This window comes from Pseudoxanthomonas mexicana (genome assembly GCF_001556105.1).
Taxonomy (GTDB): Bacteria; Pseudomonadota; Gammaproteobacteria; order Xanthomonadales; family Xanthomonadaceae; genus Pseudoxanthomonas_A; species Pseudoxanthomonas_A mexicana_A.
Window position 1 is genome coordinate 1 of sequence record NZ_LSIF01000065.1, and the last position, 113875, is coordinate 113875.

Annotated in this window: 109 protein-coding genes (1 of these 109 cut by a window edge); 62 read left to right on the plus strand and 47 right to left on the minus strand. The window is 67.4% G+C overall.

What is annotated here, in order from left to right; translation table 11 throughout:
- Window positions 1–96 precede the first annotated feature (96 nt).
- From AX730_RS11615 to AX730_RS11625, 3 genes are all read right to left on the minus strand, one after another.
- A complete protein-coding gene (locus tag AX730_RS11615; protein WP_062356520.1) occupies window positions 97–450 on the minus strand; it encodes a DUF2185 domain-containing protein in 354 nt (117 codons plus the stop codon).
- Window positions 451–708: 258 nt separating this feature from the next.
- Window positions 709–1215 (minus strand): hypothetical protein, encoded by a 507-nt coding sequence (locus tag AX730_RS11620; RefSeq protein ID WP_062356524.1) that lies wholly within the window; start codon window positions 1213–1215, stop codon window positions 709–711.
- Window positions 1216–1823: 608 nt separating this feature from the next.
- The gene (locus AX730_RS11625; protein WP_062356527.1) at window positions 1824–2759 is read right to left on the minus strand and encodes an SDR family oxidoreductase; all 936 of its coding nucleotides are present in this window, start codon (window positions 2757–2759) and stop codon (window positions 1824–1826) included.
- A 528-nt stretch (window positions 2760–3287) separates the two neighbouring features.
- On the opposite strand from AX730_RS11625, the gene AX730_RS11630 reads away from it, so the two are divergent.
- The 8 genes from AX730_RS11630 to AX730_RS11665 all read left to right on the plus strand — a co-directional run bounded on the left by AX730_RS11630 (window position 3288) and on the right by AX730_RS11665 (window position 10647).
- On the plus strand, window positions 3288–4943 hold the full coding sequence (locus AX730_RS11630; RefSeq protein ID WP_062356528.1) for an acetolactate synthase large subunit: 1656 nt from the start codon (window positions 3288–3290) through the stop codon (window positions 4941–4943).
- Window positions 4944–4959: 16 nt separating this feature from the next.
- Window positions 4960–6342, plus strand: coding sequence for an aldehyde dehydrogenase family protein (locus AX730_RS11635; RefSeq protein WP_062356531.1), 1383 nt, complete (start codon window positions 4960–4962; stop codon window positions 6340–6342).
- Window positions 6343–6382: 40 nt separating this feature from the next.
- Window positions 6383–7417 carry an NAD(P)H-dependent flavin oxidoreductase gene (locus tag AX730_RS11640; protein ID WP_062356533.1) on the plus strand — a complete coding sequence of 345 codons (1035 nt, stop codon included), beginning with the start codon at window positions 6383–6385 and terminating at the stop codon, window positions 7415–7417.
- A 163-nt stretch (window positions 7418–7580) separates the two neighbouring features.
- Complete coding sequence (locus AX730_RS11645) at window positions 7581–8702, plus strand: two-component system sensor histidine kinase NtrB (protein ID WP_062356929.1); 1122 nt, start codon at window positions 7581–7583, stop codon at window positions 8700–8702.
- A complete protein-coding gene (locus AX730_RS11650) occupies window positions 8699–9058 on the plus strand; it encodes a response regulator (protein ID WP_062356536.1) in 360 nt (119 codons plus the stop codon). Before AX730_RS11645 ends, AX730_RS11650 begins: the two co-directional genes overlap by 4 nt.
- 182 nt (window positions 9059–9240) lie before the next feature.
- Complete coding sequence (locus AX730_RS11655) at window positions 9241–9465, plus strand: hypothetical protein (protein ID WP_062356932.1); 225 nt, start codon at window positions 9241–9243, stop codon at window positions 9463–9465.
- Window positions 9462–9977, plus strand: coding sequence for a nuclear transport factor 2 family protein (locus AX730_RS11660; protein ID WP_062356539.1), 516 nt, complete (start codon window positions 9462–9464; stop codon window positions 9975–9977). Before AX730_RS11655 ends, AX730_RS11660 begins: the two co-directional genes overlap by 4 nt.
- A 103-nt stretch (window positions 9978–10080) precedes the next feature.
- Window positions 10081–10647, plus strand: a complete 567-nt coding sequence (locus AX730_RS11665) for a hypothetical protein (protein ID WP_062356540.1) — start codon at window positions 10081–10083, stop codon at window positions 10645–10647.
- Here AX730_RS11665 and AX730_RS11670 read toward each other — a convergent pair whose 3' ends face one another.
- Together AX730_RS11670 and AX730_RS11675 are read right to left on the minus strand one after the other, a co-directional pair.
- On the minus strand, window positions 10648–11079 hold the full coding sequence (locus tag AX730_RS11670; RefSeq protein ID WP_062356543.1) for a nuclear transport factor 2 family protein: 432 nt from the start codon (window positions 11077–11079) through the stop codon (window positions 10648–10650). It lies immediately after the preceding gene.
- Between the two features lie 132 nt (window positions 11080–11211).
- Window positions 11212–12450 (minus strand): HD-GYP domain-containing protein, encoded by a 1239-nt coding sequence (locus AX730_RS11675; protein ID WP_062356545.1) that lies wholly within the window; start codon window positions 12448–12450, stop codon window positions 11212–11214.
- A gap of 104 nt (window positions 12451–12554) precedes the next feature.
- On the opposite strand from AX730_RS11675, the gene AX730_RS11680 reads away from it, so the two are divergent.
- The 3 genes from AX730_RS11680 (at window position 12555) to AX730_RS11690 (ending at window position 15038) form a co-directional block, all read left to right on the plus strand.
- Window positions 12555–12959, plus strand: coding sequence for a GFA family protein (locus tag AX730_RS11680; protein WP_062356548.1), 405 nt, complete (start codon window positions 12555–12557; stop codon window positions 12957–12959).
- A gap of 100 nt (window positions 12960–13059) precedes the next feature.
- Window positions 13060–13752, plus strand: coding sequence for a TetR/AcrR family transcriptional regulator (locus AX730_RS11685; RefSeq protein ID WP_198147167.1), 693 nt, complete (start codon window positions 13060–13062; stop codon window positions 13750–13752).
- 71 nt (window positions 13753–13823) lie between these two features.
- Window positions 13824–15038 carry an NAD(P)/FAD-dependent oxidoreductase gene (locus tag AX730_RS11690; protein WP_062356555.1) on the plus strand — a complete coding sequence of 405 codons (1215 nt, stop codon included), beginning with the start codon at window positions 13824–13826 and terminating at the stop codon, window positions 15036–15038.
- A gap of 25 nt (window positions 15039–15063) precedes the next feature.
- Here AX730_RS11690 and AX730_RS11695 read toward each other — a convergent pair whose 3' ends face one another.
- The 7 genes from AX730_RS11695 to AX730_RS11725 form a co-directional block, all read right to left on the minus strand.
- Complete coding sequence (locus AX730_RS11695; RefSeq protein ID WP_062356558.1) at window positions 15064–15492, minus strand: hypothetical protein; 429 nt, start codon at window positions 15490–15492, stop codon at window positions 15064–15066.
- A 15-nt stretch (window positions 15493–15507) separates the two neighbouring features.
- Complete coding sequence (locus tag AX730_RS11700) at window positions 15508–15714, minus strand: PspC domain-containing protein (RefSeq protein WP_062356561.1); 207 nt, start codon at window positions 15712–15714, stop codon at window positions 15508–15510.
- A 42-nt stretch (window positions 15715–15756) separates the two neighbouring features.
- Window positions 15757–16134, minus strand: coding sequence for a YfeK family protein (locus AX730_RS11705; RefSeq protein ID WP_062356563.1), 378 nt, complete (start codon window positions 16132–16134; stop codon window positions 15757–15759).
- Window positions 16131–17201, minus strand: coding sequence for a class III poly(R)-hydroxyalkanoic acid synthase subunit PhaC (locus AX730_RS11710; protein WP_062356566.1), 1071 nt, complete (start codon window positions 17199–17201; stop codon window positions 16131–16133). Before AX730_RS11710 ends, AX730_RS11705 begins: the two co-directional genes overlap by 4 nt.
- Window positions 17198–18526, minus strand: coding sequence for a class III poly(R)-hydroxyalkanoic acid synthase subunit PhaE (phaE, locus tag AX730_RS11715; RefSeq protein WP_062356569.1), 1329 nt, complete (start codon window positions 18524–18526; stop codon window positions 17198–17200). Before phaE ends, AX730_RS11710 begins: the two co-directional genes overlap by 4 nt.
- A gap of 70 nt (window positions 18527–18596) precedes the next feature.
- Complete coding sequence (gene pssA / locus AX730_RS11720) at window positions 18597–19211, minus strand: CDP-diacylglycerol--serine O-phosphatidyltransferase (protein WP_062356572.1); 615 nt, start codon at window positions 19209–19211, stop codon at window positions 18597–18599.
- Between the two features lie 159 nt (window positions 19212–19370).
- Window positions 19371–21206: a 3-hydroxybutyrate oligomer hydrolase family protein gene (locus AX730_RS11725; RefSeq protein ID WP_083537877.1), complete on the minus strand. Its 1836-nt coding sequence runs from the start codon at window positions 21204–21206 to the stop codon at window positions 19371–19373.
- A gap of 133 nt (window positions 21207–21339) precedes the next feature.
- On the opposite strand from AX730_RS11725, the gene AX730_RS11730 reads away from it, so the two are divergent.
- The gene (locus tag AX730_RS11730) at window positions 21340–22107 is read left to right on the plus strand and encodes a 3-hydroxybutyrate dehydrogenase (RefSeq protein WP_062356574.1); all 768 of its coding nucleotides are present in this window, start codon (window positions 21340–21342) and stop codon (window positions 22105–22107) included.
- Window positions 22108–22117: 10 nt separating this feature from the next.
- Window positions 22118–22783: a response regulator transcription factor gene (locus AX730_RS11735; protein WP_062356577.1), complete on the plus strand. Its 666-nt coding sequence runs from the start codon at window positions 22118–22120 to the stop codon at window positions 22781–22783.
- A gap of 359 nt (window positions 22784–23142) precedes the next feature.
- On the opposite strand, the gene AX730_RS11740 is transcribed toward AX730_RS11735, so the two are convergent.
- The 3 genes from AX730_RS11740 to AX730_RS11750 form a co-directional block, all read right to left on the minus strand.
- Window positions 23143–23631, minus strand: coding sequence for an NUDIX hydrolase (locus AX730_RS11740; RefSeq protein WP_062356579.1), 489 nt, complete (start codon window positions 23629–23631; stop codon window positions 23143–23145).
- Window positions 23632–23743: 112 nt separating this feature from the next.
- The gene (locus tag AX730_RS11745; protein WP_062356582.1) at window positions 23744–27088 is read right to left on the minus strand and encodes a hybrid sensor histidine kinase/response regulator; all 3345 of its coding nucleotides are present in this window, start codon (window positions 27086–27088) and stop codon (window positions 23744–23746) included.
- A gap of 101 nt (window positions 27089–27189) precedes the next feature.
- On the minus strand, window positions 27190–29409 hold the full coding sequence (locus AX730_RS11750) for a TonB-dependent receptor (RefSeq protein WP_062356585.1): 2220 nt from the start codon (window positions 29407–29409) through the stop codon (window positions 27190–27192).
- A 170-nt stretch (window positions 29410–29579) separates the two neighbouring features.
- On the opposite strand from AX730_RS11750, the gene AX730_RS11755 reads away from it, so the two are divergent.
- The 4 genes from AX730_RS11755 to AX730_RS11770 all read left to right on the plus strand — a co-directional run bounded on the left by AX730_RS11755 (window position 29580) and on the right by AX730_RS11770 (window position 35560).
- On the plus strand, window positions 29580–30983 hold the full coding sequence (locus AX730_RS11755) for a GntP family permease (RefSeq protein ID WP_062356587.1): 1404 nt from the start codon (window positions 29580–29582) through the stop codon (window positions 30981–30983).
- 98 nt (window positions 30984–31081) lie between these two features.
- Window positions 31082–32953: a DUF1800 domain-containing protein gene (locus AX730_RS11760; RefSeq protein ID WP_062356590.1), complete on the plus strand. Its 1872-nt coding sequence runs from the start codon at window positions 31082–31084 to the stop codon at window positions 32951–32953.
- A 7-nt stretch (window positions 32954–32960) separates the two neighbouring features.
- The gene (locus AX730_RS11765) at window positions 32961–34448 is read left to right on the plus strand and encodes a DUF1501 domain-containing protein (RefSeq protein WP_062356593.1); all 1488 of its coding nucleotides are present in this window, start codon (window positions 32961–32963) and stop codon (window positions 34446–34448) included.
- Window positions 34449–34519: 71 nt separating this feature from the next.
- Window positions 34520–35560: a hypothetical protein gene (locus AX730_RS11770; RefSeq protein WP_062356596.1), complete on the plus strand. Its 1041-nt coding sequence runs from the start codon at window positions 34520–34522 to the stop codon at window positions 35558–35560.
- A 206-nt stretch (window positions 35561–35766) separates the two neighbouring features.
- Here AX730_RS11770 and AX730_RS11775 read toward each other — a convergent pair whose 3' ends face one another.
- The 3 genes from AX730_RS11775 to AX730_RS11785 all read right to left on the minus strand — a co-directional run bounded on the left by AX730_RS11775 (window position 35767) and on the right by AX730_RS11785 (window position 38670).
- A complete protein-coding gene (locus AX730_RS11775; protein ID WP_157074215.1) occupies window positions 35767–36303 on the minus strand; it encodes a hypothetical protein in 537 nt (178 codons plus the stop codon).
- The gene (locus AX730_RS11780) at window positions 36300–37349 is read right to left on the minus strand and encodes a hypothetical protein (RefSeq protein WP_062356601.1); all 1050 of its coding nucleotides are present in this window, start codon (window positions 37347–37349) and stop codon (window positions 36300–36302) included. The genes AX730_RS11775 and AX730_RS11780 overlap by 4 nt, the downstream gene beginning before the upstream one ends.
- Window positions 37350–37527: 178 nt before the next feature.
- The gene (locus AX730_RS11785; protein ID WP_062356604.1) at window positions 37528–38670 is read right to left on the minus strand and encodes an NAD-dependent epimerase/dehydratase family protein; all 1143 of its coding nucleotides are present in this window, start codon (window positions 38668–38670) and stop codon (window positions 37528–37530) included.
- A gap of 243 nt (window positions 38671–38913) precedes the next feature.
- Between AX730_RS11785 and AX730_RS18890 the strand changes: the two genes are divergently transcribed.
- Window positions 38914–39117: a hypothetical protein gene (locus tag AX730_RS18890; RefSeq protein WP_157074216.1), complete on the plus strand. Its 204-nt coding sequence runs from the start codon at window positions 38914–38916 to the stop codon at window positions 39115–39117.
- A 139-nt stretch (window positions 39118–39256) separates the two neighbouring features.
- A complete protein-coding gene (locus AX730_RS11790) occupies window positions 39257–40150 on the plus strand; it encodes a hypothetical protein (RefSeq protein ID WP_157074217.1) in 894 nt (297 codons plus the stop codon).
- A gap of 115 nt (window positions 40151–40265) precedes the next feature.
- Here AX730_RS11790 and AX730_RS11795 read toward each other — a convergent pair whose 3' ends face one another.
- The 6 genes from AX730_RS11795 to grxC form a co-directional block, all read right to left on the minus strand.
- Complete coding sequence (locus tag AX730_RS11795) at window positions 40266–40874, minus strand: hypothetical protein (protein WP_062356609.1); 609 nt, start codon at window positions 40872–40874, stop codon at window positions 40266–40268.
- 230 nt (window positions 40875–41104) lie between these two features.
- Complete coding sequence (locus tag AX730_RS11800; protein ID WP_062356937.1) at window positions 41105–42358, minus strand: MFS transporter; 1254 nt, start codon at window positions 42356–42358, stop codon at window positions 41105–41107.
- Between the two features lie 313 nt (window positions 42359–42671).
- Window positions 42672–43997 carry a Na+/H+ antiporter NhaC family protein gene (locus tag AX730_RS11805; RefSeq protein ID WP_062356611.1) on the minus strand — a complete coding sequence of 442 codons (1326 nt, stop codon included), beginning with the start codon at window positions 43995–43997 and terminating at the stop codon, window positions 42672–42674.
- Window positions 43998–44127: 130 nt separating this feature from the next.
- Window positions 44128–45135 (minus strand): isocitrate dehydrogenase, encoded by a 1008-nt coding sequence (locus AX730_RS11810; RefSeq protein WP_062356614.1) that lies wholly within the window; start codon window positions 45133–45135, stop codon window positions 44128–44130.
- A 148-nt stretch (window positions 45136–45283) separates the two neighbouring features.
- Window positions 45284–45619 (minus strand): carboxymuconolactone decarboxylase family protein, encoded by a 336-nt coding sequence (locus AX730_RS11815; protein WP_407071488.1) that lies wholly within the window; start codon window positions 45617–45619, stop codon window positions 45284–45286.
- 56 nt (window positions 45620–45675) lie between these two features.
- Window positions 45676–45966 carry a glutaredoxin 3 gene (gene grxC / locus AX730_RS11820; RefSeq protein WP_232310241.1) on the minus strand — a complete coding sequence of 97 codons (291 nt, stop codon included), beginning with the start codon at window positions 45964–45966 and terminating at the stop codon, window positions 45676–45678.
- 186 nt (window positions 45967–46152) lie between these two features.
- Between grxC and AX730_RS11825 the strand changes: the two genes are divergently transcribed.
- The 18 genes from AX730_RS11825 (at window position 46153) to AX730_RS11910 (ending at window position 61672) form a co-directional block, all read left to right on the plus strand.
- Window positions 46153–47793, plus strand: coding sequence for a M48 family metalloprotease (locus tag AX730_RS11825; RefSeq protein ID WP_062356623.1), 1641 nt, complete (start codon window positions 46153–46155; stop codon window positions 47791–47793).
- A gap of 101 nt (window positions 47794–47894) precedes the next feature.
- Complete coding sequence (gene phoB, locus AX730_RS11830) at window positions 47895–48584, plus strand: phosphate regulon transcriptional regulator PhoB (RefSeq protein ID WP_062356626.1); 690 nt, start codon at window positions 47895–47897, stop codon at window positions 48582–48584.
- Window positions 48585–48645: 61 nt separating this feature from the next.
- Window positions 48646–49986: a phosphate regulon sensor histidine kinase PhoR gene (phoR, locus tag AX730_RS11835; protein ID WP_062356629.1), complete on the plus strand. Its 1341-nt coding sequence runs from the start codon at window positions 48646–48648 to the stop codon at window positions 49984–49986.
- Complete coding sequence (gene ppk1 / locus AX730_RS11840) at window positions 49983–52070, plus strand: polyphosphate kinase 1 (protein ID WP_062356633.1); 2088 nt, start codon at window positions 49983–49985, stop codon at window positions 52068–52070. The genes phoR and ppk1 overlap by 4 nt, the downstream gene beginning before the upstream one ends.
- Window positions 52071–52162: 92 nt before the next feature.
- Window positions 52163–53683, plus strand: a complete 1521-nt coding sequence (ppx, locus tag AX730_RS11845; RefSeq protein ID WP_198147177.1) for an exopolyphosphatase — start codon at window positions 52163–52165, stop codon at window positions 53681–53683.
- A gap of 169 nt (window positions 53684–53852) precedes the next feature.
- On the plus strand, window positions 53853–55109 hold the full coding sequence (locus tag AX730_RS11850; RefSeq protein ID WP_062356640.1) for a sensor domain-containing phosphodiesterase: 1257 nt from the start codon (window positions 53853–53855) through the stop codon (window positions 55107–55109).
- A gap of 51 nt (window positions 55110–55160) precedes the next feature.
- On the plus strand, window positions 55161–56129 hold the full coding sequence (locus AX730_RS11855; RefSeq protein WP_062356643.1) for an aldo/keto reductase: 969 nt from the start codon (window positions 55161–55163) through the stop codon (window positions 56127–56129).
- Between the two features lie 83 nt (window positions 56130–56212).
- A complete protein-coding gene (locus AX730_RS11860) occupies window positions 56213–56566 on the plus strand; it encodes a hypothetical protein (protein WP_062356645.1) in 354 nt (117 codons plus the stop codon).
- A gap of 52 nt (window positions 56567–56618) precedes the next feature.
- On the plus strand, window positions 56619–57026 hold the full coding sequence (locus tag AX730_RS11865; protein WP_062356648.1) for a DUF4259 domain-containing protein: 408 nt from the start codon (window positions 56619–56621) through the stop codon (window positions 57024–57026).
- Window positions 57027–57082: 56 nt separating this feature from the next.
- Window positions 57083–57490, plus strand: coding sequence for a YbjQ family protein (locus AX730_RS11870; protein ID WP_062356651.1), 408 nt, complete (start codon window positions 57083–57085; stop codon window positions 57488–57490).
- An 85-nt stretch (window positions 57491–57575) separates the two neighbouring features.
- On the plus strand, window positions 57576–57962 hold the full coding sequence (locus AX730_RS11875; RefSeq protein WP_157074219.1) for a hypothetical protein: 387 nt from the start codon (window positions 57576–57578) through the stop codon (window positions 57960–57962).
- Between the two features lie 124 nt (window positions 57963–58086).
- Window positions 58087–58509 carry a hypothetical protein gene (locus tag AX730_RS11880; RefSeq protein WP_062356656.1) on the plus strand — a complete coding sequence of 141 codons (423 nt, stop codon included), beginning with the start codon at window positions 58087–58089 and terminating at the stop codon, window positions 58507–58509.
- The gene (locus AX730_RS11885) at window positions 58506–58793 is read left to right on the plus strand and encodes a hypothetical protein (protein ID WP_062356659.1); all 288 of its coding nucleotides are present in this window, start codon (window positions 58506–58508) and stop codon (window positions 58791–58793) included. Before AX730_RS11880 ends, AX730_RS11885 begins: the two co-directional genes overlap by 4 nt.
- A gap of 93 nt (window positions 58794–58886) precedes the next feature.
- Window positions 58887–59096, plus strand: coding sequence for a DUF4287 domain-containing protein (locus AX730_RS11890; protein ID WP_062356662.1), 210 nt, complete (start codon window positions 58887–58889; stop codon window positions 59094–59096).
- Between the two features lie 140 nt (window positions 59097–59236).
- Complete coding sequence (locus AX730_RS11895; protein ID WP_062356665.1) at window positions 59237–60382, plus strand: glycosyltransferase family 4 protein; 1146 nt, start codon at window positions 59237–59239, stop codon at window positions 60380–60382.
- Entirely contained in the window at window positions 60360–60911 is a 552-nt protein-coding gene (locus tag AX730_RS11900; protein WP_062356668.1) for a phosphatase PAP2 family protein, read from the plus strand. Before AX730_RS11895 ends, AX730_RS11900 begins: the two co-directional genes overlap by 23 nt.
- A gap of 124 nt (window positions 60912–61035) precedes the next feature.
- Complete coding sequence (locus AX730_RS11905; RefSeq protein WP_062356670.1) at window positions 61036–61467, plus strand: hypothetical protein; 432 nt, start codon at window positions 61036–61038, stop codon at window positions 61465–61467.
- A complete protein-coding gene (locus tag AX730_RS11910; RefSeq protein ID WP_062356673.1) occupies window positions 61460–61672 on the plus strand; it encodes a helix-turn-helix transcriptional regulator in 213 nt (70 codons plus the stop codon). Before AX730_RS11905 ends, AX730_RS11910 begins: the two co-directional genes overlap by 8 nt.
- Before the next feature lie 13 nt (window positions 61673–61685).
- On the opposite strand, the gene AX730_RS11915 is transcribed toward AX730_RS11910, so the two are convergent.
- From AX730_RS11915 to creB, 6 genes are all read right to left on the minus strand, one after another.
- A complete protein-coding gene (locus AX730_RS11915; RefSeq protein ID WP_062356676.1) occupies window positions 61686–62570 on the minus strand; it encodes a carbon-nitrogen hydrolase family protein in 885 nt (294 codons plus the stop codon).
- Window positions 62567–63172: a GNAT family N-acetyltransferase gene (locus AX730_RS11920; RefSeq protein WP_062356679.1), complete on the minus strand. Its 606-nt coding sequence runs from the start codon at window positions 63170–63172 to the stop codon at window positions 62567–62569. Before AX730_RS11920 ends, AX730_RS11915 begins: the two co-directional genes overlap by 4 nt.
- Window positions 63173–63585: 413 nt before the next feature.
- The gene (locus AX730_RS11925; RefSeq protein WP_157074220.1) at window positions 63586–63996 is read right to left on the minus strand and encodes a hypothetical protein; all 411 of its coding nucleotides are present in this window, start codon (window positions 63994–63996) and stop codon (window positions 63586–63588) included.
- 10 nt (window positions 63997–64006) lie between these two features.
- Window positions 64007–65398: a cell envelope integrity protein CreD gene (gene creD / locus AX730_RS11930; RefSeq protein WP_062356684.1), complete on the minus strand. Its 1392-nt coding sequence runs from the start codon at window positions 65396–65398 to the stop codon at window positions 64007–64009.
- A 91-nt stretch (window positions 65399–65489) separates the two neighbouring features.
- Window positions 65490–66929, minus strand: a complete 1440-nt coding sequence (creC, locus tag AX730_RS11935) for a two-component system sensor histidine kinase CreC (protein WP_062356687.1) — start codon at window positions 66927–66929, stop codon at window positions 65490–65492.
- A gap of 1 nt (window position 66930) precedes the next feature.
- A complete protein-coding gene (gene creB / locus AX730_RS11940) occupies window positions 66931–67617 on the minus strand; it encodes a two-component system response regulator CreB (protein WP_062356690.1) in 687 nt (228 codons plus the stop codon).
- A gap of 25 nt (window positions 67618–67642) precedes the next feature.
- Here creB and AX730_RS11945 point away from each other — a divergent pair, with 25 nt between their 5' ends.
- The 6 genes from AX730_RS11945 (at window position 67643) to AX730_RS11970 (ending at window position 74842) form a co-directional block, all read left to right on the plus strand.
- Window positions 67643–68500 carry a 23S rRNA (adenine(2030)-N(6))-methyltransferase RlmJ gene (locus AX730_RS11945; protein ID WP_062356940.1) on the plus strand — a complete coding sequence of 286 codons (858 nt, stop codon included), beginning with the start codon at window positions 67643–67645 and terminating at the stop codon, window positions 68498–68500.
- Window positions 68501–68581: 81 nt separating this feature from the next.
- On the plus strand, window positions 68582–69532 hold the full coding sequence (locus AX730_RS11950) for a DUF808 domain-containing protein (protein WP_062356693.1): 951 nt from the start codon (window positions 68582–68584) through the stop codon (window positions 69530–69532).
- A gap of 56 nt (window positions 69533–69588) precedes the next feature.
- A complete protein-coding gene (locus AX730_RS11955) occupies window positions 69589–70137 on the plus strand; it encodes a GNAT family N-acetyltransferase (RefSeq protein WP_062356695.1) in 549 nt (182 codons plus the stop codon).
- A 90-nt stretch (window positions 70138–70227) separates the two neighbouring features.
- Window positions 70228–70500, plus strand: coding sequence for a DUF4242 domain-containing protein (locus AX730_RS11960; protein ID WP_062356699.1), 273 nt, complete (start codon window positions 70228–70230; stop codon window positions 70498–70500).
- A gap of 105 nt (window positions 70501–70605) precedes the next feature.
- The gene (gene mfd, locus AX730_RS11965; protein WP_062356701.1) at window positions 70606–74196 is read left to right on the plus strand and encodes a transcription-repair coupling factor; all 3591 of its coding nucleotides are present in this window, start codon (window positions 70606–70608) and stop codon (window positions 74194–74196) included.
- A gap of 40 nt (window positions 74197–74236) precedes the next feature.
- Entirely contained in the window at window positions 74237–74842 is a 606-nt protein-coding gene (locus AX730_RS11970; RefSeq protein ID WP_062356704.1) for an HD-GYP domain-containing protein, read from the plus strand.
- Window position 74843: 1 nt separating this feature from the next.
- On the opposite strand, the gene AX730_RS11975 is transcribed toward AX730_RS11970, so the two are convergent.
- Window positions 74844–76394, minus strand: a complete 1551-nt coding sequence (locus AX730_RS11975; protein ID WP_062356707.1) for a phospholipase D family protein — start codon at window positions 76392–76394, stop codon at window positions 74844–74846.
- A 116-nt stretch (window positions 76395–76510) separates the two neighbouring features.
- Here AX730_RS11975 and AX730_RS11980 point away from each other — a divergent pair, with 116 nt between their 5' ends.
- From AX730_RS11980 to AX730_RS11995, 4 genes are all read left to right on the plus strand, one after another.
- Complete coding sequence (locus tag AX730_RS11980) at window positions 76511–77056, plus strand: SixA phosphatase family protein (protein WP_062356710.1); 546 nt, start codon at window positions 76511–76513, stop codon at window positions 77054–77056.
- Between the two features lie 114 nt (window positions 77057–77170).
- Entirely contained in the window at window positions 77171–78034 is an 864-nt protein-coding gene (locus AX730_RS11985) for a pirin family protein (RefSeq protein WP_062356712.1), read from the plus strand.
- Between the two features lie 150 nt (window positions 78035–78184).
- Window positions 78185–78901, plus strand: coding sequence for an aquaporin Z (aqpZ, locus tag AX730_RS11990; RefSeq protein WP_062356715.1), 717 nt, complete (start codon window positions 78185–78187; stop codon window positions 78899–78901).
- Window positions 78902–79147: 246 nt separating this feature from the next.
- Complete coding sequence (locus tag AX730_RS11995; RefSeq protein ID WP_062356718.1) at window positions 79148–79609, plus strand: hypothetical protein; 462 nt, start codon at window positions 79148–79150, stop codon at window positions 79607–79609.
- A 33-nt stretch (window positions 79610–79642) separates the two neighbouring features.
- Here AX730_RS11995 and AX730_RS12000 read toward each other — a convergent pair whose 3' ends face one another.
- The 10 genes from AX730_RS12000 to AX730_RS12045 form a co-directional block, all read right to left on the minus strand.
- Complete coding sequence (locus AX730_RS12000) at window positions 79643–80503, minus strand: pirin family protein (protein ID WP_062356720.1); 861 nt, start codon at window positions 80501–80503, stop codon at window positions 79643–79645.
- 109 nt (window positions 80504–80612) lie between these two features.
- Complete coding sequence (locus tag AX730_RS12005; RefSeq protein ID WP_062356723.1) at window positions 80613–81974, minus strand: NAD-dependent succinate-semialdehyde dehydrogenase; 1362 nt, start codon at window positions 81972–81974, stop codon at window positions 80613–80615.
- 252 nt (window positions 81975–82226) lie between these two features.
- Entirely contained in the window at window positions 82227–83069 is an 843-nt protein-coding gene (locus tag AX730_RS12010) for an ABC transporter permease subunit (RefSeq protein ID WP_062356725.1), read from the minus strand.
- Entirely contained in the window at window positions 83066–83980 is a 915-nt protein-coding gene (locus AX730_RS12015) for an ABC transporter permease subunit (RefSeq protein WP_198147171.1), read from the minus strand. The genes AX730_RS12010 and AX730_RS12015 overlap by 4 nt, the downstream gene beginning before the upstream one ends.
- The gene (locus AX730_RS12020; RefSeq protein WP_062356728.1) at window positions 83977–85113 is read right to left on the minus strand and encodes an ABC transporter ATP-binding protein; all 1137 of its coding nucleotides are present in this window, start codon (window positions 85111–85113) and stop codon (window positions 83977–83979) included. The genes AX730_RS12015 and AX730_RS12020 overlap by 4 nt, the downstream gene beginning before the upstream one ends.
- Window positions 85114–85212: 99 nt before the next feature.
- A complete protein-coding gene (locus tag AX730_RS12025) occupies window positions 85213–86340 on the minus strand; it encodes a polyamine ABC transporter substrate-binding protein (protein WP_062356730.1) in 1128 nt (375 codons plus the stop codon).
- Window positions 86341–86545: 205 nt separating this feature from the next.
- The gene (locus AX730_RS12030) at window positions 86546–87661 is read right to left on the minus strand and encodes a polyamine ABC transporter substrate-binding protein (protein WP_062356945.1); all 1116 of its coding nucleotides are present in this window, start codon (window positions 87659–87661) and stop codon (window positions 86546–86548) included.
- Between the two features lie 90 nt (window positions 87662–87751).
- Window positions 87752–89116, minus strand: a complete 1365-nt coding sequence (locus tag AX730_RS12035) for an aspartate aminotransferase family protein (RefSeq protein WP_062356733.1) — start codon at window positions 89114–89116, stop codon at window positions 87752–87754.
- Window positions 89117–89265: 149 nt separating this feature from the next.
- Window positions 89266–90660, minus strand: a complete 1395-nt coding sequence (locus AX730_RS12040; protein ID WP_062356736.1) for a glutamine synthetase family protein — start codon at window positions 90658–90660, stop codon at window positions 89266–89268.
- A gap of 102 nt (window positions 90661–90762) precedes the next feature.
- Window positions 90763–91524, minus strand: a complete 762-nt coding sequence (locus tag AX730_RS12045) for a gamma-glutamyl-gamma-aminobutyrate hydrolase family protein (RefSeq protein WP_062356738.1) — start codon at window positions 91522–91524, stop codon at window positions 90763–90765.
- A gap of 209 nt (window positions 91525–91733) precedes the next feature.
- Here AX730_RS12045 and AX730_RS12050 point away from each other — a divergent pair, with 209 nt between their 5' ends.
- The 5 genes from AX730_RS12050 (at window position 91734) to AX730_RS12070 (ending at window position 96907) form a co-directional block, all read left to right on the plus strand.
- Window positions 91734–93113, plus strand: a complete 1380-nt coding sequence (locus AX730_RS12050; protein WP_062356741.1) for a glutamine synthetase family protein — start codon at window positions 91734–91736, stop codon at window positions 93111–93113.
- Window positions 93114–93211: 98 nt separating this feature from the next.
- The gene (locus AX730_RS12055) at window positions 93212–93646 is read left to right on the plus strand and encodes a hypothetical protein (RefSeq protein WP_157074221.1); all 435 of its coding nucleotides are present in this window, start codon (window positions 93212–93214) and stop codon (window positions 93644–93646) included.
- Window positions 93643–94935 carry an NAD(P)/FAD-dependent oxidoreductase gene (locus AX730_RS12060; RefSeq protein ID WP_062356746.1) on the plus strand — a complete coding sequence of 431 codons (1293 nt, stop codon included), beginning with the start codon at window positions 93643–93645 and terminating at the stop codon, window positions 94933–94935. The genes AX730_RS12055 and AX730_RS12060 overlap by 4 nt, the downstream gene beginning before the upstream one ends.
- A 98-nt stretch (window positions 94936–95033) precedes the next feature.
- Window positions 95034–96338, plus strand: coding sequence for a diguanylate cyclase (locus AX730_RS12065; RefSeq protein WP_062356749.1), 1305 nt, complete (start codon window positions 95034–95036; stop codon window positions 96336–96338).
- 107 nt (window positions 96339–96445) lie between these two features.
- Window positions 96446–96907 (plus strand): bacteriohemerythrin, encoded by a 462-nt coding sequence (locus AX730_RS12070; protein WP_062356750.1) that lies wholly within the window; start codon window positions 96446–96448, stop codon window positions 96905–96907.
- Here the strand turns inward: AX730_RS12070 and AX730_RS12075 are convergent.
- The 3 genes from AX730_RS12075 to AX730_RS12085 all read right to left on the minus strand — a co-directional run bounded on the left by AX730_RS12075 (window position 96904) and on the right by AX730_RS12085 (window position 100529).
- On the minus strand, window positions 96904–98190 hold the full coding sequence (locus AX730_RS12075; protein ID WP_062356753.1) for an MFS transporter: 1287 nt from the start codon (window positions 98188–98190) through the stop codon (window positions 96904–96906). The genes AX730_RS12070 and AX730_RS12075 overlap by 4 nt on opposite strands.
- Window positions 98191–98325: 135 nt before the next feature.
- Complete coding sequence (locus tag AX730_RS12080; RefSeq protein ID WP_062356755.1) at window positions 98326–99828, minus strand: aldehyde dehydrogenase; 1503 nt, start codon at window positions 99826–99828, stop codon at window positions 98326–98328.
- 152 nt (window positions 99829–99980) lie between these two features.
- Window positions 99981–100529, minus strand: coding sequence for a cupin domain-containing protein (locus AX730_RS12085; RefSeq protein WP_062356758.1), 549 nt, complete (start codon window positions 100527–100529; stop codon window positions 99981–99983).
- 205 nt (window positions 100530–100734) lie between these two features.
- Here AX730_RS12085 and aptA point away from each other — a divergent pair, with 205 nt between their 5' ends.
- The 6 genes from aptA (at window position 100735) to AX730_RS12115 (ending at window position 107624) form a co-directional block, all read left to right on the plus strand.
- Window positions 100735–102108 (plus strand): omega-aminotransferase AptA, encoded by a 1374-nt coding sequence (gene aptA / locus AX730_RS12090; RefSeq protein ID WP_062356761.1) that lies wholly within the window; start codon window positions 100735–100737, stop codon window positions 102106–102108.
- Window positions 102109–102174: 66 nt separating this feature from the next.
- Window positions 102175–103290, plus strand: a complete 1116-nt coding sequence (ald, locus tag AX730_RS12095; protein WP_062356764.1) for an alanine dehydrogenase — start codon at window positions 102175–102177, stop codon at window positions 103288–103290.
- Between the two features lie 219 nt (window positions 103291–103509).
- Window positions 103510–105000, plus strand: coding sequence for a CoA-acylating methylmalonate-semialdehyde dehydrogenase (locus AX730_RS12100; RefSeq protein WP_062356766.1), 1491 nt, complete (start codon window positions 103510–103512; stop codon window positions 104998–105000).
- Window positions 105001–105032: 32 nt separating this feature from the next.
- On the plus strand, window positions 105033–106256 hold the full coding sequence (locus tag AX730_RS12105; RefSeq protein WP_062356769.1) for a serine hydrolase domain-containing protein: 1224 nt from the start codon (window positions 105033–105035) through the stop codon (window positions 106254–106256).
- Between the two features lie 113 nt (window positions 106257–106369).
- Window positions 106370–106735, plus strand: coding sequence for a response regulator (locus tag AX730_RS12110; RefSeq protein WP_232310242.1), 366 nt, complete (start codon window positions 106370–106372; stop codon window positions 106733–106735).
- Between the two features lie 43 nt (window positions 106736–106778).
- Entirely contained in the window at window positions 106779–107624 is an 846-nt protein-coding gene (locus tag AX730_RS12115) for a cyclic di-GMP-binding domain-containing protein, MshE-related (RefSeq protein ID WP_062356772.1), read from the plus strand.
- Window positions 107625–107630: 6 nt separating this feature from the next.
- Here AX730_RS12115 and rlmKL read toward each other — a convergent pair whose 3' ends face one another.
- From rlmKL to AX730_RS12130, 3 genes are all read right to left on the minus strand, one after another.
- Window positions 107631–109766 carry a bifunctional 23S rRNA (guanine(2069)-N(7))-methyltransferase RlmK/23S rRNA (guanine(2445)-N(2))-methyltransferase RlmL gene (gene rlmKL, locus AX730_RS12120; protein ID WP_062356775.1) on the minus strand — a complete coding sequence of 712 codons (2136 nt, stop codon included), beginning with the start codon at window positions 109764–109766 and terminating at the stop codon, window positions 107631–107633.
- A gap of 127 nt (window positions 109767–109893) precedes the next feature.
- Window positions 109894–110421, minus strand: a complete 528-nt coding sequence (locus AX730_RS12125) for an alpha/beta hydrolase (RefSeq protein ID WP_062356950.1) — start codon at window positions 110419–110421, stop codon at window positions 109894–109896.
- Complete coding sequence (locus AX730_RS12130; protein WP_062356779.1) at window positions 110418–110909, minus strand: MOSC domain-containing protein; 492 nt, start codon at window positions 110907–110909, stop codon at window positions 110418–110420. The genes AX730_RS12125 and AX730_RS12130 overlap by 4 nt, the downstream gene beginning before the upstream one ends.
- 78 nt (window positions 110910–110987) lie before the next feature.
- Between AX730_RS12130 and AX730_RS12135 the strand changes: the two genes are divergently transcribed.
- The 4 genes from AX730_RS12135 to AX730_RS12150 form a co-directional block, all read left to right on the plus strand.
- Window positions 110988–111560: an N-acetylmuramoyl-L-alanine amidase gene (locus AX730_RS12135; RefSeq protein WP_062356781.1), complete on the plus strand. Its 573-nt coding sequence runs from the start codon at window positions 110988–110990 to the stop codon at window positions 111558–111560.
- A 69-nt stretch (window positions 111561–111629) separates the two neighbouring features.
- On the plus strand, window positions 111630–112544 hold the full coding sequence (gene tesB / locus AX730_RS12140; RefSeq protein ID WP_062356783.1) for an acyl-CoA thioesterase II: 915 nt from the start codon (window positions 111630–111632) through the stop codon (window positions 112542–112544).
- A gap of 9 nt (window positions 112545–112553) precedes the next feature.
- Window positions 112554–113051 carry a putative signal transducing protein gene (locus AX730_RS12145; protein WP_062356786.1) on the plus strand — a complete coding sequence of 166 codons (498 nt, stop codon included), beginning with the start codon at window positions 112554–112556 and terminating at the stop codon, window positions 113049–113051.
- A gap of 84 nt (window positions 113052–113135) precedes the next feature.
- Window positions 113136–113875 carry the 5' portion of an RNA polymerase sigma factor gene (locus AX730_RS12150; RefSeq protein ID WP_062356790.1) on the plus strand. Its footprint extends 475 nt past the window's final position, so the window shows 740 of its 1215 coding nt (coding positions 1–740); the start codon lies at window positions 113136–113138; the stop codon falls past the right edge of the window.

Consider the following 113875-nt stretch of genomic DNA (forward strand, 5'->3'; position numbering starts at 1 on the left):
GGAGCCTCGATGGCGGCCTGACCATTCATCGGAAGACAGTTGCTGAATTAAGCCGACTTGTCCGCGCCCGCGGACAAGTTCGGCTTGAATGAATTGTTAGGGTTCATGAGGTGGTGCCCAGTCCATAACCTCCAAGAACCGTTCTGACTCCGGAGTCTTCTCGAAGGCGCTACCCTCCGGGGCATCTAAAAACGGAATGATGCTTGGATCGTAGTTGGCAATGGTATTGACGTCATAAGCCCCGTGGTTGTCTGGGTTATCCATATACGCGTCGTCCTCAAAGCCAGACATAAAGCGCCAGCCACTATCTATGTCGTTGTCTGGTGCCTCGCGATACATAAAACGGACGAGATAGCCCTCAACAGTGATCCTGTCCGTGGCAATGCAGCCGCCATGGCCCTCAGCCAATGGCTTGATCTGATCCTTCAACAGCCGGAACTGTTTGGTCATGAGCCCTAACTACCTAATAGCCGGTTCCTGGGTCCGGTTATACGACCTATCCACAGCTCACCGTATGGCGGGCTATCCCCTTGATACCGATCGATCTTAGGGCCGCTGCGTCCGGCTAACAACCCGATATGTAACCAGCCCGGCGGCGCTTGGGCGGCGCAACCAGCGAACGGCTGCTTCGGGTCGGAAGAGACATCCGCCTCGCCACAAAAATGGGGCCTCACGGCCCCATTCGCCCACACTTACATGGCAGGTCGACTACTCCCCGTCTGCCGCCCTGCCCGCCGCCGGCAGTACATCCTCGTCGTCGGGGTCGTTCTTCGACCGTTTGCTCTTGAACCGCGCCGACAGTTGCTTGCGCGGTCCATCCAGGCCTGCGCTCTTGCCGGCGACCTTCAGATAGTTATAGCCCTCCACGGAGTTGGACATGATGTCGCTGCCCAGCGCCATCTCGGTGTCCACCATCCGCTGGTACAACCGCTGCACGCGGACCATGCGCACCCGCAGCACATCCAGTGCGGCAACATCGCGTTGCAGCGCCGCCAGATCGAAGTTCCCCGGCAGGATCTGCGGATTGCCGCTCAGCACATCCACCGCCAGCCGGCAGAACGCTTCCGACTTGTCGCCCATCTTGTGCAACCGGCGTCGCTTCACCGGGTCCAGCGCCACCAGCCCCACCAACCGCGTGTCGAGCGTCGTCAACGCCCCGTCGATATCCGCCAACGCATCCTCATCGAAGATCAGATCCACAATGTTCTGGCTCATGCCGTGTTCTCCATTCCTTGTCAGGTGAATGTCCGCCCTTCGACGGACACCACCCACTGTAGGAGCTGCCACACGGGAAAACCTCTAACATTTCATGCGCTACATACGCTTACCGCAGTCCCTTGCATGCACGTTGATACACCGTGATATCGCGTGCCATGCGCACGGTAGTGAAGCGCCATACCAACCGGTATCAACGTCGACACCAATCGGCATCTTCCGCCCCATCAACGCATGTTGTCGGCCATTGCGCGCATACGCGTCCGACCTATCGACGCGCATCGTCCGTCATATGCATCAGTATGGACAGCGATACCGTTGGAGATGCCCGCCGATACCAACCGGCATCAACCGCCATGTCCACTGGCATCACGCGACACAGGCCTGCGCATGGCGCGCCGTTACCGCCTGCATGGCACGCCATGCGCCGTGGTATCACCCGCCACGTGCACGGCGATCGAGCGCCATCGCGCGGTCATGATGCTGGCGCTCTGCCGGATATGCGCAGCGGCCAGCCGATGGTCCACGCGCCACTCATCCGCGTCGGCAACGGCGCTGCCCGTTAATACCATGCCTGCCCGGGCCTTCTGCACCACGCATGTGGCGTGTTACGCGCTCTTCGCCTGGCGACTGCCGAACGTCGTACCTGTCAGCCGCTCCGATTCCTGCCACAGGCGCTCGGCGACGCCGACATCCTCGGCCTGTGCAGGCACCTTGGCCGCGACCGGATGGCCGCGCGTCTCGCTCATCCTGTCGGGACCGTAGTAACCGCCCGCCTGTGCCGTCGGCGCGGTCGCGGCGTACAGCGGCGGCAACGCGCCCTGTTCGGCGGGCTGGAACAGGAACCACAGATAGCGCCTGGCCAGTGCCTGCGGGCTGCGCGGGCCGGCACCGTTGGGCAGCAGGTCCGTGCGCGATATGCCCGGATGCGCGGCCATGCTCTGGATGCCCCACCCGTCCCTCGTACTCCTGCGCTGCAACTCGAACGCGAACAGCAGGCACGCCAGCTTCGACTGGCTGTAGGCGGCCATCGCCACGTAACGCTGGCGCGACTGCAGGTCGTCGAAGTCGATCGCGCCGTTGCGTGCGGCGATGCTGGAGAGCGACACGACACGGGCATCGCGCCCTGCGCGCAGCAGGGGCAGCAGTCGTGCGGTGAGCGCGAAGTGGCCCAGATGGTTCGTGCCCAACTGCAATTCGAAGCCGTCGGCGGTTTCCTTGCGCTGGGGCGGTGTCATCACCGCCGCGTTGTTGACCAGCAGGTCCAGGCTGCCATGCGACCGCAGCACGGTCTCGGCGAAGGTCTCGACCGAATCCAGGCTGGCGAGGTCGACGGCGCCGAAGCGCACCCGGGCCTTGGGCAACGACTGGCTTATCTGTCCGACGGCCGCCGCGCCCTTGGCCGCATTCCGGCCCGCCACGATGACCGTGGCGCCCGCCCGCGCCATCGCCATGGCGACGTGGAAGCCGATGCCGCCGGTGCCGGTGACCAGGACGGTTCGCCCGAGTTGGGATGGGATGTCGGATGTGGTCCAGCCTGCCATGACGGTTGCCTCGTGGGGGGAGAAAGACGGGCGCGCGGACGGCATGCGGCGCCGGCAATGCGGCGTAGCGTGGTGCAGGGAATGACGACGATCCGCGCGCTCACCGCGAGGCAGTGTTGCCGCGCGACGTTAAGAAGCCTTTAAGGCGCGTGGCCAACACCAGGGATCGGAGTGCAGTTCCTCGAAAAGCGCATGCCGATCTCCATTTTCTCCGCACCGCGATGGAACCCCGGACCACCGGGGTTCCATCGTGCGTGGACCTCGATGCCGGTGCGGGTTCGCGCCAGGTGATGTCCGACAGATGCGCTTCTTGACCGCTTCCCGGACACCCCTCGCATGTCTGGATACTCATCAGCACATGCGCTGGATCGTGTGCGGGATCGCGAACGCAACGTTCCACCATCGCGTCATTCATCACGGTTCCCCGGCGTGCGTCGGGCGCGCGCAATTAACCTGTCGCTTGCTAGACTCGCTCAAGCACCCCGTTTCCCGGTTGCCGTCCCATCCACTGCGATAAGGAACCGAATCATGCGCAAGGGCTCCGACTTGTTGGTCGAGGCACTCGAGAACGAGGGTGTGGATCGCATCTTCGGTGTTCCCGGCGAGGAGAACCTCGACTTCCTCGAATCGCTGCGCACCTCGCACATCGAACTGGTGCTGACGCGGCACGAGCAGGCCGCCGCCTTCATGGCCGCCACGCATGGACGACTGACCGGCAGGCCCGGGGTCTGTCTGGCGACGCTCGGTCCTGGTGCGTTGAACTTCTCGACGGGTGCCGCCTATGCCCACCTCGGCGCGATGCCGATGATCCTCATCACCGGCCAGAAGGCCGTGATGAGCGCCAGGCAGGCGCGTTTCCAGATCGTCGACATCGTCGCGTCGATGAAGCCGCTGACCAAGATGACCCGCCAGATCGTCAGCGCGGCGGCGATTCCCTCGATCGTGCGGGATGCGTTCCGCGTGGCGATGGATGAGCGGCCGGGCCCGGTCCATCTCGAGTTGCCGGAGGATATCGCCGCCGAAGAAGTGGAAAGCGCGCCCGTCATTCCGGTTCACCCGATCGAGCGGCCCATCGCGCACCCTGCCGCGCTCGACCGGGCCGCCGAGACGATCCTCGCCGCCAAACGGCCGTTGGTGATGATCGGCGCGGCCGGCAGCCGCCCCTGGCTGGCCGACGCCCTGTCTGCGTTCGTGACGCGCACCGGGCTGCTCTTCTTCAACACCCAGATGGGCAAGGGTGCGGTCACTGGCGGCTCCAATCTCTACATGGGCACCGCCGCGCTCTCGGAAGGCGACTACGTGCACGAGGCGGTCGCGCATGCCGACCTGATCGTCGCCATCGGCCACGACACCGTCGAGAAGCCGCCCTTCCTGATGCAGCATGCCGGTGGGCCGAAGGTCATCCACGTCGGCTATCAGTCCGCCACGGTCGAGCAGGTCTACCATCCGGATATCGACGTCATCGGCGATATCGGCGCCTCCGTCGACGCGCTTGCCGGCCGGCTCGAAGGCCGACTGGTCGCCGATGCGGGCATGGTCGAACTGCGCAAGAAGATCCTGGCACGCCTCAACGACCGTGCCGGGGACGACCGCTTTCCGGTCACGCCCCAGCGCATCGTCCACGATGTCCGCCAGGTGATGCCGGACGACGGCATCGTCTGCCTCGACAACGGCATGTACAAGATCTGGTTCGCGCGCCACTACCGCACCCACGTCGCCAACACGCTGCTGCTGGACAACGCGCTCGCCACGATGGGCGCCGGCCTGCCGTCGGCGATGATGGCGGCGATGCTGTATCCGCAGCGCCGCGTCATGGCGGTCTGCGGCGACGGCGGCTTCATGATGAACTCGCAGGAGATGGAAACCGCCGTGCGGCTGGGGCTCAATCTCGTCGTGGTCATCCTCAACGACAGCGCCTACGGCATGATCCGCTGGAAGCAGGCCGTCGATGGCTTCCAGGATTTCGGCATGACCTTCGGCAATCCCGACTTCGTGCGGTACGCCGAGGCCTACGGCGCCAGGGGATCCCGGGTGAGCTCGGCCGGGGACCTGGTGCCGACCCTCGAAGCGGCCTTCGCGGGCGGCGGCGTCCATCTGGTCGACGTGCCGATCGACTATTCCGAGAACACCCGGGTGCTGGTCGATGAGCTGCGCAATCGGACGCCCGTCCTGGACTGCAAGTGAAACAGGGAGAGCCCTCATGCTGACCGTCGTACAGGCCTTTGACCGCGCACCGATCACCGAGATTGCGACCGACGATGCGGCGGCGCTGGAACGCAAGCTGCTCGCCGCGGAACGCGTGTTCAAGCAGCGTGACGGATGGCTCATGCCCCATCAGCGCATTGCGATCCTGCGCAAGCTCGCGGCACTCATGGAGGCCAGGCGCGACCACTTCGCACTGCAGATCGCGCGCGAGGGCGGCAAGCCGTTGCCCGACGCCATCGTCGAGACCAACCGCGCGATCGACGGCGTCCACAATGCCGCCGACGAACTGCGCAACTTCGCGGGTCGCGAAATCCCGATGGGCCTGTCGGTGGCCGCGGAGAATCGCTGGGCGTTCACGACCAAGGAGCCCATCGGCATCGTGGCGGCGATCTCGGCGTTCAATCATCCGCTGAACCTGATCGTCCACCAGGTAGCGCCGGCGGTCGCCGTCGGCTGTCCGGTCATCGTCAAACCGGCGGCCACGACGCCCCTGTCCTGCCTGGACTTCGTCGCGCTGCTGCACGAAGCGGGCCTGCCGGAGCCCTGGTGCCAGACCTTCCTGCCGGAAGGCAATGAGCTTGCGGAAAAACTGGCGACCGACCGACGCATCGCCTTCCTCAGCTTCATCGGCTCGGCCCGGGTCGGCTGGTCGCTGCACGCCAAGCTCGCGCACGGAGCACGCGCTGCGCTGGAGCACGGTGGCGCCGCGCCGGCGATCGTCGACCGCAGCGCTGATCCCGGCAGGATCATCGAGCCGATCGTCAAGGGCGGCTATTACCATGCGGGCCAGGTCTGCGTGTCGACGCAGCGCGTGTTCGTCCACCAGGACATCGCCGACGATTTCACGCAACGGCTGGTCGTGCGGGTCGAGCAGCTGCGCACGGGCGATCCAACGCTGAAGGACACCGAGGTCGGTCCGCTGATCCTGCCCCGCGAGGCGGACCGTGTCGCCGAATGGATCGACGAAGCCGTCAAGGGCGGTGCCACGCTCGCGACGGGGGGAACGCGCCTCTCCGGGACGACACTGCAGCCGGCCGTGCTGCTCGATCCCTCCGCCGATGCAAGGATATCGACGCAGGAAGTCTTCGGCCCGGTCGTCGCGGTCTATCGCTACGACGATCTGGATGACGCGATCGCGCGGGCCAATGCCCTGCCCACCGCCTTCCAGGCGAGCATCTTCGCCCAGGATATCGACGTCGCCATGCGCGCGGCCCATCGTCTCGATGCATCCGCCGTGATGATCAACGACCCCACCGCGTTCCGCACCGACTGGATGCCTTTCGCGGGCCGCAGGGAGTCCGGCTACGGTACCGGCGGCATTCCCTACACCATGCGGGACATGACGCAGGAAAAGATGATCGTTCTCCGCAGGAGCTGATGGCGCAGGTGATGGTGCCCTGAAGGCGTAAGCTTGCGTGATGGACAACCTCGCCGCACGGTTCGGCATCGAACTCCCGCTGATCCAGGCGCCGATGGCCGGCGTGCAGGACGAGGCGCTCGCCATCGCAGTGACGCATGCGGGCGGCCTCGGCTCGCTGCCGTGTGCCCTGCTCGGCGCGGCGCAACTGGACGCCGCGCTGCGGACGTTCGCCCCGCTGGCGCAGCCGGTCAACCTCAACTTCTTCTGCCACGCGATGGCGGAACCGCGGGCAACGGACGAACAACGCTGGCGCGAGGCGCTGGCGCCGTACTTCGCCGAGTACGGTATCGCGCCGCCGCCACCGTCGACCGCCGGCGCACGTCGTCCCCTCGATGCCGCCACCGTCGATCTGCTGGAAGCGCATCGGCCACGCGTGGTGAGTTTCCACTTCGGACTGCCCGAACCCGCGCTGCTGGCAAGGATCAAGGCGTGGGGCACGATCGTGCTGTCGTCCGCGACGACCCTCGAGGAAGGCCGATGGCTGCAGGACCGCGGCGTGGATGCGGTGATCGCGCAGGGTATCGAGGCAGGCGGCCACCGCGGCCACTTCCTCTCCGATGACCTGTCGCTCCAGTCCGGCACGCGCGAGCTGGTGGCCGTGCTGTCGAAGGCGCTGACGGTACCGGTGATCGCCGCCGGCGGCGTGGGCGACCGCGTCGATGTGCAGGCGCTGTTCGCGGCCGGTGCCAGCGCAGTGCAGGCCGGCACGGCCTATCTGCTGTGCGCGGAAGCCACCACATCGGCCGTGCACCGGAGCGCGTTGCGACAGCAGGGACGCGCGGGCGACATCACCAATCTCTTCAGCGGACGCCCCGCGCGCGGGCTGGTGAATCGCCTGATGCAGGATCTCGGGCCACGCTCCGACCTGCCACCCGACTTCCCGTGGGCATCGCAGGCGCTGGCACCCCTGCGTGCGGCGGCGGAAGCGCGCGGACGCGATGACTTCTCCCCGCTGTGGTCGGGCTCACGTCCCGGCACGCTGGCGGGACGGAATGCTTCGCAGGTCACCCGCCAGTTGATGGGCGTGGGGTAAGCCCACGACGCGCGTTTTCATCCTCCGTCGACACGCCCGTATGACCGGCGCGGTATGGTGCGCGTGACGGTCGATGCCACAGGAGGGGGCAGTGCCTCACGCGACAACGCCCCCGACGCCCCACTCCGGGCACGACGCATCCCGCGCGGATGCACGACCCCAGCTGCTGGACGACGAGGCCCGGCAGCTGCGCCTGTTGATCGATGGCGTGGTCGATTACGCCATCTACATGATCGATACCGAGGGTTACCTGCGCAGCTGGAATGCCGGCGGCGAACGCATCAAGGGCTACACCGCCAGCGAAGTGATCGGCACCCATTTCTCGCGCTTCTATACCCCCGAGGATGCCGCCAGTGGTGCGCCCGCACGCGGGCTGCGCATCGCGCGCGACGAGGGGCGCTTCACGGCCGAAGGCTGGCGCGTGCGCAAGGACGGCTCGCGCTTCCATGCCAGCGTGGTGATCGATCCGATATGGGAAGACGGCGAACTGATCGGCTATGCCAAGGTCACGCGCGATACCACGGAGCGTTTCCGGCATGAGGCGCGACTGGACCATGCGCGCGATGCGCTGCTGCAATCGCAGAAGCTCGAAGCGATCGGCAAGCTGACGCTGGGGCTGGCGCACGACTTCAACAACCTGCTCAACATCATCATCAACAGCCTGGAACTGGTCGACCACTACACGCCGGAGCCCAAGGCCAAGCGCCACCTGCAGGGCGCGATGCGCGCCGCGGAGCGCGGCGCACTGCTGACCCGCCAGTTGCTGACCTTCGGCAAGGGGCATGCACTCGTCGCCGAGCGTCACGCCGTGGAACGCATCATCGACGAAGCCATGGACACGCTGCAGCGTGCCTGTCGCGAGGGCGTGACGCTGCATGCCCGACTGGAGGATGACCTTCCGGAGATCGATGTCGACCGGGAGCAGCTGGAAGCCGCGTTGTTGAACCTGGTATCGAACAGTCGCGATGCGATGCCCGCTGGGGGTCACATCGCGATCACGGCCACGTTGCGACACTGCGCACCGCCGTATGCGGCCGACCAGCCCGCCAGCCGGTTCGTCTGCATCGAGGTCAGCGACGATGGCGAAGGCATTTCAGCTGACGATCTGGCGCGCGTGTTCGAGCCCTTCTTCACCACCAAGGACATCGGCAAGGGCAGTGGATTGGGCCTGAGCCAGGTCTTCGGGTTTGCACGCCAGTCCGGCGGTTTTGCCGACCTGAAGAGCACGCCCGGCGCCGGCACTACGGTATCCGTCTGCCTTCCCGTTCCACGAGAGTCCGAATGACCGACGCCAGGCGCCTGCTGCTGATCGACGACGAAACGGACCTGCTCGACATCCTCACCGATGCGTTCGAGATCGCCGGCTTCAAGGTGGTCACGGCCAGCGACGGCCAGCAGGCGATGCGGCTCCTGCACGATGGATCGCGATTCGATGTGGTGATCTCCGACATGGCGATGCCCGGCGGCGTATCCGGCATCGACGTCGCGCGCGAAGCCAGCACCGTCCACCCCGACGCCTGTGTGATCCTCGCCTCGGGACATCCGCGCGCGGAACTGCCACCACTGCCGGACGGCGTGCGCTATCTGTCCAAGCCCTATCGCGTCAGCCAGCTGCTGCAGGCGATCAACGCCGTCGACTGAGGCAGTGACTGCGCGTGCGCGCAGCGAGGACGCCGCCCGCACATCCGGCGATTCCATCCATGGCAGGCCCGCCTTGGTCGGCGGTGCGTCCGTTTCGTCGCACGGCGATGGCGGACGGGTCATGGCTGCGCCAGTCTGCCCGCACGCCGTCCCTCGACGGCCTTCGGTCCAAGGAGACTGCCGTGAAGACCCTCTTCGTCCTGCTCGCCTGGTGCGTGTTGCTGGTGCTGTGCTGGCCGCTCGCGCTGCTGGCGCTGGTGCTGTGGCCGCTGGTCTGGCTGCTGTCGCTGCCGTTCCGGCTGGTGGGCATCACCTGCTCCGCCCTGTTCGCCTTCCTGCATGCCGTGCTGATGTTGCCGGCGCGCCTGCTGGGCGGGCGTCCGCGCGCGCCGCTGGTGTCGGCATGAGCACGCCGCGCGTACGCACCGCGAAAACGGCGCTGTCGTGCCTGCTGGGTGCGGTGCTGCTGGGTGTCGCGGTCGACGCCGCCGCTGCGCCGGAGCGGACGCCGGAACAGCTCACACAGACCATCGACGCGCTGGACACGGCCGTGTTCGATGCCTTCAACACCTGTGCCGATCCCGCGCAGCTGGCCAGGCATGCGGCCTACTTCGACGAAGGCGTGGAGTTCTACCACGACAACGGCGGCGTCACCTGGACCCGCGACGAGATGATCGAACGTACGCGCGCCAACGTCTGCGGCAACTACCGCCGCGAACGCGTACCGGGCACGCTGGCGGTCTTCCCGATCAAGGGCTTCGGCGCCATCGCGCAAGGCACGCATCGGTTCTGCGCTCTGTCCGCGACGGAGTGCGCGGGCGAGGCCGATTTCGTGATGGTGTGGCGCGAACACGAAGGGCAGTGGCACGTGACGCGGGTGCTGAGTTACGCACACCGGCCCGCGCCCAAAGCCCCCTGATTCCGGCACGACTTCGCACCCACTTCACACACGCCCCGTTGCCGCCGCACGCCGGCGACCGATCCTGTGCCCGGCGCTTCCGCCGCATACCGGAGACAGGGCGATGACCAGCGATACCTTCCCCGCCGCCGTCGCGTGGATCCGCGTGCTGCGTCCGTTGGCGTGGGGCGGCGCGGCACTGTTGCTGCTGGCGCCGTGGGTGGCGATGCGCTTCACCGATGAGGTCGCCTGGACCGGCAGCGACTTCGTGGTCTTCGGCGCGATGCTGCTGGTCGCCTGCGTGGCGTTCGAAACAGCGACACGGGTGGCACGCGTGCCGAGCTACCTGGTGGCCAGCATGGTGGCGATCGGCGCCGGCTTCCTGCTGCTGTGGGCGAACCTCGCCGTGGGCATCGTCGACGACCCGGGGCATCCGGCGAACCTGTTGTTCATGGGCGTGCTGGCGATCGGGACGGTGGGCGCAGCGCTCGCGCGCCTGCAACCGCGCGGCATGCTCTACGTGCTGGTAACGATGGCGGTGACGCAGATGCTGGCCGGCGGCGTCGCGATGCAGATGGACACGCAGGAATCGCCCGCGTTCGTGCTCGCGTTCACCGGCCTGTACGTCGTGGCCTGGCTGTCGTCCGCCGTGCTGTTCCGCAAGGCGGCCACCTCGCGCGTCAGCGGCTGATCAACGCGGCTTCATGTGCCACAGCGCATTGACGATGACCCAGCGGTCGCCATAGCGACCCATATGGAAGTGGTCGACGAACCAGGGCGTTTCCAGGCGCACGGCGGCGGTTTCGGCGGTGACGTCGAGGATGCGGCAGCTGCGGTCCCACTGCGCCTTGGGCGTCTTCAGCACGCCCTGCCGCGTCAGCGACACCAGTTCCTCCTTCGACATCCGGCGCAGGCCCAGGCGTTCGTCGGGCGTGTCGCCGATGACGGCACGTTTCGCCAGGTCGGGATGCAGCGCGTGCGCCACGCGCGCGGGGTCGCCTTCCAGTTGCCCATCGACGTAGTCGAGACAGGTGGCCTCGATGGCGGCCAGTGTGGCGGCATCGGCGGCCGGTGCCGGCGCGGTGGCAGCGGATGCCGCCATGATCAGGGAGATGAGCGGCATGCTGGATTCCTAGGACGGTGACCCGAACATCGGGGCGGCCCCGCTGATACGGGAACGGCACGGTCGGTGGGTCATCATCCCGATGCCGGACGCGGACAGCCTGTGCCACAAGTGGGTCTGGAGGACGCCCCGTCAAGGCAGCCAGAGCTTCTCCAACTCGCGGAAGCCCCACTTCTCCGGCGACTCCACGCCGACGATGCGCTCATGGTCACCGGCCGTGGCCAGGTCGAGGTCGGTCATCAGGACATGCTTGCGCAGCTTGGCCGAGTAGAACACGCGCACGCGCGGTGCCAGCAGGGTGCCGGGATTCTGTTCCACCACCACCGCCAGCCGCTCGCTGGACAAGCGCACGAGCGCACCCACCGGGTAGATGCCGATGCTGCGCACGAACGACTTCATCAGCGTCTCGTCGAAATGGCCCTGCCAGCTGGCCATGCGACGCAGCGATTCGGCGGGATCCCAGCCGGCCTTGTAGGGCCGGTTGGACGTGATGGCGTCATAGACATCGCAGATGGCGCTCATGCGGGTCAGCAGCGGCAGCTCGGCGCCCGACAGGCGCTGGGGGTAGCCGGCACCGTTGACCTTCTCGTGGTGATGGCGGGCGATATGCAGGATCGCTTCCTGTGTAATGCCGCCGTCGCGCAGCAGGCGTTCGCCATGCACCGGATGCTGGCGGACGATGGCGAATTCCTCTTCGGTCAGCTTGCCCGGCTTGTTCAGCACCTCGACCGGCAGCATCGCCTTGCCCATGTCGTGCAGCAGGCCGCCGAACGCGGCCTCGCGCACCTGGTCGTCGGGCAATTGCAGCTGCTTGGCCAGCATCGCCATCAAGGCGCTGACCGCCACGGAATGCAGGTAGGTGTAGCTGTCGGCGTCCTTCAGGCGCGCCACGCTGACCAGCGCGGTGGGATGGCGGTCGATGGAGCCGGTGATCTCGTCGAGCAGCGGCATGACATGGCCGGCATCCACGCCGCGGCCCAGGCGGACCTCGCGGAACATCGCCTCCACCGCGTCACGGCCTTCGTCGCAGATCCGGCGGGCGCGGGACAGCTCGGATGCCAGGCTGACCGCAGGGTCGGCCACGATGATGCGGCGACGCTCCGTCTCCGCCTCGGCTACCGGCGTCGACACCGGGTCGGGTTCCGCCTCGCCTGTCTCGCCTGCCGAGCGGGTTGCGACCTCGTCGGTGTCCAGCTCGCTGCGGGACAGGTCCACGACCACCTGCTCCACGCCGCTGTCCTGCAGTTCGGCGACGCGGTCGGCGTCCAGCAGGAACGACGTGCGCCAGAACGGATGCTGCATCCACGGGCCGAGCAGCTTGTGCACGTACATGCCGGGCCGGAGTTCGGCGACATCGACGGTCTGCAGCATGCATGGCTCCGGCAGGTGGAGGGTCCGATATGCTCACGCCGTTGCACCGGGTGCGGCGGGGCGACCCCGTCAGCCCCCGGATCGATATCGGCACGGGAGGCCACATGCTGAAGACCTATACGGGATGCTGTCACTGCGGTGCGATCCGCTTCGAGGCCGACATCGACCTCACCCTGTCCACCTACCGGTGCAACTGCTCGATCTGCCGGCGCAACCGGTTCTGGCCGGCCATCGTCAGCCCGGACCGGTTCCGCCTGCTGGCCGGGGAAGGCGAGCTGACCAAGTACCGCTTCAACACGCTGCGCAATTCGCACCACTTCTGCCGGACGTGTGGCGTGCGCCCGTTCGGCGTCGGCAACAACGTGCCCGGTGGCGAGCGCATCTACGGCATCAACCTGGGCTGCCTCGAGGACGCCACGCCGGAGGAACTGGATGCGGCGCCGGTCGTTTTCGTGGATGGCGCGCACGACCGCTGGCAGGAGACGCCCAGCTTCACGCGTTACCTTTAATGGTGCGCCGCTGCCGGCCGTCACACCGTTGCCACGGCACGACGACCTTTTTGCTAGGCTGGGGCCAACACCACCACCCAGCCGCGTGCAGGGACGTTCCGTGAGTATTCCCTCCGATTATCTGGAAAACGTTTTCAACGATGCCGCCCAGAGCGCATTGCCGCTTCGCCAACGTCCGCAGGTGGAGCTCTGCCGTCGCGGCGAGATCCGTGCGGAGAAATTCCTCGATGCCGCCACCGAGGTGTTCGCCGAGAAGGGTTACCAGCACGCGCGCCTGAGCGAGATCGTGGCGCGCGCCGGCGGCTCACTGGCCACGCTGTATCGCATCTTCGGCGACAAGGAAGGCCTGGCTTGCGCCATCCTCGAACGCCGGCTGGACCTGCACATCCACGTGCTCAGCGACCTGAACCTGTCCGAGCTGACGCCGGAACAGGCATTGCGTCGCGTGGCGATCCGCATGGCCCAGCTGATGGCGGGCACGGATTCGCAGGTGGTGTACCGCATCGTGATCGGCGAGGGTCAATCCTTCCCCGCCCTGCGCGACTGGTTCTTCGACCATGTGGTGGCCTCCATCCGCCGCACCCTCGAGGACTACTTCGAGCAGCAGGTCGCGGCCGGTCGCCTGCAGTTGGCATCGCCCAGGGCGGCCGCCGGGCAGTTCTACATGAGCCTGTTCGGCGACCAGGTCGTCCGGCTCGCCGCCGGTGGCCCCCACCTGCCCGACGTGGACACACTGGAAGCGCAGACGCTCGCCGCCGTGGACCTGTTCCTGCAGGGTGCCCTGCCGCGCTGATCGCGCGTCCTTCACCCGTCGCTGCCGGGCGGCCTGCCAGCATGGCCGCTTCGTGATGCGCCGGGACACGCATGGACCTGAAAAGCGGCTATCCCTTCTGGGCCGTCAGCAACGGGCTGATGCAGGCGTTCCCGCGCCTTGCCGCCGACCAGCACTGCGACGTGGCCGTGATCGGCGGCGGCATCACCGGCGCGCTGATCGCCGATGAGCTGGCGGGCCACGGCTTCGACGTGGTCGTGCTCGAGCAACGCGACATCGGCTGGGGCAGCACGGCGGCCAGCACCGCGCTGCTGCAATACGAAATCGACACGCACCTGGTCGATCTGGCGAAACGCCACGGCGAAACCGACGCCGCCCTCGCCTACCGCGCCTGCGCCGAGGCCATCGACCGCCTGAACGAGGTCGCATCGGCATGGCGCGACGTGGGTTTCGCACGCAACCGCAGCCTGTACTACGCCAGCCGTCGCCGCGATGTGCGCGCACTCGAGGAAGAACATGCCGCACGCCGTCACCATGGGCTGGACGTGCAACTGCTGTCGGCGGCGCGCGTGCGCGAAGACTACGGCTTCGATGTACCGGCCGCGCTGCTCAGCACGCAGGCCGCACGCGTGGATCCGTACCGCCTGACCCATCGCCTGCTCCAGCGGCTGCACAAACTGGGAGTCCGCATCTTCGACCGCACGCGCGTGGAGGACATACAGACCACCTCGCGCAGCGTGACGCTGCGCACCGATACCGGCATCAACGTGCGCGCCGCGCATCTGGTGATCGCGGCCGGTTACGCCAGCCAGCACTGGCTGAAGCAGCGCGTGGCCCGCAACCGCAGCAGCTATGCCGTCATCAGCGACCCGCTGCCGGAAGCGCAGCTCGGCTTCCTCGGCGACACCCTGCTATGGGAAACGGCCCGCCCGTACCTGTATGCGCGCAGCACCCCGGACCATCGCGTGCTGCTGGGTGGCGAGGACGATGCCATCGACATCCCGGCCAAGCGCGATGCCCGCGTGCAAAAAAAGGCACGCACGCTGCTGAAGCGGCTGGGCACGCTGTTCCCTGGGCTTGCCATCACGCCGGCGTTCTCATGGGCGGGCACGTTTGCGGAAACCGAGGACGGCCTGCCGTTCTTCGGGCCGCACCCGCAATGGGGATCACGGGTGCAGTTCGCGATGGCCTACGGCGGCAATGGCATCACCTACAGCATGCTCGGCGCCGGACTGCTGCGCGCACGGATCGAGCGGCGCCGGCATCCGCTGTGGCCGTTGTTCTCGTTCCAGCGCCTGGATCGCTGACGCGCGGTGGCCACGCGACAGGCGGTCAGCCGCCAGGCCACCATCCCTTGCCGGTCAGCGCATAGCGATCCGCGGCGCGCTCGAACGGATTGCGCACGCTGACGCCGCCGCACACCAGGTAGACCGGCAGGAACAGCGGGCCCAGCACCATGTACTGGTAGACGTGCGCGCGCTCATGATCGCCCAGCCGGATGCGCGGATGCTGCGTGCGTCCGGCTCGGCATTCGTAGGTGGGGAATTCCGCCTCCAGCGTATCGCCGGTGTTGAGAATGCTGTTGCCGAAGGTGATGGCACCGCCCGGTCCCCAGGGCCAACGATGGAATACGACGGCGAAATCGCGTCGATTCCATTCGGGTCGTGCACCGAACGGCATGCCCGCGACGCCGGCGACAAGGCCGATCAGCGTATTGGGCACGGCCCAGACGATGCCGAGCGCGCGTGCAACCCAGAGCATGGCCGACGCCACGGCTCAGTCCTGTTCGTTGGGCATCAGCAGCCAGAGGATCAGGTAGACCAGGATGCCGGGGAACGCGGCCGACGCGATCGATACGATCACGAAGATCACCCGCAGCAGCGTGACGCTCCAGCCATAGCGATGCGCGATGCCGCCCATCACGCCAGCGATCATGCGGTCGTTCAGCGAGCGGGCGAACGGTTTGGACGTCGTGTTGTTCATCGCCAGCTACTCCCCGCGGTGGTCTGGGCCGAGTCTAGCGCGTCAGCGGACGGGCGCGCCTGAACCGCGCAGCGCGTCGAGCTTCGTCTTGAACCAGGTGGCAGCCGGCAGCGCGGGTTGTCCCGGACACCGCACCTGGTAGGCACGTCCGCTCATGCTGCTCTTGCTTGCCGCGCGTTCGATGAACTGTTCCGCGGTATCCACGAGATTCTTCTTCAACAGGTAGTCGTATTTGCGCTGCAGGTGCTTGCGCGCGTCGGCGCGCCCATGCCACGTGCCGTTGCGCTGGAACTCGCATGACGACGCCGACAACGCATCCATCAGGCCCTGGATCTCGCGCTTGCTCTGCGCGGACGGAGCCGCCTGCGTCGCCGTGGCCAGCGCCAGCAAACAGACTGCCGCGGCGATCCGCACCCTCATCGTGCGCGCTGGCCCAGCCAGTGATGGATCGCCGTCGGCACCTCGCGCTGGGCGCGGCTGGAGACGTAGATGCCGATATGCCCGCCCTTGAAGCTCAGCTCGGTGTAGTCGGCGGTACCCACCACGTCCTTCAGCGCGCGCGAGGCATCCGGCGGCACCAGGTGGTCCTGCTCGGCGTAGATGTTCAGCACCGGCATGTCGACGAAGCCTAGGTCTACCGCTTCGCCACCGATCTCGATACCGCCCTTGATGAAGCCGTTGCGCTGGTAGAACTGGGTGATGAACTGCTTGAACGCCTCGCCCGCCAGGTCCGGCGAATCGAAGATCCATTTCTCCATGCGCAGGAAATCCTCGATCGCCCGCTTGTCGTCGAGGATGTCCACCAGGCCCACGTATTTCTGCAGGTTCAGCCGGAACGGCTTCAGCATCAGGTAGCAGGCATTCATCATGTCGGCGGGCACGTTGCCCAGCGCGTCGACGAACAGGTCAACGTCCAGCTCGCGCGTCCAGTGCGACAGCATGTTGTCCGGCGTGTGGAAATCCACCGGCGTGACCATGGTGATCAGGTTCTTGACCTTCTCCCGATGCAGCGATGAGTAGCACAGCGAGAACGCACCGCCCTGGCAGATACCGAGCACGTTGATGGCGTCGCGGCCGCTGCTGTCGCGCAGATGATCCACCGCGCCGTCGATGAAGCGGTTGATGTAGTCGTCGAGTTCGAGGAAGCGGTCCGAGCGGTCCGGATAGCCCCAGTCGATGACGTAGACGTCCTCGCCCTGGGCCAGCAGCCCCTTCACCAGCGAGCGGTCGTGCTGCAGGTCCACCATGTACGGCCGGTTGACCAGCGCGTAGACGATCAGCAGCGGAATCTTCGCGGTCGGCGCCTTCTCGCCGATGAAGCGGTACAGCACGACCTTGCCGTCGCGCCAGACTTCCTGCTTCTGGGTGGCGCCGTAGTGGACGTCCTCCACTTCCGGCAACGTATGCAGGCCGGCGGACAGCTTCTGCGTCAGCGTGGTGGCCTCGTGTGCCAGCGCTTCGGCACTGAAGTTGAGCGGTCCGTTCATTTGCCTTTACCCCGCTTCGTCTTCTTGTCGGCTTTCGGGGCGGTCGCTCCGCGCGTGGCATTGCGTGCCACCCAGTCCTTCATCGAGACGACCGACGTCGGCTTCGTGGCGGGTGCGACGGCCTTCTTCAGCGATTTCGTGGCAGGCGCCTTCGCAACCTTGGCGACGGTCTTCCTGGCCTTGGCCGGCTTTCGCGGGACCGCCGGAACAGCCGCAGGCAGGCGCGCCTGCTTGGTCGCCACGGGTGCCGCAGCGGCTACCGCGCGTCGTGCACGCTTCTTCGGTGCCGTCTTCTTGGCCACTGCACGCTTCTTGGGCACGGCCTTCGGCGTCGGTGCCGGCTTGCGGCGGGAAGGCACTTCGACGACGACTGTCTCCACCGGCTCGACAGCACGCGCTGCCGGTGTACGACGCATGGGCGCCGCCTGCGCGCGCGTCAGCTTGCGCAGCGCGCGTTCCAGTTCGACGATCTTGCGGTGGGCGGAATCGACTTCCGTCCGCGTCGGCATGCCGAACTGCGAGCAGACCTGTTCGACCTCGCGCTGCACGCCCAGCCGCAAGCGAGCCTGCGCATTCGCCAGCCCGCCGAACGCGTGGCGGAAGTCGGTGGACATGGCGACCTGCGCGTACGCCTCTTCGGCCGCATCGATCCAGAGGTCGAACAGTGCTCGCGTGTTCTGCAACTGGCGACCGGGTTCGGCATGGTCGCTCAGCTTGCGCTCGAAGCGTGCGAACGCATCCTGCGCCACCTGCAGCATCAGCTGGTCGTATTCACCGACCTGGCGCTGATAGTCCTGGTACGCCTGCGCCAGTTGCTGCCAGCGCTCCTGGTGCTCGCGCGACAGCCCGAACGTCGGCAGATGCGCCCACTTGCCACCGTCGCGCTGCAGGTTCTCCAGCCACGGACGCATCTGCTGGATCCAGCCGTCGAGCCCGTGCGCGCCACCCTGCATGCTGCGGAAGATGTCGGCGAACGGGTTGTGGGCCGACGTGGGCTCGGCCATGCCGAGCGCAGAGCGCCAGGCGCGGCCGATGTCGGTGGCGTCGTGGTCGCGCCCGGTGAACTGCGCGGCGACCTGCTGCATCTGCCCGAACCACTGGCTGGCCTGCCGCTGGAAGCGGCCGACGGCCTCGTCGACCTGGGGCTGCCCGCCGGGCACCAGCTTCGACCACCAGTCGACCGTCTGCTGCCACCCGGGCGCCGTGCCGGGCATGGACATCGTCGGCGTTGCGCCGGCCTGCCGCAGGGCATCGCCCCACAGGCTCCAGTACTGCTGGGCGACCGATTCGAAATCGCCCGGCCACGGTGGAACGGAATTTGCCATGTGCCCTCCCTTTCCCGACCGATTCTAGCCGCGGCCGGCGGCGCGTGCATGACGCGCCTTCACCTCACGGTCAAGGCTTGGGAATGCGCAGCGTCTTGCTGATCATCAGCGTGCCGGACACCGCGAACAGCAGCACCAGCGGATGCAGCAGCCACGGCCCCAGCCTCAGTGAGCCCAGCCACAGCGCCGGCCCCACATGGCCCAGGTACACCGCGATCGCCAGCAGCACCACCAGCAGCAGGCTGGTGGGAATCGGCGTGCCTTCGAAATACTTCACCTTGTCGCTGCCGTCGGCCAGCGACTCGGCGGTGACGTTGTAGCGAGCCAGCCGGCTGACGCCGCACGCGACGAAGTACGACAGTACCAGCCAGTCCCAGCCGCCCTGCATGCCGCAGGCGTAGGCCAGCGCGGCCGGGGCCACGCCGAAGGAGATGACGTCGGCCAGCGAATCCAGCTCGCGCCCCAGCACCGAGGCCTGGTTGCGCCAACGCGCCACCCGGCCGTCCAGCGCGTCGAAGATGAAGGCCAGCGGGATCAGCGCCATGCCGATCATCAGGTCGCGCAGGATGCCCTCCTGCAGGAAGCGCATCGCCGCGAAGATCGCGCCGGTACCGCAGAACGCATTGCCCAGCGTGAACCAGTCGGCCAGTTGGAAGTCGCGGATCATCGAGAAGTGTCGGGACATGGCGGCAGTCGTGACCGGGGACGGCCTACAGGGTAAGCCGAACCGGGTGAAGCCGTCGTGGGCGCACCGCTTGCTCTTGGTGTGGGAGCGACGTCAGTCGCGATCGACGATGCCCCGGGACTGCATCGCGACTCACGTCGCTCCCACACCTGGATCCATTTACCGCGGAATCGCCAGCTGGCTGGCCTCCACACTGCCCGTGCCCCGCGGCTGCGCGCTGATCAGCGCATTCGCCGGCAGTTCGCGGCTGCCGTCCAACGTGGCATTGACCTGATCCAACGCCGCGTAGACATACGGCAGCAGCGGCACATAGCGGGCGCCGTAGGCCGGCAGTGCAAGGAAGCCATCGAAGTGCTGAGCGTGGCGGACCTGCCAGTAGCGCACATCGGGGTTGGCCGCGCGTGCCGCGGCGACGTAAGGCGCGCTGGAGAACGCCGGCGGGACGAGACCGTCGTCCAGGCCATGGATCACCACGACCGGTCGGCGTGTCTTCGGAAAGCGCGCCGCGGTCTGCGCGATGCCGGCCTGCACACGGCGCGCGTCGTCGGTACTTCTGGTCTGCAGCGCGCGCAGGCACTGCAGGCCCGGCAGGGTGAAGTCCGGCGGCGCCAGCGTCGTATCGACGATGCCGACACCCGCGCCCGGCGGAATACCGCTACCCTCGGACCACCATGCGGCACGCTCGGCCGCCGTTGCCGCACGCGCAGAAAAATCGGCGTTCTGCGCCGAGAACGCGAAACCGCACGGGTGCTCACCCACACCATAACGGCCGTAGGCTGACGCATACGTCACCGCCACTGCGCGCCACAGGTCGAAGCCCACGCTCAACGCGCCGGCGACCAGCGCCTCGTCGGTCCAGCCGTTCGCTTTCAGTTGCGCATGCGCCGAAGCGGCCTGCGCCTTCGCATCCGCACCGGTGACGAGACCCGCCGCCTTCAGCGTGGCGCAGCGCGCCGTCCACAGCGGTTCGACCTGCGCACGCAGCGGTGGCTGCGGCAGGGCATCCACCGGCAGGTCCAGCAGCGCGCACGGCATCAGCAGCGCAGCCTCGGTGGTGTAGTCGTACAGCGAACGCGCGCCGGGTGCGTCGGCGGCGTAGATGTTCGGTTCGCCGGCGACCACGGCATCCAGCCATCCGCCCTCTTCCTCGCTGGCGCGCAGCACCGCACCACCGCCATTGGAAATGCCGACCGCGATGACGCGCGTATTGTCGAAACGGAACGGCGCCGCCTGCGGGAACGCCTGGTCCAGCGCAGCCAGTGCGAATTCCGCGGCCTGCTTCACGTGACGGCCCCAATCCGCTTCCGGGTTGTCCTTGGAATGCGCGTGTTTGACCGCGACACCGCTGGCGCCGACCGGCGCGTCGGGCGTAAAGGCGAGCGTGTCGACGCCGAGTTCGCCGATCGTGCCGTCCTCGCGTGCACCGCGCTGATCGGTCAGGTCGAAGTAGTCCGTGCCGGCGCCCTTGTCGGTGTAGGCGACCGCGCAGCCCTTCGGCAGCGCCCACGGCGCGGCGACGGCGATGGCGCCGTAGACGCCGCGCGAGCCGGACGAGGCGGTGACGACAACGCAGCGCTTGTTCGCATCGAAGTTGTCCGGCACCTGCACCAGCACGCGGTGCGGCTGCTTGGCGCCGGGCACCGTCGCCACTGCCGAGTATTCGCGACCCGGTGCGCTGGTCACGCTGCCGTAGGCCTGACCGTAGCTGCCGGTCAGCGACAGGTCGGCGATGCCGCGCCAGTTCGCCCAGATCGCGCGACGGCGCAGTTCTTCCGGGGTCGGGTTGGCAGGATCAGCGAACGCGGGCGCTGCCATCGCGCGAAGGCCGTCCAGGCCCAGGCCGGCGGTGAGCAGGTCGTCGGTACCACGATGCTCGGTGACGCGCTGGGGCTGGATCATGTGGGCCACCGCTTCGGGCTTGGGCGGCGCGCTGCTGCAGGCGGCGAGCGCCGCGCCGAGCAACAGGCCGCAGGAAATGCGCGTCTTCGCGTTCATGCGTGGAAAGCGTCCAGGGTTCCGGTCAGTGCCATGAAACTACCCTCCGCGGGAAGCGCCGTCATCGTACTTTGGTACCACGAACCGCGCGCGCCTGCCTGCTACCCTAGCGACGACACGCAGGAGTTCCCCCATGCAGCCTACCCACACCGTTCTCGTCACCGGCGCCGCCAGCGGCATCGGCGCCGGCATCGCCGCGCAACTGGCCGAAGCCGGCCGCCACGTGATCGTCAGCGATCTCAACCTCGATGCCGCCGCAGCGGTCGCCACGCAGATCCGCAGCGAGGGCGGTTCCGCGGAGGCCGTCGCGCTCGATGTCACCTCGCAGGCCAGCATCGACGCCGCGCTGGCGACGATCTCGCGGCCCATCGACGTGCTGGTCAACAATGCCGGCCTGCAGCATGTCTCGCCGCTGGAGGACTTCCCCATCGAGAAGTGGGATTTCCTGGTGCAGGTGATGCTGGTGGGCGTGGCGCGGCTGACCCGCGCCGTGCTGCCCGGCATGCGCGAACGCGGCTTCGGCCGCATCGTCAACATCGGCAGCATCCACGCGCTGGTCGCCAGCCCGTACAAGAGCGCCTACGTGGCGGCCAAGCACGGTCTGGTCGGCTTCTCCAAGGTGCTGGCGCTGGAAACCGCCGACACCGACATCACCATCAACACAGTGTGCCCCAGCTACGTGAAGACGCCGCTGGTGGACAAGCAGATCGCCGACCAGGCCCGCACGCGCGGCATCTCCGAGGCCGACGTGGTCAGCCAGGTCATGCTGAAGCCGATGCCGAAGGGCGTGTTCATCGGCCTGGACGAACTGGCCGGCATCACGGCCTTCCTCACCTCGCCCGCCGCCCGCAACATCACCGGCCAGACGATCGTGGTGGACGGCGGCTGGACCGTGCAGTAAGCCACACCGCATGCCCCATCTGCTGATCGCCGACGACCATCCGCTGTTCCGTGCCGCCCTGCGTGGCGCGGCGGCCGATGCCGTGGCGCAGCTGTCGGTGCGCGAAGCGGAATCGCTGGATGGCGTCATCACCACGCTGGAAGCGCACGACGACATCGACCTGGTGCTGCTGGACCTGCACATGCCCGGCAACCACGGGCTCGCCGGGCTGGCCGCGATCCGCGCGCAGTTCCCCGCGGTCGCCGTGGTGGTGGTATCCGCGAATGACGACCCGCGCGTGGTACGCCGCGCACTCGATCACGGGGCCGCCGGTTATCTGCCGAAGAGCTCGGGCCTGGACGAACTGCGCGATGCCATCCGCAGCGTGCTCGCCTGCGAGCAGTGGCTGCCGGCGTCGCTGCGCAGTGCGGTGGCGCGTGCGCAGTCGTCGGAGCACGACACCGAACTGGCCGGCCGCCTCGCCAGCCTGTCCCCGCAGCAGTTCCGCGTGCTGACGCTGGTGGCGCAAGGCCTGTTGAACAAGCAGATCGCCGATCGCCTCGACGTGCAGGAACGCACCGTCAAAGCGCATCTCTCCGCGATCTTCGACCGCCTGGGCGTGCGTAACCGCACCCAGGCCGGCGTGGTGCTGCGCGAACTGGAACTGGCGGACCCTGCAAGGCAGATCGAAGGCTGAGGTTCCACGGCTGACGTGTTGCCCATCCGGGCGCGTTGCGACGCGTTCGACATCATTGCCGGCCGGGGGTTGAGGGGCGCGGCCAATATTTCGCCACCCCTCTTGACAGCGTTGCGCCGCAACGCGCGCCGGCGCTTATCCACACGTTGGTCGACAGATCATCCACACCCGGTGTGGACAACCCGCTGACGGTCACGTCACGTGCTGGTCAAAATTTCGCCACACATCTTGACAGCCTTGCCACGCGTGGCGCGCAGGCGGTTATCCACATGCTTTCCCCAACAATGCTCCACAGGCGATGTGGGCAAGTGCAGGTCGTGGAACGTATCGCGACTGACGTCGCTCCCGCACCGGCAGCTTCAGATCCGCGAGCAGCTCCACGACACCATGCGGCCTTCGCGGTAAGGCATGACGCCGTGGAAGCCGCGCGGGTCCTCGTCGAACACCAGCGGCAGGAAGTGGCGGTCGCCGTCCCACAGCGGCAGGTCCAGGATCTTCTCCACCGGCACCCACTCCAGCGTGCCCTCGGGATTGGAGGCGAACGGCGTACCGCGGTAAGCGGTGATGACGAAGACGAAACCCAGCCAGTCCTCGCCCTGCTTGCCGAAGCCGGGCCAGCTGATCGTGCCGCGCAGCGTCATCGCGTCGCAGTCGATGCCGGCTTCCTCATGGATCTCACGGCGCATGCCGGCCACCACGTCCTCGTCGCGCTCGATCTTGCCGCCCAGGCCGTTGTACTTGCCCAGGTGCTGGTCGTCCGGGCGCGCGTTGCGATGGATCAGCAACACGTGCGAGCGATCGGGCGACAGCACGTAGCCGAGGGTGGCGACGATGGGGGTGTACGGCATGCGCGAACTCCGGTTTCCAGACGCGCATTCTAGCGTTGGCGGTTGTGGGAGCGACGTGAGTCGCGATGGCGGACCAGGCGTGCGGACAGTCTCCGCACGCAACCATCGCGACTTACGTCGCTCCCACACCGGCGCTAGCACGCGCCGCCAGCAACCGGTCCAGCACCGATTTCAACGCCAGCGGCCGTACCGGCTTGGCGAGCAACGGCAGGTCGGCATCGCGCACGGCGCGACGCACCGCATCGGTCTGGTCGGCGGTGAGGATCAGGCAGGGACGATGGCCCTGCGATCCGCGCAGGCGCTCCGCCAGCGCCACGCCGGTATCGCCGTCATCGAGGTGGTAGTCGAACAACCAGAGGTCGGCCGTGCGTTCCAGCAACGCGTGCTCCGCAGCGTCGCCTTCACCGGCAGTGGCCACACTGCATCCCCACCCCTCCAGCACCTGCCGCAACGCGGACAGCGCGACAGGATCGTTGTCGACCGCCAGTACATGCCGGCCGGCGAGGCCCGGTTTACCGGCCAGGGACGGCACCGGTGCCGGCACGGCGACCCGCACCAGATCCACCGCGAACACCGCGCCATATCCCACCCGGCTGCGCAACGACAGCGGTGCGTCCAGCAAGGTGGCGATGCGGTCGGCGATCGACAGGCCAAGTCCGAGCCCCTGCCCCGGCACGTCGTCGCCGCGCCGGAATTCGTCGAAGATCCGGCGCCGGTCGACTTCTGCGATCCCCGGGCCGGTATCCCACACCTCCACGCGCAGCCGTGCACCGGTCCTTCGCACACCCAGCAGCACGCCACCACGCGACGTGTACCGCACGGCGTTGGCGAGGAAATTCTGCAGGATGCGGCGCAGCAGCTGCGGATCGGTGTGCACCCATGCACGCGTCGGCACGATGTCGAACGCCAGGCCGCGCTCGTGCGCCAGCACGCGGAATTCCGACGCCAGCGGCTCCAGCACCTCCATCAGCGGCAGGTCGCGCGGCTCGGGCACCAGCCCGCCGGCCTCCAGTCGCGACATGTCCAGCAGGCCGGTCAGCAGGTCGGTGGTGGAATCCAGTGCGCCGCGCACCTGTAGCGCCGTCTCGCGCTGGTGCGTCTCCGGCAGCTGTTGCGACAACGCGTCGGTGAACAGCTGCGCCGCGTGCAGCGGCTGCAGCAGGTCGTGGCCGATCGCGGTCAGGAAGCGGCTCTTCGCATCGTTCGCGTGCTCGGCCTCGCGCTTGGCGGTTTCCAGCAGCGCGGTACGTTCGACGACGCGCTGCTCCAGCGTCTCGTTGGCCTGTTTCAATGCGCGCTCCGCCTGCCGCGACGCGGTCACGTCGGTGTACGTGGCGACGAACCCGCCGCCCGGCATCGGATTGCCGCGGATCTCGACGATGCTGCCGTCAGGGAACACACGCTCGGTCAGGTGCGGCGTGCCGGCGCGCATGAACGCGAGTCGCCTGTCCAGCGCACGATCATCGCGTCCGCGTTGTGGCATGCGCTGCAACGCCCAGCGGGTCAGGTCCGCGATCGGCCGCCCGACCTGCAGCAACTCGGCCGGGAACGCGAACATCTGTTCATAGCGCCGGTTCCATGCCACCAGCCTCTGGTCACGATCGATCACGCTGATGCCCTGGCTCATGTTCTGCAGCGCCGCGCCCAGCACCTGCTGGTTGAAACGCAGGTCCTGCGAGGCTTCGCCGACGATGGCGGCCACCGTTTCCAGATCGCCGTGTTCGCGGCGCGCTGCATCGAGCAGCAGGCGTGCCGACGCGGACCCCAGCACCGCCGCCAGTTCGCGCTCCAGCCCCGCCTCGATGGGTGCGGGCACCGGCCCCTGCCGCGGCGCATCGGCCAGCAGTTCCTCCACGCGCTCGCGGGGCAGGAAACGGCGACCCGCATCGCGCAGCGTCCGGGCATCGAAGCCGCGACTGTCGGCACGACGCGGCGCGCTGCCCCGCCAGCCCATCACCAGCAGCGTGACCGCCGTGCCAAGGAACAGGCTGACACCCACCGCGCGCCCCAGCCGGCTCCAGCCGGTCAGGCCGAAGAAGCCGTCGGGCGACAGCAGGGCGATCCCGAACGGACCGCTCTGCAACCATGCCGGCGTCACGCCGCGTGCATCCATCGTCACCGGCAACAGCAGCAGCCAGACCCACACCGCGAAGCCGGCGACGATACCGGCGATGACGGCGCGCGGCGGCGTCTGCGGCCGCCAGATGGCGAAACCCAGCGCAGGTGCCAGCGTGGCCAGTGCCGAGAACGACACCGCGCCGACGTCGGCCAGCGCGTCGTTGCCCGCCACCAGCCGGCTGTACGCCCACGCCAGCAGCATCACCGCAACGATGCCAATGCGACGTTGCATCAGCACCGCGCCACGCAGGTCGCCGCCGGTACCGCGCAGCCAGCCACCCCGCAGCAGGCCCGGCGCCAGCCAGTGGTTGCCGATCATCAGGCTCAGCGTCAGCGTACTGACCACCACCATGCCGGTCGCAGCGCTCAGGCCACCGAGGAAGGCCAGCAGCGCCAACCCCTGGTGGCCCTGCGACAGCGGCAATGCCAGCACGTAGAGATCGGACGGCACGGCGTCGCCGAACAACGCGCCGCCCGCGCGCGCCAGCGGCAGCAACGGCGCCGCCATCAACACCATGTACAACGGGAACAACCAGCGCGCGGTGCGCACGTGGCGCTCGTCGCGGCACTCCACCACGCCCACGTGTACCTGGTGCGGCAGCGTGAACATCGCCAGCACGCCCAGTGCCACCAGCGGCAGGAACCCGTACGTCGTGGACGCCGGCGCCGTGATCACCGGCGCGGCCGGCAGGTCCGGCAGCCCGAACCAGACGAACAATCCCAGTGCCAGCATCGCCGCCAGCTTGAACAGCGACTCGAACGCCATCGCCAGGATCAGTCCGCGGTTGTGTTCCACCGCACTCGCGCGCCGTGTGCCGAACAGCATCGCGAACACCGCCATCGCCAGCGCCACGTACAACGCGCTGTCCTGCCACGCCGGCAGTGCGTCGTTGCCGGGTGAACGCGTCAGCAGCGCGAAGCTCATCGCCACGGCCTTCAGCTGCAGCGCGATGTAGGGAATCAGGCCCAGCGCGGCGACCAGCGTCACCGCCGCGGCCAGCCAGCCGTCCTTGCCCAGGCGGGTGGCGATCAGGTCGGCCAGCGAGGTCGCGTTCGACTCGCGCGCCATCCGCACCAGCCGCACCAGCAGGAACGCGCCGAAGGCATACAGCAGGATGGTGCCGACGAAGGTCGGCGGCAGCGGCCAGCCGTAGCGCGCGGCCTGCGTCACCGTGCCGAAGAACGTCCACGAGGTGCAGTACACCGCCAGCGACAACGCGTAGATATACGGCCATTGCACCGCCAGCACATGCGGGCGCCGCTCGGCATAGAGCGCGGAACCGAACAGCACGCCCAGCCACAGCAGGCCGGCCAGCACCACCGCGCCGACGCTTAGCATCCCGTCATGTCTCCGGACTGATCGGCAGGTCGTGGCATGCACCGAGCATAACGCAGCAACGGCGGGCTTTCGCCGGTTCCCCATCACGACCGTGTGCGCGCTCAGAAGTCGTAGCGTGCGGTCAGGCTGTACTGGCGCGGCGGGCCGTAGAAGCCGGTCAGCACGCCGTAGGCGGCGATGTTGTAGCCGGTGGTGCGGTATTCCTGGTCGGCCAGGTTGGTGCCCTGCAGCGACAGGCTCCACGCATCGTTGACTTTCCAGATGACGCCGGCGTTGACCAGGCCATAGCCCTCCTGCTTGATCAGTGGGCTCAGGTCGGTGGTCGGCCACACTTCGGACTGGTAGGAGTAGCCGACGCGCGCGGAGAGGTTGCCGCCGTTGGCCAGGTCGGTGCGGTATTCCACGTTCAGTGCACCCGAGAACTCCGGCGCGTTGGTGAAATACTGCGTGCTGGCGATGTTGACGCCACTGCTGATGAACTCGTCGTACTTCGCGTCCAGCCAGGCCAGGTTGCCGCTGATCAGCCAGTTGGCCGTCGGCAGGAACTGGTACTCCACTTCCACGCCGTTGACGGTGCCCTTGCCGGCGTTGGTGAAGTCGCCGAAGAAGCTCTGCGTGTTGTTCGGCAGCGTGTAGGAGGTGAATACCGACAGCTGGATGTCCTTGTAGATGTTGTGGAACGCGGACAGGTTGAGGAACAGGCGCTGGTCGAGGAACGACATCTTGCTGCCGACCTCGAAGCTGTCGACCTGCTCGTCGTTGAACGGTTCGCCCGAACGCGGCACCGCCGTGGTGTTGGCGCGGATGTTGTAGCCGCCGGACTTGAAGCCACGCGAGGCCAGGCCGTACACCATGATGTCGGGCGTGACCTGGTAGTCGAGCGAGACCTTCGGCGAGACGTTCTTGAAGTTGACGGTCTTGTCGAAGTTGGCCGCCGCACCCCAGGATGTTTCGTACTGGTTGCTGGTGTAGAAGCGGTTCAGCGCGACCGCGTGCTTGTCCTCGTCGGTATAGCGCGCACCCACGTCCAGCGTCAGGCGGTCGGTCAGGTCGAAGGTCCAGTCCGCGTACAGCGCGATGCTCTTGGTGTTGACCACGCCCTGGGTATCGCCGAACAGCGGATTGGTCAGGCTGGTCGCCAGCGCCGGGTTCCAGAAGTAGTTCAGCACCTGGCCGCCGGCGTCGCCGTTGAACCAGTACAGGCCCATCACGCCGCGGGCGCGACCGCCGCCGTCGTAGTTGACCTGGAATTCCTGGCTGACCTGGCTGTCGCTGTAGAACGCGCGCACGTCGACCAACGGCGAGGGAATCGTGTCGAAATCGATGTTGGTCTCGGTGTCCGACTCGCGCTTGGCGGCGACGTACTTGATCGCCCAGTCCTCGCTCGGCCGCCAGTTGGCGGTGATCGAGGCGCCCTTCATCTCCGTGTCGTTGATGTTCTTCATGCCGCTGCGGATGTCGTAGCGGTCATTGGTCGGCGGATAGGCCGGGGCCAGCGGGTTCCGCGCCAGCATCTTCGCGCCGCGCACGCCGGACTGGTCGTCCATGTAGTCGAACGCCACCTGCACGTCGAAATCGTCGTGCGAGTACGCGCCCAGCTGCATGCGCACCGCGTTGATCTCCTTGTCGCTGACGCCCTGCCCGGTGTAGGTGTTGGTGCCGAAGCCGTCGCGGTTCATGCTGGCGACCGACACGCGGCCGCGCAGGCCGCTGTCCTTGCCGCCGATCTCGCCGCCCAGCGCCGCCTTGACGTCCAGCTGGTTGTAGTTGCCCACGGTGACCGAGGCGAAGCCGGTGGTTTCCTGCGGCAGTCCGCGCGAGATGTACTTGATCGCGCCACCGATGGTGTTCTTGCCGTACAGCGTGCCCTGCGGTCCGCGCAGCACTTCGATGCGCTCCACGTCGAACACGTCCAGCAGCGCGCCCTGCGGACGGGCGATGTAGACGTCGTCCAGGTAGATGCCCACGCCCGGATCCACGCCCCACAGCGGATCGGCCTGGCCGACGCCGCGGATGTAGGCGGTGACCGTGCTGGTGGAACCGCGCGCGGCGTAGATGGTCAGGTTCGGTACCTGCGCATCGAGGTCGCCGATGTCCTTGATCGCCAGCTTGTCCAGCGTCTCCGCAGTGAAGGCGGTGACCGCGACGGGCACGTCCTGCAGGGTTTCCTCGCGCTTGCGCGCGGTCACCTTGACCGAATCGAGCGTGGTGGCGTTGGTGGCTGGCGATGCGTCGGCCGGTGCGGCGTCCTGCGCCCACGCCAACGGCGTGGACGACAACAGGACGCAGCCGATGGCCAGGCTCAGGTGCTTGCGCTTCATGGGTCTCCCCCTCCCGGGTATGACATGGCGGCGGACGGTGGCCGCCGATTGAAGCGAACACTAGGGCGACGGCCGCGCGGACGGCATCGTACCTTCGTACAGTGGGACGGGCACCGCGCCGCTGCCGATACTCGCCGCACTTGCAACCGGCGCTGGCCGAGGGGTGTGGGATGTCGTTCCTGATCGTGCTGGCCGCGCTGTGTTTCCTGATGTTCGTGGCCTACCGCGGCTACAGCGTGATCCTGTTCGCGCCCATCGCGGCGCTGGGCGCGGTGCTGCTGACCGACCCTTCGCTGGTCGCGCCGATGTTCACCGGCCTGTTCATGGACAAGATGGTCGGCTTCCTGAAGCTGTACTTCCCGGTATTCCTGCTGGGCGCGGTGTTCGGCAAGCTGATCGAGATCTCCGGCTTCTCCAAGGCCATCGTCGCCGGCACCATCAAGGTGGTCGGCGCGCAGCGCGCCATGCTGTCGATCGTGCTGGTGTGCGCGCTGCTGACCTACGGCGGCGTGTCGCTGTTCGTGGTGGTGTTCGCCGTGTATCCGTTCGCGGCGGAGCTGTTCCGCCAGAGCAACATCCCCAAGCGGCTGGTGCCGGGCACGATCGCGCTCGGCGCCTTCACCTTCACCATGGACGCGTTGCCGGGCACGCCGCAGATCCAGAACATCATCCCCAGCTCGTTCTTCGGCACCAACGGCTGGGCCGCGCCGGTGCTGGGCACGATCGGCGGCGTGTTCATCCTGATCGTCGGCATGACCTATCTTGAATGGCGCCGTCGCGTGGCCGCACGCAATGGCGAGGGCTATGCCGGCAAGGACGAGTTGCGCAACGAACCCGAAGCCTTCAGGGGCGACAAGCTGGCGCATCCGCTGGTCGCGATCCTGCCACTGCTGCTGGTCGGCGTGGCCAACTTCCTGTTCACCCGCTGGATTCCCGGCTTCTACGGCGAGAGCCAGTCGTTCGTACCGGCCGTGATCGGCAATCCGGCGCCCGTGGTGCAGGAGGTCGCCAAGGTCGCCGCCATCTGGGCCGTGCAGGGTGCGCTGCTGGTCGGCATCGTCTCGGTCCTCCTGTTCGCGTGGAAGCCGGTGTTCGCCAGCTTCGCCGAAGGCACGAAGAGCGCCATCGGCGGCGCGCTGCTGGCCTCGATGAACACGGCCTCGGAATACGGCTTCGGCGCGGTCATCGCCGCCCTGCCCGGCTTCCTGGTGGTCGCCAACGCGTTGCAGGCCATCCCGGATCCGTTGGTGAACGAGGCCATCTCGGTCACCGCACTGGCCGGGATCACCGGCTCGGCCTCGGGCGGCATGAGCATCGCATTGGCGGCGATGGCCGACAGCTTCATCGCCAACGCCAACGCGGCCGGCATCCCGATGGAGGTGCTGCACCGGGTGGCGTCGATGGCCTCCGGCGGCATGGACACCCTGCCGCATAACGGGGCGGTCATCACGCTGCTGGCGGTGACCGGCCTCAGCCACCGGCAGTCCTACAAGGACATCTTCGCCATCACCCTGATCAAGACGGCCGCCGTGTTCGTCGTCATCGGCGTGTTCTACGCCACCGGCCTGGTCTGACGCCACCGCTGGCGTGACCGGCCTGTGCGCGCGGTCGCAAACGGCGTACGGTTCTTGGCCAATACTCCCTGCATTCCGGGGATAGCAGGGAAAACCGCATGGCGTACTACACCGTCCCGTGGCGTCGACTGTTCGCGCGCGGCACGTGGCGACGCAAGACCGTCGCCGCACGCGCACGCATCGATGCCCGCATCCAGGCGAAACCCCAAGCCGCCTCGCCGAGCCTGGACACCCAGGTCCGCCAGCGCCTGAACCGCCTGTACGGCTGGAAGGGCGGCGAACGCGCCAGCCCGAAGGACACCACGCCGGCACCGGAAGCCGTCGCCGTGGCCAGCGGTGGTCGCGTGATGATGGGACAGTCGAATCCTGTCCTCGTGACCATGGCGCGCCCACCCTTCGCGGTGCAGGCACTGAACAACCTCAGCTACGGCGCCACCGCCGCCACCGTCGCCGAATTCAACGCGTTGGGCAGCAGCGACCGGCAGCGGCTCGCGAACTACGTGGACTGGCAGCTCAACTGGGATGCGATCGACGACAGCGCCGTCACCACCCGCCTCACCACCGCCGGCTACACCACGCTCAACAAGTCGTTGACCCAGCTGTGGGCAGACCACGTGGTGCCGGACCCGGAATACAGCATCCGCATTCGCCCCGCCAACGAAGTGCAGCGCGCGGCCTTCGTGCGCGCCGTGTATTCACGCCGGCAGCTGCGCGAGGTGCTGGTCAACTTCTGGCACGACCACTTCAATGTCCTTGCGTCGGATTTCAGCACCGGGCCGGTGTTCGTGCACTACGACCGCGACGTGATCCGCGCCAACGCCAAGGGCAATTTCCGCGCGATGCTGGAAGCGGTGGCCCAGAGCACGGCGATGCTCTACTACCTGGACAACATCAACAATTCGCGCTCGGGCCCGAACGAGAACTTCGCCCGCGAACTGCTGGAGCTGCATACGTTCGGCGCCGAGAACTACCTCGGCTTCATGGACCCGTTCCAGGTACCGCCCTGCCCCGAGGATCCTGCCTACCCGATCGGCTACACCGACATCGACGTGTACGAGACGTCGGCGGCCTTCACCGGCTGGTCGGCGAAGACCGGACACTGGCAATTCCCTGCCGAGAACGACGGCACCTTCGCGTATCGGCAATCGTGGCACGACGCCGGCCCGAAGTTCCTGCTCGGCATGCTCATCTATCCCGAACAGCCTGCATTGAAGGACGGCCGCGACGTGCTGGACCGGTTGGCCAGCCATCCGCGCGTGGCCAAGTTCATCTGCAAGAAGCTCATCCGCCGCTTCATCAGCGATACGCCGAAGCAGGCGCTGATCGACAGCGCGGCGGCGATCTTCCGCGCCAACTGGCGCGCACCGAACCAGATCGAACTGGTGCTGCGCCACATCCTGAATTCCGACGACTTCATCAACAGCTTCGGCCAGAAGAACCGTCGCCCGTTCGACACCACCGTCGCCGCGATGCGTACGCTGGGCGGCGACTGGACGATCCGCCTGGACCACGGCCGCAGCGGCGATTTCATGTGGCTGTACGGCTTCACCGGCCACATGCCGTACAGCTGGCCGGCGCCGAACGGGTATCCGGACGCCGGACTGGCGTGGTCGGGCGCGAATTCGTTCGCGATGACCTGGCGCCTGCTGGGCTGGCTGACCGAGAGCAAGGATGGCGAAGTGCCCCTGCATCCGATCGTCGACACCACGCGCGCGAACGTGGCCGTCGGCAACTGGACGGCGAACACCCTGGTCACCTGGTGGTGCACGCGCCTGCTCGGCTACCAGCCGGAGGCCGCGCGCAAGCAGGCGCTGGTCGCCTTCCTGGCGCAGAACGGCGATCCGAACACCTACGTCATCACCGACACCAACGCGTGGCAGGGCAGCGACCTGAAGCGGCACTACAACCACGAGCGACTGCGCAGCGTGGTGGCGCTGATCCTGATGACCCCCGAATTCATGAGCCGCTGAGGCCCCGATGACCGACTTCCGAGTAACCCGACGCGAGTTCGTCAAAGGCTGCGGCGCGGCCGCCATCGTCGGCACCACGGGCGGCAGCCTGATGTTCGCCGATCCGGTCGATGCCGCCGTCAACAGCTACGACACCGTGGTGCACCTGTTCCTGCGCGGCGGCATCGATGGCCTGAACCTGGTGGTGCCGATCGACGGCGTGGATCGCGGCTTCTACGAAGAAGCGCGCCCCAGCCTGCAGATCGCCACCAGCGGTGCTTACGGCGCATTGCCACTGACGCTGTCCGGCGGCGCGACCACCGGCTTCGGCCTGCATCCGTCGGCCACCGGCCTGCGCGACCTGTGGAACGACGGCAGGATGGCCATCGTGCACGCGTGCGGCATGGCGACCACGGTGACGCGCAGCCACTTCGACGCGCAGCTCTACATCGACCTCGGCACGCCGGGCAAATACGGTTCGCCCAGCGGCTGGATGGCGCGCGCGTGGGAAACCCGACCGAACGGCGCCGGCACCCTGCCCGCGCTCGGCGTCAGCGGTACACAGCCGGCCGGCCTGATGGGCGCGATCGACGCGCTGACCATGAGCAGCCCGTCCGACTTCTCGCTCAACACCACGGCCTGGAGCTGGCAGCGCACGCGGACGGATTCACCCAGCGGCCTGCGTGGCGTCAGCGAAACCGTGGCCTCGCTGTGGAATGGACAGACGGGCCTGGAGAGCAGCGGCCGCCGCGCCGACGGCGCCCTGCGCCTGGTCGGGCAGCAGGGCTATGCCAGCCTGCCGGCCAGCTGGCCGACCGGCAACTTCGCGCAACAGCTGTGGACCATCGCGCAGAGCATCCGCTTCGATCTGGGCCTGCGCTACGCCACGCTCGACCTCGGCGGCTGGGACACGCACGAAGGCCAGGGCACCGCAGGCAGCGGCTACAACTACTACCAGAACAAGATCGCCGAACTCTCGCAGGCACTGGCCGCGTTCTATGCCGAACTCAACGGCACCGGTGAAATGGCGCGCGTGACGGTGATCGTGCAGTCGGAATTCGGACGCCGCGTGCGTGCCAACGCCAACGGCGGCACCGACCACGGCTACGGCAATCCGATGCTCGTGCTCGGCGGCCCGGTGAACGGGCGCCGCTTCTATGGCAGCTGGCCCGGCCTGAATCCGGAAATCCTCTCGCCGACCTTCGGCGATGTGCCGGTGACCACCGACTACCGTCGCGTGGTATCGGAAATACTGATCCGTCGCATGGGCAACGCCAACCTCAGCCAGGTCTTCCCCGGCTACACCGGCTACGCCCCGCTCGGCATCATGCAGGGCACCGACCTGGCACCGAAGGTCGACGAGAACACTGCGGCCACGGCCGCCTCGATTCCGTCACTGGTGGCGCCGGACACCTCGTCCCCGACGCTGGCGCCGGAACAGCCGATCGAACGCGCCGTGCCCGACTGGCAGCGTCGTGGCCCGGTGGACCGCATGCTGGTGCGACGGGAGCGATGAGGCCGCTGCTTGTCCGCCGTTGGCGTGTGTGCTGATCTACGCGCATCGTCGGGAACATCGGGAAATACCGCATGGAAGCAAAGCACCTCGCGCGCGCATGGATGCTGTCCGCCCTCGCGCTGATCCCTGTCGCAGCCGGGATCGGCTGGTGGAGTGGACGCGCCAGCATCACCTCGTCCTCGGAACCTGCGGACGCCCCTCCTGCCGTTCCCGATGCCGTTCCGGATACCGTGGTCACCACGTCGAGCCCTGGCTCTCGTGCACCCCTTGCCACGGCCGGCCAGCCGCTACCGGATCTGTCTGCACCGTTGCGCACCATCCCGCCGGAGTTGAAACGTCGCGCGGACGGCGGTGAGCCGGGCGCCGCCTGTCGTCTCGCGGCAGAAATGGAGTTGTGCGAGGACATCCGCCGCAGGCTGGATGAAGCCGCCACCAACCTGAACTTGCAGGGTTCATGGGGCGGCCCGTTGAGCGCGAAACAACAGGACATGCGGCGGAACATGCAGCAGCGTGAGGCAGAGCGCAGCGAGCGCCTGCTGCAGGAAAGCACGCATTGCGAAGGCGTCCCCGCATTCTCTTCCCGCGAACGGGTGCACTACTGGCGCAGCGCGGCGATGGGCGGCAGCCTGGCGGCCATCAACTATTACGTGATGGGACGTCCGTTCCGGCCCGAGAACACGCTGGCCGACCTGGACGCATTGCGGCAGTTCCAGCATGAAGCCGCCACCATTGCGGAGCGCGGCGTGGCTTCCGGCGATATCCAGACCACGATTGCCCTGGCCGAAGCCTATTCCCCCCTTAGCAGACGCCGCAGCCTGCTCAGTCAGGCCGTCTCACCGAACGCCAGCAAGTCGCTGGCGCTCTGGCTCCAGACTCAATCCCTGCTCGACCAGCCACCGCCAGGCGGCCGCCCGCAGGGGCATCTGTTTGCGTCCGGGATCACCGAGCTCGAAAAAACCATGGACGCCGCCACCCTGCGCCTCGCACGTGAACAGGCGTCGGCTTATCGGCGTGAGGCGCCGACACCTGCCCTGGTGACGACCCCGCGTTCCGGCAACACCATGGCCAGCGGCGGACCAGAGGTTCTGCAGCGCGAATTCTGCAGCCGATGACGCCTCATCTCGGCTGCGTGTGCTCAACCGCCGCGTGTGTGCCTCGCCTTCCGCCGTTCCGTTTCCTTCTCGCTCGCGGATTGCCGACCGAACCATAGCCTGCATGTTCGCTGCCCTTCGACGGCACCCGGATCGGCAGACCCACGTCGCGCCCCTCAGGAACGTCGGGGTCACAAGCGCCTCACATCCTCCACGCCTCCCCCGCGTCAACGCGCGGGGACAGGCGAGACGGCGCAACGCGAGTTCAGGCCCGCCACCACGTCGCGATTGGCCAAGGCCACGGCAGCGCCCAGATCCTCATAGAGTTCTTCCTCGCTGCCCCACCAGTTGACGGAGGGAGCACGCGGACGGACGAGGAACGGTGTCGTGCCGTCGACAGCCACTTCCAGCACCACGACAGGCGTGTTGATGCCGTGCTGCTGGCTCATGTACAGGCGCTTCAGCCGGACCACTGCGTCCAGCGCACCGGCGCGCTTTTGCTCTGCCAGACCGGAAGCGAGCAGTTGATCCCTGACCAGCGTGGCCGCTCCCTCGAAGCGCAGCTCGCGATTGCCGAACATGCCCGCCGACTCGCCGGCGGGCCGCGCATCCACCACCTCCACCAGCGTGACCGGGCAGCGCAGCGGCGTGGCGACGCCCTGCACCGTCAACCGCGTCGGCTGCAGCGCCGTCGTCTCCGTCATGCTGACGCAACCGCTGGCCGCCAGCGCCGCGGCTAGCGCGAACGCGACGCCATGCCTCACGGCGTGCCTCCCTGCGTGGCGTCCACGGCCTCCACCGGTGCAGGCGTCGCGTCGACCGCGTCAGCGGCAGGCGCTTCCGGCGTCGACGTCGGCGCAGCGCCGACCTCGGCCACGACGCTGGCCTCTGCGGGCGTGGCAGCTGCCGCCACGGACGCTCGCAGCGCATCGGGCGACACCGGGTAGTAGCCGTGCAGGGCATCGCCCGAGTGCTTGCCCATGCGGCTCCACACCCAGTCCTTGCCCGTGCGCACGTGCTGCCCGTTGAACATGCGGCCGTTGAAGGCCGTCGAGCCCTTCTTCGGCGTCGCGCGCTCGGCCCGACCTTCCGCGGAGAAGTCGTAGGCCAGCATGTCGGTCACCTGCGCCACCCCCGTGTCGAGCAGCATCGCCAAGGGCGCGCTGCCGAGCGCTGCCCAGCGCACGGCGGTCTGCTCGGACTTCTCGCCGTCGACCGCGTCGATGGGGAAGTTGAAGTGGTACGTGTACGTCAACCGGTTGCGCACTTTCGGCTTGCCGTTGGACTTGGTTTCCCGGTCGATCAGATGCGCATTGACCTGCACCACCATGTTTTCGAACTTGGCGTCGATGGCGTAGCGCGGCACGATCACCAGCACGCCCGTGGCCGGCGCCACGCTGCAGCCGATCGAGGGAAACTGGGTGCCGGTCGCGGCCGGCGCATTGCACACGCTGATCTGTGGTTGCGGAGACAGTCCCTCGGACGGCAGCTTCTCGCGCAACGCGGCTTCCATGCGTTGATTGAACGGATAGTCGACCAACTGGTTGCGCAGCTCGGCCGCGCGCTCTTCGCCGTTGGACACCGCCGCCTTGTCGATCGCGGTCCCGATCAGTGCACCCAGCAGGCCGCCCACCGCAGCGCCTGTGGCCGCACCGTTGGCGGGCACATCGATGGCCAGTTCCTGCTGCGCCAGCACGATCTCGACGGGAAGTTGTTCCGCGACCGGCATCGCCGGCACTTCCGGCCTGGCCGCATACGCAGGCAACGACACGATGGCCACACCCGCGGCCGCATACCACAGCTTGTTCATGGAAGTCCCCCTGGATGGAATGGGCGACGCATGCGCGTCGCGCGATCCAGGCAGGTCGTGTAGCGGCATTACCCCTAACACCGCGCGCCTTCCTGGACGCGGCGAGTGTCGCCAAACCCAGGCGTTCCGGCAAGCCGCATCGCGGCATGCCGGGGTTACCCCGGCAACGCCAGCGCGCTTATGCCTTCCGCGCGTGCCACGCCTTCAGCAGTTCCGCTTCCTTCTCGCGGGTGATGCCGGCGTTGAGCTTGGCCTGGCGCTCGGCCGGCAGGCTGCGGAACCACGCCAGCAGATCCTGCACCGTGGTGGCCAACGGACGGAAGGTCAGGCCGGCGGCGATCGCACGCTGATTGCTGACCGAGCCGTAGCCGGCGTACTCGCTGTCCTTCGACGGCACCCAGATCGGCAGGCCGACCTGCTGTTCCTCCAGGAACTTCGGTGACACGTGCGTCAGCGTCATGCCGCCGCCGGTGACGGCCTGGCAGCCGTGCAGCATGGCGTCCATCGACAGCGTGTAGTCGGGGCCGCAGGCGTTGAAGACGCCGGTGGTCTTCGCTTCGGCCAGGCGGATCATCCACTCGCCCAGGTCACGGCCGTCGATGATCTGGATGGGATCGCTGCCCTCGCCCGGCACCAGGATCTCGCCGCCCTGCGCCACGCGGTGCGGCCAGTAGGTGAAGCGGTCGGTCTCGTCGCGCGGGCCGACGATGTAGCCCGGCCGCACGATGGTGACGTTCTTGCCGAACTGCTTGTGCGCTTCGGCCTCGCTCAGCGCCTTCAGCGGGCCGTACAGGTTGCCGATGTCGGCACGCAACGATTCCTGCGTTTCCGCCATCGCGTCCTTGCCCTTGTACTGCGCCAGCGCCGCGGTCTCGTTGATGCCGGGCCTGCTGCCGTCGGCATAGACCGAGATGGTCGAAATGAAGAGGTAGTGGCCGACGTTGCCCTTCAGCACCTTGCCCGCATCGCGCACCCAGAACGGGAGGCTGGTGGGGTTGTCGATGCAGACATCCCACTTGCGGCCCTTCATCGCGGCCAGGTCGCCGGTGTTGCGGTCGCCGTGCAGTTGTTCGACCTCGGATGGCCACTCAGGTGACGGCCGCTTGCCGCGGTTGAACAGGGTGACCTTGTGGCCGCGCTTCAGCGCGTAGTCCACCTGGAACGGCCCGGTGAAGCCGGTTCCGCCGAGGATCAGGATGTTCAGCGGTTTGGACGCCTTGCCGACCGGCTTGGCGTCGCTGGCGGCGGAGGCGAATGACGGCAGTGCGGCCGCGGCGGCGGCCAGTGCGCCCAGCTTGAACAGGTCACGACGGGTGGTCATGCGAGAGCTCCCCAGCATCGGTCAGGAAACCGACTAGATAGCACCGTCGCCGACGCCCTACCCCTGCCGGAAGTCGTTGTGACTTCCTGTGCGTCCCGCGCGGACACCCTCATGGACGACCTGGCCCCGGTCCCGGCAGGCGTTCTGCAGGGCTTCCGACGCGGGTATGCACAGATGCAGTGGCAGACCCCGGCGTGACCACGACGGCCCCGGGACCCTGTGCCGACCACGTGGGTACGAAAGATGGCCGACAACATCCAACGTTGGACCTTCGGGATGGAACGACGGATCAACAAGATCCAGCGCCCGATCTTTTTGACGGAACGACCGATCAAAAACATCCAACGCCCGGTCTTTTTGATGGAACGACCGATCAAAAACATCCAACGCCCGATCTTTTTGATGGAACGACCGATCAAAAACATCCACCGCCGGACGCTTCTGTGAGAAGAGGGGTGCAGGATCGGGGACATCGACGGCGCTCAGCGGCGTCACGCCCCGCCCGACACCGCGACGGTGACCGCGGCCGCCCCTACCCGCCCTGTGCGTTGGTCCCGTGAAGGGGCCACCTGAAAGGAGACGTGCGATGCCCGCTTCGCAGTCATTGATGACCACCCGCCGCGGCGAGTTCCGCACGCTGTACCGCGCCCTCGCCCGCAAGCCCGCCGCCTTCGCTTCCACGCCCATCGTGTTCTGCGAAGGCGATTCGTGGTTCTCCACGCCGCTGGCGATGAACCTGCTGGACTGGCTGGTGTTCCCGGCGCCGAAGGATGAGAAGAAAGGCGTGCCCCTGTTCGGCGCCGGCGGCCTGTTCTTCCGCACCGAGGACAGCGGCGACCTGGCCGTGGACATGTTCACCGCGCGCGGCATCCGCGACCTGTCCACGTGGTACCGCGGCTTCGAGTTCGACCTGGTGCTGGTCAGCGCAGGCGGCAACGACTTCGTCGACACCTTCCTGCAGACCACGTTCCGCGGCGCTGCACCGATGAGTCCGTCCGCCGCTTTCCAGCGCGTGGTCGACACCGGTCGCTACGACGAGGTACTCGCACGCTATCGTGCCTTCATCACCGCGTTCCAGGCCATCCGCCCGCACACCCCGATCCTGGCGCACACCTACGACTACCCGCGCGAACTCGGTCGCGCCGCACAGCTGACGCTCGGCAACCTGGGCGCCGCCGCGCTGCTGAAGAAAGGCGTGGGCCCGTGGATCGGCAACAAGGTCGCGCACGTGCTGCCGCGGATCGAACAACAGCGCGAGTTCGCCCGCCTGCTGATCGACGGCTTCGTCGAGCGCGTATTGATCCCGCTGCGCGACGACCGCACCACCGGCAAGGTGTTCGACTTCGTCGACCTGCGCGGCGTGCTGACCAACAGCAATCAATGGTTCGACGAGATGCACCCGACGGGCGCGGGCTTCGCCGCGCTTGCGACCAAGTTCCGCCAGCAGATGCGGGCGAAGCTGGAGATCAAGCTGGGGTGAAGGCTGTACCTGGCTTCGTAGGATGGGTTGAGCGTAGCGATACCCATCAAGCAGCTCACCTGCCACGATGATGATGGGTATCGCCTTCGGCTCAACCCATCCTACGGGCTACGGACTAGGGTGAGATGTCCCGTGGTTTTGCAGGAACGGGCTTGTTCCTTGTCGCCCTGAATTCGTCGATCCTGGCGTCGACATCCCTGTCGATCTGTCGCCACGACATCAGGTGCCGGGTGGAGAACGAGTAGTCGATCTCCACACCATCGCGCCCGGTCCTGGTCACGCTGCAGGCCGGCGATGGCGCGACCATCCGTGGGCAACGCAGCATGAAGTATCCCTCCCCTTCCCTGATGTAGACATCGTCTCCCTTGCTTTCGTCCTGTCCCGTGTGGTTATCCCAGTAGCGGGTCAATCCGTCGAGCTCACTGGCGAGCGGCGTCAGCCTGCCCGTGCTGTTCATCCGCCTCAGCCACTCGTCCATGGGGTACAGCGAACCGGGCGGCCGGATCATGAGGTGGATCTTGTTGCCGTAGCCCAGCCGCTCGAACTCGTCCCTGACCGAGTCGTCGTAGGGCCTGATGCCCGGCAACAGCGCGGTGATGGAAATCGCGCCGACCCGCGAGAATTCCGTTTTCGGATTTGGCCACCGGCCACGTCGCTTGATAGCCTCGCCGTAGTGGTAGGCGAGCGGAATTTCATAACGGTAGCCCGCCAGTTCGTAGCGCACGGGCGTGTGGAGATCCGCTCCACCGCCTCCGTCGATGCATCCCGACAACAGGGCCGCCAGAAGGACACCGGGCCAACGCCAGCTCACGGCCGGCACACGTGCAAATCCTCTCGCCTGTCGACTCATCCGCATGGAATGCCTTGTCATGCGACCTCCCGGAGTGTGGTAACCGCTGTGAAGCCGCGAACTGTGCAGAATGGATCGAACCACCCTGTTCCGCATCCTACGGTTCAGTGCCAGGTATCTTCCAGATACCGCGGCTTGCAGGCGAGATAGCCACCGATCACCAGCACCACGATGCAGGCGGACAGGAACGCCATCGGCAGCGCCCAGCCATGCGTGTGTTCGTGCAGCAAGCCGAAGGTCAGCGGCCCGGCGCAGGACAGCGTATAGCCCACGCCCTGCATGAAGCCGGACAGCGAGGCCGAGCCTTCCGGCGTGCGCGTGCGCAGGTTGATCATCGTCAGCGACAGCGGGAACGTGCTGGGGCCGAGTCCCAGCAGGGCCACCCACAACCACGGTGCGGCCATCGGCGCCAACAGCAGGCCGGCGAACGCGGCGGCGTAGAAGCCCGCGCAGACCACCACCACGATGAAGGGATTGCGCATGCGCACCGCGATCTGCGGCATCGTCAGCGACGCCACCAGCCCCAACGCCGAGAACAACGCCACCATCGTGCCGCCGAGCGCGGGCGTGCCGCCGGCTTCGACCAGCAGCTTGGGCAGCCACGTGAACATCGAATACGTCACCAGCGAGGTCATGCCGAACATCAGCGCCATGCCCCAGGCCACCGGCGAGCGCCAGGCACGGCCTGTGGGGCGCGGCGTCGCCAGTTCGGGCGCTTCGTCATCGACGGTCACTGCCGCGTCGTGCACGCGGGCCATTGGGCTCTTGTGTGCTCGCTCCTGCCACAGCAGCAGGCACCACGGCACCGCAGCGGCGGCAGCGAACACCGCCCACAGGCCAAGCGAAATGCGCCAGCCGGCGGCGTCCATCACCGGCACCGCGACCAGCGCCGGCAGGATGGTGCCTGCCTGCAGCACGGTGATGTACAGCGTGCTGACCGTACCGACGCGATCGGCGAAATAGCGCTTCACCAGCGGCGGCAGCACGATGTTGCCGATGCCCATGCCAGCCAGCGCCGTCAATGAAGCCGCCATCAAGGCCGTCGTATCGCCCGCCGCACTGCGCAGCAGCAGGCCGAGCATCGCCAGCAGCATGGCCAGCAGCGCGGTCCGCTCCAGGCCGATGCGGTGCGCCAGCGCGGGCGTCGCCACGCCGAACAGCGCGAACGCCGCGGTCGGCAGCATGCCGAACACGCCGGTCATGGTGGCACCGAACCCGAACGTGGCCCCCAGCGTATCCAGCAGCGGCGTCAGCGACGTGACCGCCGTGCGCAGGTTGAACGCGGACAGCACGATGCCGAGCAGCACCAGGCCGCGGCCGGACCAGAGCGATGCAGGCGCGGCCGACGTTGTCTTCATGGAATCCATGCCCGTCATTATCGGCGATGGCGTGCGACAGCACGTTGCAGTCCCAAGGACGATGTGTCCCGCGTGCTCCGAAGGCCTGCTCGCCTCCACACGATCACCTGCGGCCGGCTTGCCGTGTCCATAACGGGCTGTGTCCGTCTCGCGGCGTTTCCCCGACTGCTCCCATCTACAGCAAGTGTGGCGTGCTACCGCGACACCCGCCGGAAGGAAAGCTCGAATCCTCGCTTTTCAGGCTTGCGAGGCCAACGCCGGTTCGGCAATTACGGCTCGCCCTGGTCCTGCCAGGGTTGGAACCACCTTCTTTTCAGACGCCTGCCGCTTTCGCCGGTCGAGGCCGGCGCGACGGCCACACCATGAAGAGCACGGTGACGATGGCAAGCAGCCAGCAGTAGTGCACCTTGCCCATCAGCGCGAGCGGCGACAGCCCGGCGAGCGAGGCGGCGAGCAGGATCTGCGCGCCATACGGCAGCAGGCTCTGGACGATGCAGACGAAGATGTCGAGCACGCTGGCGGCACGCGCAGGCGGCACGTCATGGCGTTCGGCGATATCGCGCGCAACACCGCCGCTGATCAGGATGGCGACCGTGTTGTTGGCGGTGAACACATCCGTCAACGACGCCAGCGCCGCGATGCACCACTCGCCGGTGCGGCGACCGGTACTGCCGCGGGCGAGGCGGGAAATCCGGCCCGCCAACCAGTGCAGGCCACCGCTGGCCTTCATCAGTGCACCGAGACCGCCGATGAACAGCGCCAGCAGGGTGATCTCCACCACGCCTTCGAAACCGGCGTAGATATCGTCGGTGAAGGTCGGCAACCCGTAGTCCTGCGGGCCGAAGAAGAATCCGAACGCACCGGCCACCACCAGACCGATGGTCAGCACGACCAGCACATCGAGCCCACTGACGGCGAGTGCCAGCACCAGCACGTACGGCAGCACCAGCCAGGGCGAGGCCGGTTCGGCGGCTTCCACCGGGGATGCGTCGCCTACCACCGCCAGCAGTACCAGCGTCAGCAGCGCGGCGGGCAAAGCGATCTTGATGTTCTCGCGGAATTTCTCGCGCACCGTGCAGCCCTGGGTGCGGGCGGCGGCGATAGCCGTGTCCGAGATGACGGACAGGTTGTCGCCGAAGGTCGCGCCACCGATCACCGCACCCACCACCAGCGCACGGTCGATGCCCGCCGCATCCGATACACCCAGCGCGATCGGGGTGACCGCGGCGATCGTGCCCATCGACGTGCCTACCGCCAACGACAGGAAGCCGGCGACCAGGAACAGGCCGGGCAGGATCAGCGCCGGCGGCAGCGCGCCCACGCCCAGCGAAACCACCGCATCCACGGCACCGATCTGCTTGGTGACCATCGCGAACGCGCCCGCCAGCAGGAAGATCAGGCACATCAGCACGATGTTGCTGTCGCCGATGCCCTGCAGCAGCGTGTCCATCGCCTTGACGCCCGCGCGATGCGCGATCCACAGGCCCAGCGCAATGGCGGGCAGGATCGCCACCGGTGCATGCAGCCGGTAGAACCCCATCGCATCGCCCTGCCCGGTGTAGTACAGGCCGGCACCGAAGAACAGCGCCAGGAACAGCAGCAGCGGAGTCAGCGCGAGGGCACTGGGGCGGACGGACATGAACAGGGCCTTCTGCGTGGGCCGCGGATTGTGCGTGCCCTTCGCCTCGCATCCAACCTCATGGATGGGACGTACGCAAACAAAAACGGGACGCTGCGCGTCCCGTTGCTGTCCCGCCCGGCCGAAAGGCTCAGACGCGGCTGGCGATCGCCTTGGCGAACGACATGGTGTTGCCCTGGCCGCCCAGATCCGGGGTCAGCGAATCCTTGGCTTCCAGCGTGGCGATGATCGCCGCGCGCAGGCGTTCGGCCTTGTCCGGCTGGCCCAGGTGGTCGAGCATCTGCGCCGCGCCCAGCAGCAGCGCGCACGGATTGGCCACGCCCTTGCCGGCGATGTCCGGTGCAGAGCCGTGGACGGCCTCGAAGATCGCCGCGTCGGCACCGATGTTGGCACCCGGGGCCAGGCCCAGGCCGCCGACGAGGCCGGCGCACAGGTCGGAAATGATGTCGCCGAACAGGTTGGTGGTGACGATGATGTCGAACTGCTCCGGACGCATCACAAGTTGCATGCAGGTGTTGTCCACGATCATCTCGTTGGTCTCGATGTCGGGGTACTGCGCGGCGACTTCGCGCGCCACCTTCAGGAACAGGCCCGAGGTGGTCTTCAGGATGTTCGCCTTGTGGACGATGGTGACCTTCTTGCGACCGGTCTTGCGGGCCAGGTCGTAGGCGTAGCGCACGATGCGGTCGGAGCCCTTGCGGGTGATCTTCTGCGTCAGCAGCGCGGTTTCGCCGTCTTCCGAGATCGACTGGCCTTCACCGATGTAGGCGCCTTCGGTGTTCTCGCGCACGGTGATCAGGTCCACGCCATCCGCGAAGCGCGACTTGGTGTTCGGGAACGACTTGGCCGGGCGCACGTTGGCGTACAGGTCGAAATGGCGGCGCAGCGCGACGTTGATCGAGCTGAAGCCCTCGCCCACCGGCGTGGTCAGCGGGCTCTTCAGCGCCACGCCGTTCTTGCGGATCGAATCCAGCGTGGCCTGCGGCAGCAGGTCGCCGTGCTTTTCCAGCGCGACCAGGCCGGCGTCGGCGTCTTCATAGGTCAGGCCGACCTTCAGCGCGTCCAGCACGTACAGGGTGGCGTCCATGATCTCCGGGCCAATACCGTCGCCGCGGATGACCGTAATCGTCTGGGTCATTGAGTGGGGTTTCCGAACAGGGGCGCGCGCCGGACAGGGCCACGACGGGCGCGAAAAGGAAGATTTGTCCTGCAATTATGCCCGAACGGCCGGGAAGCCCCCAAATCGACCATGGTCTGAGACGCGGTTCACGGCATGGCCGCGGAGGTCAGCCGTGATCGTGCGCCGCCGGCGTGTCCGCCTGCCCGCCTTCCAGCTGATCGAGGAAGTCCACCGCCCGTCGCAGGTGCGGGATGACGATGGAGCCACCGACCACCAGGCCCACCGAGAAGGTCTCGAAGAACTCCTCGCGCGTCACGCCGGCCTCCTTGCACTGGGCGACGTGGTAGCTGATGCAGTCGTCGCAGCGCAGGACCATGGAGGCGACCAGACCCAGCAGTTCCTTGGTCTTCACGTCCAGCGCGCCTGCCTGGTACGTCTGCGTATCCAGCGCGAAGAAACGGCGGACGACCTGGTTGGGCTCGTCGAGGATGCGCTTGTTCATGCGCTGACGGAACTCGGTGAACGCCTTCACCCGGTCCTGGCTGTCGTCGGCGGCGCTCACGCGGCACCTCCGGCCAGCAGCGCGTCCAGCTTGCCCGCGCGGTGCAGCGCGATCATGTCGTCGTAGCCGCCCACGTGCACCTCGCCGACGAAGATCTGCGGCACGCTGGTGCGATTGGCCTTGGCCATCATTTTTTCGCGCTCGGCCGGATCGAGGTCGATCCGGACCTCGGTCCAGGTCCGGCCCTTGCTCTTCAGGAAGTTCTTGGCTGCCACGCAGTACGGGCAGATGGCGGTGCTGTAGATCGTGATCTCGGGCGCGCTGGCGCCCTGCGAGGTGTCGCTCAAGGGAATCTCCGGAACGAAGGGGGCGGATGCCGGTCTGACGCAATATCGGGGGCCGGTCGTGTGCTTCCAGTCAAGGCGGCAGAACAGTGCGGACCGCCATCGGTCCGGTTAACCACGTATTCACTCGCCCGGATCGACGACCGGTCATCCTGATGAAGACGCCCATTATCCGCCACGGAGCCACGATTGCGTCCCTTGCTGCTCGCTACCGTCCTGACCCTGACCCTCGCGGCACCGCTGGCGGCCTCGGAGGAGAGTCGTCTGCCGGACATCGGCTCCTCCGCAGGCGAACTGCTTACGCCGGCACGCCAGGCCCAGTACGGCGGGATGATGCTGCGCGAGCTGCGCAATTACGGCTATCTGCTGGAGGATCCGATGGTCACGGACTGGCTGCAGGGCGTCGGCGGCCGGCTCGGCTCGGACAGCGACAATCCACAGCAGGCCTATACCTTCTTCATGATGCGCGACCGGCAGATCAACGCCTTCGCCACGCTGGGTGGCTATATCGGCATGAATGCCGGCCTGGTGCTGACGGCCGACCGCGAGGACGAAGTGGCCGCGGTGCTGTCGCACGAAATCGCCCACGTGACCCAGCAGCACGTCCTGCGCGGCGTCGAGCGGGCGCAGCGCGACCAGATCCCGATCCTGCTCGGCATGCTGGGCGCCATCGTCCTGGCCCAGGCGGCCGGCGGCAGATCCAGTGGCGACGCCTCGCAGGCGGCGGTCGCCTCGGCGATGGGCCTGATGCAGCAGCGCCAGATCGACTACACCCGTTCCAACGAGTCCGAAGCCGACCGCGTCGGCATCCGCACCCTGTCCCGCGCGGGCTACGACATCGACGCGATGGCCGGCTTCTTCGCCAAATTGCAGCAAGCCACCCGCGTCGCCCGCGGCAGTGGGCGCGAATCGGTTCCGGACTACCTTCAGACCCACCCCGTCACCACCACCCGCATCAGCGAAGCCCGCCAGCGTGCCGACCAGATGCGGGGCGACCAGGTCACGGCGATCACCAGCGTGCCCGGGGGCGAGCGGGTGGAACGCTTCGACCGCACCGGCATCACCCTGCCTGAAATCCCCAGCGACAATCCGTTGCTGCCGATTCCCGTCACCCTCCCCTCGCTGGCGCTCCGCCAAGGCGACAGCGGCCAGTTCGACTGGGCTCGCGAGCGCCTGCGTGCGCTCAGCGCCAGCACGCCCTCCGCCGCCGTGCATGAGTACGAAACCCTGCGGCGCCAAGCCGGCAAACCATTGACCGGACCGCAGCGCTACGGCCTGGCGGTCGCCCACCTGCAGGGCGGCGATACCCGCACCGCGCTCACCGAACTCCAGCGCCTGGTCGACGAGCACGACGACAATCTGTGGGTGGCGCTGTCGCTGGGTGAAGCCGAATCGCGTACCGGCAACGCCGCGGCGGCCAACCGCCGGTTCGATGCGCTGATGCAGCGCTACCCCCAAAACCGCCCGGTGGCCCTGACCTACGCCAAGGTGTTGAACGAGCAGGGCGGTCGCGAAGCCGGCCTGCGCGCGCAGGTCGTGCTGCGGCCACTGATGGCACGTGCAGGCGACGACCCGGTGTTCCAGCAGCATTTCGCCCGGGCCAACGAACTGGCCGGCGACGCGTCCCGCGCCGGCGAGGCGTATGCCGAAGCGGCCTATCTGAACGGACGGCCCGAGCAGGCACTGATCCAGCTTCAGAATCTCAAGAAGCAGAGCGACCTGGATTTCTACACCCGCGCCCGGGTCGACGCCCGCATCGCGACGATCACCCCGGAAGTACTGGAACTGCGCCGCCAGGGCGTCCGCGATCCCGACGTGGGGCGACGCTGACCGGTGGTCGGGCGGTCGTTGTGACACTCCGACGGCATGTCATGTAAACGTCACAAAATTGTCGTCTACTGGCACGGTCCCTCCTCCCCTCCGGATCCTGCGTGCAGAAGCACATCCTGATCGTCGACGACGAGCCCGCCATCCGTGACATGGTGGCGTTCGCCCTGCGCAAGGGCGAGTACGAACCGATCCACGCCGGCGACGCCCGCGAAGCCCAGAACGCCATTGCCGACCGCGTTCCCGACCTCATCCTGCTCGACTGGATGCTGCCCGGCACCAGCGGGCTCGAACTGGCCCGCCGCTGGCGCAAGGACGCCATGACCCGCGACGTGCCGATCATCATGCTCACCGCCCGTGGCGAGGAGAACGATCGCGTCGGTGGGCTGGAAGCGGGCGTCGACGACTACGTGGTCAAGCCGTTCTCCGCCCGCGAACTGCTGGCCCGCATCCGTGCGGTGATGCGCCGCTCGCGCGACGACGACGAGGATGGCAGCGTCGCTGTCGGCAACCTGCGCATCGACGGTGCCGCGCACCGCGTGTTCGCCGGCGACACCCCGGTGGCCATCGGCCCGACCGAGTACCGCCTGCTGCACTTCTTCATGACCCATCCCGAACGTGTCTACTCGCGCACGCAGCTGCTCGACCACGTCTGGGGCGGCAGCGTCTACGTGGAAGAACGGACCGTCGACGTGCACATCCGCCGCCTGCGCAAGACACTGGAACCGCACGCACTGGAGAACATGGTGCAGACCGTGCGGGGCTCCGGCTACCGCTTCTCCGCGGCGATGTGACCCGCCGGCGGGCACAGGGTCGCCAACGCCGGCTGTCACACACATCTGACACAATCGATCCATGCCCCATGACATCCGCACCGCCTGGTTCAAGACGCTCGGCCAACTGGCGCTGATCCTGGCGGCGGCGGTCATCGCGGGCCTGCTGCTGGGGCAGGTGTGGCCGGTGGTCACGCTTGCCGCGCTCGGCGTCGTGGCATGGCATTACTGGCGGCTGCGGAAAGTGCTGCTCCGGCTGACCGCGCGCAAGCGCATGGAACCTGCGCAAGGCCGGGGTGTCTGGAACGAACTGGACCGCCTGCTGTTCCGCGGCCAGGCCGAGATGCGCACCCGCAAGCGCCGCCTGCTCGACATGCTGCGCGCCTACCGGGCCGCCGCGGCCGCCCTGCCAGACGCGGTGGTGGTGGTGGAACGCAACAGCCAGCGCGTGCAGTGGTTCAACAAGGCCGCCACCAGCCTGCTCGGCCTGCAGTACCCGGCCGACATCGGCGCACCCGTCGGCGACCGCCTGCAGCCGCTGCCGATGTCGCACTGGCTGGCCGCCGGCCGCAATGCCGAACCGATGGCCGATGCCGCATCGCCGGTCGATCCCCACCTGCGCCTCAACCTTCGGCTGATTCCCTACTCGGACGAGTACTGGCTGCTGGTCGCGCGCGATGTCAGCAAGATGCTGCGGCTGGAACAGATGCGCCGCGACTTCGTCGCCAACGTCTCGCACGAACTGCGCACGCCACTGACCGTCGTGCATGGCTACCTCGACATGCTGGAGCCCACCGAGTATCCGGACTGGGCGCCGATGCTGTCGGAGATGCAGAAGCAATCCCAGCGCATGACCCAGCTGGTGGAAGACCTGCTGACGCTGTCGCGGCTGGAAGCACAGGACAGCCTGCCCGACGAGAACGTGGCGATGGTGCCGATGCTGGCCACGCTGCGGCGCGAAGCCGAGGCGCTGAGCCAGCGCCGCCACACCATCGTGATGCAGGACGAAGCCAACCTCGACCTGTCCGGTTCCAACAAGGAACTGCACAGCGCGTTCTCCAACCTGGTCAGCAATGCGGTGCGCTACACGCCGGTCGGCGGCACGATCACGGTGCGCTTCGCGCGCGAAGGCGATGGCGCGGTGCTCAGCGTGCGCGACACGGGGTATGGCATTCCCACGTCGCATCTGCCACGCATCACCGAGCGCTTCTACCGTGTGTCCACCAGTCGCTCGCGCGAAAGCGGCGGTACCGGCCTGGGCCTGTCGATCGTCAAGCACGTGCTGAACCTGCACCAGGCCCGCCTCGAGATCGAGAGCGAGGTCGGCCAGGGCAGCGTGTTCTCCATCCATTTCGGTGCCGAGCGCGTGGAACCGCGCCTCGATGCTTTCAGCCCACTCACTACGGATAGCCAGACCGCATGAACGCCGCACTGGACACGACGCCCATCCCCGCGACCGGCGAAGACGCGCTGCGCGATCCGACGCTCTACCTCAACCGGGAACTGTCGCAGCTGGACTTCAATTTCCGCGTGCTGGCACAGGCCCAGGATCCGTCCGTGCCGCTGCTGGAGCGGCTGCGCTTCCTGTGCATCTCCTGCACCAACCTGGACGAGTTCTTCGAGATCCGCGCCGCCACCGTGCGCCATGCGCTCGACTTCGGACTGCCGCCGGGTGCGGATGGGCTGAGTCCGTCGACCGTGCTCAACCACATCCACGACCGCGCCGCCGAGCTGGTGGATGCCCAGTACAAGTGCTGGAACGACGTATTGCGGCCGAGCCTGGCCGACGTCGGCGTGCGCGTGTTCAGTCGTGCCAGCTGGACGGCGCGACAGACGCGCTGGCTGCGCGCCTACTTCCGCAACGAGATCATGCCGGTACTGTCGCCGCTGGGCCTGGATCCCGCGCACCCGTTCCCCAAGATCCTCAACAAGTCGCTCAACATCGTGGTGGTGTTGAAGGGCAAGGATGCCTTCGGGCGCGCGGGGCACCTTGCCATCGTGCGCGCACCGCGCTCGCTGCCGCGCATCATCCACCTGCCGCAGCGCGTGGCCGGCGGCCAGCACGATTTCGTCTTCCTGTCCTCGGTGCTGTCGGCGTTCGTCGACGAACTGTTCCCCGGCATGGAGGTCAAGGGCGCGTACCAGTTCCGCGTGACCCGCAACTCCGAGCTGATCGTGGACGAAGAGGAAGTGGAGAACCTGGCGCTGGCGCTGCGCGACGAACTGGTGGGACGCGGTTACCGGCCTGCGGTACGGCTGGAGATCGCCCACGATTGTCCGAAGCCGATCGTGCGCACGCTGCTGCAGAACTTCGCGCTGCCGGACAATGCGGTGTACCGCATCGATGGCGCGGTCAACCTCAACCGTGTGGTGCAGGTGTACGACATGGTGCACCGCCCGGAACTGAAGTATCCGGTATTCACGCCCGCGCCCCACCACGAACCGGAAGCGATCTTCGAACGCGTCGCCGAACGCGACGTGCTGCTGCATCATCCGTTCGATTCCTTCGCCGCCGTGCTGGACCTGATCAAGCAGGCCGCCGTCGATCCCAACGTGCTGGCGATCAAGCAGACGCTGTACCGCACCGGGAAGGACTCGGCGATCGTCGAGGCGCTGGTGCAGGCCGCCCGCAACGGCAAGGACGTCACCGTGGTGGTGGAACTGCGTGCGCGCTTCGACGAGGACGCCAACCTCGGCGTGGCGGACCGCCTGCAGGAAGCCGGCGCGCAGGTCGTCTACGGCGTGGTGGGCTACAAGACCCACGCCAAGATGCTGCTGATCGTGCGCCGCGAAGGCCGCAAGCTGCGTCGCTACGTGCATCTGGGCACCGGCAACTACCACAGCGGCACCGCACGGGCCTACACCGACATCGGCCTGCTCACCGCCGATGCCGACATCGGCAACGACGTGCACCTGCTGTTCCAGCAGTTGTCGGGCCTGGCGCCCACCACCAAGCTCAAGCGCCTGCTGCAATCGCCCTTCACCCTGCATCCGGGCCTGATCAGGAAGATCGAGCGCGAAGCCAAGCTGGCCAAGGCCGGCAAGCCCGCGCGCATCATCATCAAGATCAACGCGATCAACGAACCACGCATCATCCGCGCCCTGTATGCCGCCTCGCAGGCCGGCGTGCAGATCGACCTGATCGTGCGCGGCGCCTGCGCCGTGCGTCCGGGCGTGCCCGGCATCTCCGACAACATCCGGGTGCGCTCGATCGTCGGCCGCTTCCTGGAACACAGTCGCCTCTACTGGTTCGGCAACGGCGGTTCGCCGGAACTCTACTGCGCGAGCGCCGACTGGCTGGAACGCAACCTGCTGCATCGCGTGGAGACCTGCTTCCCGATCCTCGACAAGCATCTCGCCGCGCGCGTGTTCAAGGACGGGCTGCAGAACTATCTCGACGACAACTGCAACGCCTGGGAACTGCAGTCGGACGGCAGCTACGTCAAGCTGACGCCCGGCGACGACACGCCGCACTCGGCACAGGGCACACTGCTGGCGAAAGCGTGATGCGACCAATGGACGCAGCACGTGGCGCTGCGTGCTGCCGGCCGATTGCAGCAATACGCAGTCCCTTTGGCTAAACTGACTGCATGGCGCCCCTGACCTCCCCCACCTCCCCGCCGCTCCAGGACGGGGACCTGCTGGCCGCGATCGATCTGGGTTCCAACAGTTTTCACATGATCGTCGCGCGCTCGCTGCTGGGGCAGCTGCGCGTGGTCGACCGGTTGCGCGAAACCGTGCGCATGGCCGATGGCCTGGACAGCAAGGGCGGCCTGTCCGCGGCCGCCCGACAACGTGCCCTCGACTGCCTCTCGCGGTTCGGCCAACGCATCCGCGACATTCCCGCCACGCGCGTCCGTGCGCTGGCCACCAATACCGTGCGGCAACTGCACGACCCGCAGGATTTCCTGTCCGCCGCGGAAGCCGCGCTGGGCAAACCGATCGAAGTCGTGTCCGGCCGCGAGGAAGCCCGCCTGATCTATCTGGGCGTGGCACATGCGCAGCCACCGAAGTCGAGCCAGCGCCGCCTGGTCATCGACATCGGTGGCGGATCGACGGAGTTCATCATCGGCCGCGGCTTCGAGACGCTGGAACGCGAAAGCCTGCAGGCCGGCTGCATCGCCAGCACGCGCCGCTTCTTCCCCGGCGGCAAACTGTCGCGCAAGCGCTGGAAGGAAGCGCTCACCGAGATCGGCGCGGAGTTCCAGCAGTTCGCCGGCCTGTACCGCAATCTCGGCTGGCAGGAAGCCATCGGTTCCTCGGGCACCAACAAGGCCATCGGCGAAATCTGCGCCGCGATGAAGCTGACCAAGGGGGCCGTCACCGCCGAGGCCTTGCCGCAGGTGCGGGAGAAGCTGCTGCAGGCGGACCGCATCGAAGACATCGATCTGCCGGGCCTGTCCAGCGATCGCCGCCCGATCATCGCCGGCGGCGTGCTGGTGCTTGAAGCCGCGTTCGAAGCCCTGGGATTGCAACGCCTGATGGTCAGCAAGGCGGCGATGCGCGAAGGCATCCTGTTCGACATGCTGGGCCGCGGCAGCGAGAACGATCCACGCGACCTGTCCACGGCGGCGCTGATGCAGCGCTACGGCATCGACGAGTTCCAGGCCGCGCGCGTGGAGGCGACCGCGATGCGCCTGTTCGAACAGGTCGAGGAAAGCTGGGGCCTGGACGACGACGACGCCCGCATGCTCGGCTGGGCCGCACGCCTGCACGAGATCGGCCTGGTGATCGCGCACAGCCAGTACCACGTGCACGGCGCCTACGTGCTGGAGCACTCCGACATCGAAGGCTTCTCGCGGCAGGAACAGCAGGTGCTGTCGGCGCTGGTGCGCACGCACCGTCGCGGCATACCGAAGACCGCCTTCGATGCCCTGCCCGACCGCCTGCTGCTGAGCGCCAAACGCAAGGCCGCGCTGCTGCGCCTCGCCGTGCTGCTGCACCGCTCTCACGACGCCGAAGCCATTCCGCAGCTCGATGCGACCGCCAGCGGCGACCGCCTGGACCTGGTGGTCAGCAAGAAGTGGATCGATTCCCGCCCGCTGCTGCGCTCCGACCTGGTCGGCGAACCCGAGGACATGCAGGGCCTGGGCGTGGCATTCAAGCCGTTCGTGGCATGACCTCGGTGACACGCACTCGAATGTGACTTGAGGTTACACTCGGACCTGCCCCGGATCTGCGGCGTGGTCTACCCGACTTGCCCCACGCCATCCTCCCCGACCGTCCTTGCGGCGGGGGCTGCTCCGAGTGCCGACGATTCGTCGCATGAGCGCATTCAGGAGGAAGCCCGTGATCGACAGCAAGAAGGGTGAGGATGCATTGACCGATGCCTGGCTCGACGGTGGGCCGGGAGCCGTGGCGATCGCGCGCAACGTCGACCGCCTGCTGCAGGCGGTGCGCCGCCACCTCGACATGGACGTGGCCTTCGTCAGTGAATTCCACGGCAGTCATCGCATTTTCCGGCATGTCGCCACGCGACTCGACCGTGCGCCGATACGCGCCGGCGACTCCAGCCCGCTTGAAGACGGCTACTGCATGCGGGTGGTCGAAGGCAGCATTCCGCAGCTGATCCCCGACACCGCGGCGATCCCCGCGCTCGAGCATATTCCGGAAACGCAGCTCGTCCCCATCGGCGCGCACATCAGCGTGCCCATCCAGCTGCGCGACGGCCGCGTCTACGGCACGTTCTGCTGTTTCAGCCTGGCATCCAACCTCTCGCTGAGCCAGCGCGATCTGCACATGATGCGCGCCTTCGCCGACCTGCTGGCCTACCAGATCGACGGCGACCTCGACGCCGTACAGGCGCACGAGGAGAAGGTCGCCCGCATCACCTCCGTGCTGGAACTCGGCCAGCCGCACATCGTGTACCAGCCGATCTACCGCAGCAGCACGCGACGGATCGTCGGCGTGGAATGCCTGTCGCGCTTCGAACTGGAACCACGGCGCACGCCGGACGTCTGGTTCGCCGAAGCGCGCGAGATCGGCCTGGGGGTGCGGCTGGAGCTCAACGCCATCCTCTCCGCACTCGATGGCCTGCGGCAGACCACTGGCGACTTCTACGTGGCCTTGAACGTGTCGCCGCAGACCATCATCAGCGGCGGCATCGACGGCTACATCGATGATCTCGACCCCCATCGCGTGGTGCTGGAGATCACCGAACACTCGCTGGTGGACGACTACAAACTGCTAAACGAGCGGCTGCTGCCCCTGCGCGAGTCCGGCGTGCGGATCGCAGTGGACGATGCCGGCGCGGGCTACGCCAGCATGCGCCACGTGCTGGCGATCCAGCCGGACATCATCAAGCTGGACCTCAGTCTGACCCGCGACATCGACAGCGATTCGCCGCGTCGCGCACTCGCGGCGGCGTTGATCGAATTCGCCCGCCAGACGCAGTCGCACGTGGTCGCCGAAGGCGTGGAAACGGCGACGGAACTGGCCGCGTTGCAGGCGCTTGGCGTCGACGACGTACAGGGCTACCACCTCGCGCGTCCACTCGAGGCCGATGCACTGGCGCGACGGCTGGCCGCCGAGCGTCGACGCTACTGACCTGCATCGGCGCTCTGCCATGATGCACGTCCTCTTTCACGCGACGGCACGATGAAGACCTATCTCCTCGCCGACGGCCTGCCGGTCTCGCGGCTCGCCTATGGCTGCATGCAGCTCAGCCGCGCGTGGGATGCCACGCCGGTCACCGCCGACGAACGCCGCCTGACGCAGCGCCTGGTCGAAACCGCGCTGGCCGGCGGCATCACCCTGTTCGATCATGCCGACATCTACGCACGCGGCAAGTCGGAACAGGTGTTCGGCGACGTGCTGCGTGCTTCGCCCGGATTGCGTGAGCGGATGGTGCTGCAGTCGAAGTGCGGCATCCGCTTCGCCGACGATCCGCCCGGCACGCCGGGCCGCTACGACTTCAGCCAGGCGCATATCGTCGCGTCGGTCGAGGGCAGCCTGTCGCGGCTGGGCGTGGGCCATCTGGACGTGTTGCTGCTGCATCGCCCGGATGCACTGGTGGAACCGGAAGAGGTCGCGAAGGCCTTCGATACGCTGCACACCGCTGGCAAAGTCCGCCACTTCGGCGTCAGCAACCACACCGCCGGCCAGATCGCGTTGTTGCGCCGCCACGTGCGCCAGCCTCTGGTCGCCAACCAGGTGGAAGTCAGCCTGCTGCACCATCACCTGATCGACGACGGCGTGGTCGCCAACACCACCGGCCATGCCTACGCCTCGGCGGCCGGCACGCTGGACTACTGCCGCCTGCACGATCTCCGCATGCAGGCATGGTCACCACTGGCCGGCGGCAAGCTCGCCACCACGTCGGAGTTCGCCGACCCGGTGATCCGCGCGACGTCAGCACTGCTGCACCAGCTGGCGGAGGAGAAAGGCGTCACGCCCGAAGCCATCCAGCTCGCCTGGCTGCTGCGCCACCCTGCCGGGATCCAGCCCATCGTCGGGACGACCGATCCGGTCAGGCTCGCGGCGTGCTGCGCGGCGGATGGCGTCACGCTGAGCCGGGAGGAGTGGTACGCGTTGTTTACCGCAGCGCGAGGCACTCGGGTGCCGTGACGGACGACCAGCGGCTGCATGCCGCTGTGCGATCACCATCCTTTCATGCCTGTTTCCCCGTCTCGCCAACCAAGGAGCACGCCATGGCGTTTTTCGAAGTACTTGAACGTGTCAGGAGGCGCCCGGACATGCACTTGAAGCCGGCGGGGTTCGTCACGCTGTGCGCCTTCATCGAGGGATACGAGTCGGCCCTGATCGATCACGGGATCCGCGATGACCATGACGTGCTCTTCCTGATGCATTTTTCCGATTTCGTGCGGACGTCGACCGGACATGAGGACGAGCGGGATTCGCTGACCACCCCGGAGGGCATCCTGGATATCGGACAACTCCATTGGCAGGCCGCTATTACCCGTACCGAGCAGGATGACGGCGAGGCCATGGTCCTGTTCTTCGACCTGCTGGATCGCTTCAAGGCCTCCCGCAGCCTACGTTGAGACATACGATCGCGGCAGACGCGTTGCGTCGCATTCCGGACTGAGAATACACATGGGCACCTGGGGCATCGGATCTTTCGAGAACGACCACGCGGCGGACTTCATGATTGACGTGCTGGACAGCGGCGACCTGTCGCTGATCCGCGACGTGTTGGACAACGTGTTGACGTCCACCGAGTACGTGGAAGCGCCGGATGCGGAACTGGCTATCGTGGCGGCGGAAATCGTGGCCGCTGCGTGCGGACGCTCCAGCCTGGCGGCGCAGCAGGAAGCAGGACTGGCGGACTGGCTGGCGCGCGTCCGCCCCGCGGTCGACGACGAGTTGCGTGAGCAGGCAGGCAACGCCCTGCGACGCATCCTCGCGGAGCATTCGGAGCTCAGGGAACTCTGGGATGAGACAGACGATTTCAAGGATTGGCAGGCGACGGTGACGGACCTGGCGCAGCAGTTGCAGTCCTGACCGTACGATGTCGTCCTGATACTCCTCCCACACCACGCGCGACTCGACGAGACCCCATGGCAGACCCCTACAACTCTTCTTCGGCCTACTCCCCCAGCTCCGCAAGCCAGCGCCTTGCCGCAACGGCACTGGGCGACGCAATGGTCACCACCGCCATGGAACTGCCGGGTTACAGGATCGTCCGCAGCCTGGGCCTGGTGCGTGGCATCACGGTGCGGTCGCGGTCGATCATCGGCAACTTCCTCGGCGGCCTGCAGACCATGCTGGGCGGCAACATCACCATCTACACCGAATTGTGCGAACAGGCCCGCAGCGCGACCTACCTCGACATGGTGCAGCACGCCCGCATGCTCGGCGGCAACGCCATCATCGCGGTGCGCTACGACGCTACCGACGTGATGGCCGGCCTGACCGAAGTGCTGTGCTACGGCACGGCGGTGATCGTGGAACCGCACGACGCCTGAGTCCGGAACCCGTCGGCCAGCCATGCGATCCATCCTTTCCACGCCTGCACGCAGGCGCAGGTGCCCAAGACTCGCACGGCTCGCGATGGTGGGGATTGCACTCGCGGCCTATCCTGCCTGCGTCCTGACCTACACGTGGTCTCATGTGCTGCAGAGTCCATTGCCGGGCGGGCGGCACGGCCCGCTGGATGCCTACCGGCACACGCTGGCCAGTGCCGTGGTGGCCTACACCTCGGACCCACGTGCCGTACACCTCGTCAACGACGTCATGGAGCGACGCGGCAAACGCGCCAATGCCATGGACATCCACAACAACCTGATCGGTGCCGCGATCGGATCGCGCGCGACACGGTTCTCGGATCTGGAACCGATGGTGGCGCGCAGTGTCGCGGCCGGTGGCATCGATGCGGCATCGCCGGACCAGACCACGTGGTTGCCGGCGAGCGACTGGAAGGAAGGGTTCGCCTGGTGATGACGAAGACGCCTCCGTCGCTTCTGCCATCGCGCGCGATGGTCGCCGCCCGGCTATAGTCGCCTCCAGTCACGGCCGGCCCCACGCCGACGGGCAGTCCCTCGCATCCTTGCCGGAGGTTGTCGTGAAGCGTGTGTTCCGTCTGATCCTGGCCGTCATCGCCGGCGTTGTCGTCGGCAGCTTCGCCAACATGGCGCTGATCATGATCAGCGGCCACGTCATCCCGCCACCGGCGGGGGTCGACACCACCACGGCCGAAGGCCTGAAGGCGGCGATGCCGCTGTTCGAGCCGAAGCATTTCCTGTTCCCCTTCCTGGCCCACGCGGTCGGCACGCTGGTCGGCGCGCTCATTGCCACGTTGGCCACGCCGGGGCGCACGTCCGGACCAGCCTGGGTGGTCGGCGCCTGCTTCCTGATCGGCGGCATCGCCGCGGTCGCCATGCTGCCCTCGCCGGTGTGGTTCACCGTGGTGGACCTGGTGCTCGCCTACCTGCCGATGGCGTGGCTGGGCCATCGACTCGCTTCCCGTGGAGGTCGCCCGGCATGAGCCGCAACGCCATCCGCCTGTTGATGTCCGGATCAGGGCCGGTGCCGATGTGGGTCCGCACGGGTGCGGCCGCCTGCGCGGTGGTGTGCGTCATGATCGGAGCACCGTGGCAGGCCTGGCATCCACTGGAACTGGCGATGGATGTGCTCGCGCCGCTGATGATGGTGTCGCTGGCGTTCGCCCGTCGCTGGGACAGCACGCTGCTGACCGTCTCGCTGGTACTGGGCGCGGTGTTGTGGGTGGCGATGCTGGCCGCGTGGCGCTGGCTGACGCTCAACGCATAGCAGGATGCTTGTGGTGACGCTGTTCGCCCTCCGCGCGCACGACGCGTTGACCACGACACGCGACGCACCGCGTCGCCCCATCAGGAATTCCGCATGAGCGCAGAGAAGATCAAAGGCCCCGCCTCCTACTTCCCGTCCATCGAGAAAACGTACGGCCAGCCGGTCTCGCACTGGTTCGCCGTGCTGGACACGGTGAAGGACCTTAAGCACATGGAACAGGTCGCCTTCCTGAAGACCGAGTACAAGCTGGGCCATGGCCACGCAAACGCGCTGGTCGCCTACCTGCGGGCCAAGAACGGCTGATGCCTCGCGCCTGATGCCCGCCGTCGACTGGCGGGCATGAACAGAACCGTGTCGCCGTCCGCGCCGTCATCCGGCGGTCACCCAATCGACACACGTGCGACACCTCGCACGCCCAGCATGCGCAAAACGTGGAGTTACGCATGCGCTTCGCCATCGTCACCGAAACGTATCCGCCGGAAATCAACGGCGTGGCCCTCACCGTGCAGGGCTTGGAAACCGGCCTTCGCCAGCGCGGGCATGACGTCTGCGTCATCCGTCCCCGCCAGTCCGCCGACGGCATCGCCGTCGACGACACGCTGCTGGTCCGTGGCGCCGGCCTGCCCCGCTATCCGGGGCTGAAGTTCGGCCTGCCCGCGACGCGGCGCCTGCTGGCGCAGTGGAAAGTGTCTCCGCCGGATGCGATTTACGTGGCCACGGAAGGCCCGCTTGGCTGGTCCGCGTTGCGCGCGGCGCGCCGGCTGGGCATTCCGGCAGCCACCGGCTTCCATACCCGCTTCGACGAGTACATGCGCGACTACGGTGCGCGCTTCCTGCAGCACACCGCGCTGCGCTGGATGCGACGCTTCCACAACGGCGCGGATGCCACACTGGTGCCGACGCACGAACTGGCGGAGTTCCTGCAGTCGCAGGGGTTCCTGCATGTAAAGCGACTGGCGCGCGCGGTGGATGCACGCCACTTCTCCCCGACGCGACGCGACGCGGCATTGCGCGCGCGGTGGGGACTGGGTGAAGACGACCTGGCGGTGATCTACGTCGGCCGCATCGCCGCGGAGAAGAACCTGGACCTGTCGGTCCGCGCATTCCGCGCGATCCAGCGCACGCAACCCCGCGCGAAATTCGTGTGGGTGGGCGACGGCCCGGTGCGCGAGCGGCTGGCGCAGGAACATCCGGACTTCCTGTTCTGCGGCGTGCAGCGCGGTGAGGCGCTCGCGCAGCACTTCGCCAGTGGCGACCTGTTCCTGTTCTCCAGCCACAGCGAAACCTTCGGCAACGTCACCCTGGAAGCGATGGCCAGCGGCGTGCCGACGGTGGCGTTCAACTACGGCGCGGCGCGCGAGCATCTGGTCGACGGGGTGCACGGAGCCGCCGTGGAGAACGATGACGACTTCCTCGCCGCCGCACTGCGGTTGGCCGCGGACGCCACGCAGCGACGGACCCAGGGCGACGCCGCCAGCATGGCGATGCGCGACCTGCATCCCGACCGGGTGGCTGCCGATTTCGATGTCCTGCTCACCGACCTCGCCATGACACGGAGAAGCCACCATGCGTCCGTTGCTGCCGCGTAATGCCTTGATGGGCCGGGACACCGGCTGGTGCCTGCGTGCCAACCGCTGGGGCGAGTGGAGCGGCGTACGCCGCTTTTTCTCCCTTGTCAGCCGGTTGGGCGACGGCATGTTCTGGTACGTGCTGATGGCCGCACTGATCGTCGCCGACGGTCGGGATGGGTTGGCAGCCTCCGCACACCTCGCCGCCACCGGCGTCATCGCATTGACCCTCTACAAGGCGCTGAAGCGCTGGACCCGGCGGCCGCGCCCGTTCGCGTCCGATGTGCGCATCCGCGCCTGGATCGCGCCCCTCGACGAATTCAGCTTCCCCTCCGGCCACACGCTGCATGCGGTGGCCTTCACCGTGGTGGCGTTGGCGCACTACCCGGCGCTGGCGCCGTTGCTGATTCCCTTCGCGGCCTGCGTGGCGACCTCGCGCGTGGTACTGGGGCTGCACTACCCCAGCGACGTGCTGGCCGCGACGGCTATCGGCACCGCACTGGCGGGACTGTCGATCTGGGTGGTCCCGGGCGTGAGCCTGCTGGGCTGAGGCTTGCACGCCAGGCAGTGGCAATGCCAAGTAAGCAATTTATTACTCAATGTTAGAAATTATTGACATTGAGTAAACTAAGTCATACCTTGCTCTCCGTCCATCCACCAAGGGGAGCACCACCATGCTGTCGAAGGAACGTTTTGCCTGGGTCTGGCTGACGGCGCTCGCCGTCGTCTTCGCGCTGTACTTCACCTACGTCTCGGTCAATGCCGACGCCGTGGCCGCCATGCACATGGGCCAGCGGATCGGGTTGCTCGCCCTCGCCCTGGGCTCGCTGGGCGTCATCGCCATGCTGACGGCGTTCTTCGGGCGGCACCGCGAGGACGATGGCACGCCCACGCCCATCGACGAACGCGACCGCCGGATCGATTCGCGCGCCTCGGTCTACGCCTACTACGTGCTGATGGCCGGCATCATCGTCGTCGGCTGCGTCATGCCGTTCACCACCGGCGGCTGGACCATCGTGCACGCCACGCTGCTGGCGATCGCCGCGGCGGAAATCGTCCACGCCGGCCTGGTCATCGTCGGCTACCGTCGGGGCTGGCGTGTCTGAGGCCCGGGTCACCAACCAGATCCGCACACTGCGCTTCCTGGCGGGCGAGATGACGCAGGCCGACCTCGGCAAGCGCGTGGGCGTGACGCGGCAGACCATCGCCGCGATCGAGGCCGGCAAGTATTCGCCCACGCTGGAATGCGCCTTCCGCATCGCGGAGGTGTTCGACAAACCGTTGGCCGACGTCTTCGGCTGGGAGCGCTGAGCGGCGTCGCCGCTCAGCCCAACCGTTCGACGCGGGCCCGCACGAGGGCGGGCTGCAGTTGGCCCGCCCAGTCGCGGTCGTTCGCCACCTGGGCCTCGGCGCGGCTGCGCTCGAGCGCGTCGAGGTCGAGATCGGCGATGGCCCACGCCTGGTCGCCGGCGGTCTGCACCACCACGCCATCGGCGGGCAGGCCGTGGTCCATCGGCGCGAAGATCGCCGCCTCACCGGTGTTGATGTCGAGCGCCGGACTCCACGGCGCTTCGCCCGCCGTCACCGCCTGCGCGACGAAGATGCGGTTCTCCAGCGCGCGCGCCAGACAGCCCACGCGCACGCGGGTCGCGCCCGCCACGGTATCGGTGCAGCTCGGCACCAGCAACAATCGCGCACCGGCCTCGGCCTGCGCACGCACCGGCAGCGGGAACTCGCTGTCGTAGCAGACGGCCACGCCGCTGCGCACACCGGCCAGGTCGAACACCTTCAGCGCATCGCCTCCGTCGATGACGCCCAGCCCCTTCTCGAAGCCGGTCAGCTGCAGCTTGTCCTGCCAGGCGTGCGCACCGTGCGGGGTGAACACGTCGCTGCGGTTTCGATAGCGGCCCTCGCCCTGTGCCAGCAGGAAGCTGCCGGCGACGATGTGCAGGTCGAGGTCCTTCGCCAGCCGCGCGTACAGCGCCAACCAGTCGTCGCGGTAACGCTGGATCGCCGCCAGCGACGCGGGCAGGTCGGCTTGCGTGGCGGCATCGAACGTCGCGGCCAGCTCCAGCGACAGATACTCCGGCAGCACCGCGATGCGCGCGCCCTGAGCGGCCGCGTCGCCCAGCATCCTCGCCTGCCGTTCGGCGAACGCGGCGAAATCGACCGGCGCCAGGATGGCGTACTTGGCAACGGCCACCTTCATCGCATCGGTTCCAGGCCGCGCAGCCAGAAGGTCAGCGCGTGGTCGATCTCGCCACGGCCGATTTCATTCCAGGCCAGCCGCATCGTCATGCCGGGCTGGCGCATGTAGCCGCGCTTGTCCCAGAAGACGTCGTTGCCGCGATGTCCGTCGGGCCGCCGCGGATCGTCCGCAGTGCGATCCACCGCGCAGAACGCGGTCCAGCCGAACCGCCCCAATGCGCGCGCATGTGCCTCGCGCAGGTCGAAGAACGTATGGCCGATGCCGTTGCCGCGATAGGCCGGCAACAGCACGGATTCGCCGAAGTAGAAGATGTCCTCGGGATCCATGCCGCCGTCCACGAACGGCTGGCGGAAGGCCTCGGTATCGTCCGCCAATGGCAGCCCGGTGGACGCACCGACCACCTGCCCTGCGTCCATCGCCAGCACGAACAGACTCTCGGCCGAGCGCGCATAGGCATCGAGATAGTCGCGTTCGAAATCGAGGTCGCCGTCGTACAGATAGGGCCAGTCCCGGAACACCGCCACGCGCAGGCGCGCGACGTCATCCAGCCACGGCGTGATTTCTGGCCCGCGATACAGGCCGATGGTGTAACCGGCAGTCATGCCGCCAGTGTAGCGGCATGCGCGCTGGCCTAGTGCGCATGCGCCACGTGCGGGTGCGCGTGGTCGCCATCCTGCGCCAGCAGGCGATGGTGCACGCGGTCGGCGTCGCCCACGCCGCGCGGGCGTGGCGCCTCGCCCCGCCATCCTTGCCGACATCCAGCCCGGTGCCGACATCGGCATACCGGTAGCGGTCGCCGAAGGCCTTCCGCAGCGTGGCGCAGCTTCAGCCCTTCTCCGGCGCGTCGTCGTCGAAGGCGTCGTGAATGACGGTGATGCGGGCGGCGGCGATATCGGTGGCGACCTCGTGTTAAGTGACAACGCGTACTCGTACATTCATGCCGCGCAAACAGGAGGCCGGTGGCACGCCCGGCTCCCTCCATGGAGCTCCGGACACGCCACCGGCGGAGGCACACTCAATGCGTGATCCTGCCGCCGCGATGGTCGTCCCAGGCGTACAGCGCAAGTCCCTGCGCAGGATCGAGCTGCAGGCAAGCACGCCCATCGCGGCTGCGGGTGATGAAACCGACTGCTTCGCCTAAGTGCATCGGCCGCCACGCTTCGTACGCGAGTGGCAAACCGTGGCCCCCGAGGCCTTCCCTGGCCACACAGGCGTCCTGCAGGAACATCAGCGCACGCGCGTCCAGCGCCTGCCGCGTGGATGGCGAGAGTTCGAACAAGACAGTGCCGCGATGCCGGTGGCCCAGCGGCAGCAGCAACGCCGCCAGTCGTGCCGGGCCCGCCGTGGCGAGTACGACGCGGCAGGTGTCGATGCGCGCCGGCAACACGCGGCGCGCACGACGGTGGACGGTGGCGAGATCGAGCATCGTGCCGGCCTCAGCGCAGTTCCGTGCCGAGCGCATACCAGTCCACCTTGCGGGTGACCCACATGATCACGGCGAGGATGCCGAACAGCAGCAACGAGCCCATCAGCAGCGCGTTGTTCTCCGACTTCAGCAGGATGTACAGCACGCCGTACAGTGCGGTCAGCATCGTCGCGAAGCCGGCGGCACGCAGCCAGCTCTGCAGCACCCCGGACAGGTAGAAGAACTGCAAGCCGATGCAGGCGGCGGCCGACACCAGGTAGGCCTTCCAGAAATCGATGTGCTCGGACAGGCTGAGCAGCAGCAGGAAGAACACGGCCAGTGCCAGGCCGACCAGCAGGTACTGCAACGGGTGGATCGGCAGGCGCTTGATCAGCTCGAACAGGGCGAAGCCGACGAAGGTCAGCACCACGAACAGGATGCCGTACTTGCTGGCGCGATCCACCTGCGTATAGACGTCCACCGTGTCGACCAGGCTGACCACGGCGCTGTCGATGGCGCTCGCGCTGCCCTCTTCCACGACGTACTCCGACAGCGCATCCCGCCCAGACGGTGCGCCGTGCAGGGACGGCGGCTGCGTCAGCTTGCCCGAGGCGGATTCCAGCTGGCTCTGCGCCGCACTCGCCAGCGACGACACCTGCCAACGTGCACTGAAACCGTTGTCGTCCAGCGTCTTGCTGTTGGGGAGGAAGCGGCCGCCGAACAAGGGCTGGCGCCACGGCGAGCTCATCGTGATGTCGTTGCTGTCCGCGATCGGCGCGATGCCGATCGACTGCGTGCCCGCCAGCGTCATCTCCAGTTGCGCACTGCTGGCCGGCAATGGCGTGCCTGCGGTGCCGATCAACGCGTGGATGCCATCCATGCGTAACGCCATCACGCCCGTGCCGGCGGCCAGCGTGCGTGGCACGCCATCCACCTTCAGCGATGGCGTGCCCACCAGTCCGCGCACGTCGGCCATGCCGACCACGACGTAGGGCTGGTCATAGATGCGGCCGGCGACGCTCGGTAGCTGCAGCGGCGCGAAGTCGGCCTTCATCGCCGCCTTCCATTCGTAGACGTTGACGGTGTACAGGCCGATGCGCCGCTCGCCCGGCTGCAGGCGCCCGTTGACGACCAGACTGGCGGGCATCTGCACCAGGTAGCCTTCCTTCACGTCGCGGCGAACGGCCGGCTTGCCGTCTTCGTTGACGGCGTTGACGACGCGTTCCTCGCGCCACGGCACGATGCGCAATGGACCGACCACCTGCTGCGGCCCGGCCATGCTCTGCGAGACGCGCGCTTCCGCCTGGGTGCGGTACAACTCGCGGTCCTGGATGACGCCGCGGATCATCATCAGCGGGATCAGCAGGAGCAGGACCAGCCCGCCGACGGTGAGGAAACGCAAAAGCAACTTCAATGACTTCATGTGGATGCCCCGGTTGGATACGGGACGCATCGTCCAGCGTCCACGTGCACCGGGCAGGAAGCGTGTTTGAAGGCTGTGTGAAGTGGCGCGGCTAGACGGTCGGCAGCGACAGGACGGCTTCGGCGCCCGCGTCGGGGCGGTTGCTGAGCGATGCCTCGCCGCCATGCAGGCGCATCACCTCGCGCACGAACGGCAGGCCCAGCCCGGAACTGCGTTGGCCGCCGCCGGGACGCGGCAGCGAGTAGAAGCGCTCGAATACCCGCTCCTGCGCGTAGTCGGGTACGCCAGGACCGCGATCGCGTACGACGAAGCGGACCTGCCCTTCCTGTTCGACGACCGCGAGCTCCACCTTGCCTCCGTGCGGCGAGAACGCGATGGCGTTGTCGAGCAGGTTGGTCAGCGCGCGGCGCAGCAGGAAGGCATCGCCCTCGACCGCCCAGGCACCTGCCTGCGGCAGGCGCACGACCTCCACGTCCTGAGGCGTCAGCTTTGCATCGAGTCCCTGCACGACGTCATCGGCGAGCGCGGCGGCATCGATCCGCTCGCGCCGCTGCAGCCAGCCATGCTGCTCCACCTCCGCCAGCGCCAGCAGCTTGTCGATGGTTTCGGTGAGCCGGTGCTCCTGGGTCTGGATGTTGCGCGCGAAGCGCTGGCGCTCGGCCTCCGGCAACGGCTCCTGCAGCAGCTCGGCGGCACCGCGGATGGCGGCCAGCGGCGACTTCATCTCGTGCGTCAGCGACTGCACGTACTGCTCGACGTAGGCCTTGCCTTCCAGCTTGCGGCGCATCGTTTCCAGCGCACGCCCGAGGTCACCGATCTCGTCCGTGCGCGGGCGCGGCGGCGGCACCGGTTCGCCGGCGCTGACGGCCTGCGCATAGCGGTTGAGGCCGCCGATGCCGCGCATCAGCCACCACGTCATCAGCACGCCGATCAGCGCGGAAATGCCGATCAGCCACGCGCCACGCAACAGGATGCTGCGCTGGCTGGCGACGATGAAGGGCTCGATGCTGTGGTTGGGCTGCGACAACGTCAGCACGCCGATCAGCGTGCGGCGGTCGCCGGGGTCGTAGATGGGCGCCGCGACGTGCATCACGGTGTTGGCCGTGTCGCCCGGTGTTTCCGCACTCGAGCGCGCGCCGTACTCGCCCCGCAGGGTGCGGTAGACATCGTTCCAGCGGGAGTTGTCGCGACCGACGTCGCGTCCCTGCGAGTCGAACACCACCGTACCCCGCGCATCGGTGACCGTGACGCGGTAGTCGACGGTGCGCTTCTGGAAACGCCACACCCAGGCCTTGGGATCACGCTGCTGCGCCTCGGCGACGTTGCCGGCGAACGCGCCACTGGCGATGCGCCCGGTCTTGAGGTCATCGGCCGCCATCTCGGCCAGCATGTTGGCAGCATCGACCAGGGTGGATTCCATCGCCTGGCGCACGCCCGGCTTCACCTCGTTGACGAACACCCGCATCACGAAGAACGCGGCGATGCCGACGATCAGGAAGAAGCCGAGCACAAGCTTCAGCCCGAGCCGCATGTCAGGCCTCGATGGCGTAACCCAGTCCGCGGTGCGTGCGGATCGGGTCGGGGTCGGCGCCAGCCACGCGCAGCTTCGCGCGCAGGGTCTTCACATGGGTATCGACGGTGCGGTCGGCGCTGTCGGCGTCGCTGTCCCAGCCGCGGTCCATCAGCTGCGCGCGACTGAGGATGGCGCCGGGACGCTGCAGCAGCGCGTCCAGCAATGCGTACTCGTAACGGGTCAGGTCGAGCAGCTGCTGGCGGTAGCGGATGCGGTGGCCGTCCCGGTCGACGGCGAAGTCGCCGCGCGCGACCCATTCGCCGGCCGTCGCCTGTGCTGCGGAGGCGCCGGCACGACGCAGGCGGGCACGCACGCGCGCCACCAGTTCGCGCGGCGAGAACGGCTTGGTCACGTAGTCGTCGGCACCCAGCTCCAGGCCCAGCACGCGGTCGATCTCGTCGTTGCGTGCGGTCAGGAAGATCACCGGGACTTCGCTGAAACCCCGCAGCTCCCGGCAGACGTCGAAGCCGCTGGCGTCCGGCAGGCCCACGTCCAGCACCACCACGTCGACGCCCCCCGCGCGTACACGAGGCACGACCTCGCGCGCGAGCAGGCAGTGCTCGGCCTCGATGCCTTCGCTGCGCAGGGCGTACAGCACGGCATCGGCGATCGCGGTTTCGTCTTCGGCAATCAGTACGCGGGGCATGGCGCAAGCATATATGCTGCGCGCCATGAATTACCGCCACGCCTTCCATGCCGGCAATCATGCCGACGTCCTCAAGCACATCGTGCTGCTCGCCGCCATCGATGCGCTGAAGCGCAAGGACACGCCGTTCTTCGTGATGGACACCCATGCCGGTCGCGGCCGCTACATGCTGGGTGGCGCGGAAAGCCGCAAGACCTCGGAAGCCGAAGGCGGTGTCTTCAAGCTGATGGGCGCCGCGCGCCTGCCCGATCCCGCCGAGCGCTACCTGCGTGCCGTGGTGGCCCACAACCCGGTAGGTGCGCTGATCACCTACCCCGGCTCGCCGCTGCTGGTCGCCCAGGCCCTGCGTCCGCAGGACCGGCTGGCCGCCTGCGAGTTGCAGCCGGACGAAGCGAAGGCATTGCGTGAGGTATTCACCGATGACGACCGCGTCGCGGTGCATGCCCGCGATGGCTATGCGGCGATGAAAGCCCTGCTGCCGCCGCGCGCAGGCAGCGAACGCATCGCGCGTGGCCTCGTGCTGATCGACCCGCCCTACGAGGTGCAGGACGCCGAGTATCCGCAGATCATCGCGTCGGTGCGCGATGCGCTGGAACGCTGGCCGGCGGCGACCTACGTGGTCTGGTACCCGATCAAGCAACGACGCAGCCTGTTGCCGTTCTTCCGCAAGGCCGCCGCACTGCCATCGAAAGGCGCCTTCGTCGCCGAACTGCAGGTGCGCCCGGACGATTCCCCGCTGCGCCTCAACGGCAGCGGCATGCTGGTGGTCAATCCGCCCTGGCAACTCGACCAGGCGCTGGCACCGGTACTGCCCGTGCTGGCCTCGACCCTGGGCGAAACCGGCGCCACCCATCGGCTGGAATGGTTGCGGGAACCGGTCTGAGCCGTTCGCTGGCGCTGCACGGCGGCGCCAGGAGGCTGTGCGAGAATCGCCCCTTCCTTCCCCCACCACGATGCCCCCTCCATGGCCGGATCCAGCCTGTTCGCCCTGATCGACGACATCGCCAGCCTGCTGGACGACGTGTCGGTGATGACCAAGGTGGCGACGAAGAAGACGGCCGGCGTGCTGGGCGACGACCTGGCGCTCAATGCGCAGCAGGTCGCCGGCGTGAAGGCCGACCGCGAACTGCCGGTGGTATGGGCGGTGGCGAAGGGATCGGTGGTGAACAAGGCCATCCTGGTGCCGGCCGCGCTGGCGATCAGCGCGCTGGAGACCTGGCTGAACGGTCGCGGTTACAACGTCCCGCTGGTGACGCCGCTGATGATGCTGGGCGGCGCGTTCCTCTGCTTCGAGGGCGTGGAGAAGCTGGCGCACAAGTTCCTGCAGAAGGACAAGGACGACGAGCGCCGTGCGGAACGCGTGGCTGCCATCCAGGACGAGAACGTCGACATGGTCGCGTTCGAGAAGGACAAGGTGCGCGGTGCGATCCGCACCGACTTCATCCTGTCCGCCGAGATCATCGTCATCTCACTCGGCACGCTCGCCGGACGCACGTTCATCGAGCAGGTGCTTACGCTGCTGGCGATCTCCGTGATCATGACGGTGGGCGTTTACGGCCTGGTCGGCGGCATCGTCAAGCTGGACGACACCGGCCTCGCACTGACCGCCGATGCCCGTGACAGCGGCTGGGCCAAGTTCAAGCGCGCCTTCGGTCGCGGCATCCTGTACAGCGCGCCGTACCTGATGAAGTTCCTGTCGATCGCCGGCACCGCCGCCATGTTCCTGGTGGGTGGCGGCATCCTCGTGCACAGTATTCCGGCCGTGCAATCCCTGATACAGCCGTACGCGGACGGCGAACTCGGCTGGCTGTGGAGCAACCTGTTCAATGCCGCCGTTGGCGTGCTGACCGGCGCGGTGATCGTGGCGGTGGTGATGCTGGTCGGCCGGCTGCGTGGCAAACGCCACGCCGCCTGAACCGGCCCCACGCCAGCCCTCGCCGCCCTTCCGGATTTCATGCGAGCATCCCCCCCATGACTGCGCCGAAACGCCTTCCGCCCTGGCATGAACACTTCCGCCTGCCCAGTGGGCGCGAACTGCTGATCCGCCCGATCCGGCCGGAGGATGCAGGCCCGATACAAGGTGCTTTCGGACTGCTGGGACCGGAAGAGATCCGCCACCGCTTCATGTACGCGCTGAAGGAACTGTCGCCCGACATGGCACAGCGCCTGACCCACCCCGACCCCAACACCGAGTTCGCGCTGGTCGCGGCCGAGCCGCTGCCACCCGGTGAAGCGCTGGTGGGCGCGGTGGCGCGTGCGGCACTGGTGGCGCGCACGCGCGACGCCGAGTTCGCGATCCTGGTCAGTCATTTCATCGCCGGGCAGGGGCTGGGGCGTCATCTGATGCGCAAGCTGGCCAAGTGGGCGCGCTCGAAGAAGCTGGACCGGTTGTACGGCGACGTGCTGGACAGCAACCAGCCGATGCTGGCGCTGGCGGAATCGCTGGGCTTCAAGCGCATCCGCGAGAACGATGGCTCGGGCCTCGTGCGCGTGGTGCTGGACCTCAACGAAGACCCCTGAGCCGCGCCGACCGGCGGTCGGCCCACGCCTGCGGTATCCCCCGTGTTCGTAGACAAGGGTGTGGCCTCGCCACGCTGCCGGGAGGTCGTCATGCCCCGCTACCTGATCGAACGCGACATCCAGGGCGCCGCGCTGATGACGCCGGCCGAACTGAAGGCCGTTTCGCAGGCCTCGTGCCGCGTGCTCGACGAACTCGGCCCGCAGGTGCAGTGGGAGCACAGCTACGTCACCGACGACCGGATCTACTGCGTGTACCGCGCACCCAACGAAGACCTGGTGCTGGAGCACTCGCGCCGTGGCGGCTTTCCCGTCGACCGCATTTCCACGGTCAGCCAGGTGATCGATCCGCTGACCGCGGAATGATCCATTCCGCTCCATGACGGGCCTGTCCGGGCCCGCTTGGTAAACTGCACGTCCCTCGCGCTGGGCACCCCACGGTGTCCGGCGCTGCCGTTGTTTTGTGCAGCCATGACCGATACCCAGAAGACCGCCCCGCCTGCTCCCCCGCTGCCCCGTGGCACGCAATCCCGCGCCTGGTGGCGCGCACCCGCATCGCCGACGGCGCTGGCCTGGTCCATCGCGGCGGCCGCGCACGCGCACGATGGTCCGGTGCTGGTGGTGGCACGCGACAACCACGACGCGCACCAGATCGAAGCCGACCTGCACACGCTGCTGGGCGATGCTTCCACGATACCGGTGGTGCCATTCCCGGATTGGGAAACCCTGCCGTACGACCAGTTCAGCCCGCACCCGGACATCGTTTCGCAACGCCTTGCCGCCCTGCACCGCCTGCCCGCGCTGATGCGCGGCATCGTGATCGTGCCGGTGCAGACGCTGATGCAGCGGCTGTCGCCGCTGCGCCACATCGTCGGCGGCAGCTTCGACTACCGGGTCGGCCAGCGGCTGGATTTCGATGCCGAGAAGCGCCGGCTGGAATCGGCCAGCTACCGGCACGTGCCGCAGGTGCTGGATCCGGGCGACTTCGCTGTGCGCGGCGGCCTGCTGGACGTCTACCCGATGGGCGCCGACGCACCGCTGCGCATCGAGCTGCTGGACGACACCATCGATTCGATCCGCCACTTCGACCCGGAAAGCCAGCGCTCGCTGGACCGGACCGATGCCGTGCAGCTGCTGCCCGGCCGCGAAGTGCCGCTGGACGAACGCGCCGTCGAGCGCGCGATGACGCTGCTGCGCGACCGTTTCGACGTCGATACGCGCCGCAGCGCGCTGTACCAGGACCTGAAGTCCGGACTCGCACCGGCCGGCGTGGAGTACTACCTGCCGCTGTTCTTCGACCAGACGTCGACGCTGTTCGACTACCTGCAGCAGAACGCGCTGCCGCTGCTGACCGACGGCTTTGGCGAGGCAGCCGAAGCGTTCTGGGCACAGACGCGCAACCGCTACGAGCAGCGCCGCCACGACATCGAACGTCCGCTGCTGCCGCCGGACGAGCTGTACCTGTCGCCGGACGGTCTGCGCGAACAGCTCAACCAGCGGCCGCGTATCGAAGTCTGCGGTCCGCAACACAGCCGCCAGGCCGACGCCCTGCCGCTGGGCGACCAGCCCCTGCCACCGTTGCCCGTCGCGGCGAAGGACGCACCGGCAGGCGACGCGTTGAAATCGTTCCTGGGCCACTATCCCGGTCGCGTGCTGATCGCCGCCGATTCGCCCGGTCGTCGCGAGGCGCTGCTGGACGTGCTCCATGCGGCGGAACTGAAACCGGTGGTCGTCACCGACTTCAGCGCATTCCTCCCTTCTCCCGCCGGGAGAAGGTGGCGCGCAGCGCCGGATGAGAGTGCGGCGAAGACCTCGGCAGCCGAACCATCGCGCGCGTCCCGCACCCTCACCCCAACCCCTCTCCCGGAGGGAGAGGGGCTTCCACGCTTCGCCATCGCCGTCGCCCCGTTGGCCGACGGCTTCGCGCTGGACGACCCGCGCATCGCGGTACTGACCGAGCGCCAGCTGTTTCCCGAACGCGCCACGCAGGCGCACCGGCGCAAGCGCACCGGCCGCGAGCCGGAAGCGATCATCCGCGACCTCGGCGAACTGACCGAAGGCGCGCCCATCGTCCACGAGGACCACGGTGTCGGCCGCTACCGCGGCCTGATCGCGATGGACGTGGGCGGCATGCCCGGCGAGTTCCTCGAGATCGAGTATGCCAAGGGCGACCGCCTGTACGTGCCGGTCGCGCAGCTGCACCTGATCAGCCGTTACTCGGGCGCGTCGGTGGAAACCGCGCCGCTGCATTCGCTTGGCGGTGAAGCCTGGGCGAAGGCCAAGAAGAAAGCCGCCGAGAAAGTCCGCGACGTCGCCGCCGAACTGCTGGAAATCCAGGCGCGCCGGCAGGCCCGTGCCGGTCTCGCCCTCCACCTGGACCGCGCGATGTACGAACCGTTCGCGGCCGGCTTCCCGTTCGAGGAAACACCCGACCAGCACCATGCGATCGAGTCGGTGATCCGCGACCTGGCCAGCAGCCAGCCGATGGACCGCGTGGTCTGCGGCGATGTCGGCTTCGGCAAGACCGAAGTCGCGGTGCGCGCGGCCTTCGCCGCCGCCAGCGCCGGCAAGCAGGTCGCCGTGCTGGTGCCCACGACGCTGCTGGCCGAGCAGCACTACCGCAACTTCCGCGACCGCTTCGCCGACTGGCCGTTGCGGGTCGAAGTGCTGTCGCGCTTCAAAAGCGCCAAGGAGATCAAGGGCGAATTGGAGAAGCTGGCGGGAGGCACGCTGGACGTCATCGTCGGCACGCACCGCCTGTTGCAGCCTGACGTGAAGTTCAAGGACCTGGGCCTGGTGATCGTCGACGAGGAGCAGCGTTTCGGCGTGCGCCAGAAGGAAGCGCTGAAGGCGCTGCGCGCGAACGTGCACCTGCTGACGCTGACCGCCACGCCGATCCCGCGCACCCTCAACATGGCGATGGCCGGCCTGCGCGACCTGTCCATCATCGCCACGCCGCCGGCCAACCGCATGGCCGTGCAGACCTTCGTCACGCCGTGGGACGAAGCGCTGCTGAAGGAAGCGTTCCAGCGCGAACTGTCGCGCGGCGGCCAGGTGTACTTCCTGCACAACGACGTCGAGAGCATCGGCCGCATGCAGCGCGAGTTGCAGGAACTGGTGCCGGAAGCCCGCATCGGCGTGGCGCACGGGCAGATGCCCGAGCGCGAACTGGAACAGGTGATGCTGGATTTCCAGAAGCAGCGCTTCAACGTGCTGCTGTGCACGACGATCATCGAGTCCGGCATCGACATTCCGAACGCCAACACCATCATCATGAACCGCGCCGACAAGTTCGGCCTGGCGCAGCTGCACCAGCTGCGTGGCCGCGTCGGCCGTTCGCACCACCGCAGCTACGCGTACCTGGTGGTGCCGGACAAGCGCAGCATCACCGCCGACGCGCAGCGCCGACTGGAAGCGATCGCCTCGATGGACGAACTCGGCGCGGGCTTCACGCTCGCCACGCACGATCTCGAGATCCGCGGTGCCGGCGAACTGCTGGGCGAAGACCAGAGCGGGCAGATGGCCGAAGTCGGTTTCAGTCTGTACACCGAACTGCTGGAGCGTGCGGTGCGTTCGATCAAGGCCGGTCACCTGCCCGACGTCGACCTGGGCCAGGAGCGTCGTGGTGCCGAGGTCGAGTTGAACGTGCCGTCACTGATCCCCGACGACTACCTGCCCGACGTGCACACGCGCCTGACGCTGTACAAGCGCATCAGCAGCGCGCGCGACAAGGAGGAGCTGCGCGACCTGCAGGTGGAGATGATCGACCGCTTCGGCCTGCTGCCGGATCCGGCCAAGTACCTGTTCGCCACCGCGGAACTGAAGCTGGCGGCGAACGCATTGGGCATCCGCAAGCTGGAACTGGGCGAGCATGGTGGCCGCATCGTGTTCGAAGCCAAACCGAACATCGATTCGATGGCGGTCATCCAGCTGATCCAGAAGCAGCCGAAGCTCTACACCATGGACGGACCCGACAAGCTGCGCATCAAAGTGCCGCTGCCCGACGCGCCCGACCGCTTCAATGCGGCGAAAGCACTGCTGACCACGCTGGCGCCGGGCTGACGCCGCGCACCGGATCTTCTCCCCTCACCCACGGCACCTCATGTCCTTCGACCCAGCCCCGGACTTCAGCGACATCGCCTGCTCCATGGCGTCACTGGCGTTGGCCATGGAGATACGCGATGCGTACACCCGCGGCCATTGCGACCGCACCGGACGCATCGCGCGTGCGCTGGGGCAGTGCTTCGACCTGGACGCCGAGCAGCTGGAGCAGCTCGAACTGGCGGCGCACTTCCATGACGTCGGCAAGATCGGCGTGCCCGACCGGGTGCTGTTCCACACCGGCCCGGTGGCCGACGAGGACTGGCCCGCGATCCAGGCGCACAGCGAACTGGGCGAACGGATCTTCCTGGCCAGCGGGCACCGCTACGCCACCGAGGTCGCCACGCTGATACGCCACCACCACGAGGCCATCGACGGTAGCGGCTATCCCGACGGCCTGGCCGGTGCGGCGATCCCGTTGGGAGCGCGCATCCTGCGCGTGGCCGACAGCTACGATGCGATGACCACGCGCCGCCCCTATGCCGAAGGGCGCGCCCACGGCATGGCGATGCGCATCCTGCACGCGGAGCAGGAAGGCAAGATCGATGCGGACGTGTTCCGCGTGTTCGAACGGCTGATGGGCGACGCCGCCATGCGCGAAGCGTGAGCTACAGCTGCGATTCGATCGGCAACCAGCCGACCGCACGCGCCGTCCATCGCCGCCACACGCTGGCCTCGGGTTCGCGGTCCCAGACACGCGGCGGCTGCGCCGATGCGTCTTCCCAGCGCAACGCACCCGCCTGCAGCGTCACGCGATAACTCCTGTCGGGCGCAATCTTCGCTTCGTAGCTGCGCAGCAGCGCGGCGGCCGCGCCACGGTCACGGAACAACACGCCCATTTCGGTATTGAGGTTGACCGAACGCGGGTCGAGGTTGAACGAGCCGATGAACCCGCCGTCATCGTCCACCGCGAAGGCCTTGGTGTGCAGGCTGGCGCCGCTGGAGCCGAACAGGCTGCTCTCCTGCTTGCCATGCGGCATCAGCTCGAACAGGGTAACGCCGCCTTCCAGCAAGGGCGCGCGGTAAGGCGCATAGCCGCCATGCACGGCCATCACGTCGTTGGCCGCCAGCGAATTGGTCAGCACGCTGACATCGACGCCCTGCTTGCGCTTGCCGACCAGCCAGCGCGTGCCTTCGTCACCGGGCACGAAATAGGGCGAGACCACGCGCAGTTCGCGCTTCGCCTCGCCCATCGCCTTGCCCAGCCGATGGACCAGCCAGTCCGCCTGACCTTCGCCCTCGCCCTTGGCGGCCGGATCGGCGTACACGCCCACCTCGTCCAGCCAGTACAGCGCGTTGCCGCCGGCAAGCGCGCGGACGCCCGGCGAACTGCGCAAGCGCGCGACGTACCGCCCCGCCTGTGCGGAACGGTACCCGGCGTCGCCATGCTCGCGCAGGCGCTCGAGCGCGCCGTCCTCGGCCATGGTCAGCGCCGCCAACGGGATCACCGACGCGCTGTTCCAGAAGTCATCGAAGATGGCCGAGGTCTGTGCCACCGCCGGCCCCAGCAGCACGGCGTCGAGATCGAGGAAGTTGGTCTGCGCGGCGGCATCGAAGTACTCGTCGCCCACGTTGCGTCCGCCGACCACCGCCACGCGGCCATCGGCGATCCACGCCTTGTTGTGCATGCGGCGGTTCATCGCCATCGGCCGCAACAGCATCTCCGTGGCGCGGCCAAGCACGCCGGCGCGGCTGCGCGAGGGATTGAACAGGCGGACTTCGATGTTGGCGTGCGCATCCAGCGCCGCCAGGTGCGAATCCTTGCCGTGCGCCGTCATGTCGTCGAGCAGCAGGCGCACGCGCACGCCACGGTCGGCGGCGCGCAGCGCTTCATAGCTGAGCAGGTTGCCGGTGAAATCGTGGTTCCAGATGTAGTACTGCAGGTCCAGGCTACGGCCCGCGGCCCGCGCGGTGGCGGCGCGCACGGTGAAGGCATCCAGGTTGTCGGACAACAGCGCCATGCCGCTCTGCCGCGGATGCTCACGCAGCAACGGGGCGACGGCGCGGTCCAGCGCGGTGGCAGTGGGGGCCACCGGCAACGCGGATGACGCCGGTCCGCGTGCCCCCTCGGCGAAGCGTCCGTAGCTGTACAACGCCACGCCCGAACCCACCACCATCATCAGCACCACGATGCCCAACCGGCGCAGCCACTTGCGCATGGGGTCCCCTCTCCACGGATGAGGCCCTATCGTAGCGTCGGCGCCGTGAGGACGGCGCTTGCGCACGCGCGCGCTCCGCTGCACGCTCGATCTCTCGTCCCGCCGCCGTGACCGCCATGTCCCTGACGCCCCCGTCCCGTGCGATCGTCGTGCTGTTCGCATCGCTGGCCGCCGCCTGCAGCACGACCGCCCCGCGCGATGCCGACCCGGCACCGCTGACCTTCGTCGTGGTGCGCCACGCCGAGAAAGCGACCGACGATCCGGAGAACCCGAATCTCTCCGCCACCGGCAGGGCACGTGCCGAAGCCTTGGCCACGCGCCTTCGCGACGTGCCGCTCGTGGCCGCGTACGCCACCGAGTTCCGCCGCACGCAGCAGACCGCCGAGCCCAGCGCCGCAGCGCACCGTCTGCCGGTCGAGGCCTACTACACGCGCGGCCCGGCCAGCGAAGTCGCCGCGCAATGGCGACAGGCACACCGCCGTGGCACCGTGCTGGTCGTCGGCCACAGCAACACCGTGCCCGACCTGGTGGCGGCGCTGTGCCGGTGCGCGACCGCGCCGATGGACGACACCGAATACGATCGTTTCTCCATCGTCCGCATACGCGCCGACGGGAGCGCCACGCTGGACGTCCAGCGCTACGGCATGCCTCCGACACCTTGAGCACGATCCGCCCCCGAGGCAGCGGGCGTCACGCGCAACAATCCGTTTCCTATCCGTCGCCGGCATCGACGCTGCCCCATGCGATGCTTCGCCCATCCTCCGGAGGACCTGCCCATGACGACCATCATCACGCCCCGCGTGCACGACCTCGGCGGCGGTTTCAACGTGCGCCGTGCCGTTCCCAGTGTGCAGGCCCGCAGCGTGGGGCCGTTCGTGTTCGTCGACCACATGGGGCCGGCGCTGTTCGAACCGGGTCGCGGCATCGACGTCCGCCCGCATCCGCATATCGGCCTGGCCACCGTGACCTTCCTCTGGGCCGGCGCGATCCACCACAAGGACACGCTCGGCTCGGAGCAGATGATCGCGCCGGGCGACGTCAACTGGATGACCGCCGGCCGTGGCATCGCGCACTCCGAACGGACGCCCGGGGATGCCCGCGCGAGTGGGCACGCCGTGCACGGGATGCAGACGTGGGTGGCACTGCCGAAGTCCGCCGAGGAAGTCGCCCCCGAATTCCATCACCACACCGCGGCGACCTTGCCGCTGATCGAGCGCGCCGGTGCGCGCCTGCGCGTCATCGCCGGCCGTGCGTACGGCCACGAGTCGCCGGTGAAGGTGTTCAGCGGCACGTTCAACGTCGCGGTCGACCTGCAGCCGGATGCCGAGTTGGAGATCGACAACGGCCACGTCGAACGCGCGCTCTACGTGCTCGAAGGCGAGGCGCAGGTGGACGGTGCCGACATTCCGGAAAAGCACCTGGTGGTGTTCGACCGTGGCAGCCGGCCGGTACTGCGCGCCAGGACGCCGCTGAAGGGGCTGCTGATGGGGGGCGAACCCCTCGATGCGCCGCGCCACATGTGGTGGAACTTCGTCTCCAGTTCGAAGGAGCGCATCGAGCAGGCCAAGCAGGACTGGCTGGATGGCCGCTTCGGTCACGTGCCCGGCGAGACCGAATTCATCCCGCTGCCGGAGCGATAGCGCGCCGTTGGTCGGCGCCAAATGTGAGACGTCCTTCATTGGCGTTTGAATGCGCCTGGCGTAACGCAAAGCAAACACCTGCCTCGAAGGGCTTCCGCTATCGTGCGCCCACCGTCGCGTGACGGGGCGCACACAACGAGGGGAGCGGGCATGGGGAAGAAACTCGCAGCAGAGTTCCTGGGGACGTTCTGGCTGGTGCTGGGCGGCTGCGGCAGCGCACTCCTGGCGGCCAAGTTCGGCGGCGATGGCAATCCGTTGGGCATCGGCCTGCTGGGCGTGTCACTGGCCTTCGGCCTGACCGTGCTGACCGGCGCCTACGCGCTCGGCCACATCTCCGGTGGCCATTTCAACCCGGCGGTCAGCATCGGCCTGTGGGCCGGCGGACGATTCCCGGCGAAGGAACTGGTCCCCTACGTGGTGGCCCAGGTCATCGGCGGCCTCGCGGCCGGTTTCATCCTGTGGCAGATCGCCAGCGGCCAACCGGGCTTCGCGGTCGATCCCAATGCGGCAGGTGCGTTCGCCAGCAACGGCTACGGCGCGATGTCCCCCGGCGGTTACTCCGTCGCGGCGGCGTTCCTGACCGAAGTGGTGCTCACGGCGTTCTTCCTGATCGTCATCATGGGATCGACCCATGGCCGCGCACCGGCGGGCTTCGCACCGATCGCGATCGGCCTGGCGCTTACCCTGATCCACCTCATCAGCATTCCCGTCACCAACACCTCGGTGAACCCGGCGCGCTCCACCGCCGTGGCGATGTTCGCCGGCCCTGCGGCAGTCGGGCAGCTGTGGCTGTTCTGGTTGGCGCCGATCCTCGGCGGACTGATCGGCGGCATGCTCTACGGCTGGCTGGGCCGCGACCGCGACTGATCCACTCCGACCCATGCCCGGCAACGCCGGGCATGGGCGTGTCGGGGGCTGTGACTGGAGTCGCCGTTCGCATGCACGCCGCGTTGTTTTGCGGCGCAGCATGGGCTAAGGTCGGGTCGACTGTCGGGGGACGACGGCAGCCCACACCGGGGATGCAAGGGGATGTTGCGGGGGCCTGCGTGGCCCGACACGGTGCATGAATGACGTGGCACCGCCCATGCCCGGGCGTCCGATCCAGGGGACTACATGAAGACCGTGATTGCGATTGGCCTCAGCCTTCTCTCCGCCGCCGCGTCGGCGCAGACCGCGCCGCCGTGCCCGAGCCTGCCGGCCAGTGCCGGCCTGACGTGGGAACAGCGGGTCGACGCCACCTTCATCACCTGCAAGGCGCTCACCGCCGACGGCCGGCAAGTGCTCAACGTGATGCTGACCGCGCGTGATCCCAGGATCAGTCTGGAGCGACGCCTGCGCCAGGAGGAAAGCACCTTCTCCGGCGAGGAGATGTACTGGTACCGCCCCAACCTCGGCGGCCAGGAGACCTCGCCCGCGATGGCCTCGCGCCGCATCACCGTGGTCGAGTTCGACGATGACCGCTACGCGCAGGTGTGGATCAACGCCGCATCGCCGGAAGAACTGGGCTTGCTGATTTCAGTCGCGCAACAACTCGACGTCCGCACCACCAGCGCGCAGCTCTCCGCCGGCAACTGAGGTCGCGGCGGGATCACATCCCGCCGACCTGTTTCAGAACCGGCCTTCCTGGAAATCGACGAAGGCCTGCATCAGCTCCTGCCGCGTGTTCATCACGAACGGACCGTGCCGCATGACCGGCTCGCGCAGCGGACGTCCTGCCACCAGGATCAACCGCGCAGGCTGAGTGCCCGCGCGTACCTGCAGCGTGTCGCCACCGCCCAGCACCCCCATCTCGTGGGTATCCAGCGCGCGCGCTTCATCGCCCTCGCCCACCGTCACCGCACCCTCGAACACGTAGGCGAACGCATTGTGGCCAGCCGGCAGCGCGTAGTCCCACGCATGCCCCGGCTGCAATGCGATGTCGAGGTACAGCGGATCGGTCGCCGGCTGCGAGATGGGACCCTGCGTGTCGCCGACGGTGCCCGCGATGACCTTCACCTCGACGCCCTTGGCGGGCTTGGCCACCGGGATCTTCTCCGGCGCGAACTCCTGGTACTTCGGCGCGGTCATCTTGTCGCGCGACGGCAGGTTCACCCACAGCTGGAACCCGCGCATGCGGCCGGATTCCTGTTCGGGCATTTCCGAGTGCACCAGGCCGCGACCCGCGGTCATCCACTGCACCGCGCCCGGCGTCAGCAGGCCTTCGTTGCCATGGTTGTCGCGATGGCGCATGCGGCCGTCGAGCATGTAGGTGACGGTTTCGAAGCCGCGATGCGGATGCTCGGGGAAGCCGGCGAGATAGTCCTCGGCCTTGTCCGTGCCGAACTCGTCCAGCAGCAGGAATGGATCCAGGTCCGGCAGGTCGGGGCCACCGATGACGCGCGTCAGCTTGACGCCCGCGCCATCGGAAGTGGGTCGGCCGCGGATCGTGCGGATCACGCGGGCGGGCGTGGTATCGGTCGGGGTGCTCATGGTGCCTCCTGGTCAACTGCGGACAAGATGGCACCGCCACGGCAGGTTCGGAACGGCGACACCCGTAACCCTCCGTTCCATGGGTGAATCGCTGACACGCAGGCGACTGCTAGGCGATGTAGACCGACTTGATGTTCATGAACTCGTGGATGCCGTGCTCGGCCAGTTCACGGCCGAAGCCCGAGCGCTTGGTGCCACCGAACGGCAGGCGCACATCGCTGCGCACGATCGCGTTGACGAACGCGGCGCCCACCTGCAACTGGCGTGCGATGCGGTTGCCGCGCTCGACATCCTTCGTCCACACACTGCCTCCCAGGCCGAACGTGGTGTCGTTCGCCACGCGCACGGCCTCGGCATCGTCCTTCACCCGCAGGATGCTGGCGACCGGGCCGAACAACTCATCCTCGTAGGCCGGCATGCCCGGCACCACGGCATCGAGGATCGAGGCCGGGTAGCCCGCATGCGATGCATCAGGCGAACCGCCCAACAGCACCTGCGCGCCTTTCGCCACGCTGGCCTGCACCTGCTTGTGCAGTTCGTCTCGCAGGTCCTGGCGTGCCATCGGCGCCAGTGTGGTCGCATCGTCCTGTGGATCGCCGAGTTGCAGCTTCGCCGCCGCCTCGACGAACCGCTTCACGAACTCGTCCGCGATCCCGTCCTGCACGATGAAGCGCTTGGCCGCGATGCAGGTCTGCCCCGCATTGCCGAAGCGCGACGCCACGGCGCCTGCGACCGTCTTCTCCAGGTCGGCGTCATCCAGCACGATGAAGGCGTCGCTGCCACCCAGCTCCATCACGCTCTTCTTCAGCTGGCTGCCGGCGTTGGAGGCAACCGAACGCCCGGCACGCTCGCTGCCGGTCAGCGTCACCGCGGCCACGCGCGCATCACGGATCACCTCCGCCGCCTGGTCGTTGTCGATATGCAGGACGCCGAACACGCCCTGCGGCAAGCCGGCGGTCGCCAGCACCTCGGCAATGAGATCGGCGCAGCGCGGCACGTTGCTGGCGTGCTTGAGCACGGCGACGTTGCCCGCCATGAACGCCGGTGCGAGGAAGCGGAACACCTGCCAGATCGGAAAATTCCACGGCATCACCGCCAGCACGCAGCCGATCGGCTCGTAGCGCACGTAACTGCGCTGGCCGTCGGTGGCGACCGGCTGGTCCTGCAGGTAATCGGCGGCGTGGTCGGCGTAGTAGTCGCAGGCACCCGCGCACTTGTCGACTTCGGCCAGGGCTTCCTTGCGCAGCTTGCCCATCTCGGCGGTCATGATGCGCTGGATGTCATCGCGGCGGCGGCGCAGCTCGGCACCAACCGCGCGCATGAGCTTGCCGCGCTCGGCGAGCGACAGCGCGGACCACGCGGGGAACGCCTGCGACGACACGGCCAGCACGGCATCCACCTGTGCGGCGGTCATCAGTTCATGGCGGTACTCGACCTGTCCGGTCGCGGGATTGACGGTTTCGACGGTCATGGCTTCTTTTCTGTCGGGATGCGTCTTATCAGAAGACGGATTCTGGATGCGGCGACGTTATGCCGCCGTGGCGGGCGCGACGAGGCGACCGTGCAGGAGACGTCCCGTCATCCCAGCGAAAGCTGGGATCCATGTGGCTTTCGCGTGCGCCCCATGGCGCTAGAGGCAAGCAGGATGGATCCCAGCGTGCGCTGGGATGACGGCAGGAGCGTTGATGGCCCTGCCTGACGCATCCGACATCGCCATCACGCCTTACCCGTTCTCCTGCAGCGCCAGCTGCAGGTCGCGCTGGCGGCGCTTCTCCTCTCGGTACATGAACCACCAGCCGAGGAACGCCGCCACGCTCACGACCATGATCATCAGCGTCGCGAGGGCGTTGATCTTCGGGCTCAGGCCCATGCGCACGGACGAGAACACCTTCATCGGCAGCGTGGTGGAGTTGGGACCGGCGACGAAGCTGGCGATCACCACGTCGTCCAGCGACAGCGTGAACGCGAGCAGCCAGCCCGACACCAGCGCCGGCGCGATGATCGGCAGCGTGATCAGGAAGAACACCTTGATCCGGTTCGCCCCGAGGTCCATCGCCGCTTCTTCCAGCGACTTGTCGAGCTCCGACAACCGCGATGACACCACCACCGTCACGAACGCGAGGGTGAAGGTGACGTGCGCGATCCAGATCGACAGGATGCCGCGCGGCTGCAGGCCGACCACCTGGCCCAGCGACACGAACATCAGCAGGACCGACAGGCCGATGATCACCTCGGGCATCACCAGCGGCGCGGTGATCAAGGCGCCGAACAGCGTCTTGCCGGGGAACCGCCGCATGCGCGTCATCACCAGGGCGGCCATCGTGCCCAGTACCACCGCTGCCGATGCCGTCCAGAACGCGACCTTGATGCTGACCCACGCGGCCTGCAGCATCTGCTTGTCGCGGAACAGTTCGCCGTACCACTTGAACGAGAAGCCCGACCACACCGTGGCCAGGCGCGACTCGTTGAACGAGTACACCATCAGGATGAAGACCGGCACGTACAGGAAGGCGAAGCCAAGCCCCAGCACCGTCCAGTTGACGGCCCGTTGTCCGACGCGGCTCATGTCAGCCTCCCTTCCATCTCGCGCTGTTGCACCCGGTTGAAGATGAGGATCGGGATCAACAGCAGGATCAGCATGACGATCGCCACGGCCGAGGCCGCCGGCCAGTCGCGGTTGTTGAAGAACTCGCCCCACAGCACGCGTCCGATCATCAGCGTGTCCGGGCCGCCGAGCAGTTCGGGAATGACGAACTCGCCCACCGCCGGAATCATCACCAGCATGCAGCCGGCGATGATGCCGGCCTTGGACAGCGGCAGCGTGATGGCGAAGAACGCCTTCCACGGCTTCGCGCCCAGGTCGTAGGCGGCTTCCAGCAACCGCTGGTCGTGCTTCACCAGGTTGGTATACAGCGGCAGCACCATGAACGGCAGGTAGCAGTAGACGATGCCGATGTAGGCGGCCAGCGGCGTGTACAGGATCTGCAGCGGCTCGTCGATGAGGCCGATCTTCATCAGGAAATTGTTGAGCAGGCCGTTGTTCTTGAGGATGCCGATCCACGCATAGACGCGGATCAGGAACGATGTCCATGACGGCAGCACCACCAGCATCATCGCGATGTTGCGCGTCGAAGGCGGCAGCCGCGCGATGACGTAGGCGATCGGGTAGGCGATCAGCAACGCGAGGAAGGTCGAGATCGCCGCGATCTTGATGGAACTGAGATAGGCCTGGACGTATTGCGAATCGGTGAGCAACGCCGCGTAGTTGCCCAGGTTGAGCTTCAGCGTCAGCGCCTCGTCGATGTACTCGAGGATGGGCGTGTACGGCGGCATCGCGATCGCCAGCTTGGCGAACGAGATCTTCAGCACGATCAGGAACGGGATGGCGAAGAACAGCAGCAGCCACACGTAGGGCACCGAGATCACGCCCCAGCGTGGCCCCGGCAGGCGCTTGCCCAGGGAACGGAGGATGTTCATGAGGTCAGCACCACGCCGTCGTTGTCGCCCCACCACACCCAGACCTCGTCGTTCCAGGTGAGCCCTTCGCTGGCCCAGCGTTGCACGTTGGCGAAGTTGGCCATGAACTTGTAACCGCTCGGCAGGCGCACGTGGTAGACCGAATGGCTGCCGAAGTAGGCGATATCCTCGATCACGCCCTTCGCCTTGTTGTACGGCTGCGCGGGCTCAGTCTTGCCGATGCCCAGCTTCTCCGGCCGCACGGCGAACCCGACCTCCTGTCCTTCGAACCCCGAGATGCCGTGGCCGATGTAGATCGGATCCGGCAGCTGCGGCGAACGGATGGTGACGTAGTTGGCTTCGTCTTCCTCCACCGCGCCTTCGATGAGGTTGACCGAGCCGATGAACCCGGCGGCGAAGCGGCTGGTCGGTTGTTCGTAGATCTCGTCGGGCGTACCGACCTGGCGGATCCAGCCCTGGTCCATCAGCGCGATGCGGGTGGCCATGGTCATGGCCTCTTCCTGGTCGTGGGTGACCATCACGCAGGTCACGCCGGACTTCTCGATGATGCCCACCAGTTCCAGTTGCATCTGCGAGCGCAGCTTCTTGTCGAGGGCGCCCATCGGCTCGTCGAGCAGCAGCAACTTCGGGCCCTTGGCCAGCGATCGCGCCAGCGCCACGCGCTGCTGCTGGCCACCGGACAGCTGGTGAGGCTTGCGCTTGGCCAGCTTGCCGAGTTGCACGAGCGCGAGCATCTCCTCGACGCGCTTCCTGATCGCATCCTTGGACAGGCCATCCTGCTTCAGGCCGAAGGCGATGTTCTGTTCCACCGTCATGTGCGGGAACAACGCATAAGACTGGAACATCATGTTCAGCGGCCGCTCGTACGGCGGCAGGTCGTTGAGCAGTTGTCCATCCAGGTAAATCTTGCCGGACGAGGGTTTCTCGAACCCGGCCAGGCAGCGCAGCAGGGTGGACTTGCCGCTGCCCGACCCGCCGAGCAGCGCGAAGATCTCGCCCTTGCGGATGGTCAGGTTGGTGTCGTCCACCGCCACGAACCCGTCGAACTCCTTGCGCACGTCGACGATGCGCAGGTACTCCTGCGCATTCGCCTTGCCGTTCTGTCCCGCGCCGTTGCCCTGTTCTGCCGCCATGGAGTTCCCCTGGTCGCCGGGCTGCGTGGGCGCCGGCCTGGATGTGTGGGTGTGGTTATCGGCCACCGGGACGGACCTCGTCCGTCCCGGTCGCGGCGCTTACTTGCCGGTCTTCAGTTCCGTCCAGATGCGCGTGTACTGGCGGTCGACCTCGGGCGTGATGATCGCGAAGGTGAACAGCTTCGCCTCCACGTCCGGCGTCGGGTAGATCGTCGTGTCGCCGGTGATCGCCTTGTCCATCAGCGCCTTGGCCTTGGGAATGGCGTTCGGGTAGCTGATGAAGTTGGAGTTGTTGGCCATCACCTGCGGGTCCAGCAGGTAGTTGATGAAGGCATAGGCCTCATCCACGTGCTTGGCGTCCTTCGGGATGGCCAGCATGTCGAACCACTGCGGCGCGCCTTCCTTCGGGATGGCATACGCGATGGTGACGCCATTGTTGGCTTCCACCGCGCGGTCGCGCGCCTGGATGACGTCACCGGACCAGCCGAGCACCAGGCAGGTGTCGCCATTGGCCATCGCGTCGATGTATTGCGAGGAATGGAAGTTGGTGATGTACGGGCGGATCGTCTTGAGCAGCGCCGCGCCCCTGTCGATGACGGCCGGATCCTGGCTGTTCGGGTCTTCGCCCAGGTAGTTCAACGCGATCGGAATGATTTCCGAAGGCGTGTCGAGGAAGGTCACGCCGCAGTCCTTCAGCTTGCTGATGTTTTCCGGCTTGAACACCAGGTCCAGGCTGTTGGCGACGTCGGTGGTGCCAAACGCGGCCTTGACCTTGTCGACGTTGTAGCCGATGCCGGTGGTGCCCCACATGTAGGGGATCGCGTGCTGGTTGCCCGGGTCCTGGTTCTCCAGCCGCTTCATGATGGCCGGGTCGAGGTTGGCGTAGTTGGGGATCTTGCTCTTGTCCAGCGGCAGGAACACGCCGGCCTGGATCTGCCGGCCGAGGAAATTCATCGTCGGCACGACCACGTCGTAGCCGCTGCTGCCCGCCAGCAACTTCGTCTCCAGCACTTCGTTGCTGTCGAACACGTCGTACGTGACCTTGATGCCCGACTGCTTCTCGAAGTTCAGGATCGTGTCCTCGGCGATATAGTCGGACCAGTTGTAGACGTTGACCTGCTTCGCGCCGCCGCCGGCGTCGGCGCCGCCTTCACCGGCGGATTTGCCGCCACACGCGGCGAGGGTGGTACACAGGGCCAGGGCGGTTGCCAGTACGCGCAGTTTCATCAATCTCTCTCCGTTCGGCCCCCAAGGGCGGCGTGATGTGGTCCCGGACCGGCCAGGGGCCGCCGCGGGCGTGCTGTCATTGCTGTGGCGGGTTCCGTGCCGTGCTGCTCCCCTTCTCCCCTCCCCCTGTGCCGCCCCCCGCGATGCGCCGGGGAACGTCACGATGACGAAGGGCGCGTCCGTCATGGCCCGCGCCCTTGGTATTTCAGCGTCCGGTCTTCAGTTCCGTCCAGATGCGCGTGTACTGGCGATCCACTTCCGGCGGCAGCACCGCGAAGGTGAACAGCTTCGCGTCCACGTCCGCCGGCGGATAGATCGTTGGATCCTCCGAGATGCTCTTGTCGACGAGCGGCTTCGATGCCGGCACCGGGTTCGGATAGGTCACGTAGTTGGTGTTCGCGGCCGCCACCTTCGGGTCCAGCAGGTAGTTGATGAAGGCGTACGCGCTGTCGATGTTCTTGGCATCCTTCGGGATGGCCAGCATGTCGAACCACTGCGGCGCGCCTTCCTTCGGAATGGAATACGCCACGTTGACGCCATTGCCCGACTCGGCCGCGCGATCGCGTGCCTGGATGATGTCGCCCGACCAGCCCACCACCAGGCAGACGTCGCCGTTGGCGAGGTCGTTGATGTACGAGGACGAGTGGAAGTTGCGGATGTAGGGTCGGATCGACTTCAGCAGCGCGGCGGCCTTGTCGATCACCGCCGGATCGAAGCTGTGCGGGTCTTCGCCCAGGTAGTTCAACGCGATCGGGATCAGCTCCGACGGGGTGTCCAGCACGGTGATGCCGCAGTCCTTCAACTTGGCGGCATTCTCCGGCTTGAACACCACGTCCCAGCTGCCGGTCGCGGCGGTGTCGCCGAAGATGGCCTTGACCTTGTCGACGTTGTAACCGATGCCGCTGGTGCCCCACAGGTACGGCACGGCGAACTGGTTGCCCGGGTCCTGCAGCGCGATGCGCTCAAGCATCTTCGGGTCGACGTTCTTCAGGTTGGGGATCTTGCTCTTGTCCAGCGGCATGAACACGCCCGCCTGGATCTGCCGGCCCAGGAAGCTCAACGAGGGCACCACCACGTCGTAGCCGCTGCTGCCGGCGAGCAGCTTGGTCTCGACCATCTCGTCGCTGTCGAACACGTCGTAGGTGACCTTGACGCCCGACTGCTGCTCGAAGTTCGGGATGGTGTCTTCAGCGATGTAGTCGGACCAGTTGTAGACGTTCAGCGCCTTGGAGGGCGTGCCATCGGCGGCCGCTCCGTCCTTGCCGCCACAGGCCGCCAACAGGGTGGCGGCCAGCATGACGGTGAGGGTCTTGAGCTTCATCAGGGTCTCCATGCAACAGGATCGGGGGATGGAACCATCATACGCCCGGGCCGCGACGCTGTGACGCAGCGCACGGTCGGTTCGATCACGTTACATCCCGAGGTCCGTCGCGGTGTCGTTGAGCGCCTTCCACGTCTTCTCGAACAGTTCGTCGACCTGCGCGCGCGTGATGACCAACGGCGGCGACAGCAGCATCGCGTCCCAGGTCGCGCGCAGGATCAGCCCGTGCTTCAGCGCGTGGTCGCGACAGCGCGGACCGACCGTGCCGCGCTCGGGGAAGAACGCGCGCTTGCCCTTGTCCGGCACCAGTTCCAGTGCGCCGACCATACCGGCGATGCGCGCCTGCCCGACCAGGCGATGCTCGCCCAGCTCCGCCCAACGCTGCGCCAGGTAGGGCGCGATCTCGTTCTTCGCCGTCTCGACGATCTTCTCGTCCTGCAGGATGCGGATGTTTTCCAGTGCCACCGCCGCGCAGACGGGATGGCCGGAGTACGTGGCGCCATGCGCCAGTTCGCCGCCCTGCTCCTTCAGTACCTTCGCCACGCGGTCGTTGAACATCGCCGCGCCCAGCGGGATGTAACCGGAGGTGATGCCCTTGGCCACCGGCATGATGTCCGGCTGGAAGCCGAAGTACTGCGAGCCGAACCACTCGCCGGTGCGACCGAAGCCGCAGATGACTTCGTCGGCCACCAGCAGCACGTCGTACTGCCGGCAGATGCGTTCGATCTCGGGCCAGTAGGTGCTCGGCGGGATGTAGACGCCGATGGCGCCCATGATCGGCTCGCCGATGAAGGCGGCCACGCGGTCCGGACCAAGTTCGAGGATCTTCTGTTCCAGCCGGCGCGCCGCGACCAGGCCGTACTCGTCTTCGGACAGGTCGCCGCCATCGGAAAACCAGAACGGCGGATCGATGTGGTGGATGTCCGGGATCGGCAGACCGCCCTGCTTGTGCATGCCCTTCATGCCACCGAGGCTGGCGCCGGCCATCGTGGTGCCGTGGTAGCCGTCGTGGCGGCCGATGAAGATGTTCTTCTGCGGCTGGTCCTGCACCGCCCAGAAGTGGCGGACCATGCGCAGGATGGTGTCGTTGGCTTCCGAACCGGAATTGACGAAGAAGGAGTGGTTGAGGTCGCCCGGTGCCAGTTCGGCCAGCTTGGCGGCCAGTGCGATGGTCGGCTCGGTCGTGCACTGGAAGAAGCTGTTGTAGTAGGCCAGCTGCGTCATCTGCTTCGACGCCACCTCGCCCAGTTCCTTGCGCCCATAGCCGACGTTGACGCACCACAAACCGGCGAACGCATCGAGCAGCTGGTTGCCGTCGGCGTCCCAGACGTAGCAGCCTTCGCCCTTGGTCAGGATGCGCGTGCCCTTCTTGGCCAGCGCGGCGTTGTCGTTGAACGGATGCAGGTGGTGCTCGGCGTCGAGCTTCTGCAGGGTGCGGGTGTCGAGTTGGGTCATGTGAAGCTCCAAAATTGAGCCCCTCTCCCACCGGGAGAGGGGTTGGGGTGAGGGGCGATGGAGTCCAGACCATTTAAGCGTCATGACTCCGTTCACCCCTCATCCGGCGCTGCGCGCCACCTTCTCCCGAAGGGAGAAGTGCACAGCATTCAGACGTTCAACAACAGGAATTCCCGCTCCCACGAACTGATCACGCGGAAGAAGGTCTCGTATTCCTTGCGCTTGACCGAGACATAGGCGCGCACGAAGCGTGCGCCCATCAGCTCCTGCAGCGGCTTGCTGCCTTCCAGTTCGTCCAGCGCCTCGCCCAGCGAGCGCGGCAGCTCGAAGCCGATGTCCTGCGCGCTGCTGGCCAGCGGCTCGGTCGGCTTCAGCTGCTCGCGGATGCCCAGCAGGCCGCAGGCCAGCGTGGCGGCCATGGCGAGGTAGGGATTGGCGTCGGACCCGGCGAAGCGGCTTTCCACGCGCATGTTCTCCGGCGTGTCCATCGGCACGCGCAGGCCGCAGGTGCGGTTGTCGTAGCCCCACTGCACGTTGATCGGCGCGACCTGGCCCAGCGCCAGCCGGCGGTAGGAATTGACGTTGGGGCCGAAGAACGCCATCGCCATCGGCACGTACTTCTGCAGGCCGGCCAGGTAATGCCCGAACAGCTTGCTGCCCTTGCCTTCGCTCTTGCCGGTGAACACGTTGCGACCGGTCTTGATGTCCAGCAGGCTCTGGTGGATGTGCATGGCGCTGCCGGGCTCGTTCTCCATCGGCTTGGCCAGGAAGGTCGCGTACACGCCATGGCGCATCGCCGCTTCGCGCATCGTGCGCTTGAACAGGAACACCTGGTCGGCGCGCGACAGCGCATCATCATGGGTGAAATTGACTTCCAGCTGCGCGGCGCCGGATTCGTGGATCAAGGTATCCACGTCCAGCTCCATGGCATCGCAGTAGTCGTACATCAGGTCAAGGATGGGATCGAACTCGTTGACCGCATCGATGGAGTACGACTGCCGTGCCGTCTCCGGGCGACCCGAACGTCCGGCGGGCGGCAGCAGCGGGAAGTCGGGATCGGTGTTCTTCTGCACCAGGAAGAATTCCAGTTCCGGCGCGACGACCGGTCGCAAGCCTTCCTTTTCGTACGCTGCCAGCACCCGACGCAGCACGTTGCGCGGTGCCAGGTCATGCGGCTTGCCATCCTTGGTATGGCAGTCGTGGATCACCTGCGCGGTGGGATCGGTCGCCCACGGCACCATGCGCACCGTGTCGGGATCGGGCCGCAGGAACATGTCCGAGTCCGACGGCGAGGTCAGGTCGTAGTAATCGTCCGGGTAATCGCCGGTGACGGTGGTGGCGAAGATGCCTTCCGGCAGGCGCGTACCGTAGTCGTGGCTGAACTTGTCGGCGGGGATGATCTTGCCGCGCGCGATGCCGGTGATGTCGGGCACCAGGCATTCCACCTCGGTGATGCTGCGCTCCCTCAACCAGCGGCGCAGGGAGCTGTCGGCCGGTTCGGCATCGGCGGTTTTCTTTTTTCGTTGCGTCTGTTTCTGACTCATGGGAAGGACGGTCCTGGGAGGGAAAAGGCCGGCAAGGCTGCCGGTCGCCTGCAGAACGGGCGCGTCAGCGCCCGCCCTCCCATGGCGGAGGATGCCGCCGCTTCATGCCGCCACGCTCCGTCGCGCCGCACGGACGCGGCAGGCATCGCCGAAGGCGCGGAAGATGGACAGGTAGAAGGGGTTCTCCGCCACCTTCCATTCCGGGTGCCATTGCACCGCGAGCATGAAGACCGGCCCATCGCGGCGGAACGCTTCGATCAGGCCATCCGGCGCCTGCGCTTCGACGACCAGGCCCTCGCCCAGCCGGCGCACGCCCTGGCCATGCAGCGAATTGACCGTGGCCCGCGTATCGCCGACCAGCGTGGCGAGCAGGCCGCCCGGCACCAGCGCGACCTCGTGCGCCGGTCCGTACTGCACGTCGAGCGGATCGTCCTTGTTCTCGCGGTGGTCCATGAAACCGGGCTGCTCGTGCACCTTCTGGTACAGGCTGCCGCCGAAGGCGACGTTGACCTCCTGGAAGCCACGGCAGATCGCCAGCACCGGCACGCCCAGCTCGATCGCGAGCGGAATCAGCGGCAGGTTGGTGGCATCGCGACGCGGGTCCAGCAGGTTCCCCTCGTAGCTGGATTCGTCGCTGTAGTGATGCGGTTCGATGTTGCTCACCGCGCCGGTCAGCAGCAGGCCGTCGAGGCCGTCGAGCACCTGACGCAGCGGCAGGACGGGATCCAGCGTGGGCACCAGCAACGGCAGGCAACCCGCCCCGTCCACCACGGCGCGGACGTACTTCTCGCCGACGGCAAGGAAGGGATGCGCACCGATTTGCTTGTGGTCGGTCGGCAGACCGACCCGCGGCAGCGGGGTCATGCAGGAAGCCCGAAGTGGCTTGCCGGCACGTTAACCCGGCCGTTTTATTTTTACAACACGAACGCCTCGCACGAGGTTTATGGCGCTGATATGGTGCGTTGCGGCACCAATTTCGGGCATTTAAGGCGATTACGGAAAGATGTGCGTTGAGTATTCTTGACGCACCGGTGGCTCTGCTAAGCTCCGCCGCAGTCTCCTGGATGACCCTCATGCGCCCCGATTCCGCTGCGCCTTCCCTGCCCGATGACGACGCCGCCACGCTGGCCGCGCTCCCCGACTGCGAGCAGGTCGACCTGCTGCTGCCGGACATGAATGGCCTGCTGCGCGGCAAACGGATTACCCGTGATGCGCTGGAGAAGGTCTACCGCGATGGCGTCTGCCTGCCGATGTCGCTGATCGCCACCGACATCACCGGCAACACGGTGGAGGAAACCGGGCTGGGCTACGACATCGGCGACGAGGACCGCATCTGCCGGCCGGTGCCGGGTTCGCTGCGCCCGGTGCCGTGGTCGCCGCGCCCGGCAGCGCAGTTGCTGCTGAGCATGGAAGACGCGCAGGGCGGCATGTTCGACGCCAACCCGCGCGAAGTGCTCAAGCGCGTGCTCGCGCGGTACGCCGCACGCGGCCTGAAGCCGGTGGTCGCGGTGGAACTGGAGTTCTACCTGTTCGACCAGCGCCTGGACGACGCGGGCCGGCCGCGCACCTCGCTCAATCCGGTGACGGGCGTGCGAAACACCAGCACGCAGGTCTACTACATGGAAGACCTCAACGATTACCGCGGCTTCACCGACGGCGTGGCCGCCGCCTGCCGCGCGCAACGCATTCCGGCCGACACCGCCGTGGCGGAGTACGCACCGGGCCAGTTCGAGATCAACCTCAAGCACCGCGACGACGCCCTGCTCGCCTGCGACGACGCCATCTACCTGAAGCGCGCGATCAAGGCGGTGGCGCAGCAGCAAGGACTGATGGCCAGCTTCATGGCCAAGCCCTTCGCCGAACAGGCGGGCAGCGGCATGCATATCCACGCCAGCGTGCTGGATGCGGACGGCCGCAACATCTTCGCCTCGCCGCAGACGGCGCCGGCCGCCGCGCTGAAGCATGCCATCGGTGGCCTGCAACGCAGTGACCAGGATGCCCTGCTGCTGTTCGCCCCGCACGCCAACAGCTACCGGCGCTTCGTGCTGAATGCGTTCGTGCCGCTCAACGATGTGTGGGGCTACAACAACCGCACCGTCGCCATGCGCATCCCGCACAGCGACGAGGCCAACACGCGCATCGAACACCGCATCGCCGGCGCCGACGCCAACATCTACCTGGTCACCGCCGCCGTGCTGGCCGGCATGCTGCACGGCATGGAACAGGGCTTCGATCCCGGCCCGCCGATCACCGGCAACGCCTACGACCAGACCGAGATCCGCACGCCGTTCTGGCGCGAGGCGATCGGGTCGTTCATGGGCAGCGAGTTCATCCGCGAGCAGTTCGGCACGTCGTTCCAGCACATCTACGGCCAGCAGAAGCTCAAGGAGATGCACAGCTTCTACACCGAGGTGACCGACCTGGAATACGCGTGGTATCTGCGGTCGGTGTGATGGGGTCGACCGCCAGCACACCCTCCGTCCCGCAGAGGCGGTTCGGGCATGTTTCGAAGTTCATGCAGGCATCCATACTCCTTGCGAGCTTGGCTCCGTTGACCGCGCTTGCCTGCAGTTGCGCCATCGGGCTCGAGCCGAGAACCGCCTACAGCGCCTCCGAGAACGTCGCCGTCGTCCGCGTCATGTCGAGCCGTCTCGTCTCGGAAGCAGTGGAGGGTGAAAGCTTCGATGCGGCATCCGACGACGAGTCCCCGGCACGTTCGATCACGACGCGGGAACATGTCGCCGCGACGGGGCGCGTCGTCAAGCAATTGAAAGGGCGACCACGGACCAACCTGCTTATCGAGACGAGCAGCTTTGGCGGCACGTGCTCCTTGTCGCCACATGTCGGGTACACCTATGTCGTCTTCTGGGATGGCGCGTCCGCCAGCCATAGCAACTGCTGGCAACAGCCGTTGCTGCACGAAGTCCCGGACGACCTGATGCGGCAGTGGGACAGGTCTGCTCCCCCGCCCTCGAGCTCACGATGACACCCACCGCCGACAAGCATCGCTATCCCGACAGCTGGTACGCCGCCAGCGCCACCCCGCTGCCAGCTCAACCAGCGTTGCAGGGCCGCATCGACGCCGATGTCTGCATCCTCGGCGCCGGCTACACCGGCCTGTCGGCGGCACTGGAGCTTGCCGAAGCCGGTTACAGGGTCGTCGTGCTGGAAGCCGAGCGCATCAGCTGGGGCGCGTCGGGACGCAACGGCGGCCAGGCGATCGCCGGCTTCGGCTGCGGCGAGGCCAAGCTGGAAGCGCTGGTCGGCTTCGACGACGCGAAGAAGATGTTCGACCTGTCCGTGGACGGCCTGCGCTGGCTGCGCGGCCGCATCGACCGCCACGACATCGACTGCGACTGGCGCGACGGCCATGCCACCGTGCCGATCAAGCCGCGCCAGCAGCGCGACGTGGAAGAGGCCGTCGAGGACTTCAACACCCGCTACCACCACCCCGTGCAATGGTGGGACCGCGAGCGCCTGCGCAGCGAACTCGCCAGCGACCGTTACCTGGGCGCGATGTACGACCCCGTCAGCGGCCACCTGCACCCGCTGGCCTATGCGCTGGGGCTCGGACGCGCCGCGCTGGACGCCGGTGTCCGCATCTTCGAAGGTTCCCGCGTGACGGAGCTCGTGCGGGGCGCGCGGCCGGTACTGAAGACCGCACAGGGCGAGGTCGTCTGCGACACCGCGATCCTGGCCGGCAATGCCTTGCTGCGCGGCATCGCGCCGGAACTGGAGGCGCGGATGATGCCGGTGGGCACCTACATCGCCGCCACCCCGCCACTCGGCGAAGCCCGTGCACGCGACCTGATCCGCAACGACATGGCGGTGGCCGACACCAACTGGGCGCTGGACTACTTCCGCCTCGGCCGCGACCACCGCCTGCTGTTCGGCGGCCGCGCCAGCTATTCGACGATGACCCCGCCCAACCTGCGCGGCGTGATGACGCGGCGCATGCACCGCGTCTTCCCGCAGCTGCGCGATGTCGGCATCGAATACCTCTGGGGCGGGATGATCGACATCTCGCTCAACCGGGCGCCGCACTGGGGACGGCTGTCGCCGAACCTGTACTTCGCCCAGGGCTTTTCGGGCCACGGCCTGATCGCGTCGGGACTGGCCGGCACCCTGATCGCCGAGGCGATCCGCGGCCAATCCGAGCGGCTGGACCTGTTCGCGAAAATCGATCACTACCCGTTCCCCGGCGGGCGCGCGCTGCGCACGCCGATGCTGGTGGCCGCCATGGCCTGGTTCAAGCTGCGCGACGCACTGTGGTAAGGCCGGACGCGGACATGGCAGTTTCGTGACGGCGCTCTCAAGTCCTGCCGATTCACGCCGATACAGGTGACAGGAACCTTCCTGCGGCGTTCGAGAGCATGTCCCAACCGCAACGCGTCACGTCCACTGCCCCCGGCCAACACGCCCTGCCCCAGCGCATCCTGGTGGTGGAGAACTCGCGTACGCACGCGCGACTGATCGGCGAGGCCATCGAGCAGAAGTTGAGCCTGCCGGTGGTCTACGCGTCCACGCTGGCGGAAGCGCGCGCGACCCTGGAAAAGCACCCCGACTGGTTCATGGTGGTCACCAGCCTGGTGCTGGCCGACGGCAGCCACGACGACGTGGTCGAGTTCTTCCTGTCGCGGCAGTTGCCGACGGTGGTGGTCAGCGGCGTCTACGACGACACCCTGCGCGAGCAGGTGCTGCGCCGGCAGGTCGTCGACTACGTGCTCAAGAACACCCCCGGCAGCATCGACTACCTGGTCTGGCTGGTGCAGCGACTGGAGCGCAACCGGCGCATCGCCGCGCTGATCGTCGACGACTCCCGTTCCGCCCGCCAGCATGCGGCGGCGCTGCTGTCGATGTACGGCTTCCGCGTGGTGGAAGCGGCCGACGGCGAAGCCGGCCTGGCGATGCTGGACGCCAATCCCGACATCCGCCTGGCCATCGTCGACCAGGAAATGCCCGGGATGAAGGGGCACGAATTCACCCGCCGCCTGCGTGCCCGCCATGCGCGCGACCATCTGGCGATCATCGGCATTTCCGGCACCAGCGACGGCAGCCTGGTGCCGCGCTTCCTGAAGAGCGGCGCCAACGATTTCCTGCACAAGCCGTTCTCGCGCGAAGAGTTCTTCTGCCGCGTCTCGCAGAACATCGACCAGTTGGAACTGATCGGCACGCTGCAGGATCTCGCTACGCGCGACTTCCTCACCGGCCTGCCGAACCGCCGTCATTTTCTAGCCGAGTGCCACGCCCTGCTACCGAACACGCTGGGCCGGCAGCAGGCGGTCACCGCGGCCATCATCGACATCGACCACTTCAAGCACATCAACGACACCTATGGCCACGAAGCCGGCGACGTCGCGCTGAAGGCCGTCGCGCAGGCCATCGCACGCCATGCCGGCTCGCAGGACCTGGTCGCCCGCTTCGGCGGCGAGGAGTTCTGCGCGCTGGTGCCGTACCTGGGCGAGAGCGAGTCGGTCGACTACTTCGAATCGCTGCGCGCCACGATCGAGGCGCTGGAAGTCGATGTCGGCAGCCACAAGCTGCGCATGACGGTCAGCATCGGCGTGTTCCGTACCCGCTTCCCTGGCCAGACCCTCAACCACCTGATCAGCGAAGCCGACCGCCGCCTCTACCTGGCCAAGGCCGGCGGCCGCAACCGGGTGATCTCCAGCGGCTGATCCGCCTGCGACCACCGGACGCAGCATTGATCCCGATCAATGCCGCGACGCGGGCGCACACCTAGATTTCCCCTGCATTCCGGCATCCGCCGGCAGGGGACACACACATGACACTGCTGATCTGGCAGGACGACATGGACACGGGCATCGACATCATCGATGGCCAGCACCGCCGCATCGTGGAGATGATCAACCACCTCCACGTGACCCAGAAATCGATGGAACGCTTCGCCGTCGGCGAGGTGATCGACGAGCTGGTCGACTACACGTTGTCGCACTTCGCCTTCGAGGAAGAGCTGATGGAAGAGGCCGGCTACCCGTTCAGTGCCGCGCACCGGCGCGTGCATGAGGTGTTCACCAAACGTGTGTCCGAGTACCGCCTGCGCTTCGAGGCCGGCGAGGACATTGTGGACGAACTGCGCAGCATGCTGTCGCGCTGGCTGTTCAACCATATCCGCAACGACGACAAGGCCTATGCGGACTCGGTGAAGCGGCACCTCAACCAGTTCGTGCGCGACCACCAGCAAGGCGGTTGGCTGAGCCGCACCGTCAGGCGATTGTTCGGTTAACGGGACGTCCCGCGTCGCGGCATGACCAGCAACGCCAGCAACGTCATCGCGGCCATCGCCGCCAGATACCAGCCGACCGACGCCAGCCCGTAGCGCTCGCCCAACCGCGTCGCGATGTACGGTGCAGGCGACGCACCGAGGATGCCGGCCAGGTTGAACGCCAGCGACGCGCCGGTGTAGCGGACGGCCGTCGGGAACATCTCCGCGAGGATCGTGCCGCAGGGGCCGTAGGTCAGGCCCATCGCGCCCAGTCCCAATGCCAGGAACGCCAGCACGCCCAGGTCGCTGCCCGATTCCAGTAGCGGCGCGAACAGGAAGCCGAAGCCGATGATCAGCACCGTGGCGACGATCATCGCGTTGCGCCGGCCGAACCGGTCCGCGTACAGCGCCGATACCGGGATGGTCAGCGCGAAGAACAGCACGCCGACCATCTGCAGCATCAGGAAATGCTCGCGCGTGTAGCCCAGCTTGGACGTACCCCAGCTCAGCGCGAACACCGTCATCAGGTAGAACAGTACGAACGTGGCGACCAGCGCGAAGGTGCCGGTCACCAGCGCGAACGGATGCTCGCGGATGGTGGTCAGCATCGGCACCTTGACGCGCTCGCCCTGGTCCAGCGTCTTCTGGAAATCCGGCGTCTCGGCGATGCTCAGCCGTACCCACAGGCCGACGAACACCAGCACTGCGCTGGCGACGAACGGGATGCGCCAGCCCCAGGCGAGGAACTGCGCATCGCTCATCACCTCGGTCAGCAGCAGGAAGATGCCGGTCGAACACAGGAAGCCCAGCGGTGCACCGAGCTGTGGAAACATGCCGTACCACGCCCGCTTGCCGGGCGGCGCATTCTCGGTCGCCAGCAGCACGGCCCCACCCCATTCGCCGCCCAGGCCGATGCCCTGCCCGAAGCGGCACAGCGCGAGCAGTGCCGGCGCCAGGATGCCGACCTGCGCATAGGTCGGCAGCAGGCCGATCAGCACGGTGGAAATGCCCATCGTCAGCAACGCCGCCACCAGGGTCGCCTTGCGGCCGATGCGGTCACCGAAGTGGCCGAACAACGCCGAACCCACCGGGCGTGCGATGAAGGCCAGCGCGAAGGTGGCGAAGGACTGCAGCGTCGCGGTGGTCGGATCGCTCTGCGGGAAGAACAGGTGCGGGAACACCAGCACCGCCGCCGTCGCGTAGATGTAGAAATCGAAGAACTCGATGGTCGTGCCGATCAGGCTGGCGAACAGCACGCGCCCGGGCGAGTTGGTGGGCGCGGCAACGGCGGCAGTGGCGGTCATGGACGGGCCAGTCGGAGGGACGGGGCGATTCTGGCAGAACCGGAGGAACGACGTGGGAGCGACGTCAGTCGCGAAAAAACCTCAGCGCAACGGAGACATTCATCGCGACTGACGTCGCTCCCACGCGAAGCATGATCAGCTGCCCAGGTTGATCCAGGTCGCCTTCATTTCCGTGTACTTGTCGAAGGCGTGCAACGACTTGTCGCGGCCGTTGCCGGATTGCTTGTAGCCGCCGAACGGCGCGGTCATGTCGCCGCCATCCCAGTAGTTCACCCACACGCTGCCGGCGCGCAGCGTGCGCGCGACGCGATGCGCGCGGCTGATGTCGCGCGTCCACACACCGGCGGCGAGGCCGTACTCGCTGTCGTTCGCCATGCGCAGGGCGTCTTCCTCGCGGTCGAATCCGATCACCGACAGCACCGGGCCAAAGATCTCCTCGCGGCTGATGGTGTGCTCGTGCGCGACGTCGTCGAACACGGTCGGCTCGATGTAGCAGCCGCCGGCTTCCACGTCGGCGCGCGTTCCGCCCAGCGCCAGCCGGGCACCTTCGGCCTTGCCCTTCTCGATGTACTCCAGCACGCGCTGCGTCTGCCCCTCGTCGACCATCGCGCCCATCGGCGCGCCCGGATCGAGCGGATGGCGCGGACGCATCGCCTTGCCGGCCTCGACGACGCGGGCGACGAACTCGTCCTTGATCGAGCGTTCCACCAGCAGGCGCGAGGCCGCCGTGCAGACCTCACCCTGGTTGTAGAAGATGCCGCCCGCCGCCGCCTTCGCGGCCACCTCAAGATCATGCGCGTCGGCGAACACGATGTTCGGGCTCTTGCCGCCGCACTCCATGTACGCGCGCTTCATGTTCGACAGCCCGGCGCATTGCAGCAGCCGCTTGCCGACCGCGGTCGACCCGGTGAACACCAGGCCGTCCACGTCCATGTGCAGCGCCAGCGGCTCGCCCGCGGTCTTGCCGAAACCCGGCACCACGTTCAGCACGCCGGCGGGGATGCCGGCCTCGATCGCGATCTCGGCCAGGCGGATCGCGGTGAGCGGCGATTTCTCCGAGGGCTTGAGCACGATGGAGTTGCCCGTCGCCAGCGCCGGCGCCAGTTTCCATGACGCCATCAGCAGCGGGAAATTCCACGGCACGATCGCGCCGACCACGCCCAGCGGCTCGCGCGTGATCAGGCCCAGTTCGTCCGGCCCCGTCGCGGCGACTTCGCCATACACCTTGTCCAGCGCCTCGGCGGTCCAGCCCATGCAGCGGATGGTCGCGGCCAGGTCGACGCTGCGCGCATCGCTGACCGGCTTGCCCATGTCCAGCGACTCCAGCAGCGCCAGTTCGTCCGCATAACGCTCGATCAGCTGGGTGAACTTCAGCAGTACCTTCTTGCGGTGGGTCGGACGCGCATTCGACCACGCGCCGGCATCGAAGCTGCGGCGCGCCGCCGCGACGGCGCGGTTGATGTCCTCTTCCTGCCCGTCGGCCACCTGGCCCAACACGCGACCGTCGATGGGACTGATGCAATCGAACGTCTTGCCGGCCGCGGCATCGACATACTTGCCGTCGATGAAGGCCTGCGTGCGGATCGACAATCCGGCAGCCATCGCCTGCCAGTCCTGTTGCGTGCGGGGTGCGGTCATGGGATCTCCTGGTGGGTTCCCTTCTCCCACCGGGAGAAGGTGGCGCATAGCGCCGGATGAGGGTGTGGCGGGATCCGGGACGCCGGAACTGCACCGGCTTCGCCGCACCCTCACCCCAACCCCTCTCCCGACAGGAGAGGGGCTCGAATCATCTAGAACGTCGCCGGTGTGTTGGCGCTGACGATCACCGCATCGACCTCGCCGACATTGCGGAACCGGTGCGGTACGCGGCTTTCGAAGTAGTAGCCCTCGCCCGCCCTGAGCACGCGGACCTGGTCGCCGACGGTCACCTCGATCTCGCCGGCGATCACCACCCCCCCTTCTTCGCCGTCATGCGCCAGCATGCTGTCGCCGGTGTCGCTGCCCGGCGGCATGACCTCGCGCAGGATGCACATCTGCCGCTGCGGACGATGCTGGCCGACAAGGAAATAGTGGATGCCATTGCTGCCTACGTCCGGCAGCTCGTCCGCTACATAGAACGGGCTGTCGGGCAGGCCTTTTTCCAGTTCAAGGGTGAAGAAGTCGGCCAGCGAGATCGGAATGCCGTCCAGCACCTTCTTCAGCGAGCTGACCGACGGGCTGACCTTGTTCTGCTCGATCAACGAGATGGTGCTGTTGGTGACGCCCACGCGCTTGGCCAGCTCGCGCTGGCTGAGGTCTTTGGATTTGCGGACCAGTTGCAGGCGTGCGCCGATGTCCATCACCACCCTTGCCGGGAGACCGAAGTGTTGCGGGATACTTTACACCCCGTGGCAGGCCGGTCAATCCATGATTTCAGACCAGTTCGTCAGCCTTATGAACGAAGGCGGGCCGGGAGGCGGGCAACACAGCAGATCCGACCTTCGGCACGGTTGTAAAGTTTTTTCAACGCGCTAAGCTGCGCCCAATCCTTGCCCCGGAGCCGTGATGAGCGCTGACGACACCCCCTCCTCCGCCCTCGCCGACCACTACGCACGCCAGAACCTGGAGGCGCCGGGCTCGCTGGACAACTTCTGGATGCCGTTCACGGCCAACAAGCAGTTCAAGGCCAAGCCGCGCCTGCTCGCCAGTGCCTCGGGCATGCACTACAAGGACGTCGACGGCAACGAGATACTCGACGCGACCGCCGGTCTGTGGTGCTGCAACGCCGGCCATGCCCGCCCGCGCATCGTCGAGGCGGTGAAACAGCAGATCGGCACGCTCGACTTCGCGCCCAATTTTTCGATGAGCTCGCCGCTGCCGTTCAAGCTGGCCGAGCGCCTGGCCGCACTCGCGCCGGGCGACCTCACCAAGGTGTTCTTCAGCAACTCCGGTTCCGAAGCCGTCGACAGCGCACTGAAGATCGCGCTGGCTTACCACCGCGTGCGCGGCGAAGGCCAGCGCACGCGCTTCATCGGTCGCGAGAAGGGCTACCACGGCGTCGGTTTCGGCGGCATGTCCGTGGGTGGCCTGCCGAACAACCGCAAGTGGTTCGGTCCCGGCCTGCCAGCCGTGTCGCACATCCGCCACACGCTGGACCTGTCGCGCAATGCGTTCTCGAAGGGCTTGCCGCCGCACGGCATCGAACTGGCCGAGGACCTCGAGCGGCAGATCGCGCTGTACGACGCCTCGACCATCGCCGCCGTCATCGTCGAGCCGATCTCCGGTTCCGCTGGCGTCGTCATTCCGCCGCAGGGCTACCTGCAGCGCCTGCGCGAGATCTGCGACAAGCACGGCATCCTGCTGATCTTCGACGAAGTGATCACCGGTTTCGGCCGCGTCGGCCATGCCTTCGGTGCGCAGCGCTTCGGCGTGACGCCGGACATGATCACCGCCGCCAAGGGCATCACCAACGGCTGCGTGCCGATGGGCGCGACCTTCGTGTCCGAGCGACTGTTCGAGGCCTTCATGAGCGGGCCGGACAACGCCATCGACATGTTCCATGGCTATACCTACTCCGGCCATCCGCTGGCCTGTGCCGCTGCGCTGGCCACGCTGGATACCTACGAAGAGGAAAACCTGTTCGACAAGGCGCTGGAACTGGGCGATTACTGGCAGGAAGCGCTGCACTCGCTGAAAGGCCTGCCCAACGTCGTCGACATCCGCAACTTCGGCCTGGTCGGCGCCATCGAACTCGCTCCGCGCGCGGGTGCACCCGGCGCGCGCGCCTACGACGTGTTCAGCCGCGCGTTCCATGAGGGACACCTGCTGATCCGCGTGACCGGTGATGTCATCGCGCTGTCGCCGCCGTTGATCGTGGAGAAGTCTCACATCGACCGGATCGCAAACATTCTCGCGGACACCATACGGACGACCGCGTAAAATTACGGATCAACGGCCCCAGCGCTCCCCCTCGCGCGAAGCCCCTTCCCGCTACTGGAGAGCAACATGCTGATTGGCGTTCCCAAGGAAATAAAGAACCACGAGTACCGCATCGGCCTTACGCCGTCGGGCGCACGCGAGCTGGTGTCGAATGGTCACCAGGTCCTCGTGCAGCGCGACGGCGGCAAGGCCATCGGGCTGACCGACGACCAGTACGTCAAGGCCGGCGCGCAGATCGTCGACACGGCGGCGGAGATCTTTGCCCGCGCCGACATGATCATCAAGGTCAAGGAGCCGCAGCCGAACGAGTGCGCGATGCTTCGCCCCGGCCAGGTGCTCTACACCTACCTGCACCTCGCGCCCGATCCCGAGCAGACCAAGGCGCTGGTCGCCTCCGGCGCCACCTGCATCGCCTACGAAACCGTCACCGACCGCAAGGGCGGCCTGCCGCTGCTGGCGCCGATGTCGGAAGTGGCCGGCCGCATGTCGATCCAGGCCGGCGCGCACGCGCTGGAGAAGGCGCAGGGCGGTTCCGGCGTGCTGCTGGGCGGCGTACCGGGCGTGAAGCCGGCGGAAGTACTGGTGATCGGCGGCGGCGTGGTCGGCATCAATGCCGCGCGCATGGCGATGGGCATGAACGCGCACGTCACCATCCTCGACCGTTCGCTCGACCGCCTGAAGTACCTGGACGAGCTGTACGGCCACCAGTTGACCACGATCTACTCGACCCGCGACGCCATCGAAGAGCGCCTGCCCGACACCGACCTGGTGATCGGCGCGGTGCTGATCCCCGGTGCCGCCGCGCCGAAGCTGGTGTCGCGCGAGCAGTTGAAGCTGATGCGTCCCGGCTCGGTGCTGGTGGACGTGGCGATCGACCAGGGCGGCTGCTTCGAGACCTCGAAGGCCACCACCCACCAGAACCCGACCTACGAAGTGGACGGCATCATCCACTACTGCGTGGCGAACATGCCGGGCGGCGTCGCCCGCACGTCCACCTTCGCGCTGACCAACGCCACCCTGCCCTTCGCCGTGCAACTGGCGAACAAGGGCGCGAAGCAGGCGCTGCTGGACGACGAGCACCTGCTCAACGGCCTGAACGTGCACGCCGGCAAGGTCACCTACAAGGCGGTCGCCGACGACCTCGGCTACGCCTACGTGCCCGCGCGCGAGGCGCTGGCCTGATCCTGCTGCTCCCTTCTCCCCGCCTGCGGGGAGAAGGTGCCGAAGGCGGATGAGGGGCACGCCGGCGCTCGTAGGCGCGACCTGCTCCCGACACGTCGAGCATCCGCACACTCGATACAACACATCGCTTCCATCCGTACCCGCTCCGTCGCCCCTCACCCGCCCTCCGGGCACCCTCTCCCCGCACGCGGGGCGAGGGATACAGCAAGGTAGCCCGCCATGACCGAAGCGTTGCATCACTTCTTCAACGGACAGCGGGTGGCAGGCGGCAGCCGCCGCTTCGGCGATGTGTTCGATCCGGCCACCGGCACCGTCACCGCGCGCGTGCCGCTGGCGTCGGCCGACGATGTGAAGCAGGCGGTGGACGCCGCGTCCGACGCCTTTCCGGGCTGGTCCGCGACCACCCCGCTGAACCGCGCGCGGGTGATGTTCCGCTTCAAGGACCTGCTGGAGAAACACGCTGGCGACCTGGCGAAGATCATCACGTCGGAACACGGCAAGGTGCTGTCCGATGCGCGCGGCGAAGTGACGCGCGGGCTGGAAGTCGTCGAGTTCGCCTGCGGCATCCCGCACCTGCTCAAGGGCGAGCATTCGATGAACGTCGGCCGCGATGTCGATTCGTGGAGCGAATACGCGCCGCTCGGCGTGGTCGCCGGCATCACGCCATTCAACTTCCCGGCCATGGTGCCGCTGTGGATGTTCCCGGTGGCCCTGGCCTGCGGCAACACCTTCGTGCTGAAGCCGTCCGAACGCGACCCGTCCGCCGCGTTGTTCATGGCCGACCTGCTGAAGCAGGCGGGCTTGCCGGACGGCGTGTTCAACGTCGTGCACGGCGACAAGGTCGCGGTGGACGCGCTGCTGGACGAACCGCGCGTGCAGGCGCTGAGTTTCGTCGGCTCCACGCCGATCGCCGAATATATCTACGCGCGCGGCTCCGCCAACGGCAAGCGCGTGCAGGCGCTGGGCGGTGCGAAGAATCACATGGTCGTGCTCCCTGATGCGGACCTCGACGGCGCCGTGTCCGCGCTGCTCGGCGCAGGCTACGGCTCGGCCGGCGAACGCTGCATGGCGATCTCCGTGGCGGTCTGCGTGGGCGATGCCACCGCGGATGCACTGGTGTCGACGCTGGCACCGAAAGTCACCGCACTGAAGATCGGTCCCGGCTGCCTCGATCCCGAGATGGGTCCGCTGGTCACCGGCGCGCACCGCGACAAGGTGCGCGGCTATGTCGACGCCGGCGTCGCGGAAGGCGCCGACCTCGTCGTCGACGGCCGCGGCCATGTGGTCGACGGCCACGCGGACGGCTTCTTCCTCGGCGGCTGCCTGTTCGACCGCGTCACGCCGGAGATGACGATCTACCGCGAGGAAATCTTCGGCCCGGTGCTGTGCGTGATGCGCGTGCCCGATCTCGATGCTGCGTTGAACCTCGTCAACGAACACGAGTACGGCAACGGCACCGCCGTGTTCACGCGCGACGGTGGCGCCGCGCGCGAGTTCGCGCACCGCGTGCAGGCCGGCATGGTCGGCATCAACGTGCCCATCCCGGTACCGATGGCGTTCCACAGCTTCGGCGGCTGGAAGCGCTCGATTTTCGGTCCGCTCCACGTACACGGGCCGGATGGCGTGCGCTTCTACACGCGACTGAAGACGATCACCGCCCGCTGGCCGGAGACCCACGTGGCCGAGTTCGTGATGCCGACGATGAAGTAAAGTCGGTGCCGGTTCCCGTGAGGTACTGGCGCATGTCCTTCCGTCGTATCCGCATCCTGGCCCTGCTGCCCTGCCTCGCCGCCGTGGCGATCGCGTCGGCGGGCGAACCCGTCGCGCAGGTGCGCGTCGCCTTCGACCGCGATGGCATCACCAGCACGCGTGCGGAAGGCATGGCGGATCTCGCCACCGGCCGCAAGGCCACCGCCGACGATCCGGTGCGCGTCGCCTCCATTTCGAAGCTGGTGACCGCGATCGGCGTGATGCGATTGGTCGACGCCGGCACGCTCGACCTGGATGCGGATGTCTCGCGCTATCTGGGCTGGTCGCTGCGCCACCCGCAGTTCCCCGACACACCGATCACCCTGCGCCTGCTGCTGTCGCACCGCTCCAGCCTGACCGACGCGGCCGGCTACTACGCCACGCCGCTGGGACAACCGCTGAAGGGCATCCTCGATGACCCGAAGGCCTGGGACGACGCGCACGCACCCGGCACGCGTTTCCGCTACACCAACCTCAACTTCCCGCTGGTGGCGATGGCGATGGAGAACGTCACCGGCGAGCGTTTCGACCGGCTGATGCGCCGCCTGGTGCTGGAACCGCTGCAGCTCGATGCCTGCTACAACTGGGAAAGCTGCGATGACGCCACCGCAACACGCGCGGTGGTGCTGTACCGCGACCGTCGACCGGTGCGTGACGAGAACCGCACAGGCAGGCCGCCGTGTTCGGTGGTCATCGCGGAAGGCGCGGACTGCGACCTTGCGCGCTGGAAGGCCGGTGAAAACGGCGCGCTGTTCTCGCCGCAGGGCGGCCTGCGCATCCCGGCGAACGGACTGGCGAAGATCGGCCGGCTGCTGCTCAACCATGGCGAGGTCGACGGCGTTCGCCTGCTGGCACCCGACACCGTGGCCGCGATGCTGACGCCGCAGTGGACCTTCGATGGCCGCAACGGCGTCACCCACGAGGAAGATACCGGCGACGGCCGGACCAGGGCCTTCTTCTGCCGTTACGGCCTGGCCGTGCAGACGCTGGCAACACCAGCGAAGGATTGCGGCGACGATCCGTTCGGCGACGGCATCGCGCGCGTCGGTCATGCCGGCGACGCCTACGGCCTGCTGTCGGGGCTGTGGGTGGACCTGAAGGCGGGCACCGGCGTGGCCTATTTCGCCACCGATGCGGGCGGATCCCCGGCCGGTGACCATTCCGCGTTCCGCCGCATCGAGGAAACCCTGGCCGCCGATGCGGCCGAACGTCGCTGAGGACCGGCCACGGCCCGCTCAAGATCGTGTCACATTGGCCGATAGTGCCTACATGCCGCCCCGCGACGGCAACCGCCGCGCGGCCCACACGATCCACAGGGGGATCCATCACGATGTCACGTCCAACCGTCCTGCTCTGCGACGATTCGCGCGCCTTGCGCATGCTCGCCGCGCGTCAATTGTCCGATTGCGGCTTCGACGTCGTCGGTGAAGCCGGCAACGGCAACGAGGCCTTCGACCAGTACCAGGCGCTGAAGCCCGACGTGGTGCTGCTGGACCTGGTGATGCCCGAATGCGACGGCAAGCAGGCGCTCGGGCGCATCCTGGCGCAGGATCCCGATGCCCGCGTGGTGATCCTGAGCTCGCTCGGTGCGCAGAGCGATATCGAGGACTGCCTGAAGCTGGGCGCCAAGTCGTACCTGCAGAAACCCATCGATCCGGAAGTGATGGATCGCGTGCTGCACGAAGCGGTCGCCTGACCGCCGCGCACGTTCTCCTTCCACTTCAGTACGAGACCACATCATGGCAGCGAAATTCCTGGGCCAGTTCCTGCTGGAACGCGGCACCATCACCTCGGCGCAACTGCTGGCCGCGCTCGACGCGCAGCGTGCCTCCAATCCCCTGCTCGGCGAACTCGCCGTGCACCACCAGATGCTGGATGCGACGCAAGCCCGCCGCATCAACGACCGCCAGCGCGCCGAGGACCGTCGATTCGGCGATATCGCGCTGGAAATGGGCCTGCTGGATGCCGGTCAGCTCGACGTACTGCTGGCCGCGCAGAAGAAGGGCCGCAAGCTGTTCGGGCAGATCTTGGTCGATCAGGGCGCGCTGACCACCGAGCAACTGGAGAGCGAACTGGTCGCGCACCGCCGCGACCTGGACGAGGCCAACCACGCGCTCGCACTGGGCATCGCCGGCCATGCGCTGGCCGACGTGGCCACCAGCGCGATCCGTGTCAGCAACCGCCTGTTCCCGCGCCTGGTGGGAAGCCAGTGCCAAGCCTCGGGCATCGCCGACGCCGCCACGCTCGCGGCCTGCGAGGTCACCGCGCACGTGCGCATCGACGCCGGTACGGATTCGCTGCTGATCGGCATCGGCTGCGGCCGCGCCACCATGCAGGCGATCGCCTGCGCACTACTCTCGATCACGCCCGAGCAGTGCGACGACGAACTCGCGGTGGATGCGCTGGGCGAGCTGGTCAACGTGCTGATGGGCTATGTGGTGCGCGACACGCTGGCCGATGACGCCAGCTACCGTGCGCAACCGCCGAGCACCGCGCTCTCCGCCGCCGACCTGGCGGCGCGCCACAGCACGCTCGCCCTGTCGATGGCCTCGCAGCATGGTGATTTCGTGCTGATCGTTGGCTGACGCGGCCTATGCCCGCGTCAGCCGCCACGCGCGGTGGATGCGGGCGTTGCGCTCGAAATCCGGCGGGATCGTGCCCGCACTGATCTCTTCGCAGCGCGCGAACTCGGCCACCGCGTTCTCGTCCAGCTTGAAGCGGCGGAAGTTGTTGCTGAAATACAGCACACCATCAGGCGACAGCCGTGCGACCGCCGCGCGCAGCAGGCGCACCTGCTCCCTCTGAACGTCGAAATCGTCGGCGCGCGCGGAATTCGAGAACGTCGGCGGATCGCAGAACACCAGGTCGTACTCGGCCTGCTCCGCTTCCAGCCAGCGCACCGCGTCGGCCTGCACCAGGCGATGCTTCGCGCCACCCAGTCCGTTCTCGGCCAGGTTGTCGGCGCACCACTGCAGGTAGGTCGCGGACAGGTCGACGCTGGTCGTGGTGGCCGCGCCGGCGACCGCCGCCTGCACGCTGGCCGCGCCGGTGTAGCAGAACAGGTTGAGGAAGCGCTTGCCGCGCGCTTCCTGCGCCATGCGCCGGCGCAGCGGACGGTGGTCGAGGAACAGCCCCGTGTCCAGGTAATCGAACAGGTTGACCCGCAGCAGCGCGCCCGATTCGCGCACGACGATGAACTCGTCGCGCTGCTGCATGCGGCCGTACTTGGAACCACCCTTGCCGCGTTCGCGCGACTTCACCGCGATCTGCTCCTGCGGCACACCGAACACCTCGCGCGTGGCCGCGAGCAACTCGCTGAAACGGCGGCGCACGTCATGCTCGGGAATGGTGGCCGGTGCAGCGTACTCCTGCACATGCAGGAACGTCCGTGCCTGGCCGCCCTCTTCCAGGTAGACGTCGATGGCGGCGGCGTACTCGGGCAGGTCGGCGTCGTAGGCGCGGTAGCAGGTCACCTGTTCCTGTTCGCGCCAGCGCTTGAACTTCTTCAGGTTCTTGCGCAACCGGTTGGCCACCATCTGCGCGCCATCCGACAGCGGCTTGGCTTCGCGCGGCTCGCGCGCCGGCGTGGCGACCGGATCGCAGACGATCAGCGCGCACTCGATCGCACCGTTGAACAGCTGGTACTTCTTGCCGGCACGCAGGCCGGTCGCATAGCCGAGGTCGGCATTGCCGCACAGCAGGCTGGCGCGCCACTGCGGCACGGCACGTTGCAAGGCATCGCCCAGCGCGCGGTAGAGCTCGGCATCGGCCGCCAGGCGTTCGTCGTACGGCGGATTGCAGACCACCAGGCCGCGCGGCGCCTCCTGCACCGGCAACTGCGCCACATCGCGCGCGTCGAACTGCAACTGCCCCGCCAAGCCGGCGAGCACGGCGTTGTCGCGGGCGGCGCGGATCGCGCCCAGGTCGATGTCGCTGCCGAAGAACGCCGGCCGCAGCGCCTTGCGTCCGTCCGCTTCGCGCTGCACCGCGTCGGCGAACAGCGTGCGCCACGCCTCCACGTCGAAGCCCAGCCAGCGCGACGGCAGCACGTTGCCATGCCGTTGCAGCCCCGGCGCGACGTCGGCCGCCATCAGGGCACCTTCGATCAGCAGCGTGCCGCTGCCGCACATCGGGTCGAGCAGCGCGCCACCTTCGTGGTACAGCGCCGGCCAGCCGCCGCGCATCAGCACCGCGGCCGCCAGGTTTTCCTTCAACGGCGCATCGTTCTGCGCCTGCCGCCAGCCACGGCGGTGCATCGGGCCGCCGCCCAGGTCGATCGATATCGTCGCGCGGTTCCTGCGCAACGACAGGTTGATACGCACGTCCGGCTGCTCCACGTCCACCGACGGCCGTTCCAGGCCCTGTTGGCGCAAGCGGTCCACCACCGCATCCTTGACGCGCTGCGCGGCGAAGCGCGCGTGCGTGATCGCTTCGCCCGAGACATGGGCGTCCACCGCCAGCGTCAGCTCCGGCCGCGTGTGCTGTTCCCACGCCATCGCCATCACGCCGTCGTACAGCGCCTGTTCGCTGAGGCATTCGAACTCGGCAATGGGCCACAGCACGCGGCTCGCCAGGCGCGACCACAACACGGCGCGTTGCGCATCGACCGGCTCGCCTTCGGCATTGACGCCGGCGACGGTGGCCGTGGCCGTGGGCACGCCGAGCGCGACCAGCTCATCGGCAAGCAGGTATTCCAGGCCCTTGGCGCAGGAGACGAAGAATTTCAAAGCGGAACCTCGAATGGATGGTGCGCGTCGTCCCTGCAACCGTGGGGACCGATGCGGCTTTCCCGGGCGACTGCCCGGGTGGCGGCAACGTGGACGCCGGCCATCGCCGGCACGACGACAATGAACGTCAGAGACCTGCCAGCAACTGCCCGAAGGCGTCTGCCGACGCGGCCACGTGATCGGAAAGACGGTGCGAATCGTTCACCAGCAGCAGCCGCGCGCGGCGCACGTGCGCCCAGTCGACGACGGCCTGCGCCGGGATCAGTTCATCGTCCCAGCCGTGGATGATCGACACCGGGATCGCGGCGGCGTCCAGGTCCGGCAGCGGCCCCATCGCGATCGGCGGCGCCATCAGGAACAGGCCGCGCACCGGCACCTCCAACGAGATGCGCCCGGCGATGTAAGCCCCCAGGCTGGAGCCGGCCAGCACCACCGGCCCACGTGCCGCCGCGGCCTGGGCCAGGCCACGCAGGCGATCCAGCCGCGCGACCACGTCGCCCAGCGAACTGACGTCGCGGCGTGCATCCAGGTCGGTGAAGTCCGGGCGCTCGTGCGTCCAGCCGAGTCGCTCGGCCACGTCGGCCAGCGCGGTGACCTTGGTCGCGTCCGGGCCGCTCTCGAAGCCATGCGCGAGGATGCAATGGCCACGCATCAGAGCGCTTCCACCGCGTCGCCGATACGGAACGTACCGCCTTCGACGATGCGCGCGCACAACCCGCCGTGGCCGCGCATGGCGTTGTAGCCGCCCGGCCCGAGCGCATCTTCCATGCGCGAGCATGGATCGCATTCTTCGGTGCCTTCGAACACGGCGTCGCCGATGCGGAAGCGGCGCTGCTTCAGTGCGATCAACGGAATACCGGACACCACCACGTTCCTGCGCAGCAGCGACGGCGCGAGATCCGGACGCTGCGCCAGCGCCGCGATGACCGGCAGGTGTTCGGCCTGGATCAGGGTGATGCCGCGCTTGCCGCTGCCGCCGTTGTAACGGTCACCCACCAGGCCCGCGCCGGCCACGGCCTCGACGGCCCCGGTGGCGACCATGAGTTCGTCGCGCGCCGGACGCAGGCCGATCCATTCCACCTTGCCGGCACGCGGCAGGGTGGCCATCAGCTTGGCCAACGGGGAATCGGGATTGAGCGGCATGGGAAACCCGCGCGTCGTGGAAGGCCGCCAGTTTACCGGACCGGGCTGCGGCCCGCCCCGCCCTGCTAGCATCGGCGCATGGCCCCCGACCCCTCCGCACTGCAATCCGTCGTCGATCCGCTGCCCTATGAGGACCGGCTGGAGGCACGACCGCTGGACCAGATCGATCTGGTCGTCATCCATTGCACCGAGCTGCCGGATCTCGCCACCGCGCGCGTTTACGGCGAACGCATCCTGCATGCCTCCGGTACCGGCAATTGCGGCCATTACTACGTCGACCGCGACGGCAGCGTGCATGTCTACGTGCGGCCCGGGCGCGTCGCCCACCACGTGCGTGGCTACAACCCGCGTTCGGTCGGCATCGAACTGGTGAACAGCGGGCGCTATCCCGACTGGCTGGCCGCAGGCAGCCAGTCGATGGAGGAGCCTTATCCCGAGGTACAGATCGATGCGCTGGTCGCGCTTCTCGGAGAGCTTCGCGCGACGCTGCCCGCACTGCGCTTCATCGCCGGCCACGAAGACCTCGACACCGCGCACGAGCCGGCCAGCGACAATCCCGGGGTGCAGGTGCCGCGCAAGATGGATCCGGGGCCGATGTTCCCGTGGGATGCGGTGCTCCGCGCAACGCCGCTGGAACGGCTCATTCCCTGATCTCCGCGGGGAGGGCGGCCACGCCCCCGCGGCTATAATCCCGGCTCGCCACGCATCCCAGGCCCTGCCGTGCCCGCACCCGAACCCGTCGTTTCCGAGCTGATCGAACTGCTGTCGCTGGAACGGCTGGAAGACAACCTGTTCCGCGGGCAGAGCCGCGACATCGGCACCAAGTACGTGTTCGGCGGACAGGTGCTGGGCCAGGCGCTGTCGGCGGCGCAAGCGACCGTCGACGGCGGTGCCGGCGAGCGTCGTGCGCATTCGCTGCACGCGTATTTCCTGCGTGCCGGCAACATCGAAGCCCCTATCGTCTACGAAGTGGACCGGACGCGTGACGGTGGCAGTTTTTCCGTGCGCCGCGTCACCGCCATCCAGCACGGCCGGGTGATCTTCTTCTGCGCGGCCTCGTTCCAGGCCGAGGAAGAAAGCGCCGAACACCAGGTGTCGATGCCGGAGGTACCGCAGCCGGAAGACATCGCAGCCGCACCGCCGGTGCTTGCCGAAGTCATGGCCACGCTGCCGCCGAAGGTGCAGCGCTGGATGTCGCGGCGCGGGCCGTTCGAGTTCCGCCACGTGTATCCCCGCGACGAACTGAATCCGCCGAAGCGTCCGCCGTTCCAGCAGGTGTGGTTCCGCCTGAGCGAGCCGGTCGGCGACTCGCCGGAACTGCATCGCGCCCTGCTCGCCTACGCGTCCGATTTCCAGTTGCTGGGCACCGCGACCTATCCGCACGGCATCAGCTACTACCAGCCGAACGTGCAGATGGCTTCGCTGGACCATGCCCTCTGGTTCCATCGGCCGTTCCGCGCGGACGACTGGCTGCTGTACTCCATCGACAGCCCCAGCGCGAGTGGATCGCGCGGACTGGCGCGCGGGCAGATCTTCGACCGCCAGGGCCGGCTGGTCGCCAGCACCGCGCAGGAGGGCCTGATCCGCGTGGTGCCCGATGCCGAAGCGGCCGCGGCCGTCCCGGCGAAAGACTGAGGAGCCAGCATGCGGCAAGTGTTTTCCAGCCAGCGGATCGAAACCGTCGAAGGCGTGGCCAAGCTGCTGACCGATGCCGGCATTCCCGTGCACATCAGCAATGGCCGCTCGTACCACAGCAAACGAGGCGGCCAGTTCAGCTACACCGAACCGGTGAAAGCGCAACTGCAGCCTTCGGTGTGGGTGCGGCATGCCGACGACCAGCCACGTGCGCGCGAACTGCTGCGCGACGCCGGCCTGCTGGAAAGTACGCGGCCTGGCTATGCGTCCGCCCTCACCTTCAACAGCCCGCAGGATGCGGACACGCCACCACGCCGATGGGTATGGCGCATCCGCCTGATCCTGCTCGCGCTGATCGCCCTGGCGGCCGTGGTGATGTGGCTGCGGCGTCCGGCGCCGCCCCCAACGGTCGTGCCGCAGCCCCAGGAACAGCCGGCACCGGCCGAGTCCGCCCCGGCCGACGAGGAAGAGGATCGCATCCGCATCCTGCCCGCCTCCGGCGGTTGAGCTGGGGGTGTGGCGTGCCAACACCGGTCACATCCGCCGCATTGGGCCGTCTGGTTCATCAAACCACCCGATGATGCCGATGCCATGACTGCGATCGCCCTCGACATGATGCTGCAGACCGAACTGCCCGCCGCCACGCGCGGCAGCCAGGAAGCCTACGGCCGCATCGTCCACGCCTGCCAGAACACGGTGACTGCCATCGCCCTCGCCATCACCCGCGACGTGCAGGCGAGCGAGGACATCGCGCAGGAGGCGTTCCTGAAGGCCTGGCAGCAGCTGGACCGGCTGAAGAACAGCGCCAGCTTCCTGCCGTGGTTACGCCAGATCACCCGCAACCTCGCCCGCGACTGGTTGCGCGCGCAGCATGGCCGGCCCATGTCGGGCCAGGTGGCGGAGATCGCCATCGGCATGGCCGCCGACCCGGGCCCCTCGCCCGACGAGCGACTGCTGCAGACGGAAGAGGAACTCGTCGCCACCGAGATCATCTCGTCGCTGCCGGAAGACAGCCGGGAGACGTTGCTGCTGTTCTATCGCGAAGGCCAGAGTTCGCAGCAGGTCGCCGACCTGCTGGGCCTGAGCGACGCGGCGGTGCGCAAGCGCCTGTCGCGCGCCCGCGCCATGGTGCGCGACGAACTGCTGCAGCGTTTCGGCGAATTCGCGCGCGCCACTGCGCCGGCGGCCGCCTTCACCATGATCGTGCTGGGTGGGCTGGTCGGCGCGATGCCGGCGGCCAGTGCAGCGACCGTCATCGGCTCCGGCGTGTTGGGCACGGGGCTGGCAGGGAAGCTCGGCACCGGCGGCATGACCACCGGGGGCGTCACCGG

Coding starts and splice junctions, on each gene's coding strand:
- AX730_RS11615 (WP_062356520.1), bottom strand. CDS start 450: ATGACCAAACAGTTCCGGCTGTTGAAGGATCAGATCAAGCCATTGGCT.
- AX730_RS11620 (WP_062356524.1), bottom strand. CDS start 1,215: ATGAGCCAGAACATTGTGGATCTGATCTTCGATGAGGATGCGTTGGCG.
- AX730_RS11625 (WP_062356527.1), bottom strand. CDS start 2,759: ATGGCAGGCTGGACCACATCCGACATCCCATCCCAACTCGGGCGAACC.
- AX730_RS11630 (WP_062356528.1), top strand. CDS start 3,288: ATGCGCAAGGGCTCCGACTTGTTGGTCGAGGCACTCGAGAACGAGGGT.
- AX730_RS11635 (WP_062356531.1), top strand. CDS start 4,960: ATGCTGACCGTCGTACAGGCCTTTGACCGCGCACCGATCACCGAGATT.
- AX730_RS11640 (WP_062356533.1), top strand. CDS start 6,383: ATGGACAACCTCGCCGCACGGTTCGGCATCGAACTCCCGCTGATCCAG.
- AX730_RS11650 (WP_062356536.1), top strand. CDS start 8,699: ATGACCGACGCCAGGCGCCTGCTGCTGATCGACGACGAAACGGACCTG.
- AX730_RS11660 (WP_062356539.1), top strand. CDS start 9,462: ATGAGCACGCCGCGCGTACGCACCGCGAAAACGGCGCTGTCGTGCCTG.
- AX730_RS11665 (WP_062356540.1), top strand. CDS start 10,081: ATGACCAGCGATACCTTCCCCGCCGCCGTCGCGTGGATCCGCGTGCTG.
- AX730_RS11670 (WP_062356543.1), bottom strand. CDS start 11,079: ATGCCGCTCATCTCCCTGATCATGGCGGCATCCGCTGCCACCGCGCCG.
- AX730_RS11675 (WP_062356545.1), bottom strand. CDS start 12,450: ATGCTGCAGACCGTCGATGTCGCCGAACTCCGGCCCGGCATGTACGTG.
- AX730_RS11680 (WP_062356548.1), top strand. CDS start 12,555: ATGCTGAAGACCTATACGGGATGCTGTCACTGCGGTGCGATCCGCTTC.
- AX730_RS11690 (WP_062356555.1), top strand. CDS start 13,824: ATGGACCTGAAAAGCGGCTATCCCTTCTGGGCCGTCAGCAACGGGCTG.
- AX730_RS11695 (WP_062356558.1), bottom strand. CDS start 15,492: ATGCTCTGGGTTGCACGCGCGCTCGGCATCGTCTGGGCCGTGCCCAAT.
- AX730_RS11700 (WP_062356561.1), bottom strand. CDS start 15,714: ATGAACAACACGACGTCCAAACCGTTCGCCCGCTCGCTGAACGACCGC.
- AX730_RS11705 (WP_062356563.1), bottom strand. CDS start 16,134: ATGAGGGTGCGGATCGCCGCGGCAGTCTGTTTGCTGGCGCTGGCCACG.
- AX730_RS11710 (WP_062356566.1), bottom strand. CDS start 17,201: ATGAACGGACCGCTCAACTTCAGTGCCGAAGCGCTGGCACACGAGGCC.
- phaE (WP_062356569.1), bottom strand. CDS start 18,526: ATGGCAAATTCCGTTCCACCGTGGCCGGGCGATTTCGAATCGGTCGCC.
- pssA (WP_062356572.1), bottom strand. CDS start 19,211: ATGTCCCGACACTTCTCGATGATCCGCGACTTCCAACTGGCCGACTGG.
- AX730_RS11725 (WP_083537877.1), bottom strand. CDS start 21,206: ATGAACGCGAAGACGCGCATTTCCTGCGGCCTGTTGCTCGGCGCGGCG.
- AX730_RS11730 (WP_062356574.1), top strand. CDS start 21,340: ATGCAGCCTACCCACACCGTTCTCGTCACCGGCGCCGCCAGCGGCATC.
- AX730_RS11735 (WP_062356577.1), top strand. CDS start 22,118: ATGCCCCATCTGCTGATCGCCGACGACCATCCGCTGTTCCGTGCCGCC.
- AX730_RS11740 (WP_062356579.1), bottom strand. CDS start 23,631: ATGCCGTACACCCCCATCGTCGCCACCCTCGGCTACGTGCTGTCGCCC.
- AX730_RS11745 (WP_062356582.1), bottom strand. CDS start 27,088: ATGCTAAGCGTCGGCGCGGTGGTGCTGGCCGGCCTGCTGTGGCTGGGC.
- AX730_RS11750 (WP_062356585.1), bottom strand. CDS start 29,409: ATGAAGCGCAAGCACCTGAGCCTGGCCATCGGCTGCGTCCTGTTGTCG.
- AX730_RS11755 (WP_062356587.1), top strand. CDS start 29,580: ATGTCGTTCCTGATCGTGCTGGCCGCGCTGTGTTTCCTGATGTTCGTG.
- AX730_RS11760 (WP_062356590.1), top strand. CDS start 31,082: ATGGCGTACTACACCGTCCCGTGGCGTCGACTGTTCGCGCGCGGCACG.
- AX730_RS11765 (WP_062356593.1), top strand. CDS start 32,961: ATGACCGACTTCCGAGTAACCCGACGCGAGTTCGTCAAAGGCTGCGGC.
- AX730_RS11770 (WP_062356596.1), top strand. CDS start 34,520: ATGGAAGCAAAGCACCTCGCGCGCGCATGGATGCTGTCCGCCCTCGCG.
- AX730_RS11780 (WP_062356601.1), bottom strand. CDS start 37,349: ATGAACAAGCTGTGGTATGCGGCCGCGGGTGTGGCCATCGTGTCGTTG.
- AX730_RS11785 (WP_062356604.1), bottom strand. CDS start 38,670: ATGACCACCCGTCGTGACCTGTTCAAGCTGGGCGCACTGGCCGCCGCC.
- AX730_RS18890 (WP_157074216.1), top strand. CDS start 38,914: ATGGCCGACAACATCCAACGTTGGACCTTCGGGATGGAACGACGGATC.
- AX730_RS11790 (WP_157074217.1), top strand. CDS start 39,257: ATGCCCGCTTCGCAGTCATTGATGACCACCCGCCGCGGCGAGTTCCGC.
- AX730_RS11800 (WP_062356937.1), bottom strand. CDS start 42,358: ATGAAGACAACGTCGGCCGCGCCTGCATCGCTCTGGTCCGGCCGCGGC.
- AX730_RS11805 (WP_062356611.1), bottom strand. CDS start 43,997: ATGTCCGTCCGCCCCAGTGCCCTCGCGCTGACTCCGCTGCTGCTGTTC.
- AX730_RS11810 (WP_062356614.1), bottom strand. CDS start 45,135: ATGACCCAGACGATTACGGTCATCCGCGGCGACGGTATTGGCCCGGAG.
- AX730_RS11815 (WP_407071488.1), bottom strand. CDS start 45,619: ATGAACAAGCGCATCCTCGACGAGCCCAACCAGGTCGTCCGCCGTTTC.
- phoR (WP_062356629.1), top strand. CDS start 48,646: ATGCCCCATGACATCCGCACCGCCTGGTTCAAGACGCTCGGCCAACTG.
- ppk1 (WP_062356633.1), top strand. CDS start 49,983: ATGAACGCCGCACTGGACACGACGCCCATCCCCGCGACCGGCGAAGAC.
- AX730_RS11855 (WP_062356643.1), top strand. CDS start 55,161: ATGAAGACCTATCTCCTCGCCGACGGCCTGCCGGTCTCGCGGCTCGCC.
- AX730_RS11860 (WP_062356645.1), top strand. CDS start 56,213: ATGGCGTTTTTCGAAGTACTTGAACGTGTCAGGAGGCGCCCGGACATG.
- AX730_RS11865 (WP_062356648.1), top strand. CDS start 56,619: ATGGGCACCTGGGGCATCGGATCTTTCGAGAACGACCACGCGGCGGAC.
- AX730_RS11870 (WP_062356651.1), top strand. CDS start 57,083: ATGGCAGACCCCTACAACTCTTCTTCGGCCTACTCCCCCAGCTCCGCA.
- AX730_RS11875 (WP_157074219.1), top strand. CDS start 57,576: ATGGTGGGGATTGCACTCGCGGCCTATCCTGCCTGCGTCCTGACCTAC.
- AX730_RS11885 (WP_062356659.1), top strand. CDS start 58,506: ATGAGCCGCAACGCCATCCGCCTGTTGATGTCCGGATCAGGGCCGGTG.
- AX730_RS11890 (WP_062356662.1), top strand. CDS start 58,887: ATGAGCGCAGAGAAGATCAAAGGCCCCGCCTCCTACTTCCCGTCCATC.
- AX730_RS11895 (WP_062356665.1), top strand. CDS start 59,237: ATGCGCTTCGCCATCGTCACCGAAACGTATCCGCCGGAAATCAACGGC.
- AX730_RS11900 (WP_062356668.1), top strand. CDS start 60,360: ATGCGTCCGTTGCTGCCGCGTAATGCCTTGATGGGCCGGGACACCGGC.
- AX730_RS11905 (WP_062356670.1), top strand. CDS start 61,036: ATGCTGTCGAAGGAACGTTTTGCCTGGGTCTGGCTGACGGCGCTCGCC.
- AX730_RS11915 (WP_062356676.1), bottom strand. CDS start 62,570: ATGAAGGTGGCCGTTGCCAAGTACGCCATCCTGGCGCCGGTCGATTTC.
- AX730_RS11920 (WP_062356679.1), bottom strand. CDS start 63,172: ATGACTGCCGGTTACACCATCGGCCTGTATCGCGGGCCAGAAATCACG.
- AX730_RS11925 (WP_157074220.1), bottom strand. CDS start 63,996: ATGCTCGATCTCGCCACCGTCCACCGTCGTGCGCGCCGCGTGTTGCCG.
- creD (WP_062356684.1), bottom strand. CDS start 65,398: ATGAAGTCATTGAAGTTGCTTTTGCGTTTCCTCACCGTCGGCGGGCTG.
- creC (WP_062356687.1), bottom strand. CDS start 66,929: ATGCGGCTCGGGCTGAAGCTTGTGCTCGGCTTCTTCCTGATCGTCGGC.
- creB (WP_062356690.1), bottom strand. CDS start 67,617: ATGCCCCGCGTACTGATTGCCGAAGACGAAACCGCGATCGCCGATGCC.
- AX730_RS11945 (WP_062356940.1), top strand. CDS start 67,643: ATGAATTACCGCCACGCCTTCCATGCCGGCAATCATGCCGACGTCCTC.
- AX730_RS11950 (WP_062356693.1), top strand. CDS start 68,582: ATGGCCGGATCCAGCCTGTTCGCCCTGATCGACGACATCGCCAGCCTG.
- AX730_RS11955 (WP_062356695.1), top strand. CDS start 69,589: ATGACTGCGCCGAAACGCCTTCCGCCCTGGCATGAACACTTCCGCCTG.
- AX730_RS11960 (WP_062356699.1), top strand. CDS start 70,228: ATGCCCCGCTACCTGATCGAACGCGACATCCAGGGCGCCGCGCTGATG.
- mfd (WP_062356701.1), top strand. CDS start 70,606: ATGACCGATACCCAGAAGACCGCCCCGCCTGCTCCCCCGCTGCCCCGT.
- AX730_RS11970 (WP_062356704.1), top strand. CDS start 74,237: ATGTCCTTCGACCCAGCCCCGGACTTCAGCGACATCGCCTGCTCCATG.
- AX730_RS11975 (WP_062356707.1), bottom strand. CDS start 76,394: ATGCGCAAGTGGCTGCGCCGGTTGGGCATCGTGGTGCTGATGATGGTG.
- AX730_RS11980 (WP_062356710.1), top strand. CDS start 76,511: ATGTCCCTGACGCCCCCGTCCCGTGCGATCGTCGTGCTGTTCGCATCG.
- AX730_RS11985 (WP_062356712.1), top strand. CDS start 77,171: ATGACGACCATCATCACGCCCCGCGTGCACGACCTCGGCGGCGGTTTC.
- aqpZ (WP_062356715.1), top strand. CDS start 78,185: ATGGGGAAGAAACTCGCAGCAGAGTTCCTGGGGACGTTCTGGCTGGTG.
- AX730_RS11995 (WP_062356718.1), top strand. CDS start 79,148: ATGAAGACCGTGATTGCGATTGGCCTCAGCCTTCTCTCCGCCGCCGCG.
- AX730_RS12000 (WP_062356720.1), bottom strand. CDS start 80,503: ATGAGCACCCCGACCGATACCACGCCCGCCCGCGTGATCCGCACGATC.
- AX730_RS12005 (WP_062356723.1), bottom strand. CDS start 81,974: ATGACCGTCGAAACCGTCAATCCCGCGACCGGACAGGTCGAGTACCGC.
- AX730_RS12010 (WP_062356725.1), bottom strand. CDS start 83,069: ATGAGCCGCGTCGGACAACGGGCCGTCAACTGGACGGTGCTGGGGCTT.
- AX730_RS12015 (WP_198147171.1), bottom strand. CDS start 83,980: ATGAACATCCTCCGTTCCCTGGGCAAGCGCCTGCCGGGGCCACGCTGG.
- AX730_RS12020 (WP_062356728.1), bottom strand. CDS start 85,113: ATGGCGGCAGAACAGGGCAACGGCGCGGGACAGAACGGCAAGGCGAAT.
- AX730_RS12025 (WP_062356730.1), bottom strand. CDS start 86,340: ATGAAACTGCGCGTACTGGCAACCGCCCTGGCCCTGTGTACCACCCTC.
- AX730_RS12030 (WP_062356945.1), bottom strand. CDS start 87,661: ATGAAGCTCAAGACCCTCACCGTCATGCTGGCCGCCACCCTGTTGGCG.
- AX730_RS12035 (WP_062356733.1), bottom strand. CDS start 89,116: ATGACCCAACTCGACACCCGCACCCTGCAGAAGCTCGACGCCGAGCAC.
- AX730_RS12040 (WP_062356736.1), bottom strand. CDS start 90,660: ATGAGTCAGAAACAGACGCAACGAAAAAAGAAAACCGCCGATGCCGAA.
- AX730_RS12045 (WP_062356738.1), bottom strand. CDS start 91,524: ATGACCCCGCTGCCGCGGGTCGGTCTGCCGACCGACCACAAGCAAATC.
- AX730_RS12050 (WP_062356741.1), top strand. CDS start 91,734: ATGCGCCCCGATTCCGCTGCGCCTTCCCTGCCCGATGACGACGCCGCC.
- AX730_RS12060 (WP_062356746.1), top strand. CDS start 93,643: ATGACACCCACCGCCGACAAGCATCGCTATCCCGACAGCTGGTACGCC.
- AX730_RS12065 (WP_062356749.1), top strand. CDS start 95,034: ATGTCCCAACCGCAACGCGTCACGTCCACTGCCCCCGGCCAACACGCC.
- AX730_RS12070 (WP_062356750.1), top strand. CDS start 96,446: ATGACACTGCTGATCTGGCAGGACGACATGGACACGGGCATCGACATC.
- AX730_RS12075 (WP_062356753.1), bottom strand. CDS start 98,190: ATGACCGCCACTGCCGCCGTTGCCGCGCCCACCAACTCGCCCGGGCGC.
- AX730_RS12080 (WP_062356755.1), bottom strand. CDS start 99,828: ATGACCGCACCCCGCACGCAACAGGACTGGCAGGCGATGGCTGCCGGA.
- AX730_RS12085 (WP_062356758.1), bottom strand. CDS start 100,529: ATGGACATCGGCGCACGCCTGCAACTGGTCCGCAAATCCAAAGACCTC.
- aptA (WP_062356761.1), top strand. CDS start 100,735: ATGAGCGCTGACGACACCCCCTCCTCCGCCCTCGCCGACCACTACGCA.
- ald (WP_062356764.1), top strand. CDS start 102,175: ATGCTGATTGGCGTTCCCAAGGAAATAAAGAACCACGAGTACCGCATC.
- AX730_RS12100 (WP_062356766.1), top strand. CDS start 103,510: ATGACCGAAGCGTTGCATCACTTCTTCAACGGACAGCGGGTGGCAGGC.
- AX730_RS12105 (WP_062356769.1), top strand. CDS start 105,033: ATGTCCTTCCGTCGTATCCGCATCCTGGCCCTGCTGCCCTGCCTCGCC.
- AX730_RS12110 (WP_232310242.1), top strand. CDS start 106,370: ATGTCACGTCCAACCGTCCTGCTCTGCGACGATTCGCGCGCCTTGCGC.
- AX730_RS12115 (WP_062356772.1), top strand. CDS start 106,779: ATGGCAGCGAAATTCCTGGGCCAGTTCCTGCTGGAACGCGGCACCATC.
- AX730_RS12130 (WP_062356779.1), bottom strand. CDS start 110,909: ATGCCGCTCAATCCCGATTCCCCGTTGGCCAAGCTGATGGCCACCCTG.
- AX730_RS12135 (WP_062356781.1), top strand. CDS start 110,988: ATGGCCCCCGACCCCTCCGCACTGCAATCCGTCGTCGATCCGCTGCCC.
- AX730_RS12145 (WP_062356786.1), top strand. CDS start 112,554: ATGCGGCAAGTGTTTTCCAGCCAGCGGATCGAAACCGTCGAAGGCGTG.